This is a genomic window from Micromonospora sp. A200, from assembly GCF_029893845.1.
GTDB classification, from domain to species: domain Bacteria; phylum Actinomycetota; class Actinomycetes; order Mycobacteriales; family Micromonosporaceae; genus Micromonospora; species Micromonospora purpureochromogenes.
The window spans coordinates 57,672-173,014 of the sequence record NZ_JARXXY010000013.1 but is presented as its reverse complement, the minus strand read 5'-3'; the positions used below and the strand labels follow the sequence as shown (position 1 = coordinate 173,014).

Below are 115,343 nucleotides of genomic sequence, written 5' to 3'. Positions count from 1 at the left end.
TGGTACGGCCGCTCCGACCTGACCGTCGACGTCAAGATCGGCCCGTCGCTGGTGATGCAGGTGGACAACAAGACCAAGCGGATGACCGTCACCAGGGACGGCAAGGTCGTCAAGACGATCCTGGTCAGCCTCGGCAAGAAGACCACCCCGTCGTCCAGCGGGACGATGGTGGTGATCGAGAAGCTCCGCAAGACGGTCTTCGACACGCTGGAGGAGCTGGGCCCCGAGGAGGGGTACCGGACGAAGATCGACTACGCCCAGCGGCTCACCTGGGGCGGCGAGTTCATCCACGCCGCGCCCTGGTCGGAGAGGAAGCAGGGTCGGGTCAACGTCTCGCACGGCTGCGTGAACGTCTCGATGGCCGACGGCAAGTGGCTCTTCGAGAACACCCGCATCGGCGACCCGATCACGGTCAAGGGCACCGAGCGCAAGCTCCAGAACGGCAACGGCTGGACCGACTGGAACATGAGCTGGGACGACTACGTCAAGGGCAGCGCCGTGCCGTACGAGGAGCCGGCGGCCACTCCGAGCCCGGAGGCCACCCCCGGGGACGAGGCTCCCAGCGTGGACCCCACCCCCTGACCGGCCCGGACACGACGAAGGCCCCCTCCGCGAGGAGGGGGCCTTCGTGTCTGGGGTGACTGATGGGAATTGAACCCACGACAACCGGGACCACAACCCGGTGCTCTGCCAACTGAGCTACAGCCACCGTGCCTTCCGCGCCGGTCGCCCGGGCGGTGCGGACTAATAATAGCCACACCCCGGCCGCCCCCGTCCAGCGGGTTGCGCACCACACGCCCGCGCGGGCCGTCGCCCCGGTCTACAGCTGGGCGGCGATCCCCTTGGCCGTCTCCACGTCCGGTCCGGGCAGGGGTACGAAGATCGTCCGCCGGTAGTACTCCAGCTCGCGGATGCTCTCCCGGATGTCGGCCAGCGCCCGGTGGGCGAGGCCCTTCTGCGGCTGGCCGAAGTACACCCGGGGGTACCAGCGCCGGGTCAGCTCCTTGATCGAGGACACGTCGATCATGCGGTAGTGCAGGTGGGCGTCGAGGCGGGGCATGTCCCGGGCGATGAAGCCCCGGTCGGTGGCGATCGAGTTGCCGCACAGCGGGGCGGTACGCGGGTCCTTGACGTGGCTGGTGACGTACTCCAGCACCAGGTCCTCGGCTTCGGCCAGGGTGACGGTGGAGCGCCGCACCTCCTCGGTCAGCCCGGACTTGCCGTGCATCGTGGCCACGATCTCCGGCATCGCCGCCAGGGCCGCCTCGTCGGCGTGGATGACCACGTCGACCCCCTCGCCCAGCACGTTGAGGTCGGGATCGGTGACGAGCGCGGCGACCTCGATCAGCGCGTCGCCGGCGAGATCCAGCCCGGTCATCTCACAGTCGATCCAGACGAGAAGGTCAGCCACCGGGACAGACTAGCCGCAGCCCAGGTGTCGCGCCTCGGCACCGGCGGCGGAGCGGACCGCTAGGGTTTCCCCGTGCCAGCAGAACCGGTCGCGCCACCCGCTGTCAGCTCCGACGAACAGGGGGGCCGGACGGTCCGTCGGGTCGTCACGGTGCTGGCGCTGGCCGCCGTGCTGCCGGCCCTGTACCTGCCCGGCATGGTGCACGACTTCTTCGACCTGAAGATCTACATGCGGGCGATGGACTGGTGGTCGTCCGGGCACCCGCTCTACGACTACGTGCAGCCGGACCGGGTCCAGGGCGAGCTGTACTTCACCTATCCGCCGTTCAGCGCGCTGCTGCTGCGGCCGTTCGCGATGCTCCCGCTGGGCGTGACGATCGCCGTCTTCACCGTCCTGACCGCGATCGGCGTGATCGTGACCACCCGGTGGCTGGTCGGCCCGGTGATCGAACGGCACGGGCTGCCCCGGACGTTCACCCTCACCGTGGCGGTGCTGCTGGTGTTCGCGGTGGAGAGCACCCGGGAGACGATCACCTTCGGGCAGATCAACATGCTGCTGGTGGTGCTGATCCTGGCCGACCTGCTCTTCGCCGTACCCAGGGGGCGGCGCTGGGCCGGGGTGGGCGTGGGGCTGGCGACGGCGCTCAAGCTCTTCCCGGGCATCTTCATCGCCTACCTGCTGGTGAGCCGGCGGTGGCGGGCGGCGGTGGTGGCCAGCGTCACCGCGGCGGCGGCGACGCTGCTGGCCGCGGCGTTCGCGCCCCGCGACTCCTGGCGCTTCTGGACGCACGAGCTGTGGGCCACCAACCGGGTCGGACGCACCGACTACACCGGCAACCAGTCGTTGTTCGGGCTGCTCAGCCGGATCGACGCGCCGGCCAAACCGAACCAGTTGCTCTGGCTGGCCCTGGTCGCGGTCGTCGCCGGGTACGGCCTGTGGCGGGCGGCCCGCGCCGCCCGGGCCGGTGACGAACTCGCCGGGCTGACCCTCACCGGGCTGGTCGGCGGCCTGGTCAGCCCGATCACCTGGACCCACCACATCTACTGGTTCATCCCGGCGGTGGTGGTGCTGGTGGACGCGGCGCTGCGCGCGGACCGGGACACCGTGGCGGGGGGCCGGCGGCGCCGTCGACTGCTCGCGCTCGCGGTCGGCACGGCGTTCGTGATCATCTACGGGGTGGTGTCCTTCTTCGACTGGGGCGTGGCCCCGGCGCGTACCGACACCCCGGCGGAGTTCCTGGTGCGCAACGCCTACGTGCTGCTGGCCCTGCTGTTGCTGGTGACGCTCCCGGTGCGCCGGCGGGCGGAGCCGACCCACGGATAACTTGCGCTAAATGGACAGATCTTCCAGTGGCCGACTTTCGCCGCTAATCTGGCAACACCTACCGCAGACGTCTGTCGGGTAGCACCGATCCCCCGGTGAGGACGGCCCTCCGCGTCGGCAGCGCGGCGGGCCGTTCGCCGTAATGGGTCAGTCCGTACCGGCGGGCCGGGGGTTCCCGGGCACCGGTTCGGCCGTCTCCTCGGGACGCTCCGGCGGCCACGGCGGCAGGTCGGCGAGGGTGGCCGGACGGCGCGCCGGCACCGCGCCGATGGCGGCCCGGGACCGCTCGGGTGCCCCGACCGACACCAACTGCCGCTCCGGCTCGGGCCCCGTGCCGAGGCCGCTGAGCGAGCTGACGCCCAGCCGACCGGCGAGCACCGGGACCTGGTCCGGCTCGACCACGAAGACCACCTCGCGCGGGCGTACCGGGCGCAGCAGCACCAGCACCGCCAGCACGATCAGCAGGAGCCCGCCGGCCAGCGCACCCCAGGCCACCGGGCGGAACCAGTCCGACCGCACCTCGGCCCGCAGGTCCAGGGCGAGGTCCGCGCCGCCGTCGGGGCGCATCACCACCAGGCTCAACCGGCGGCCGGCCAGCTCACCCGGGGTCCACTCGACCGCGCCGATCCCCTCGCGTACCCAGAAGGGCGCGTCGAGCGGGGCGGCCGGGACCGCGCCGGCGGGCCCGGCGGTGGGCGCGGCGCCGGCGTCGGTCAACCGGACCGGCAACGGCCCGCGGGCCAGCGCGATCCGGTCGACCGTGCCGTGCGGGACCGGGGCGAGCCAGCGGCGGACCTCGTCGGCGGGCGCCAGCCCGACGAAGGCCGGCCCGTCGGCGGTACGCGCCGTCAGCCGCAGCCTCGTCCCGCCGACCCGGGTGAACGGCGCCTCCGCGCGCAGCAGCGCGTCGACGTCCTGCACCACCACCGCCCGGCCCGCGCTGCGCACCGGCTCGAACCGGGCGCTGAAGGTGCCGTCGGTGCTCGCGTGCCCGGCGACCAGGCTGAGGCCACCCCCCGCCAGCAGGGCGGGGATCCCGACGACCAACAGCAGCATTCCGACGAGCGACCGCACGAACCGCATCCGTTCCGTCTCCTTCGGTGTCCGGGTACCCGGCAGACCTTACCGACGAGACCGCCACGATCTGCGCATATCGGTGGGGACGGACAGCCGCCGGCCCGCCGGAGCGACTCCGACGGGCCGGCGGGCGGAGCGGATCAGGCCTTCGGCGTCGCCTCCCGGCGGGTCCGGGCGAAGGCCAGTCCACCGAGGAGCAGACCGGCCAGCCCGGCCACCAGACCGGCGATGGCCAGCCCGGTCGCCGCCCCGTCGGAGTCCTCGTCGTCATCGTCGTCGGCCGCGGCCTGCCCGGCCGGCGCCGCTCCCGGCGTGGCCGAGGCCGATGCCGAGGCCGGGGCCAGGGTGAGCACCGGCGCCGGGTTCTCCGGCTCCTCGGCGCCGGGCGTCGGCTCCTCGATCCACCGCGCGACGTTGCCGTCGGAGTACGTCTGCAAGGTCTTGAAGACCATCCGGTCGACCTGCGGCAGCGGGCCCATCGAGACCGGGAACTCCTGGAACTGGCCGGGCTTCACCGCCGCGTCGCCGGTGGCCGTCCAGGTCAGCTTCGACACCGCCTCGGTGAGCTGGCTGCCGTGCACCTCGATCGGCGGGTCCACCTTGCGCTTCTCCACCGCCACCGTCCAGCCGGGCACCGGCATGGTGGAGACCGAGCCGACCGGCGCGTTCTCCGGCAGCACCACCTCGACCTTGGTGGTGGAGGCGGTGTCGCTCTCGTTCGGCACCCGGAAGGCGAAGCGGCCGTAGGAACCCTGCGCGGCCTCCTTCGGGTTGACGGTGACGTGCGCCGAGGCGGGCCCGGCGAAGCCGAGCACCGCCGTGGTGACGGCGGCGAGCGCGAGAGCGGCGGCGGTTGCGGGACGCCGGAGACGGATCATCTGTGGGAGAGCCTTTCTCGTTACCTGATCGGCACGGTGGCGGTCACCGTGGCCTGGTCGATGTCGGAGGTGCGGACGGTGACGCGCAGCTGCCACTCGCCGGCGCTCGGGAAGCTGATCTCCCCGGTCACGTGGTTGTCGGTCAGTGGCAGCAGCGGGATGTCGATCGGCTCGATGCCCGCCGACGGCAGCGCCGCGGTCACCTTCCACTCGGCCACCGGCTGCGGCCGGTTGTCCCTGGTGTACGCGTACAGGTGCAGCGAGTTGTTGCCCCGCTCGGCCGGATCCAGCTCCACCTGCAGCGAGTAGATCGGGCTGGTCAGCGTGGTGGAGAAGAAGCCGGCGGGGGCGCCGGCCACGTCATCGCCGGCGACCCGGGCCGGGGTGGTCTGCACCAGGGTGGCCGTCACCCCGAGCACCACCGCGGTGATCGCCAGCTCGGCCCAGATGGCCCGCCGCACCGGCACCGGGCGCTGCGCGGCGGTCCGCCGCCGCACCAGCCACCGGGAGTACGCGGCCACCGCCAGCACCAGCACGAACAGCCCCACCTTGGCCAGCAGCAGCCGGCCGTACGTGGTGTCGACGAGGGGCCGCACGCCGCCCACCTCGATCAGCCCCTGCACGATCCCGGCGAGCAGCAGCGCCGCCACCGCCAGCGCCGCCCAGCGGGACCAGATCGGCAGGATCGCCCCCAGCTCCCGCTCGTCGGCGCGGCGCAGCAGAAAGACGGCCAGCATCACCAGCCCACCCAGCCAGACCGCCATGCTGCCCAGGTGCACCGCGTCGACGGCCACCGACACGGCCGGCGCCGGGGAGGCCGCCGGGTGCCCGGCCAGCGGCCAGGTGAACAGCCCCGCCGCGCCCAGCACGGCCAGGATGAGCGCGTCACTACGACCGACCGGGCCCCGGGTCAGCGGGCGCAGCAGGAACGCCGCCGCCACGAGCAGACCCAGGCGGACCAGGTGCGCGGTGCCGTACGTGCTGCCGAGCATCTCGCTGAAGCCGGCCCCGGTGACGTCGGTCAGCCCACCCCCGGCGGTGTACGGCACCTGCAACCACAGCTCGGCCAGGGTGGCCAGCGCGAGCAGCCCGACTCCCGCCCAGGCGAGCCGGGCCGGGCCCCGGCGGGACAGCCGGTGCGGCCAGAGAGCGGCGAGCACCAGCGCCGGACCCACCACCAGCAGCAAACCCACGTAGCCCAGGTACTTCGCCACCTTGACCGCGTTCTCCACCACCGGGTTCGCCCGGCTCTCCGCCCCGGAGTCGGTGGGGGGCGTCGAGGGCGCGCCGACCGAGTAGGTGAAGGCGCCGGAGACCGGGTGACTGTCGGCGGAGATCACCCGGTAGCTCACCAGGTAGGTGCCGCGCGGCCCAGACGGCTCCACCGGCACGGTCACCAGCGCACCCTCGAAGGTGGGCTCGCCCCGGTCGGCCCGGGAGCCGTCCGGGGCGATCACCCGGATCTTGCCGGTGACCTTGCGCACCGACTCGCTGAAGGTCAGCACCACCTCGGCCGGGGCGCTCGGCACCACGGCCGAGGCGACCGGGCTGCTGCTGGCCAGCACGGCGTGGGCGCTGGCCGGGGCGGCCGGGGCGAGCAGCAGCGCGACGAGGGTGACCAGCAGGCCGGCGGCGGTACCCAGCCGCGCGAACCAACGACGATCGACGACGTTCATGCCGGCCATGCTCGCCGACGCGACGCCCCTGCGCCGACCCGACCCCGTACCGGCGCCGGACCGGTCCGACCCCGGCCGGGCGGCGGCGGGCGGCACCGGGGCCCTCGGCCTCACCCGCGCCCCGCCACGACCGCGCGCGACCACGGCCGGTCGGCCTCGCCACTGACCCGGCCGAGCGCCCAGAGCAGGCCGGCCTGCACCACGGCGGCCAGGTGGCCGACCTCGTGCACCAGGGCGGTGGTGGAGTTGGCGATGTCGACCACGCTGGTGCCGGCCAGGCAGAGCGCCAGCACCAGCGCCACCGGCAGGAACGCCCGGGCCCGCTCCGGTCGCCACGCGGCCAGCGCGAAACCCACCGCGAGGGCCACGTCGAAGGAGGCCATCTCCCGGCTGGTGTGCGGATCGGCGGCCACGCCGAGCCCGGCCAGCAGGATCGGCAGCGCGATGGCGAGCTGGGCCACCGCGGCCACCGCCACCGCGACCCGCAGCACCTGACGACGGGCGGCCCGGACGGCCGCCGGTGAACGCGCGGCCAGCACCGGATCGGCGGCGACCGCCGCCAGCACCCGGGCGGTCAGGTCCGGCACCTGCACGGAGCGGACCCGGGTGAGCCGGGTCACCTGCTCGGCGCGGGCCAGCCAGGACCGGCAGTCGGGGCAGGAAACGGTGTGCGCGTCCAGCGCCGCGGCCGGTGCCTGCGGGTCCTCGCCGTCCAGCCGCGCCGACAGCGCCACGCGTACGTCGTCGCACTTCATGAGCAGGTAGTCGGGTGGCGGGGCGGGAAAGTTCCCGACGTGGGCCGGGCCATAGAAAGGGCCGAACGACCCTGCTCGCCCCGGATACGCCGCGTAACCTCGGGTGACGTGATCCCCGCCCCGCGCGACACCACCGCCGGCCGCCCCGACGCGGCACCCGGCACTGCGCGCGACCCGGCGACGCACTGGGCGTTGCGCGCCCGCGACGGTGATCCCCCCGCCCAGGCCGCCTTCGTCCGGGCCACCCAGGCCGAGGTGTGGCGGTTCACCGCCGCCCTGGTCGACCCGGACACCGCCGACGACCTCACCCAGGAGACCTACCTGCGGGCGTTCCGGGCGCTGGCCGGCTTCGAGGGGCGCGCCAGCGCGCGTACCTGGCTGCTCGGCATCGCCCGGCGGGCCTGCGCCGACCATCTGCGCACCGTGATCCGGCGGCGGCGGCTCGACGAGCGGCTCGCCGCCCACGCCCACACCGGCCGCCCGCACCCGGACCCGGCCGGGCACCTCGGCGCCGCCGACCTGGTCCGCCGGCTGCCGGCCGAGCGCCGCGAGGCGTTCGTGCTGACCCAGCTGCTCGGCCTCTCGTACGCCGAGGCGGCCGCCGTGGCCGGGGTGCCCGTCGGCACCATCCGCTCCCGGGTGGCCCGCGCCCGGCACGACCTGGTCGACGCGGTCGGCGACGCGCTGGCCGGCTGAGCGGTGGAACCAATCGGCCGGACGCGACGACCAATGATCGTGACCGCACCCCGCATCCGGGCCGCCCGCTGGCCCGCCGTCCGCCCCTGGATCGGGCTGGCCGCCCGCCTCGGCCTGGCCACGGTCTGGCTCGTCGCCGGCGCCGCCAAGGTCGGTGACCTCGCCGCCTCCGGGCGCGCGGTCAACGCCTACCAGCTGCTGCCGTACGACGTGGCCACGGTGGTCGGCGCGGCGCTGCCCTTCGTGGAGCTGGCGCTCGGCGCGATCCTGCTGGTCGGCCTGGCCACCCGGCTCGCCGCCGGCGTCTCCGCCGCGCTGCTGGTGGTCTTCGTCACCGGCATCGTCTCGGCCTGGAGCCGCGGGCTGGCCATCGACTGCGGCTGCTTCGGCAGCGGCGGCCAGCTCGCCGCCGGGCAGGCCCCGAGCTACCTCCCGGAGATCCTCCGGGACCTGGGATTCCTGGCGCTGGCCGGGTTCCTGCTGATCTGGCCCCGCACCCCCGTCTCGGTGGACGGCTGGCTGACGGGCGAACCCGCCGTGGAGGACGACGATGAGTAGTCGCAAGGGGCAGCGGGACGCCGCCCGGGTGGTCCGCGAGCAACTGGCCCGGGAGGCCCGGCGCAGGCGCACGCTCTGGGCGTCCGTCGCCGCGGTCGTCGTGCTGGTGATCGCCGGCCTGATCGGCTGGAGCGTCTGGTCCAGCCAGCGCGCCGACGAGTTCACCGCGCCGCCCGGCGCCAACGACGCCGGCACCGGCATCGTGATCGGCGGCGGCCCGGTCACCATCGACCTCTACGAGGACTACCTCTGCCCGGCCTGCAAGCAGTTCCAGCAGGTCAACGGCGCCACCATCGACCAGCTGGTGAAGGACGGCAAGGCCCGGGTGGTCTTCCACCCGGTGGCCTACCTGAACCGCTTCTCCACCACGGAATACTCCACCCGCTCGTCGGCCGCCGCCGGCTGCGCCGCGCAGGGCGGCAAGTTCAAGGAGTTCACCGACGCGCTCTTCGCGCGGCAGCCACCGGAGGGCAGCGCCGGGCTCAGCAACGACGAGCTGATCGACATCGGCGCGGGCGTCGGCCTGAACCGGGACGAGTTCGGCTCCTGCGTGAAGGACGGGACCTTCAAGCCGTGGACCGAGAAGGTGACCGAGGATGCCAGCAGGTCCGGCGTCACCGGCACGCCGACCATCAAGGTCAACGGCAGGGAGGTCGCCGACCGCACCCCGGCCGGGATCACCGCGGCCGTGGAGGCGGCGGGCAAGTGATCCTCGCCCTGCTCCGGCGGGCCGGCCTGGTCGCCACGGCCGCGCTGCTCACCCTGCTCGCCCTCGCCACGCCGGCCGCCGCGCACGGCGCGGACGCCCCCGACGGCACCGACTACCGCATCGAGGCGACCGGCCTCACCCCGGCCCGTCCCGGCCTGACGGTACGTGCCGTCGAGGCGGGCGCCCGGCTGGAGCTGGTCAACCGCACCGGCCGGGACGTCGAGGTGATCGGCTACTCGGGTGAGCCGTACCTGCGGGTGGGGCCGGCAGGCGCGTACGAGAACAGCCGCTCCCCGGCGACGTACCTCAACCGGACGCTGGCCGGCGACACCACGCTGCCGCCCGAGGCGGACCCGGCCGCGCCGCCGCAGTGGCGGCGGATCGCCGACGAGCCGCGGGTGCGCTGGCACGACCAGCGGACCCAGTGGCGGGAATCCGGGCCGCCGGCCCAGGCCGTCGCCGACCCGAACCGGACGCACCGGGTACGCGACTGGGCCGTGCCGGTCCGCGACGGCGCGGAGCAGGTGGCGATCCGGGGCACCCTGGACTGGGTGCCGCCGCCGGACCCGTACCCCTGGTGGGTGGCCGCCACGCTGGGCTTCCTGGCCGTCGCGGCGGCGGGGCTGCTGCCGGCCGGCTCGGTCGCCGGGGACCGCGCGCTGCGCGCGGTCGGGGCGCTGCTGGCGCTCGGCGGCGCGGCGGCGGTGGTCCTGGTGGTCGGGCGGGAGCTGGACGCCGGCGCGGAGGGCGTCGGCGGGGTGCTGGGCGGGCTGCTCAGCGGGCAGATCTGGCCACTGCTCACCGGGCTCGGGGCGATCGCCGCGGGCGGCTACGCGCTGGCCCGCCGGCCGGCCGCGGCCGACTTCGCGCTGGCGCTCTCCGGCGCCTGCCTGGCGCTCTTCGCCGGCGTCGCCAACCTCGGCGTCCTCTCCCGCGCGGTCGCCCCCGTCCCCTGGCCGGGGCAGTACGCCCGGCTGCTGCTCCTGGCGGTCCTGGTCGGCGGGGCCGGCGCGGTCGGCGCGGGGATCCTCCGCCTGCACGCCGCCTCCCGCACCGCCCCGACGGCGACGACCCACACCGAAGTCCCCGCCTGAACCGCCCCCGTCACCCGCGGCCGGTGCCAATCGGATCGGAGCGGGGCGTCAGGGGCGGGGCAGGAAGTGCGGGGCGAAGCCGTAGGGCAGTTCGAGGCGGTGCCGGGCCAGGAGGTCGGCGTCGCCGAGGATCTCCGGGGTGGGGGCGTCGGCGACGATGCGGCCGGCGTCCAGGATGACCGCGCGCTCGCAGAGTTCCGCCGCGTACGGCAGGTCGTGGGTCACCATCAGCAGGGTCACCGGCAGGCCGCGCAGGATTTCCGCCAGTTCCCGCCGGGCGGCCGGGTCGAGGTTGGACGAGGGCTCGTCGAGCACCAGGATCTCCGGGCGCATGGCGAGGACGGTGGCCACCGCCGCCCGACGCCGCTGGCCGAAGGAGAGGTGGTGCGGGGCCCGGTCGCGGTGCTCGCTCATCTTCACCGCCGCCAGCGCCTCGTCGACCCGCTCGGCCAGCTCCGCCCCGCGCAGCCCCAGGTTCGCCGGGCCGAACGCCACGTCCTCGGCCACCGTGGGCAGGAAGAGCTGGTCGTCCGGGTCCTGGAAGACGATGCCCACCCGGCGCCGGACCTCGGCCAGCTCGGCCCGGTCCCGGCTGACCGTGAGCCCGCCGACGCTGACCGTCCCCTCGGTCGGGGTGAGGATGCCGTTGAGGTGCAGCACCAGGGTGGTCTTGCCGGCGCCGTTCGGGCCGAGCAGCGCCACCCGCTCGCCGCGCGGCACCGTCAGGTCCACCCCGTCCAAGGCGAGATGACCGTCCGGGTACGCGTACCGGACGCCGCGGACGTCCAGGGAGACAGCGGTCTGCACGTACCCGATCATGTCAGGACGACGGCGGTGGCGGCGATGAGGACGGCCGCCAGCGGCACGGTCGCCGCGGCCAGCCACTGCCCGGCGCTCGCCGCGCCCGCGCCCTGCCAGACCGCCGGCATCCGCCCGGAATAGCCCCGCGACACCATCGCCAGGTAGACCCGCTCGCCGCGCTCGAAGGCGCGCAGGAACAGCGCCCCCACGCCAGCGGCGTAGCCGCGCAGCTGCCACAGGAAGCGCGGGTCGTCACCCCGGGACACCCGGGCCACCCGCATCCGGCGGGCCTCGCCGACCAGCACGTCCAGGTAGCGCAGCATGAACGTGGCGATCTGGGTGAGGATCTGCGGGCAGCGCAGCCGGTCCAGGCCGAGGATCAGGTCACGGGTCGTCGTGGTCCCGGCCAGCAAGAGCGACGCGAGTACGCCCAGAGTGCCCTTGGCGAGGATGTTCCAGCCGCCGTAGAGGCCGTCGACGGAGAGGCTGAGCCCGACGAGCTGCACCCGCTCCCCCGCGCCGAGGAACGGCAGCGCGAACGCGAACAGCACGAACGGCAGCTCGATCGTGGCGCGCAGCAGCAGCCAGCGCAGCCCCACCCGGGCCAGCACGGCGACCCCGGTGACCAGCAGGGCGTACCCGCCGAAGGCCCAGAACGCCTCGCGTGGGGTGGCCACCACGGCGAGCGTGAAGAGCACCATCGCCGCGATCTTGACCTCGGGGGCCAGCCGGTGCACCGGTGAGGCAGCGTCCCGGTAGAGCACGTGCGCGTGTCCCGCGCCCATCCCCGTACCCCTGCTCAGCCGGCGGTGCCGGCCGGCTGCCGGTCCGCGCGCGGGGTGCCGTCGGCGTCGTCCGGGCGGGCCGGGCCACGCCGGCGCAGCAGCCAGAAGACGCCACCGCCGACGGCGAAGGTCAGCAGCACGCCGAGCACCCCGGACAGGCCGGTGGAGAGGAAGCCGTTGTCCACTCCCCGGATGCCGTAGTCGGCCAGCGGGCTGTCGGCCAGCTCGTGGTCCTTCGCCTGCTGGGCCGGGCAGGAGCCACCGGTGATCTCACCGTCGGCGTCGACCGTGCAGCCCTTGAGCAGGGACGAGTCCAGCCCGTCCGGGTGCGACGAGGCGTAGTTGCTGACCACGCCGGCGAGCAGCAGCGCCACCAGCAGGCCGACCGCCACGAAACCCCAGGAACGCTTCCTCACCGGACACCTCCGACGGCCGGGACGGGCGCCGGCGTCGCCGGCTTCAGGGCGCGCAGCGCGTACACCAGGTCGGGCCGGACCTTGGCGACGGTGACCACGGTGGTCGCGGTGATCAGGCCCTCACCGATGCCGATCAGCAGGTGGACCCCGGCCATCGTGCCGGCCAGGCCGGTGATGTTGCCGCCCAGGTCGGTGGTGCCGCCCAGCCAGTACTGGAAGACGAAGCCCTGGGCCGCCACCACCACGCTGAGCAGCGCGGAGACGAACGCGGTCACCCCCAGCCCGGCCGGCGTGCGGGGCAGCACCCGTAGCAGCCCGGCGATCAACAGGTACGCCGCGGCGGTGCCGAGGATCGCCATGTTGGTGATGTTCAGGCCGAGCATCGCGACGCCGCCGTCGCCGAAGACCAGCGCCTGCACGACCAGCACCACCGCCACGCAGAGCGCGCCCACCCAGGGGCCGACCAGCAGCGCGGCGAGCGCGCCACCGAGCAGGTGCCCGCTCACCCCGGCGGTGAAGATCGGGAAGTTGAGCATCTGGACGGCGAAGATGAAGGCGGCGACCAGGCCGGCCATCGGGGCCAGCCGGTCGTCCAGGTCGCGCCGGCTGCGCAGCACGCAGAAGGTCAGCGCGGCGAGCGCGACGGCCGCGAAGAGCCCCGCCACGGGACCGTTGATGATCCCGTTCGAGATGTGCATCGCCAGGGTGTCCACACCGCGCAGCCTATTTGGCAGACCATGTTGTTGCCAACACTTGGCAACAAGCCATGCTCTTGATCACCGCGCGGCCGGCGCGCGTCGCCCGACGCCGTCCCGGACGGCGGTAAGGTCGCTGCCATGACCGCGCCCGACCGCCTCAACCCCGGCGACCCCGCCCCCGACTTCACCCTGCCGACCGACACCGGCGAGACGCTCTCCCTGGCCGACCTGCGCGGCCGCCGGGTCGTCCTGTACGCCTACCCGGCCGCGATGACCCCCGGTTGCACCAAGCAGGCCTGCGACTTCCGCGACTCGCTCGCCTCGCTCCAGGCCGCCGGCTACGAGGTCGTCGGCATCTCCCCGGACAAGCCGGCGAAGCTGGCGAAGTTCCGCGAGCGCGACGCCATCACCTTCCCGCTGGTCGCCGACGCCGACAAGGCGGTGCTCACCGCGTACGGCGCGTACGGCGAGAAGCAGATGTACGGCCGGACCGTGACCGGGGTGATCCGCTCCACGTTCGTCATCGACCCGGACGGGAAGATCGAGCGGGCGTTCTACAACGTCAAGGCCACCGGGCACGTGGCGAAGCTGCGGCGGGACCTCGGCCTCGACTGAGGTGTCACACCGGGCCGATACGGTCCGTGCGTGGTCCGATACAAGTACACGCCCGAGGCGCTCGCCGAGGCGGCCGCCGCCGCGCACTCCATCGCCGGGGTGATGCGGCTGCTCGGCGTCCGCATCAGCGGTGGGTCGCACGCGCACATCAGCCGCCAGTTGAAGCGGTTCGGCATCGACACCTCGCACTTCACGGGCAACGCGCACAACAAGGGGCGCCCGGGTCCACCCCGGGCTTCGTCCGAGGTGCTGGTCAAGCTGGCACCCGACGCACCGAGAACTCCCGGCTTCCGGCTCAAGCGGGCGCTCGCCTTCATCGGCCTGCCCGAGCAGTGCGAGGTCCGCGGCGTAGCGCTCTGGCAGGGCGCCCCGCTCGTCCTGCATGTCGATCACATCAACGGCGACTTCCTCGACAACCGCCCACCCAACCTGAGGCTGCTCTGCCCTAACTGCCACAGCCAAACGGCTACCTACGCCGGCCGTAAGAGGCGCCCAGGACCAAGGTACGAACAGAAGCCGGATCAAGTTCCCGGCGTGGCGGATAATCCGGCGATCGAGCGGGCAGAGCCGACCACGCCCAGCGGTCCGATCGATGAGCGGAAGCTTCTCACCCTGGTCCAGAAAGTCAGTAACGGCGAGCTGACCACGACAGAAACCGCCCGACGGATCGGATGCACGAGAGACCACGTCGGCAGGCTGCGCCGGCGCCTGGAGGCAACGGGAAGCATTGCGCTGGCGCCGCGCACAAAGGACCGCCCGGTGCGGCGACAGCTCCAGGAATCTGTCATCCGATTCGCCCTCGCACACCCTGAAGTCGGTTCCCGCAAGATCGCGCAGGGCCTGGCGGGAGCGGCAGGCGGCGTTCCGGTGATCAGCCATCAAACCGTGCATCGGATTTTGAAGGAAGCCGGGCTCACCACCGTCGAGGCCCGACGCTCTAAACTCGGCACGTCGGCGGGAGTGGCGTAACGGCAGCCGCGGTAGGTTTAGGTCCTATTGTCCGAAAGGACGTGGGGGTTCGAATCCCCTCTCCCGCACCAGGTGGCACTGTCAGGCGCGTCACCATCGCGGGCTCACGCCGCGCCGGTTCGTCAGGATTGCCGGCGTGAGTCTGCGCTTCGTCCTCGACCCCGATCTCACCCCTGACCTGTGCGAGCGGATCGTCGACCTCTGGGTCGACGTCACCAACGCCGGCGGCGCGGTCGGCTTCGTCGCCCCGGTCAGCGCCACCGAGGTCCGCCCGGTCGCCGAGCGGACCCTCGCCGACATCACCGACGGGCCGGACCGGCTGCTCGTCGGGTACGAGGACGACCGCCTCGTCGCCGTGCTGATCTTCGCGGACAACCGGTTCCACCTGAAGACGCACTGGGGCATCCTCAAGCGGGTGATGGTCCACCCGGACACCCAGGGCCGGGGCTACGGCCTCGACCTGATGCGGGAGGCGGCGCGCCGCGCCCCGGAGCTGGGCTGGCGGGCGCTGCACGTGACGGTGCGGGGCGGGCTCGGCCTGGAGACGTTCTACGCCCGGCTCGGCTACCGGGAGATCGGGCGGCTGCCGGGCGCGCTGCGGGTGGCGCCCGGCGACGACCGCGACGAGATCCTCATGTGGCGGGACCTGGACGAGCCGGCGGGCTGAGGGTCAGCCGCCGCAACCGGCCGCACGGGTGGGGTCCACCGGCGCCACCGCCGCGTCGAGCACAGCCGGCGGGGAGGCGGCCGCCGCGAGGCTGGGCGACGCCGACACCGACGGGAATGCCGACCGGCTGGGGCGCGCCGACGGCGACCGCGCCGGCGTGGTGGCCCTGGCGGGAGCGGCACCGCCGTACATCCTGACCGTGCTGCGCTGCATCTGGCCCGGCGCCATCCGGATGCCGGTGGCGGTGGCGCGGTGGCCGTACACGTCGGTGACCCGGATGGCGTACGGCCCGGGACCGGCGCCGGATTCGATCAGCCAGTAGTTGTAGTCCTGCCGCGCGGCGCCGCGCCAGACACCGGAGTTGCCCTGCCGCACCTCGACCGAGCGCAGCGGGTTGCCGTGCTGGCCGACGAGCACGGCGAACCACCACTGCGAGGCGCCCTCCTTTATCCGGAAGGTCAGCGGGCCGGGCAGCGGCGGGTCGACCACCGCGCGGTAGCTGATCCCGACGACGCCCTGCACCGGATCGGCGATCTCGGCGAACGCCTCCCGGGACAGGTCGACGTGACCGGGTTCGCACTCCGGGCACTGGTCCATGACCAGCACGCGGACGATCCCACGCGGACCGGTGACGTCGAGGAAGCCACCGCAGGCGGCGCCGGCCGCGTACTCGGACGGGCCGAGGGCGACGTACCGGCGGTTGGCCGGCGCGGACGGGTGGGAGCAGTTGCCGCCCGCGCCCTTCGAGTCGTAGAAGGTGGCTTTTCCCTTGTGGATGGTGCCGCCGGCGGGTGGCGCGGCGAGCGCCCGGGGTGCGGCGCAGGCGGGTGCGGCGCCGGAGCGCAGGGCCAGGCTGAGCCCCAGCACGGTGGCGAGCGCCGCGACGCCGCCGGCGGCCAGCCAGCGGGTACGGGCGGGGCGGGGGGCCCGGCGGCGGCCCGCCGTGGAACGGGGGGCGGAGTCGCCGGGAGCGCTGCCGTCGGTCACGCCGGTCGATGTTGCCGGACCGGTACGCCGGGCGCCAAGCCGGCTAAGCGAAAGCTAAGCCGGCCGCCCCAACGCCCGGAGCGCTCACCAGGCCACGCCGATGCCGTCGCCCGGGTACCAGTGGTCGCGCGGGGTCTCCCGGTAGGCGAGGAAGCGCCGGCCGGTGCGTTCGGCGTGGGCGGCGAGCACGTCGGTGTGGGTGACGTTGTCGGTGAGCAGCATCGCGCCGGGGGCGAGCTTCGGCTCGACCGCCTCGAACTCGCGCTTCTCGTGGGCCCGGCTGTGGTCGCTGTCGTGCAGGAACAGGTCGACGGGCCGGTCCAGGGCGGCGATGGAGGCGATGGAGTCGCCGATGACCAGGTCGACCACGTCGGACCAGGGCGCGGTACGGGCGAGGTAGCCGGCCTCGGGGTTGATGTCCAGCGAGGTGAGCCGCCCGGGGTGCCCGTCGGCGGCGTTGCGCAGCAGGGCGGCGGCGAGCACGCAGCTGCCCAGCCCCTTGTCGACGCCGGTCTCGACGACGTGGCTGGGCCGGGTGGCGCGGACGATGGCGTACCAGCCGACGCGCCGGGCGTACCGGACCTGCTTGTCGGCCAGGCCGCGGCGGGCGGCGCCGGCGGTGGCCCGCTCGATGTGACCGCGCAGCGTGTCGTCGGACTCGATCTCCTCGACGTACGCGCGGACCTGCTTGACGGGCGTGTCGCAGACGACGCTGACGAACCAGGTCAGGTGCTGGCGGCTCAGCTTGGTCAGCTCGTAGGTGTAGTTGTGGTGCTCGCGGGAGGTGAACAGCCAGCGGGCGGAGGTGCGGATGACCCTGGCGTCGTGCCGGGCGACGCGGCGGAGCCGCTTCGGGAAGGCGGCGACCGGGGCGAGGCGGGTGCGGGCGATGGCCCGGCGAAGCGTCGTTGCGTCCACGCCGAGGTTGTACCAGGTGAAGGTGAAGAGTGGCGAAGAAAGTTTTGGATTCACCGACCGGGTGGCCGGGGCTGACCGTCCGGAGGAGGGTCCCCGGCGGCAAAGGTGAGTCAGTAGCATCGCGGCCATGTCAGATCGCCAGCAGTTCGCCGACTCCGAACCGCGCTTTTTCGCGTCCGAAGAGGATGTCGACGCTACGGGCCAGCCGTCCGAACTGGCTCCGCGTCGCCGTCGCGGCCGGCGTATCGCCCTGATCGTGCTGCTGGTGCTGGCGCTGCTGGCCGGCGGCGGTGTCCTCGCGGGTGGGTTGTACTACCGCTCGGTCAACTCCTCGATCGACCGGGTCGACGCGTTCACCGGGGTGCCCGAGGAGTCCCGGCCGCAGGTGGTCGCCAAGGGCGCGATGAACATCATGATCCTGGGCAGCGACTCGCGCGACCCGGAGAACACCGGCGGTTCCCGGAGCGACACCATCATCCTGGCCCACCTGCCGAAGGACCGGTCGAGCGCCCAGCTCATCTCGATCCCGCGGGACACCTGGACGCACGTCCCCCGCTCGGACCAGGGTAGGGGCGGCCGCGACGCCAAGATCAACGCAGCCTACGCGTGGGGCGGTGTGCCGCTCATGGTGCAGACGTTGGAGAAGTTCACCGGGGTCCGCGTCGACCACGTGGCGATGGTCGACTTCGCCGGTTTCAAGGAGATCGTCGACGCCCTGGGCGGGATCGAGATCGACGTGGAGCAGGGATTCACCTCGACCCACTCGCTCAACCCCGGCGGCAAGCGCGAGTTCGTCGCGGGTCGGCAGACCATGGACGGGGCCACCGCGCTGGACTACGCCCGGGAGCGTTACGCGTTCGCCAACGGCGACTTCACCCGGATCAAGCACCAGCAGCAGGTCATCAAGGCGATCCTCGACAAGGCGGCCTCGGGTGGGACGCTGAGCAGCCCCACCAAGCTGAACTCGTTCGTGAAGGCCACGGCCAATTCCGTCGCCGTGGACAAGTCAATGTCGCTCGTGGACTTGGCGATGGAGCTGCGCCACCTGCGCGGCGGCAACCTCGGGTTCTTCACCTGTCCGGTGAAGGGCACCGGCCGGGTGGGCAGCGAGAGCGTGGTGTTCCCGGACAACACGAGGACCAAGCAGATGTTCGACGCGGTCCGCCGGGACTCGGTCTCCGAGATCGTGGCCGCCGGAAAGTAGGAGACAGCTCCGCCTTGCCAGTCCTGGTGGCGGATGTGGCCCCGCTCGTATCCTGCGAGCGCCCGCGGCCCGTGTCACGCGTGCCGTGGGCTGTCACGGGGGAGGATCGACCATGTCAGGGCAATCGGCCACAAGAGATCCGGCTGCGACCAGGCCGGGCCACGACGACACGTCGTGGCGGATGACCGGACCACCGGCCGGGCAGGCCGGCGGCGAGGGGATGCTCCCGGTCGCCTCCACCGCCCGGGATGCCGCGGAGCCCGCGGTCACCGCCCCGCCGCGGGCCGGGCTGGACACCACGGCGGTGCTGCCGTACGCCAGTTCCCGGGCCTCCAAGCGCACCCGCTGGCTGCGGGCCTGGATGCTGACCGTCCCGGTCGACGTCGCCGCGTTGCTCACCCCGCTGCTGCTGAGCCAGAACTACTGGCGCGGGACGCTGGCCAACGGGGTGCTCACGGTGACCGTCTTCGCCTTCGGCGGGCTCTACCAGGCCCGCCGCCACCTGAGCATCCTGGACGAGCTGCCGAGCCTCTGCGGGCGCCTGCTCGCCTGCGGCGCGGCGGTGGCCATCATCGCAGCCGAACGCCACGACTCGGTGCCGTACGTCAGCGGATTCATGCACGACGTCGCGCTGTCGGCCGGGCTGGTCATCATCGGCCGGGCGCTCACCCGGAAGCTGACCATCGTCGCGCGTCGGCGGCGTTGGCTGGAGCACAACGCCATCATCGTCGGTGGTGGACCGATCGGGCTGGAACTCGCCCGGCTGCTGCGCCGCTACCCCCAGTACGGCCTGCGCTTCGTCGGCTGTGTCGACGCTCCATCGCGCCAGCAGGTCGGGGGCATTCCGCTGATCGGCACGCTCGACGAACTCGAGGCGCTCATTCCGTTGCTGGACTGCGACGTCCTGGTCATCGCCGACCCGGACTGTCCGGGCGCGTCCCTGATGGACTCGCTGCTCCCCCCGGCGAGCGCGGCCTGCAACCTCTGGGCGGTTCCCCGGCTGTGGGGGTCCGGCTCCCAGGGCGGCTACCCCGACCACGTCGGTGCGATCCCGATCGTCCAGATCGGTGACACGACCCTGTCCGGTCCGCGGTGGGCCATCAAGCGCGCCTCCGACGTGGTCCTCGCCACCGTGGCGCTGGTCGTGTTGAGTCCGCTGCTGCTGCTCTGCGCGATCGCGACGTTCCTCGAGGGCGGGCGGGGCATCTTCTTCCACCAGGAGCGGATCGGCCGGTACGGCAGGCCGTTCAAGGTGGCCAAGTTCCGGTCCATGCGACCGTCCGACGAGCACGAGTCGCAGACCAACTGGTCCATCGCGCACGACCGGCGGGTCGGGCCGGTCGGACGGTTCATGCGTCGGACGTCGCTGGACGAGCTGCCCCAGCTCTGGAACATCGTGCGCGGGGAGATGAGCGTGGTGGGGCCGCGGCCGGAGCGGCCGTACTTCGTGCAGAAGTTCTCCGCCGAGTACCCCAACTACGCGATGCGGCACCGGGCACCCGTCGGCCTCACCGGTCTCGCGCAGGTCAGCGGCCTTCGAGGAGACACGCCGATTTCCGACCGGACGAGGTTCGACAACTACTACATCGAGAACTGGTCGCTCTGGCTCGACATCAAGATCCTGCTGCGCACGGTGGCGGAGGTGTCCACGGTGGTGGTCGTCGTTGACGCCCACCGCCGTCCTCCCGGCCGCAGGCGGGGAGGACGTGAGTTGGCTCGCCGGCTCTGGCGGCACCGCTGGCCAACCCATATTCTGCGTTCGCCCGCCGGCTCGACGTCCGTCGCCAGGGCCGTCACGGGGAGGACGCACCATGTCGAGCCAGCCGGCGCTACGTCGTTCGACTGCGCCCATCGGCCGGTCGCGCCGCTCCAGCCCTGACCACCAGCAGGCCGAGAACTGACGGGTGAGGTTCCACCGTCCCGGCTCAAACCGCTGCTATCCCACACCGCATTTCGGACGACAGGGAGTTCACGTGGTACGCGAGGGTGTCACGCCCAGGATCCCGCGCGCCAGGGCGGCGCCCCGACGGAGGCGAGAGCCGATGAGCACGACCACCGGCCACCTGTCCGGGCAGCACCCTGCGCTCCCCGCGCTGTCCGGCTCGTCCGTCGCGCTCGTCCACGAGTGGTTCGGCGCGACCGGCGGCTCGGAGAAGGTCTTCCGGAACATCACCCGACTCGTCCCGCACGCGGAGCGGTTCGTGCTCTGGAAGGACCACGGCGTCGAGGACCCGAACCTGCGGGAGTCCTGGCTCGCCCGGACCCCGGCCCGGCGCAGCAAGGCGATGGCCCTCCCCCTCATGCCGATGACCTGGCGGACCCTCACCCGTCAGCGGTTCGACGTGGTCATCTCGTCCAGCCACGCTTTCGCGCACACCGTGAAGCTGGGGCCGCCCGAGACGACCCGGCACCTGAGCTACGTCCATGCCCCGGCCCGGTACATCTGGAGTCCCGCTTTCGACGGCCGGGGGTCGAGTCCGCTGCTCGCCCTGCCACGCCGCGCACTCCAGGCCGTCGACGTCCGGTTCAGTCGACACGTACACAGCTACGCGGCGAACTCGCGTGAGGTGCAGGCCCGGATCCGGCACTACTGGCGACGTGACGCGGTCGTGGTCAACCCCCCGGTGGACGTCCCCTTCTTCGCGGACGCTCCCCCGGCGGACCGCGCCCAGCCGAGGGACTATCTGCTCGGCGGCGGGCGGTGGATTCCGTACAAGCGGTTCGACCTGATCATCGCGATCGCGGAGGCCGCCGGACTCCCGGTGGTGATCGCCGGCTCCGGGCCCGAGGAGGTCAACCTCCGACGTCTCGCGGAGCGGGTGAGCGTCCCCGTCACCTTCGAGGTCATGCCGAGCAAGGAACGACTGCGCCAGCTCTACTGGGGTGCGAAGGCCCTGCTCTTCCCGGTCCACGAGGACTTCGGCATCATCCCGGTCGAGGCACAGGCCTGCGGTACGCCGGTCATCGGCATCGACCGCGGCGGGTTGCTGGAGACCGTGGTCGACGGCGAGACGGGCTTCCTCGTCGGGTCCACCGAGGCACGCGGCTTCGCCGCCCTGGCGGCCCGCGTCGGCGAACTGCGCACCGATCGCATCCAGGCGAATGCCGCGAGGTTCTCCGAAGCGGCCTTCGCCGCGACGTTCTCGGCGTGGGTGGCAGATGCGGTCGCGTAGGGCAGCGACGGTGACGTCCCGATGAGCACCCTCGGCATCGCCATCGTCAACTACCTGTCCGCGGACGACTGCGCCGGACTCGTCCGCTCGCTGGTGGCCCACCACGCCGGTGCGGAGCCCCGGATCGCCGTCGCGCTCGTCGACAACAGTGACCAACGGCGGGAACTCGAGTCGGTCGCCGAGTTCGCGCGCGGACACGGCCTGGTGGTCCGCGTGATCCACGGCCACGGCAACGTCGGCTACGCCGCGGGGAACAACCGCGGCGCGCGATGGCTGCTCGAGATGGGTGCCGACGTGATCTGGGTCCTCAACCCCGACACCCGGATCACCGGCGGCGTCCTCGCGTCGGCGCTGGACGTGCGCCGGGCGGGCGACTGCGCGATCGGTGCGACGACGAGCGTCGGCGCCGACGGTGGCACCCACCCCGACCTGGGCGCGCTCGACCTGCTGACCGGCCGTAGCGGCCAGCCATCGACGGGATCCGCGGCGTCGCGCACCCTGACGTACGTCGCCGGCCATTCGATCCTCCTCACCCGCGAGGCGTTCGAGAAGCTGGGCGGCTTCACCGAGGACTTCTTCCTCTTCTACGAGGAGGCGGACATCGCCGTCCGGTCCGCCCGCCTCGGCATCCCGGTCACGGTCGTCGACGGTCTCGCGGTCGAGCACTCCGGCGGCGGCGCGACCGGCGCGACCCGGGACATGAAGGCCAAGTCGCCCGTCACGTACTTCCACGCCAGCCGCAGTTGCATGATCTTTTTCCGGAGGCACTACGGCAGACGGCTTCCCCTGGCCGCCCTCGTCCGGCTCCTCTACGCGGCCAAGGCGCTAATGGTGGCCGGCCCGAAGGCGGCGACCGCGGTCCTCCGGGGCACGGTCGCGGGGTTGCTGGCATGACCCGGCAGCTGCGTGGTTCGGTCCGGCGGGCGACGGGCAGCGCCACCCTGATGTACGTCTCGGCCCTGGCGATGTCCGGCGTCGCCATCCTGCTCAGCGTCGCTCTTCCGCCAACCGAACGCGGCCTGCTGGTGGCGACGACGACCAGTGCCGCCACCGGCGTCGCGGTCGGCGGATTGTCGTTGGAGACGTTCCTGCTGGCCCAGGGCCGTCAGTGGCTGGACGAGTCGGCCGGGCGGCGCAGCCTGGCCATCTACACCGCCACCGTGCCCCTGACGGCGGCGCTGGCCTGGATCTTCGCGCGGTACTCGGAGGAGGCCACCCCCGCCATCGCCGCCGCAGGCGCGGCGTGCATCGCGGCGAGCAACATTCCCGCCGCGGCCGGGCTCACCCTGGGTCAGTTCCTCAGTGTCTACCGGTACCGCGCCGCGTTCGCCGCCACCGCGCCGGCGCTGTACGTCCTGCTGATCCTCGCCTCCGTCGAGGACGCGCAACTGTGGTTGCTGGCCTGGCTGGGGTGCCAGGCGCTGATGGCGGTGGCGCTGTGGACGAAGCACGGACTGTCGCTGACCCGCATGGCGCGACGGGCATCGCCTCCCGAGGAACGCGTCGCCCGGCTGGGCCTCACCCACGCGGGCGCCGTGGCCCAGGTCTTCACGTACCGCTTCGACCAGCTTGCCCTGGCCCGCTATCAGGGACCGGACGTGCTCGCCGTGTACTCGCTGGCGGTGGCGGCGATCGAGTTCACCCAGGCCGGCGCGGTCGTGGCAGCCCAGCGGACCCTCGGCGACCATGCGGACGGCTCGGCCCAGCGGCTGAACGAGGTGCTACGTCGGGCCTTGTACCTCGCAGTCGGCATGGGGGTGCTGGTCCTGATCGGGCTGGCGGGAATCGGCGTGATCACGAGCGGATACGAGGCGGCACTGCTGCTCGGCCTCGTCCTGGTGGCGCGCAGCATCGCGGTGACCGTCGGCAAGATCCTCAGCGCCCGGCTGGTCAACCTCGGCGGCGAACGCGCGACCGCGGCGATCGCCGCCGGTACCGCCGTGGTCGCGATCGTCGGCTACTCGCTCACCGCCGCCGAGTTCGGCGCCGTGGGCGTCGCCCTCCTCTCCGTCGTGCTGTTCGCGCTGCACAGCACGGTCACCGCCGTTGCCCTGAGGAAGTGGTCCGGACCGCGGTTCGCGTCGGCTTCCGCGACCAGTCCCGTGAACAGTGAGGTTGGCACCGTTGCCTGACAGAGTCGTTGCAGTGATCCTCAACTGGAACTGCGCGGACGACACCGTCCGCTGCCTCCGGGCGGTCGCCGGCGGCAGCACCGTGCCGGATGTCGTCATCGTCGACAACGGTTCGACCGACGACTCCGTCGAGAAGCTCGAGCGCCTGGACGGGTCCGTCACCCTGCTGCGGCTCGACCGAAATCTGGGCTACGCGGGCGGGATGAACGCGGGCATCCGGGAGGCCCAGGCCCGCGGCGCCGACTGGGTGTGGCTGCTGAACGCGGACTCGGTGCCCCGGCCGCACGCCCTGTCGACCCTGCTGCGGCACGCGGACCGCTTCGAGGTGTCGACGTCGTTGCAGACCACCTCCGCGGACCCCGGCGACCCGGACGTCGAACCGTACGTCGTGGCCGCCATGCTGCCGAAGGGCAAGGTCCGTCCGGTCCGCTGCGGAGGCTGCGCGGAAGGGGCCCACGAGGTGGACATGGTCACCGGCGCCGCGCTCCTGCTGCGTCTGGCCCGGGTCATCGAGGTCGGCCTGTTCGACGAGCGGTTCTTCCACTACAAGGAGGAATTCGATCTGGTCCGCCGGATCGGCGACGCGGATGGCCGGATCGGATTCGTCTGCGGTTCCGAGGTGTGGCACAAGCGGGGCGGCAGCCTCAGCGGATCGAGCCCCCGGGCCCGGTACTACTACCACCGCAATGAGATCCTCTACGTGCGGAAGCACTACCCGCGTCCGCTGCGGCGGCTGCTGATCGGCGAGCCGATCCACTATCGGAACGTGGCGAGGTCGCTGTTCCGCCTCGCCGCCGGCAGCCGGGAGCGCAGGCGTGCCTCACTCGCTGTCCTGGCCGGGTACTGGGACGGTCTGCGGGGCGTTCACGGCCCCACCGAAAGGTTCTAGCGTGCACATCCTGTTCGTGAGCCACTCCTCGGACCTGATGGGCGCGGAGCGTTCCCTGATCACCCTGGTGCGGGAGGCTGTCGAGGTCCGTGGCCACCGCGTCACCGTCTCGATGCCGGCGGAGGGGCCGCTGCGGGCCGAACTCGTACGGGTGGGCGCGGAGGTGGTGGTCGTGCCGACCAGGCTGTGGATGGGACGGCGCCACAGGGCCCTGGTCGGCCTGGTGCGCTCCGGCCAGGCGGCGGGCTCGGTTCCCCGGTACCTGCGCTACCTGCGGCGGGCGAGACCCGACCTCGTCGTCACCAACTCGGCCGTCGTCCCGGCCGGCGCGATCGCCGCCCGGTTGGCCGGCATCCGGCACGTCTGGACGATCAGGGAGAGCCTGCTCACCAACCCGAGCCTGCGGTCGGCCGTACCCCGGAAGACGATCGCGCGGACCATCGCCGGCCTGGCGGACGGCGTTGTCGCGATCTCGCAGTACGTCGCTGGTCAACTGCTCACCGCGGCCCCCGCCGTCCGCGAGAAGCTGCGGGTGATCCCGCCGTCAGTCGCGCCCCGGACCGGGGATCCGACGGCGGACGGGCGCCGTGGCGCACCCACGCTGGAGAGACTCGTCCTGCTCGGGCGCTACACGCCGGAGAAGGGGCAGGCGGACGCCATCGAGGCGCTGGGGCGATGCGCCAGAGCGGGGCGCCCACTGGCACTGAAGCTGGCCGGGGTCGGCGACCTGACCGCGCAGCGAGCACTTCAGGCGCTCGCCGAGGAGCACGGGGTCGGTCACCTCGTCGAGATGTCCGAGTGGACGGACGACCCCCACGCGCTCTACGCGGAAGCGGACGCGACCCTGATGTTGTCCCGCAACGAAGCCTACGGTCGGGTGACCGTGGAGTCGCTCATGGCGGGGACGCCGGTGATCGGATTCCGCGCGGGGGCCACCACGGAGATCCTCGCCGACGGCGGCGGAGTGCTGGTGGAACCGGATGTCGAGGCGTTGACGCGGGCCCTGCTGATGCTGGCGGAGGACGACGAGAGCGTCGACCGGCTCACCTCGGCGGCGAGGCGACGGGCGCGCGAACTGAACTCCGCCCCCTCCTCGGCCCGGCGGTTCGTCGCCTACCTCGAAGAACTGCACCCGTGACCAGGTCGGTGCGGATGTTCGGCCTGCCCGCCGTGCTGGCTGTCACGGTCGGCGTGCTGGCGGGCTGGCAGCCCGTCCTGCTGGGCATCCTGGGGATGGCCGCGCTGCTCGTCTGGGGAGTCTGGACGCCGTCCCGGCTGAACCACACGCTGTTCGCGGTTCTGCTCCTCGTGCCGGTGACCGCAGATCCGGGCTATCCCACCAAACCCGTCTGGGTCGTCCTGCTGGCGGCGACGGCCATCGCCCTGTTCGGGCGCCTCCAGCGCTTCCACCCGGACGCACCGCTGGCATCCGTCGGGATGTCCGCGTTCGCGGTGCCGGTTGCGGGTTTCCTCGCCGCCCTGGCGCACTGGCGGGGACCGAAGGATCTGGTCTTCGCGCTCGCGCCGTTCGTCTGCTACGCCGTCATCGCCTGGCACGTGGTGGAGGAGGCGCGCCGGGATCCGCAGGCGATGAAGGGGCTGGCCCGCGCGTTCGCCTGGGTCGGAGTGCCGGTGGCGCTGCTCGCGATCCACCAGCGCCTCACCGAGACGTGGCCGATCCTCGACGAGTTGGCGATCAGCAACGCGTTCACCTCGTCCGCGGGCGGCGGCAGATCGGTGGGCACGATCGGGCACCCGATCGTCTACGGCACCTACTGCATGATGTCGATGTGCGTCGCGATCGCCCTGCGCGGGCGCCTCTGGCAGCTGCCGCTCGCCGCCGGCGCGGTGGGACTGCTGTTGTCCGGCTCACGTAGCGCGTGGTTCGGCATCGCCGGCGCCGCCGTCGTCTGGTACCTCGCCCAGGAGCGGAAGGTGACCCTACGCGGTGTCGGCCTCGTCGCGGCTGCCGTCGCCGCCGGCTCGGCACTCGTCGTGGTCGGTCCCGGCCCGGTGCAGGGCGCGATCGAGATGGTGCGTTCCCGGCTCTCCAACATGACGGGGTCGAGTTCGGCCACCGCGCGGTACAGCCGCTACGACGCGGCGTGGTCCGGCCTGCGGGAGAGCTACGACACCGTGCTGTTCGGTCTGGGGCCGGAGGCGCACGTCCGGTTCTTCCAGCAGGTGGGGATCGGTGACTACCTGGCGCAGACCTTCGACAACAGCTACCTCACCCTCTGGTACGACCTGGGGCTGCTCACCCTGCTGCCCTTCGTCGCCCTACTGGTGAGCCTGCTGGTCAGGTCGAGGTCGTTGGTCGCCCGGATGCTGGTCGTGGGGATCGCGGTGCAGATCTTCTTCTTCGACTTCTATCTGTGGCCCTGCGCTGTCGCCGTGCTGATTCTGGCGGCCGGGCTGGCGTTCTCCCGGGACTCCGCCGAGGAGGACCCTGTCCAGGACACGCCCGTGGCCGCCGACGTCCTGCTTGCCGGGTCGCGATGAGCAGCACGGCCGCGTTTTCGTACGAGTCGAATTCGGCCGCCGGTGGGCGGCTGGCCGAAACGAGTGAGGATCAACAGTGAGGCTTTCGGACGGATTGCGGCCAGCCGGCGCGTCCACCCCGCCGGCGGACATCTCGCCACCCGGCATTCGTGGCGTCGTCGGCAGATCACGTTCGGCGCTCGGACAGTGGACCCGACTGACGCCTCGACACCACCTGCACGCGGTACGCAGGTACCGGTGGGCGGTCCTCGTGCTCACCCTGCTCGGCGGGCTGAGCGGCGGCCTGGCATCCCTGGTGCAGACCCCGGTCTACAAGGCCGACGTGCAGCTGTTCTTCTCGCCGAACTTCCCGACGAGGGACATCCGTCAACTCGACACCGGCGGGAACTACATCCTGCAACGCGTCCGGTCGTACGCCGAGATCGCCAACAGCCCTGAGGTCGCCGCGGCGGTGATCGGGCGGTTGGGTCTGCCCTACTCGCCCGAGGAGCTGATGTCGCAGGTCAACGTCACGGGCAAGGCCAGCACGGCGGTCCTGACCGTCGAGGTCGGCGACGAGGATCCGGAACGCGCCCGGGACATCGCCAACGCGATCGCGGACGAGTTTCCCGACTTCATCGGCAGGCTGGAGAAGCCGACCGGGATCGACGCCCCTCCGGTCAAGGTGTCCGTCGTCCGCCCGGCGATCACGCCGCCGTCTCCGGACTCACCCCGGCCGCTGACCAACCTCGGCCTCGGTCTCGCCGGTGGTCTGCTGGTGGGGACGGCAACGGCGCTGACGGCGTACGCGCGGGAGCGTGCCGTCCGGGACGAGAGCCACGCAGCCGAGGTGGCGGAGCTGCCCCTGGTGGGGGTGGTCGAGGCCGAGCCGGCGGCGGCCGGCCTGATGGCCCACGACGAAGGTTCCGACCGTGCCGAGGTCTTCCGGCAGCTGCGGACGAACCTCCGGCTCCAGGCGGTCGGAGACCGCCTGACCAGCCTCACGGTCATCAGTGGTGCCGCCGGTGACGGAGGGGCCACCACCGCCGGGAACCTGGCGATCGCGTTCGCCCGGGCCGGCGAGACGGTGGTGCTGGTGGACGGGAACCTCCGGAACCCCGAGGTCCATGAGCTGTTCGTCACCGCCAACGACGTCGGGCTGGCGAACGTTCTCCGGGGCGAGGCGTCGGTCAACGACGTGGCGGTCCACTGGCACCCGGATCTTCCGCTCTTCGTCCTTCCCACCGGTCGGGTCGAACCGGGGCCGGCCGAGATGCTGTTCCAGCCGGACCGGCTGGCCGCCGTGCTGGAGTCGTGTCGGCTGGACGATGTCCTGGTCATCGTCAGTGCTCCGCCGCTGTTGTCGGACGCCGAAGCGAAGGTCCTGGTGACCGCCACGGACGCGACCGCGGTGGTGGCTCGGGTCGGCTCCACGCACGTCGACCAGCTCGCGACCGCGGTGGGCGTGCTCCGGAAGATGCGCGCGAACCTGCTCGGCCTGATCGCGGTACGGTCCAGGTAGGACACGCGGACCGAGGTCACCGGGGGCGGTCCCGGACCGCGGCCTCTGTCCGGCCCCGGGGGTCACTCTCCGCAGCAAGATCCGTTAGACTGGCTCGTACCTGGTCCAGCGAGGACAGTGGACGGCGGAGACCGGGCTCCGAGATCCCGCGACCTCGACGTAGGTTGACAACGATGAGCGATGACGTCGCAATGCTGTTGCGGCGGGCGGGCTTCGGTCCGACGGCGTCCGAGCTGACGGCAGCGCGGAAGGCAGGTTACGCGGCAACCGTGTCGAGGCTGACGGCGCCCGCCGGGCCGGACCGGGGTGCCGCCGCTTCACCCATGCCGGACCTCGGCCGCGATCCCTTCGACGATCTCCCGAACCCGACCACGGAGCAGCGGGCCGCGGCGGAAGCGACCCGACGGGAGCACACCGACGCGATCGTGCGGTGGTGGCTGGACCGACTGACGGTCGCGGACCACCAGGCCAACGAGAAGCTGACGTTCTTCTGGCACGGACACTGGGCCACCTCGATCCGGAAGGTCGGCAGCCCCCAGTTCATGCTGGCGCAGCAGCGGAAGATCCGCAGCTCGCCGACCATCGGGGTGATGGCACGCAAGTTGGTGTCCGATCCCGCGCTGGTGTACTGGCTCGACGGGCAGCTCAACACGAAGGACGCACCGAACGAGAACCTCGCCCGCGAGCTGATGGAACTGTTCCTGTTGGGTATCGGGAACTACACCGAGCAGGACGTGAAGGAGGCAGGGCGCGCGCTGACCGGATGGCGGACCGACCTCGGTGTGCCGGAGACGGCCATCTTCTTCCCGGACAGCCACGACGCCGGGCCCAAGACGATCCTCGGCGCCACGGCCAAGTTCGACGCCCACACGCTGGTCGACTTCCTCGCGAAGCAGCCGGCCTGCGCCCGTTTCATCGCCTCCCGCCTGTGGTTCCGGTACGGCTCCTCCTCCGAGCCGATCGTCAGCTCCACCGAGCAGCGGATGCGGGCGGCCTTCCCGGTCGGCATGCGCATGCTGCGGGCCCTCTTCGAGGACGAGGAGTTTCGGTCGGGTCGCTACCGGCTCGTGAAGCAGCCGGTGGAATGGCTCGTCGGCGCGATGCGGCAGTTGGAGATCAGGCCTGCCCGGTTCCCCGACGAGACGCTGCACCGGGTCGTGGCGGGACTGACCGGCCTGGGCCAGGTTCCCTTCGCCCCACAGAGTGTGGGCGGCTGGCCGAGCGGAACCGCGTGGCTGAACTCGGCGGCGGCGCAGGTGCGCCTCGGTCTGGCCGACCTGCTCGCCGGGCTGGCCGGCATCGACCGGATGACCGCCGAACAGTTGGCGAACATCCTCGCGATCGACACGTGGACCAACCGGACCTACCTGGCCCTGAAACAGGCGAAGAACCCGCGACAGCTCCTGACCCTCGGTCTGGTGAGCCCGGAGTACCTGGTGATCTGACATGGATTCGTTGACCCGACGCAGGTTCCTCCTCGCCTCGGCCGCCGCCGGCGGTGCCGCCGCACTGGCGGCCGGCGGGATGGGGCTGGCCGAACTGCTCGCCACGGCGACCCGCGACCAAGAATCGGACCCGGACGATGGCATCGACAAGCTGGTCCTCGTCACCCTGTACGGCGGCAACGACGGCCTGAACACCGTCATCCCGTACGCGGATCCGGCGTACCACTCCGCCCGCCCCGAGCTGGCGTACGCCCCTGGGCAGGTACTGCATCTCGACGACGCGCTCGGGCTGAATCCGGTGCTGACCGGGCTGAAACGACTCTGGGACGACAAGCAGCTGGCCGTGGTGCTCGGGGTCGGCTATCCCCGGCCCGATCGGAGCCATTTCCGGTCCATGGACATCTGGCAGACGGCGTCACCGGAGGTGCCCGTCGCCACCGGCTGGGTGGGCCGCTGGCTCGACGGCACCAACGCTCCCGCCGAGGCGGCGGTCAGCTTCGAGCCGGTACTCCCGCCGCTTCTCGTCGGTGGGACGCGCGTGGGCGCGTGCGTGGCGGTCGGCGGGCTCGAACTACCCGGCGGGATCGACGCCGAGCTGCTGGCCGCCCTCGGGCAACCCCAGGCGGGCGAGTCGGACCTGCAGGCGCGCGCGGCCGAGGCGTACCAGGACTTCCTGCAGGTGAACAAGCTCGTGCACCAGGCGCAGAAGGCCAACATCCCGTCGGGGACGGGCGACCAGCCGCCCCTGCCCTCGACCGCGACCGGCGGTGGCAGTTCCCTCGCGGCACAGCTCGCTCTGGTCACCCGGTGTGTCGAGGCGGGTGTACCAACCCGGGTCTACTCGGTGAGCCTGGGTGGATTCGACACGCACGCCAACGAGCGGGTCGGGCAGGAGTGGTTGCTCAAGCAGCTCGACGAGGCGTTGTCCGCGTTCCTGCACCGGCTGGCGAAGACCAGGGCCGGCCGGCGGGTGACCGTGGCCGTGTACAGCGAGTTCGGCCGTAGGGTCCGGGCGAACGCGTCGGACGGCACCGACCACGGCACGGCCGGCCCGCTCTTCGTGCTGGGCCCCGGGGTCGCGGGTGGACTGCACGGCGAGCAACCGAGCCTGGTCGATCTGGACAACGGCGACCTCAAGGCCAAGGTGGACTTCCGCGACGTCTTCGGCACACTTCTGGACTCCGTGCTCCAGGCCGACCCGGACCGGTACCTCAACGGCTACCAGGCCCGGTTGCTCCCGCTCGTCCGCAACAGCCGGTAGCGGCGACGGACGACCGGCCACGCCGGGGCAGGCGTCAGTCGCCTGCCCCAATCTTCTGGCGGTCGACCGCGTTCTGCCGGTACGTCTGCGCCACCAGGTTGGCGGGCGACTTGGCCGCGACGGCTTCGAGCCGGGTGATGGCGTCGGAGTACCGGCCGGCGAAGTAGTCGTCGAGCCCACTTCGATACAGCTTGTCGGTGTCGCCGAGCTCGTCGGTGACACCGGCCTCGGTCAGCATCGCGTCGAGAGTGGACGCCGGCACGACGATGCGGTTCGCCTTGGTGGGCAGCTCCTCGTCGTTGTCGAGGATGCCGACGACCCGGCCGTTGGTGTCGACGGCGAGCCCGCCGCGGGAGTAGAGGCCCACGTCGTCGTTGACCCGGGACACGGGCATCGTTCCCGACGTGCCGGAGCCGGTCACGGTCACCCGCTTCGACTGGACGGTGAAGGTGGCGGTGAGGGGGTCCTTGTCCGTGGTGCCATACCCGATGGAGAGCAGTGTCGTTCCCTCCTTGAGGTCGGCAGCCGGATTCAGCTCGGCGACGGGGAGATTGTCCTGGGCGAGCTTGACCAGGGCGACGTTGCCCGCCTGGGGCTCCCACGTCCTGACGATCTCGCCCGGAATCGCCGGAGCGTCGGTGACATTGCCCTTGGCCACGTTGACCTGCCCGAACAGCCGGACCTCCGGTTCCTTCGCGGCGTCGACGCCGGTGAGAACCGTGGTCTTGAGCTGCTGCGCGACGTAGTCGTCGAGCTTGCCGGGTTCGAGCTTCTTCTCCTGGATCAGCACCCGGCCCAGCGCGTAGAGCGCGTTCTGCCGCGGGGTGTCGCCCGTGGGACGCACGCAGAAGCCGTTGGTGAGCACGTGGCCGGCCGGACTCACCACGAACCCGCTGCACCGGCGGTTGAAGGTGATCGGCGCCGCCCGCAGGGGCGCTCCGGTCCGCTTGTCCCGGAGGTAACCGGTGAACACGACCTCCACGTAGACCAGCGACGGCGAGGCCACCGCCACGGCCCGTTCCTCGAGGGTGTACGGCGGCGGGGAGCCCTCGCCGTCGTCCGATCCGGCCCAGACCGCCACGCCACCGGCGGCGGCGAGGACCACCAGCACCAGCGCCACGATCCCGAGCCAGAGCCCGGTACGGCGTCGGCGCGGCTCGGAGGGCTGGATCCGGCGCGCGGTGGAGGCGAGCGGGTCGTACGGCGGCACGCTGGTCGGGTGCGGGTACGCCGGCGACACCGGCGGCCCGGACACCTGGTGCGGCGGCGTGGAGACCGGGTACGGGGGCGTCGAGAACGGCTGCGGCGGGGCCGACACGGGAGGCGTGGCGACCGGCTGCGGCGGGGCGGACACCGGCGGCGGGGTGCCCTGGTGCGGCGGCGCTGACACCGGCGGCGTCGACACGGGCGGCGTCGACACGGGCGGCGTCGACACGGGCTGCGTCGACACGGGCTGCGGCGGGGCGGAGACCTGCGTCGGGTCGCCCTGCACCGCCCACGGGGCCGGCTGCGACTGGGGCACCTGGAGCATCGCCACGGTGCTGTCCTCGCCCGCCTCCTCCCTGTGGATCTCGTGGCCCAGGGCGAGGAAGAGCCGGTCGGCACCCGGCCCGCCGTCGGCGGCGTACGCCACCCAGGGCGCGGCCGCGGTGAAGTCGGCGGCCAGGTACGGCCCGCCGCCACCGCCCGGCGCGGCCAGCGCGTCGGCCATGGCGGAGAACGCCCGCCGCCAGGCCGGGTCCTCGGCCACCACGGGTTCGAGCACCGCGACGGTCACCAGCCGGTCCTGCCCGTCGACGGCCCACCAGGCTCTGCCGACCTGGCAGACGCCCATCACCTCGGTGAACCTGTACGGACCGTCCGGCTGCATGCCCCACTCCTCTGCTCACCCGCCGTGCGGATAGTACAGAAACGCCGCGAGCGCGGCGGCCGCCGGCAGTTCCGGCCGCACCCCGCCCCACCAGGGCCTCCTCCCGTGTGGACTCCCGACGGTCGGGCGGGTGTGACCGAACGGACGACGGTTGCATCTGAAAGTTTTCATGCATACAGTCACGCCATGAATGACGGAGCCGTCGCCGCACCCCCCGACCGGGTGCTCGACCTGTTCCACGGCGTCCGGCTCACGCCCACCCAGCGCCGCATCGCGCACTGCCTGGTGCAGCACGCCGCCGCCGCGTCGTACCTGTCGGCGGCCGAGGTGGCCGAGCTGGCCGGGGTGAGCCAGCCGTCGGTGACCCGGTTCGCCGTCGCGCTCGGCCACGACGGCTACCCGGCGCTGCGGCGGCGGCTGCGCGAGCTGACCTCCGGCGGCGCCACCGGCGGCGACGGCGACGGCAACGAACTCCAGCGGGCGGTCCGCGCTGAGATGGCGAACCTGGAGCGGCTCGCCGACGAGCTCGCCGACCGGGACCGGATCGCCGCCGCCGGGCACCTGCTGGCGGCCAGCCGCCCGCTGCCGGTGCTCGGGCTGCGCGCGGCGGCGCCGCTGGCCGCGTACTTCGCCTACTTCGCCGCGAAGGTGCACCCGGACGTCCGGGTGCTCGACGACGGCGGCAGCCTGCTCACCGACCGGCTGGAGCAGGCGGCGGCGTCCGGGGCGAGCGCCCTGCTCGCCTTCGTCCTGCCCCGCTACCCCCGGGAGACCTTCGAGGCGCTGCGGGAGGCCCGCGACGCCGGGCTGACCGTGGTCGCGATCACCGACTCGCCGGTCAGCCCGGCGACCGAGTACGCCGAACTGGTGCTGCCCGCCACGGTCGGCACCGACCTCGTCTTCGACCTGCACACCGCCCCGATGACCCTGGCCATGGTGGTCCTCCAGGCGATCTGCGACGCCTCCCCGGCGGACACGCAGGCCCGCCTGGAGGCGTTCGAGTCGTCCGCCGCCCGTCGCCAGTTGTTCCTCGGCTGAGAGGAGTTTCGAGATGCACCAGCCCGTCCGCGCCGCTCGCGGCACCGCACGTACCGCCCAGGGGTGGCCGCAGGAGGCCGCCCTGCGGATGCTGATGAACAACCTCGACCCGGAGGTGGCCGAGCGCCCGGACGACCTGGTCGTCTACGGCGGCACCGGAAAGGCCGCCCGGGACTGGCCGTCGTACCACGCGTTGGTGCGTACGCTCACCGAGCTGCGCGACGACGAGACGATGCTGGTGCAGTCCGGCCGCCCGGTGGGGGTCATGCGCACCCACGAGTGGGCGCCCCGGGTGCTGCTGGCCAACTCGAACCTGGTCGGCGACTGGGCCACCTGGCCGGAGTTCCGCCGCCTGGAGCAGCTCGGCCTGACCATGTACGGGCAGATGACCGCCGGCTCGTGGATCTACATCGGCACCCAGGGCATCCTCCAGGGCACCTACGAGACGTTCGCGGCGGTGGCGGCGAAGCGCTTCGGCGGCACGCTGGCCGGGACGCTGACGCTGACCGCCGGCTGCGGCGGGATGGGCGGGGCGCAGCCCCTCGCGGTGACCATGAACGGCGGCGCCTGCCTGATCGTGGACGTGGACCGCAGCCGGCTGGAGCGGCGGGTGCACGACCGCTACCTCGACGAGATCGCCGACTCCCTGGACGACGCGGTGCAGCGGGTGCTCGCCGCGAAGCGGGACCGCCGGGCGCTGAGCGTCGGCGTGGTCGGCAACGCCGCCACCGTCTTCCCCGAGCTGCTGGTGCGCGGCGTCGAGATCGACGTCGTGACCGACCAGACCAGCGCGCACGACCCGCTGTCGTACCTGCCGGTGGGGGTGGAGCTGGCCGACGCCCGGGACTACGCGGCGGCGAAGCCGGCCGAGTTCACCGACCGGGCCCGGGTCTCGATGGCGAAGCACGTCGAGGCGATGGTGGGCTTCCTCGACGCGGGCGCGGAGGTCTTCGACTACGGCAACTCGATCCGTGGTGAGGCCCAGCTCGCCGGCTACGAGCGGGCGTTCGACTTCCCCGGCTTCGTGCCGGCGTACATCCGGCCGCTGTTCTGCGAAGGCAAGGGTCCGTTCCGTTGGGCGGCGCTCTCCGGCGATCCGAAGGACATCGCGGCCACCGACCGGGCCATCCTGGAGCTGTTCCCGGAGAACGAGTCGCTGGCCCGGTGGATGCGGATGGCCGGCGAGCGGGTCGCCTTCCAGGGCCTGCCGGCGCGGATCTGCTGGCTCGGCTACGGCGAGCGGGACAAGGCCGGGGTGCGGTTCAACGAGATGGTCGCCTCCGGTGAGCTGTCCGCGCCGGTGGTGATCGGCCGGGACCACCTGGACTGCGGCAGCGTGGCCAGCCCCTACCGGGAGACCGAGGCGATGGCCGACGGCTCCGACGCGATCGCCGACTGGCCGCTCCTCAACGCGCTGGTCAACACCGCCAGCGGGGCGTCCTGGGTGTCCATCCACCACGGCGGCGGGGTGGGCATCGGGCGGTCCATCCACGCCGGGCAGGTCTGCGTCGCCGACGGCACGGCGCTGGCCGGGCAGAAGATCGAGCGGGTGCTCACCAACGACCCGGCGATGGGCGTGATCCGGCACGTGGACGCCGGGTACGAGGCCGCCCGCGAGGTCGCCGAGCGGACCGGGGTGCGGGTGCCGATGGCCGAGGGACCGGCGTGACGGATCTCGCCGGCCGTTTCCGGGCGCTGTGGGACGAGATCGCGCCGGTCGGGCGGGACGCCGGCAGCGGGGGCTACCTGCGCTACGCGCTGACCGAGCCGGAGCTGCGGCTGCGGGAGTGGTTCCGCGAGCAGGCCGAGCACCGGGGCATGCCGGTCACCGCCGACGGCAACGGCAACCTCTTCGCCTGGTGGGGTGACCCGCAGGCCGGCGACGCGGTGCTCACCGGCAGCCACTTCGACTCGGTGCCGCACGGCGGGGCGTACGACGGGCCGCTGGGCATCGTCAGCGCGTTCCTCGCCGTCGACGAGTTGCGCGGCGCGGGCGTCACGCCCGACCGGCCGATCGCGGTGGCGGCGTTCGTGGAGGAGGAGGGGGCGCGGTTCGGCGTACCCTGCCTGGGATCGCGGCTGCTCACCGGGGAGATCGCGGTGGAGCGCGCGGCCGGCCTGCGCGACGCGGCCGGGGTGAGCTTCGCCGAGGCGCTCGGTGACCGGCCCGCGGGCGCCGACCCGGCGCTGCTCGGCCGCTTCGCCGCCTTCGTGGAGCTGCACGTCGAGCAGGGCCGCGCGCTGGTCGAGGCCGACTCGCCGGTCGCGGTCGCCAGCGCGATCTGGCCGCACGGCCGCTGGCGCTTCGACTTCCACGGCGAGGGCAACCACGCGGGTACGACCCGGATGGCCGACCGCCGCGACCCGATGCTGACGTACGCGTTCACGGTGCTGGCCGCGAACAAGGAGGCCCGGCTGCGCGACGCGCACGCCACCGTGGGCCGGGTGTCGGTGGAGCCGAACGCCACCAACGCGATCCCGTCGCGGGTGACCGGCTGGCTGGACGCCCGGGCGGCCGAACCGGAGACGCTGCGCGGGCTGGTCGGGGCGGTGCACGCCAAGGCGGCCGAGCGGGCGAAGCGGGACGGCACGGAGCTGACCTGCACGGAGGAGTCAGCCACCCCGCTGGTCGCCTTCGACGGCGGGCTGGCCGACCGGCTGGCCAAGCTGCTCGACGCGCCGGTGCTGCCCACCGGGGCGGGCCACGACGCGGGGGTGCTGGCCGCGCACCTGCCCACCGCGATGCTCTTCGTGCGCAACCCGACCGGGGTGTCGCACTCCCCCGCCGAGTCCGCCTCCGACGCCGACTGCGCCGCCGGGGTCACCGCCCTGGCCCGGGTGCTCCAGGAGCTGGCATGCCGATGACCCGCTGGCTCGCCGAGTACGCCTGGCTGCCCGAGCACGCCGAGCCCACCCCGGACGTGCTGATCGAGGCGGTCGACGGGCGGATCACCGCGGTCGCCCCGTTGACCGCCGGCCGGCCCACCGCCGGGGTGGAGGTGCTCGGTGACGCCGTCCGGCTGCCCGGCCTGACCCTGCCCGGCCTGGCCAACGCCCACTCGCACGCCTTCCACCGGGCGTTGCGCGGGCGCACCCACGCCGGGCGGGGCGACTTCTGGACCTGGCGGGACGGGATGTACGCGGTCGCCCAGCGGCTCGATCCGGACTCGTACCTGGCCCTGGCCCGGGCCGCGTACGCGGAGATGGCGCTGGCCGGGGTGACCTGCGTCGGCGAGTTCCACTACCTGCACCACGGCCCGGACGGCACCCCGTACGACGACCCGAACGCGATGTCGGCGGCGCTGGTCGAGGCGGCCGCGCAGGCCGGCATCCGGATCACCCTGCTGGACACCTGCTACCTGACCGCCACCGTGGACGGCGCCCCGCTGGCCGGGCCGCAGCGGCGGTTCGGCGACGGCGACGCGCTGCGCTGGGCGGACCGGGTCAGCGCGTTCACCCCTGACGCCGGGCACGCCCGGGTCGGCGCGGCCATCCACTCGGTCCGCGCGGTGCCGGCGGAACAGCTCGCCACCGTCGCCGGCTGGGCGGACCGGCGCGGCGCGCCGCTGCACCTGCACCTGTCGGAGCAGCCCGCCGAGAACGACGCCTGCCGGGCAGTACACGGCCGCACCCCCACCCGGCTGCTCGCCGACCACGGGGTGCTCGGGCCGGCCGTCACCGCCGTGCACGCCACCCACCCGACCGGCGCGGACGTGGCGCTGCTCGGGGAGAGTCGCACCGGAGTCTGCCTCTGCCCCACCACCGAGCGGGACCTGGCCGACGGGCTCGGGCCGGCCCGGCGAATGGTCGAGGCCGGCAGCCCGCTCAGCCTGGGCAGTGACAGCCACGCCGTGGTCGACCTGTTCGAGGAGGCCCGCGCGGTCGAGCTGGACGAGCGGCTGCGCACCCGCCGGCGGGGGCACTTCAGCGCCGTCGACCTGCTGGCCGCCGCGACCACCGGCGGGCACGCCGCGCTGGGCTGGGCCGACGCCGGCCGGCTCGCCGTCGGTGACCGCGCCGACCTGGTCACGGTACGGCTCGACACCGCCCGCACGGCCGGGGTGCCGCCGGTGGGGGCGTTCTTCGCGGCGACCGCCGCGGACGTCAGCTCGGTGGTCGTCGACGGCCGGCAGGTGGTGCGCGACGGCGTGCACCTGACCGTGGACGTGCCGGCGGAGCTGCGCGACGCGATCGCGGCGGTGTCCGGTGCGTAGCCGCGCGGGCCGGCCGGCGTGGGCGGCGGGCGGGCTCCGGGGCGCCGGGCCGGAGCGCGGAGGGACGCCGTGAGCAGCCTGCTGGTCGACGACATCGGCGAACTGGTCACCAACGTCGCCGGCGCGGGCGAGGGCGGCCCGCTCGGCATCCGCCACCGGGTGGCGCTGCTGGTCGAGGAGGGCCGGGTGGCCTGGATCGGCCCGTCCCGGGACGCCCCGGCCGCCGACCGGCGGATCGACGCCGGCGGCGCGGCGGTGCTGCCGGGCTTCGTGGACAGCCACGCCCACCTGGTCTTCGCCGGGGACCGGGCCGCCGAGTTCGCGGCCCGGATGGCCGGGCAGCCGTACACCGGCGGCGGCATCCGCACCACGGTCGGCGCGACCCGGGCCGCCTCCGACGAGGAGCTGCGGGCCACCGTGCGCCGGCTGCGCGCGGAGGCCATGCGGCAGGGCAGCACCACCATGGAGATCAAGAGCGGGTACGGCCTCACCGTCGCCGACGAGGCCCGCTCGCTGCGGATCGCCGCCGAGGTCAGCGCGGAGACCACCTTCCTCGGCGCGCACGTCGTCCCCGCCGAGTACGCCGACCGCCCCGACGACTACGTCGGGCTGGTCTGCGGGCCGATGCTCGCCGCCGCCGCCCCGTACGCGCGCTGGGTGGACGTCTTCTGCGAGCGGGGCGCCTTCGACGCCGACCACACCCGGGCGATCCTCACCTGCGGGCAGGCGGCCGGGTTGGGCGTACGGGTGCACGCCAACCAGCTCGGCCCCGGCCCGGGGGTACGGCTGGGGGTGGAGCTGGGCGCGGCCAGCGTCGACCACTGCACCCACCTGAGCGACGCCGACGTCGACGCGCTGGCCGGCTCGCCGACCGTCGCCACCCTGCTGCCCGGGGCGGAGTTCTCCACCCGCTCGCCGTACCCGGACGCCCGCCGGCTGCTCGACGCGGGCGTGACCGTGGCGCTCGCCACCGACTGCAACCCCGGCTCGTCGTACACCTCGTCGATGCCGTTCTGCGTCGCGCTCGCCGTACGCGAGATGCGGATGACCCCGGCGGAGGCCGTCTGGGCCGCGACCGCCGGGGGCGCGCGGGCGCTGCGCCGCGACGACGTCGGGGTGCTCACCCCGGGCGCCCGGGCCGACCTCGTGATCCTCGACGCCCCGTCCCACCTGCACCTGGCCTACCGGCCCGGTGTACCACTGATCCGCCAGGTTCTGCACAACGGAGTTCCGCAATGACCGTGACCATCCTGCCCACCGGGATCACCCCCGCCGACGTGCTCGCGGTCGCCCGCGGCACCGCCAAGGTCGTCCTCGACCCGGCCACCGTGGAGGCGATGAGCACCAGCCGGTCCATCGTGGACGGCATCGAGGCCGCCGGCCGACCCGTCTACGGCGTCTCGACCGGCTTCGGCGCGCTGGCGAACACCTTCGTCGCACCCGAGCGGCGGGCCGAGCTGCAGCACGCGCTGATCCGCTCGCACGCCGCCGGGGTCGGCGCGCCCATGCCCCGCGAGGTGGTCCGCGCGATGATGCTGCTGCGGGTCCGCTCGCTGGCGCTGGGCCACTCCGGGGTCCGCCCGCTGGTCGCCGAGGCCCTGGTCGACCTGCTCAACCACGAGATCACCCCGTGGGTGCCGGAGCACGGCTCGCTCGGCGCCTCCGGCGACCTGGCGCCGCTGGCGCACTGCGCGCTGGTGCTGCTCGGTGAGGGCTGGGTGCTCGGCCCGGCCGGCGAGCGGATGGACGCCGCCGACGCGCTGAGCCGGGTCGGGCTGAAGCCGATCGCGCTGGCCGCCAAGGAGGGGCTGGCACTGATCAACGGCACCGACGGCATGCTGGGCATGCTGCTGCTGGCGATCCACGACGCCCGGCACCTGTTCACCATGGCCGACGTGACCGCCGCCCTGGCCATCGAGGCGATGCTCGGCTCCGAGCGGCCGTTCCTGCCCGAGCTGCACTCCATCCGGCCGCACCCCGGCCAGGCGGCGTCGGCGGCGAACATCCACCGACTGCTCCAGGACTCGCGGGTGATGGACTCGCACCGCGACGACCTGGCGCACGCGGTGCAGGACGCGTACTCGATGCGCTGCGCCCCGCAGGTGGCCGGCGCCGCGCGGGACACCCTGGACTTCGCCACGACGGTCGCCGCGCGGGAGCTGCTCTCGGTAGTGGACAACCCGGTGGTGCTGCCCGACGGCCGGGTGGAGTCCACCGGCAACTTCCACGGCGCGCCGCTCGGTTTCGCCGCCGACTACCTGGCCATCGCCGCCGCCGAGGTGGGCGCGATCGCCGAGCGCCGGGTCGACCGGCTACTCGACGTGGCCCGCAACCGGGAGCTGCCGGCGTTCCTCTCCCCCGACGCCGGGGTCAACTCCGGCCTGATGATCGCCCAGTACACCGCCGCCGGGATCGTGGCGGAGAACCGCCGGCTCGCCGCCCCCGCCTCGGTGGACTCGCTGCCCACCAGCGGGATGCAGGAGGACCACGTCTCGATGGGCTGGGCGGCGGCCAAGAAGCTGCGCACGGTGCTGGACAACCTGACCAGCCTGCTCGCGGTGGAACTGCTGGCCGCCGTACGCGGGCTCCAGCTGCGCGCGCCGCTCACCCCGTCGCCGGCCGGCCGGGCCGCCGTCGAGGCGCTGGCCCCGGTCGCCGGCGAGCCCGGTCCGGACGTCTTCCTCGCCCCGGTGATGGAGGCCGCCCGCGCCGTCCTGGCCGGCCCCGACCTCCGCGCCGCCATCGAACGCGAGCTCGGCCCCCTCGCCTGACCACCGGACCCCGCCCTTCCGACCCGGGCCGACCGGACGGTTCGGCAGGGCGGGTCCGCTGTCGGCCGGTGCTGCTAGCGTTCGCCGCCGTGGACACCGAGGAGCAGAAGCTCGACGAGCAGGTCCGGGACTTCGTCGGGCGGCAGGTGGCGCTGGCCGAGCTGCCGGCCGCCGCGATCGTCGCCGAGACGGTGGAATACCTGGACCGCACCGACGAGCCGGACCGGGTCGCGGAGCTGGTGTGGCCGGTGGTGACCGAGGAGCTGACCCGGCACCTCACGGCGCAGGCGCACTGGCCGGAGGTGACCGACAGCGACCGGCTCACCGCGGCGTTCCGGGCGCTCACCGCCGCCGGCGTGGTCGCCCGGGAAAACTTCACCTGCTGCCAGAACTGCGGCGTGGACGAGATCGGCGCGGACGTGCCGCGCACGATCGAACCGCGCGGCTACGCCTTCTACCACCGGCAGGACGCCGAGCGCGCCGTGGCCGGGTCGCCCGTCTTCGTCGCCTACGGGCTGTTCGGGGGCCCGGCGTTGACGGAGATCGGCGAGGAGGTGGCGGCGGCGCTACGGGCCGAGGGGCTGACCGTCCACTGGGACGGCGACACCGGCAGCCGGATCCAGGTGCCGATGACGTGGCGCCGACGCCGCGTGGGCCGGCTCGCCGCCGTACCACCCGCGCCGCACGACGACGTCGAGGTCGACGTGGAGCTGCTCAGCGGCTGGACCGGGCCGCACGCCCCGGGGGACGGGCCGATGCCCGCCGGCCGGCTCACCGCGCTGCACCTGCCCTGGCTCCCGGCCGCCGTCCGGGTGCGGCTGAGCTGGGCGGGCCGGTCGGTGGAGGTCCGGCGCGAGGGCGACGCGCTGGTCGGCGCGTACGCCGACCCGGGCGGGCCCGAGCTGACCGTGGGCCGGTACGACGGCACGGACCTGGTTCGGCGGCTGCGCGGCCTGCCGCCGGGCACCGTGCCGGCCCCCGCGCCGGTGGACTTCGTGGAGGTGACCGCCGACCACGTCGGCGGCGCCGACCGGGACGTGCCGATGGACCTGGCGGAGCTGCTGGTCCTGGTGCGCCGGATGCGCCCGCTGAGCTACGACTTCCTCATGTGCGTCGGCCGGTCGGGCGGGTGCGTGCAGGCCACCTGGGAGCCGACGGGGCTGTGGGTGGAGGAGTTGGACACCGCAGCGGCCGTCTCGGTGGGTCGGTTCGCGACCCTGGCCGAGGTGGAACAGGTGCTCACCACGCTAGCCGTGGAGGACCGGGTGGCCGTCCGGGAACTGGGTGGTGACCTCATCACCCTGCACCACCGCTGACCGGCGGCCCCGGCCAGCGGTGACGGGGACGGTCAGGCCGGCGGCAGCACCTTGGCGACCAGCTTCGCCAGTTCGCGCAGGGCCTTGCCGCGGTGGCTGATCGCGTCCTTCTCCTCCGGCGTCAGCTCGGCGTTGGTGCGGTCCTGACCGTCGCCGAGGAAGATCGGGTCGTAGCCGAAACCGCCGTCGCCGCGCGGGGCGCGCAGCAGCCGGCCGGCCTGGCGGCCGTCGACCAGGTGCTCCTTGCCGCCGGGCAGCACCAGCGCGACGGTGCAGACGAACGAGGCGGCGCGGTGCTCGTCGGGCAGGTCGGCGATCTGGTCCAGCACCAGCTCGAGGTTGGCCCGGTCGTCGCCGTGCCGGCCGGCCCAGCGGGCGCTGAACACGCCCGGCATACCGTTGAGGGCGTCGACCGCGATCCCGGAGTCGTCGGCGATGGTGGGCAGGCCGGTGCGGCGGTAGCCCTCCCGGGCCTTGATCAGCGCGTTCTCGCCGAAGGTCAGGCCGGTCTCCGGCAGCTCCGGGTACTCCTCGACGTCGTCCAGCCCGATCAGGGCGATCCGGTGCGCGCCGAGCGCGCCGTCGAGGATCCGCTGCAGCTCGATCAGCTTCTTGCGGTTACGGGTGGCGAGCAGGACCTTGTTCATGATGCGAGTGCCTTCCGCTGTGCGTCGGCCAGTTCCACGCAGCCCAACAGCCCCAGGTCGAGCAGCGAGTCGAGCTGGGTACGGGAGAAGATGCCGGCCTCGCCGGTCCCCTGCACCTCGACGAAGTCGCCCTCGCCGGTGCAGACCACGTTCATGTCGACCTCGGCGGCGACGTCCTCGGAGTAGTCGAGGTCCAGCCGGGGCTCGCCGGCGATGATGCCGACGCTGACCGCCGCCACCGACCGGTGCATCACCTTCTCCGGCTTGCCGGCCAGCGCCTTGCGCCCGGCCAGCCAGGTCACCGCGTCGTGCAGCGCCACGTACGCGCCGGTGATCGCCGCCGTCCGGGTGCCGCCGTCGGCCTGGAGCACGTCGCAGTCGAGCACGATCGAGTTCTCGCCCAGCGCCTTGAGGTCGACGGCCGCCCGCAGGCTCCGGCCGATCAGCCGGGAGATCTCGTGGGTACGGCCACCGACCCGGCCCTTGACGCTCTCCCGGTCCGAGCGGGTGTTGGTGGCCCGGGGCAGCATCGCGTACTCGGCGGTCACCCAGCCGAGCCCGGAGCCCTTGCGCCAGCGGGGCACCCCCTCGGTGACGCTGGCGGTGCAGAGCACCCGCGTGCCACCGAACTCGACGAGCACGGAGCCCTCCGGATGGGTGCTCCAGCCGCGGGTCAGGGTCACCGGTCGGAGTTGGTCGGGCAGCCGCCCGTCAGGTCGCGCCATGCCTGCACCTTATGCGGTCGAGTGATCGAACCGCCCCGGGGTGTCCTCAGCCCGGCAGCCGCGGCGGCGTGCCGTCCGGTTCCGCCCCGTGCACCCGCAGGAAACCGGCGACCGCGGCGGGCCAGCCGAACTCCTCGGCCCGCGCCCGGGCGGTCGCCCGCCGCGCCGCCTCCGGCCGGTCCAGCAGCCGGACGACCGCGTCGGCCATCGAGGCCGCCGTGCCGTACGCGGCGATTCCCGCTCCGGCGATCACCTCCGGCAACGCGCTGGCGGCGTTCGCCACCACCGGCGTCCCACTGGCCAGCGCCTCCAGGCCGGCCAGCCCGAACGTCTCCACCGGCCCCGGCGCGAGCACCACGTCGGCGCTGGCCAGCAGGGCGGCGACCGCGGTCCGGTCGGGCAGGAAGCCGGTGAGGTGCACCGGCAGCCCGGCCACCCGCCGGGCCAGCGCGCCCCGCGACGGCCCGTCGCCGGCCAGCACCAGAACCGCCGGTACGCCCCGGCGGCGCAGCTCGACCAGGGTGTCGACCGCCAACTCCGGGCGCTTCTCCGGGGAGAGCCGGGCGCAGTGGACGAGCAGGACCTCGGTCTGGTCGGCGTACCGCTCCCGCAGGGCCGGCTCCGCCCGGTCCGGGTGGAACGTGTCGAGGTCCACGCCGAGCGGTATCAGGTCGACCCGGGGGGCGTGGATCCGGTCGAACTCCTCGGCCGCCCACCGGGTGGTGCAGACGATCCGGTCGTACGCCCCCACGGTGAGCCGGTTGAGCCGGTCCGCCACCCGGCGGGCGGTGGCCTCCGGCAGCCGCCACTGGCCGAGCAGCCCGGTCAGGCACTCGTGGGACACCATCACCGAGGGCACCCCGTGCGCGCGGGCCCACTCGCCGGTCCAGCGCAGCGTGGCGCGGTCGGAGACCTCCAGCCGGTCGGGGGCGAGCCGGGTCAGCAGCCGCTGCACCGTCCGCCGGCCGGTGAGCACCCGGTAGCCGCCGCTGCCCGGCACGGCCGGCCCCGGCACGGTCAGCACCGTGCCCCAGGGCTGGCGGCTCACCGCGGGCCGGTGTCCCGGAACGACCAGCACCGGGTCGTGACCGGCCGCCCGGTAGCCCTCGCCGAGGTGTCGCAGGGCGGTGCGCAGCCCGCCGGAGCGGGCGGTGACGAAGTTCGCCAGCCGGACGATCCGCAGCCCCCGCCCGGCCGGGGCGGCGCCGCCGGTCACGTGACCGGCAGGCCGCCGGTCGGGACACCGGCCAGGACCGCCTGGTAGTGCCCGATCAGCTCGTCGCCGATGGCGGTCCAGCTGCGCCGGCCGATCGCGGCTCGGCCGGCGGCCCCGTACGCGGTCCGCCGCCGCGCGTCGCCGGCGAGCGTCGCCACCGCCCCGGCCAGGGCGTCCGCGTCGCCGGGCGGCACCAGCAGCCCGGTCACGCCCGGCTCGACCAGATCCACCGGACCGCCGCTGGCCGGCGCCACCACCGGCAGTCCGCTGGCCGCCGCCTCCTGGAGGGTCTGGCCGAAGGTCTCGTGCGGCCCGGTGTGCACGAAGATGTCGAGGCTGGCGTAGAGCCGGGCCAGGGCCTCGCCGTGCTGCACGCCGAGGAACCGCGCCTCGGGCAGGGCCTTCTCCAACTGCCGCCGGGCGGGGCCGTCCCCGACGACCACGATCCGCACCCCGGGCAACCGGGCGGCGGCCGACAGCAGCTCCACCCGCTTCTCCGGGGCGAGGCGTCCGACGTACCCGACGAGGATCTCGCCGCGCGGCGCGAGGGCGCGGCGGAGCCCGGCGCAGCGTTTGTCGGGGTGGAAACGCTCCGCGTCGACGCCGCGACGCCACAGCCAGATCCGCTGCACGCCGTTGGCGATCAGGTCGGCGGCGGACCGGGTGGAGGGCACGAGGGTGCGCTGTGCCGAATTGTGGATCTCCCGCAGCCGCCGCCAGGCCGCCGCCTCCCCCCACCCCACCCGGTACGCCCGGGCGTACGAGGCGACGTCGGTCTGGTAGACGGCGACCGTGGGCAGCCCGTGCCGCCGGGCCAGCGTGGCGGCCCGCGCGCCGAGGACGAACGGACTGGCCAGGTGGACCACGTCGGGCGCGTGGCCGAGGAGTGCCTCGGCCAGCCGGAGGCTGGGCATCCCGAGCCGGAAGCCCTGGTAGCGCGGGAGCGGCACGCTGGGGATCCGGACCACCGGGTACGGCAACCGGTCGATCGGCCGCCGCTTCGCACCGGGCGGCGACGGGGCGATGACCATGGGCTCGTGGCCACGGGCGACGAGATGTTCCGCCGTTCGGACCACCGAGTGCGCGACGCCGTTGACGTCCGGCGCGAACGACTCGGTCACGATGGCGATCCGCATGGTGTCACCGTGGGGGCGGCAGCGGTGCACGGGACGACCGGCCGCTGACGTGGTGGCGAACATTCCACCACGAACGCGCGCCGGGCGGACCCGGCTCAGTCGGTCGATCCAGGAGATCCCCGGGCGGGCACGACCGGCTGCAGGTGTTCGCTCAGACGTCGTACGCGGCGCCGGCCCGGACCACTTCCAGCGGCCCGGCGTACGCGCCGGCGGCGGACTCGACGGTGTGCGACTCGCTGCCCCAGGCCACCACGAGATGGGTCAGCAGCAGCCGGCCGACCCCCGCCTTGGTCGCCGCCTCGCCGGCCTCCCGGCCGGTCAGGTGCAGGTCCGGCGGGTTCTCCATGCCGTCGAGGTAGCTCGCCTCGCAGAGGAAGACGTCGGCGTCCTGGGCCAGCCGCAGCAGCGCGTCGCAGGGCGCGGTGTCCGAGGAGTAGCAGAGCACCCGCCCGCCGTGCTCCAGGCGCACCCCGTACGTCTCGACCGGGTGGTTCATCCGGTCGACGGTGACGGTGAACGGGCCGATCGGGAAGGTGCCGGGTTGCAGGCCGTAGAACTGGTACACGTCCTCGACCGTGCCGTCCCCCTGGTCGTAGACCGCGGCCAGCCGGTCCGGCGCGCCGGACGGGGCGTACACCGGCAGGGGCGGGTACGGCCCGTCAGGGGCGTACCGGCGGACCACCACGTACGAGGCGGCGTCGAGGATGTGGTCGCAGTGCAGGTGGGTCAGGAGGATGGCGTCCGGGGCGTGCAGCCCCGCGTAGCGCTGGAGGGTGGAGAGCGACCCGGAGCCGAAGTCGATCAGGAGCCGGAAGCCGTCCGCCTCGACCAGGTAGGCGGAGCAGGGGGACTCGGGGCCGGGAAAGCTGCCCGCGCAGCCGAGGACGGTCAGTCTCATCCGGTCGCCTTGTCGTTGCTCACCGTAGTCGACACGCCGGTGCGAGCCTCGCCGATGATCTCTACCGACGCGTACGCCACGCTGCGCAGCCTACGCGCAGCGACGGCGGGGCAAGAATCATCTAATGGAAGTTGTCATCAACGTGACACCCCCGGGCCGGCCGGTGCGGACCGGCCGGCCCGGGCTCGGGCCTCAGGCCCAGAGCTGACCCTCCAGGGCGTCCTCGGCGTCGGCGAGCGTGCCGCCGTAGGCGCCGGTGGAGAGGTACTTCCAGCCGCCGTCACAGACCACGAAGGCGACGTCGGCGCGGCGGCCGTCCCGCACCGCCTCGTGGGCCACCGCGAGGGCGGCGTGCAGGATCGCGCCGGTGGAGAAGCCGGCGAAGATCCCCTCGACCTCCACCAGCTGCCGGGTCCGCAGCACCGCGTCCCGGGTGCCCACGGAGAAGCGCCGGGACAGCACGGTGGCGTCGTAGAGCTCCGGGACGTACCCCTCGTCGATGTTGCGCAGGCCGTAGACCAGCTCGCCGTAGCGTGGCTCCGCAGCGACGACCTGGATGCCGTCGACCTTCTCCCGCAGGTAGCGGCCGGTGCCCATCAGGGTGCCGGTGGTGCCCAGGCCCGCCACGAAGTGGGTGATGGTGGGCAGGTCGTGCAGCAGCTCCGGCCCGGTCGTCTCGTAGTGCGCCCGGGCGTTGGCCTCGTTGCCGTACTGGTAGAGCATCACCCAGTCGGGGTGCTCCGCCGAGATCTGCTTGGCGGTGGCGACGGCCTGGTTCGAGCCGCCGGCGGCCGGCGAGAAGATGATCTCCGCGCCGTACATACGGAGCAGCTGGACCCGCTCGGTGGAGACGTTCTCCGGCATCACGCAGACCAGCCGGTAGCCGCGGAGCTTGGCCACCATGGCCAGCGAGATGCCGGTGTTGCCGCTGGTCGGTTCGAGGATGGTGTCACCCGGCCGGAGCCGGCCGGACTCCTCGGCCGCGCGGACCATGAACAGGGCCGCCCGGTCCTTGATGCTGCCGGTCGGGTTCCGGTCCTCCAGCTTGGCCCAGAGCCGCACCGGCGGTGCCCCCGCGGGCACCGTCGGCGAGAGCCGGGGCAACCCCACCAGGGGGGTGCCACCGCAGGCGTCGAGCAGGCTGTCGTAGCGAGCCATGACGCCCGCCGGTCAGCGAGCGACGGGCGCGCGCCGGGAGACGGCGTGCGACGCGATGGCGGCTGCCGCCGCGAAGCCGAACGCGCCACCGGCGACGGCCGGCAGGATGGTCACGCTGTCGCCGTCGGTGAGCTTGGCGTCCAGCGCGCCGAGGAAGCGGACGTCCTCGTCGTTGACGTAGACGTTGACGAAGCGGTGCAGCGCGCCGGCGTCGGTGACCAGCCGGCCCCGCAGGCCGGCGTGCCGGGAGTCCAGGTCGGTGAGCAGGTCGCCCAGGGTGTCCCCGGCGCCCTCGACGACCTTCGCGCCGCCGGTGTAGCTGCGCAGGATGGTGGGGATGCGAACCTCGATGGCCATGGTGTCGTGCTCCTTGATCGGTGTGCCTCGGTGACGGACGAGAAGTGAACGGCGCTGAAGGTCAGCGGCCGGAACACTCGTAGTCGACCGTCGCCGGGCTCTGCCCGAACATGTAGGACTGGACGGCGTGCGGGTCCACCGCGGCGTCCACGATCCGCACCGGCTCCTCGGTCACCACGCCGTCGACGATCCGGAAGGAGCGGATCTCCTCGCTGTCCGGCTCGCGGGTGGAGACCAGCAGGTAGTGGGCCCCGGGCTCGCCGGCGAAGGAGATGTCCGTCCGGGACGGGTACGCCTCCGTCGCGGTGTGCGAGTGGTAGATGACGACCGGTTCCTCGTCACGGTCGTCCATCTCCCGCCACACCCGCAGCTGCTCCATCGAGTCGAACTCGTAGAACGTCATCGAGCGCGCGGCGTTGTCCATCGGGATGTGCCGGGTGGGGGTGTCGCTGCCGGCGGGACCGGCGACCACGCCGCACGCCTCGTCCGGGTGGTCCCGGCGCACGTGCGCCACGATCGCCTCGACGATCGACCGGTCGATGCTCAGCACGTCGCCCAGCCTAGCGCCCACCGGCCGCCGACTGCGATGCGGTGACCGTCACACTCAGTCGATCAGGGCGTTGAGCAGGGATTCCTGGAGATATCCCAGGTAGGCGTAGACCGACAGTTGGAACACCCGCGAGGAGGTCGGGTCCTCGGCGACCGCGTCGTCGAGTTCCTCGCCCAGGTCGGTGCCGTCCTTGATCTCCAACCGGACGCCCATCGCCAGCCGGGCGTCGTTGAGCGCCCGCAGCCACGCCTCGGCCGCCTCGGCGTCCAGCCGCACCTCGCCGCCCGCCTCGTCCGGCAGCGCGGCCAGGATCGCGCCGGCCTGGTCGATCTTGGCGGTCTTGAGGTCGCCCTCGGTGTACCGGCGGAACTCCGCCGTGTTCGCCGGGTCGTCCGGGTACGCGTCGGGGAAGAGCCGCCCGACCACCGGGTCGGAGTGGTCGAAGCCGTCGGTGAGCAGCCCGACCACCTCGGAGGCGACCTTGCGCAGCACCCGCACCTCGTCGACGGCGAAGGTGGCGACGTAGCGGCCGCCCTGGCGGCGGAACATGCTCACGAGCGGTCCACCGTCGCCCACAGCCCGTACGCGTGCAGCTGCGACGCGTCGTGCTCCATCCGCTCCCGGGCGCCGCTGGACACCACGGCCCGACCCTTGTGGTGCACGTCCAGCATCAACTTCTCGGCCTTCTCCCGGCTGTACCCGAACAGCTTCTGGAAGACCCAGGTCACGTACGTCATGAGGTTGACCGGGTCGTCCCAGACGATCGTCACCCAAGGCCGGTCCGAGACCGGCACCTCGTCGGTGTCCGGCGTCTCGACCGGTGCAACCTGTGGAGCCGCCATGCCCCCCATCGTGCCACCGGATTCGGCGAACCGATGAACCGGAACGCCGGGGCGGCCCGGATCACCCTCCCGGGCGGCGCGGACCGGGCGGGGCGGCGACGTGACGACGCCGCGCTCAGGCGAGCAGGATGCCGTGGTCGAGGGCATCGGAGAGCACCGCGCCAAGGGAGAGACGGACCGCCTCGAAGCGCCGGGACACCTCGCGGGACAGCTCCAGCTCCACCTCGCGCAGGGCGCGCTGGGCCCAGGACCGGGCGGCCATCGGATCGTTGTTGCCCGGGGTGCGCCAGTGCTGCCAGCACCCGCCGGAGAGCGCCACCGCGACCGGCGGCAGCACCTCGGAACGGGTGGCACCGGGATGGCCGGCCAGCGCGTCGATCGCGCCGGTACCGACCAGGTCGCCCACCCCGGCGGTGCTGGTGACCAGGAGCACCCGTTCCAGGTCCCGGCCCTGCGGCTGGTCGGCCAGACCCCACCGCACGGCCGCGGCGATCCGCTGCCGGACCCCCTCGGCCAGCGGCGCGCCGAGGACCCGCGCGGCGGCGTCGTCGATGACCGCGCGCACGGCCTCGTCGCACTGGGCGGTGGCGAGCAGGGACAGCGCCTCCATCTCCCGGTCCAGCAGTTGCGGCAGGCCCGCGCAGCCCACCCCGAAGACGATCTCCTGGACCGCGCGCAGGTGGATGTTGGCCAGTTCCAGCGCGAGGTGCTGGCGGATGCTGCGGGCGCAGGTGCGGGTCTGCCGCTCCAGCCGCTCCGACCAGTCCCCCGCGTCGGCGTCGGGCACGACGGCCACCCGGCCGTGGGCGCCGGGCAGCACGGGCGGTTGGAGGCTGGCCCGGCGCAGCCCCTCGTCAGCGGACCAGCCGACCAGGGCCCGGCGCAGGCCGGGATGCTCGGCCCGGTGCACCGGAAACCAGCGGGCGCCGGCGAGGGCGGGCACGGCGGCGAGCAGGGCCGCCCGGTGCGCCTCGACGCTGACCTCCGCCGGGTCCAGCAGGGCCGGCGCCTCGGACGACGCGTCGCGGGGCGACGGGACGGGCGCCTCCGTGTCGTCCGTCCCGCCCGCCGCCTCGGCCGGGGCCCAGCCGCCCGCGCCGGGGGTGACCACGAAGAAGACCTCGACCGGGGCCCGGGCCACCTCGGCCAGCAGGTGCAGCTCCGCGCCGGTGAAGGCCTGGTCGGCGCCGATGACGTAGAGCAGCGCGCCGCCGCGGCCGACCGCGTCCAGGAGCATCCGACCGCCGGCGACCCCGAGGGTGTCGGTGTCCGGCGTGTCGAGCACGGCGAAGTGACGCAGCAGCGGCTCGGGCAGGCTCAGCTCGACCCGGCGCGGCGGGCGGGCCAGCGCCGGGCCGGCGGCCGCCTGGTCGGCGCCGTAGGAGTGCGGCTGCCGGTAGCCCGGCACGTACGCCGCGCGGGTGGCGACCCGGGCGTGCCGGACCAGCAGGCAACTGCCCGCCGGCACGTCGAGCATGCCGGAGGCGACGCCGAGCAGGGCGGCGAGCACCTCCCGGCGGGCCGCGGCGGCCGGACCGGCGGCGACCACCGCCAGCGGCTCGTCGGCGCCGGGCTCGGTGACCCCCAGGCGGGCGGGGAGCGGACCGCAGCGGGGCAGCTCGGCCGCCCCACCGGCACCGCCGGGCACGTCGACCCCGGGGAGTGGACCGGGCTTCATCGGCGGCTCCCGTGGCTGGCGGGCGGGCGGCGGTGAGCAGCCCGCATGGACATCCGGCGCGGTGGCACCCGGATTCCGGAAGGGTACGTCCGACACCCCCCAGGACCGAAAACCGCGGATACTCACCGGTAACCACGACATTACTCAACTTCGCAGCGTGACGGTGTGAGCGCGGACGGATTTCCGTCGATATGCTGCACCGATGAGTCGGTGGGGCTTCGTCGGCCGAACGGATGAACTTGACCGTCTGCATTCGGCCGTGGACGGAGCCGAGGGGCGTGGGCTCATCCTCAGCGGCCACGCCGGCATCGGCAAGAGCCGGCTGCTGCGCGAGGGGGTCAGCGCACTGCCCGCCGACCGCTACGCGATCTGGTACGTGGCGGCCAGCACCGCCACCGCGGCGCTGCCGTTCGGCGGGCTGGCCCAGGTGCTCCCCGCCGAGCAGCCACAGGGGCTCTCCCCCGCCGGCGTGCTGCGCTGGGGTGTGGAGGTGTTGCAGGAGCAGGCCGCCGGGCGGCGGATCGTGCTGGCCATCGACGACGCCCACCTGCTCGACCCGCCGTCGGCCGCGCTGGTCCACCTGCTCGCCCGCCGGGAGAACACCACCATCCTGGGGACGCTGCGCAACGGCGAGCAGGTGCCGCTGCCCATCCGGGCGCTGTGGACCGACGACCTGGTCGAGCACTTCGAGCTTGCCCCGCTCGGTCCGGCCGAGACGGCCGACCTGCTCGCGGCCATCCTGGACGGTCCGGTCGACGCCGGCTCGGCGGACCGGCTGTTCCGGCTCTCCGCCGGCAACCCGCTGCTGCTGCGCGAGCTGGTGCTGGCCGCCGCCGGCGGCGGTGAGCTGGACCGCCAGTACGGCGTCTGGCGCTGGACCGGCCGGCTGGAGCTGGCCCCCAGCCTCACCGACCTGATCGACACCCGGATCGGGCGGCTGGAGCCGGGGGTGCGCGCCGTGGTGGAGCTGGTCGCCTTCGGCGAACCGCTCGGCCTGCACCTGCTCTACCAGGCCGCCGAGCAGGCCGACGTGGAACTGGCCGAGGAGCGTGGCCTGATCACCATGGTCCGCGACGACCGGCGGCTCGACGTCCGGCTGGCCCACCCCCTCTACGGCGAGATGATGCGCCGCCGCTGCCCGGTCACCCGGACCCGACGGTTGCAGGCCCGCCTGGCGGAGCTGCTGGAGCAGGTCGGCGCGCGGCGCCGGGGCGACCTGCTCCGGGTCGCGGTGTGGCGGCTGGACTCCGGCACCGCCCAGGACGCCACGCTGCTGCTCGGCGCGGCCGCCCAGGCGTTCGCCCGGTACGACGTACCCCTGGCGACCCGGCTGGCCCGCGCGGCGCTCGACGCCGGCGGCGGCTTCGACGCCGCGGAGCTGCTCGCCACCATCCTGATGTTCGCCGACCGGCCCGACGAGGCGATCCGGGTGCTCGACGCGGTGGCCGGCGAGATCGACGGCGACCGGCGGCGCAGCCGCTGGCTGACCGTGCGCGGCATGGTCAGCTACTGGGGACTCAGCCGGGAGTCCACCGTGGAGGAGATCGCCCAGGCGGGCGCGACCCTGACCGACCCGGGTGACCAGGCGCGGGTCCGCGCCTTCGAGGCGATCATGCGGCTGCACGGGTTGGACGGCACAGCGGCGCTCCGGCTCGCCCGGTCGGTGCTGGACCGCCCGGCCGCCAGCGTGGCGGCGCGGGAGCTGGCCCGCTGCACCATCGCCCACCTGGACGCGGCGCGGGGGCGGTTCCGCAGCAGCGCGACCGCGATCGCCCGGGTGGCGGCGGAGGCGCCGCACTGGCGCAGCGACATGCCCTACCTCCAGCTCGCGATGGAACTGGCCCGGGGCACCCGGCTGGCCCTCGCCGGCGACCTGGCCGGCATCGACGCGATCGTCGCCGACGAGTTCGCCGACCTGGCCGGGGCCGGCGACTTCCGGCTCGGCACCGGCTACCTGGCGATCCTCCAGGCGTACGCGGCCCGGCTGCGTGGCCGCAGCGGCGAGGCGCTCAAGGTCAGCCTCGGTGCCTGCGCGGTGCTGGCCACCAGCCGCGTCTACGCCGGGCTGGCGCAGGCCGAACGGGCCCAGGCGGCGGCGCTGCGCGGCGAGGCCGAGCACGCCGCCGAGGCGATGGCCGAGGCCGACCGGACGCACGCGCCCGGCATGGTGGTGCTCTACCCCTGGCTGGAGCAGGCCCGCGGGGCGGTGCTGGCGGCCGGGGGCGACCTTCCGGGGGCCACCAAGCACCTGGGCGACCTGGCCGACCGGCTCCGCGCCGACGGCTTCGCCGGGCACGAGGTGCTGGTCCTGCACGACCTGGTCCGGCTCGGGCAGGCGACGGCCCCGGTCGGCCCGACCTGCACCGACGGCAGCCGGCGCACCGTCACGCAACGGCTGGGTGAGCTCTCCGAGCAGGTCGACGGGGTGCTGCCGCCGCTGCTGGCCCGGTACGCCCGGGCCACCGTCGCCGGTGACGACGCCGAACTGCTGGCGGTGGCCGGCGGCTTCGCCGCGCTCGACCTGCCGGTCTGGGCCGCCGAGGCGACCTCGACCGCGCTGCGCGAGCTGCGCCGGGAACGCGCCGCCTCGGCCGGCGCCGCCCACCAGCGGCTCGCGGGACTGCTCGGCGGCTGCGACCAGATCCGCACACCGGCGCTGGAGGCGCTGCGACCGTCACTGTCCGATCGGGAACGGCAGATCGCCACGCTGGCCGCCGCCGGGGTGACCAGCCGGGCCATCGCCGAGCGACTGTTCCTCTCCACCCGCACGGTGGAGAACCACCTGCAGCGGGTCTACAGCAAGCTGGGCATCACCGGGCGGGCGGAGCTGCCGGCGGCGCTGCGGTCGTTCACGGGCCACGACGGCACGGAATCGGCGTGAACTCTAGGCTGGGTCGGTGAGCTCCCTTCGCCCCGCGCTGCTGACCGACCATTACGAGCTGACGATGGTCAGCGCCGCCCTCCGGGACGGCACCGCCGAACGCCGCTGCGCCTTCGAGGTGTTCAGCCGGCGGCTGCCCGCCGGGCGGCGCTACGGGGTGGTCGCCGGGACGGGCCGGCTGGTCGACCTGATCCGCGACTTCCGCTTCGACGCCGACGAGGTGGACTTCCTCCGCCGCACCGGGGTGGTGGACGACCGGGCCGCCGAGTGGCTGGCCGGCTACCGCTTCACCGGCGACGTCGACGGGTACGCCGAGGGCGAGCTCTTCTTCCCGGGCTCACCGATCCTCACCGTCTCCGGCGGCTTCGCCGAGTGCGTGGTGCTGGAGACGCTGGTGCTGTCGGTGCTCAACCACGACAGCGCGGTGGCCGCCGCCGCCGCCCGGATGGTCACCGCCGCCCGTGGCCGCACCCTGATCGAGATGGGCTCCCGGCGGGCCCACGAGGAGGCGGCGGTGGCCGCGGCGCGGGCGGCGTACCTGGCCGGGTTCCGGTTCACCTCCAACCTCGCCGCCGGCCGGCGCTACGGCGTCCCCACCGCCGGCACCGCCGCGCACGCGTTCACCCTGCTGCACGACGACGAGAAGACGGCGTTCGCCTCGCAGGTCGCCACGCTGGGCAAGGACACCACGCTGCTGGTCGACACGTACGACATCAGCCAGGGCATCCGCAACGCGATCGAGGTGGCCGGGCCGGAGCTGCGGGCGATCCGGATCGACTCGGGCGACCTGGCGGTGATCGCCCAGCAGTCCCGGGAACTGCTCGACTCACTCGGCGCCACCGAAACGAAGATCATCGTCTCGGGTGACCTCGACGAGTACGCCATCGCCGCCCTCGCCGCCGAGCCGGTGGACATGTACGGCGCCGGCACCGCCGTGGTCACCGGCTCCGGCGCGCCCACCGCCGGGCTGGTCTACAAGCTGGTCGAGGTGGACGGGCGGCCGGTGGTCAAGCGCTCCGAGCAGAAGGCCACCATCGGCGGCCGGAAGGTCGCGGTACGCCGGCACAAGCCCACCGGCACCGCCACCGAGGAGATCATCGTGCCGCAGGGCGTGCCGGACCGGCAGCCCAACGACCGGCTGCTCCAGCGCTCCTTCATCGTCGACGGGGAGCCGGTCGCGCTGCCCTCGATCGACGAGTCGCGGGAGCACCTGCGGCAGTGCCTGATCTCCATCCCGTGGGAAGGGCTCAAGCTCTCCGGCGGTGACCCGGCGGTGCCGGTCACCGTCGTCCCGGCAAGCTGACGAAGGAGTCACTCCGTGGCCAACGCCTTGATCATCGTGGACGTGCAGAACGACTTCTGCGAGGGCGGGTCCCTCGCCGTCGCCGGTGGCGCGGGGGTCGCGGCCGGCGTCTCCCGGCTGCTCGCCGCCGAGCCGGACCGCTGGGACCACGTGGTCGCCACCAAGGACTACCACGTCGACCCGGGCCCGCACTTCGGCGATCCGCCGGACTACGTCGACTCGTGGCCCCGGCACTGCGTCGTCGGCACCGCCGGTTCCGAGTTCCACCCGGACCTGGAGACCGACCGGGTCGAGATGATCTTCCACAAGGGCGAGCACGCCGCGGCGTACTCCGGCTTCGAGGGGCACGCCGACGACGGTGAGTGCCTCGTCGACTGGCTGCGCCGGCACGACGTGGACCGGGTCGACCTGGTGGGGATCGCCACCGACCACTGCGTCCGGGCCACCGCGCTGGACGCCGCCCGGGAGGGCTTCGCCACCACCGTGCTGCTCGACCTCACCGCCGCCGTCGCGCGGACCACCCTCGACGTGGCGCTGCGGGCGATGGACGGCGCCGGCGTCACCATGCTGGGCGAGCCTGTGATCAGGGACGCTTGAGCCGGTAATCGCTTGCCGATGTCGTATCTCCGGTCGAGGATGGCCGCCGGAGGTACGGACCATCATGAACTTGACGCCTTACCGGCAAGCGCTCGCCCTGCCCGGGCTCCGGTCGCTGCTGCTGGTGTCCGTGCTGGCCCGCATCCCGCTCACCGCGACCGGGGTGACGCTCACCTTCTTCGTGGTGCTCGACCTCGGCCGCGGCTACGGCGCCGCCGGCCTGGTCGGGGCCGCGATGACCGTCGGGGCGGCGCTCGGCTCGCCGCTGCTCGGCCGCCTGGTCGACCGGCGCGGGCTGCGCCCGGTGGTCGCCGTGACCACCGTCGCCGAGGCGGTGTTCTGGGCGAGCGCGCCGACGCTCTCGCTGCCCGTGCTGCTGCCGGCCGCGTTCCTCGCCGGCCTGCTCGCCCTGCCGATCTTCTCGGTGATCCGGCAGTCCATCGCCGCGCTCGCCCCCGAGGACCGGCGACGCCCCGCGTACGCGCTGGACTCGATGTCCGTCGAGCTGTCGTTCATGGTCGGGCCCGCGCTCGCCGTGGCGCTGGCCACCACCGTCTCGGCGCGCACCACCCTCTGGGCGGTCGGCACCGGCGTGGTCGCCTCGGGCATCGCGTTCTGGCTGCTCAACCCGCCCACCCGCAGCGCGGACGAGCCGGCCGGTCCGCAGCCCCGCACGCCCCGCCGGGAATGGCTCACCCCCCGGATGCTGGCCGTGCTCGCGGTCAGCGGCGCGGCGACCCTGGTCCTCGGCGGCACCGACGTCGCGGTGGTCGCCGTGCTGCGGGCCAGCGGCGAGGTCGGCTGGACCGGCGCCGTGCTCACCATGTGGGCGGTCGCCTCGCTGGTCGGTGGCTTCGCGTACGGGGCGGTCCGCCGCTCGTTCTCGCCGCTCGCGCTCACCGCCGCGCTGAGCCTCTGCACCATCCCGGTCGGGCTGGGCGGCGGCCACTGGTGGCTGCTCTGCCTGGCCCTCATCCCGGCCGGCGCGCTCTGCGCCCCGACCATCGCGGCGACCTCCGACGCGGTCAGCCGGCTCGCCCCGGCGGGCGTACGCGGCGAGGCGATGGGGCTGCACGGCTCCGCCGTCACCGTCGGCATCGCCTTCGGCGCGCCGCTCGCCGGCGCGGTGATCGACGCCTCGCTGCCGCTGTGGGGCTTCGCGGTCACCGGCGCGATCGGGCTGGCGGTGACGCTGGCCGTGCTTCCCGTCGAGCTGCGCCACCGCCGCGAGACCGCCGCCGCGTCCGACGTGTCCGACGCCGCCGACCTCGCCCCCGCCACCACCTGACCCGCCGTCCGCCGGGCGATCCGGCACCGCTCTCGCACCCTGCCCGGCGGCCCGGCGGCCCGGCGGCGCGGGTGCCCAGCGGCCCGGGTGCCCAGCGGCCCGGGTGCCCAGCGGCCCGGCGCTGGCGCAGGCCGGCAGCCCGGCGGTCGGGCAGGCCGGCGATCGAGCAGGCCGCCGGTCGGGCAGGCTGCCGGTCGGGCAGGCCAGCGATCGGGCAGGCCAGCGATCGAGCAGGCCAGCGACCCGACAGCCGAGCGGTCGGGCTGGTCGGGCAGGCCAGCGATCGGATGACCCAAGCCAGGCAGACCCGCAGCCGGGTGGTCAGGGTCAGGGGTCGGCGTGTCGCGGCGGCCCCGGGTCGCCGTGTCTCGGCGGTCGGGCACATACCCGATGAGCGATATACCTGAGAGGCATATTTATGCCTCTCAGGTATATCGCTCACGAGCGCATCCGCCTCCGGCGGGTGTGACGACCCACGATCCACCCGCCCAGATTCCGCCGTCGCCAGCGAGCCGGGGTCGAGCGGACCAGCTGTTCCCGATGCGGGGGCCGGCGCCAGAGCCGAGCGCGGAACCGGGGCAGACGCCGCCGCCGAGACCCGACCGGCCAGCCGAGCGCGCCCAGACGACGGGTAACCGAGCGCCGCCAGACCGGAACGCCACGGCTCACGCCGGTCCGAGCCAGAACGGCGACGGGCGCCGCCCAGACCGGCACACCTCGACCGACGCCGGTCCGAGCCAGAACGGCGACGAGCGCCGCCCAACCGGGTGCCGCCCAGACCGGAACGCCACGACCGACGCCGGCGCGAGCCCAAACGGCGACGGGCGCCGTACCCCTGGTGGGGTGCGGCGCCCGTCGCCGGTGTCGCGTGCGGCGCGTCAGCGGTCGATGTTGCTCGCGGTGTCCTCGCGGTAGCTGGCGCCACCGTCGGACTCGCTGGTGAGCGGCTTGGAGCCGCCCTCCGGCGGACCGGCCAGGCTGTGGCCGGCGGCCAGCTCCGGGAACTTGTGGTCGAAGGCCGGCCGCTCGGAGCGGATCCGCGGCATCCGGTCGAAGTTGCGCAGGGGCGGCGGGGAGGTGGTCGCCCACTCCAGCGAGTTGCCGTAGCCCCACGGGTCCTCGACCTCGACCACCGGGCCGGTCTTGTACGACTTCCAGCAGTTCCAGATGAACGGCAGGGTCGAGATACCGGTGATGAACGCGCCGATCGTGGAGATCGTGTTCAGCGTGGTGAAGCCGTCGCTGGGCAGGTAGTCGGCGTACCGACGCGGCATGCCCTCGTTGCCCAGCCAGTGCTGCACCAGGAACGTGGTGTGGAAGCCGATCATCGTCAGCCAGAAGTGGATCTTGCCGAGCCGCTCGTCGAGCATCCGGCCGAACATCTTCGGGAACCAGAAGTAGATGCCGGCGAAGACGGCGAACACGATCGTGCCGAAGAGCACGTAGTGGAAGTGCGCCACCACGAAGTACGAGTCGTGCAGGTGGAAGTCGAGCGGCGGGCTGGCCAGCAGCACACCGGTGAGACCACCGAAGAGGAAGGTCACCAGGAAGCCGATCGAGAAGAGCATCGGCGTCTCGAAGGTGATCTGGCCCCGCCACATGGTGCCGATCCAGTTGAAGAACTTCATACCGGTGGGCACGGCGATCAGGTAGCTCAGGAAGCTGAAGAACGGCAGCAGGACCTGGCCGGTGCCGAACATGTGGTGCGCCCAGACGCTCATCGACAGCGCGGCGATGGCGATGGTCGCGGCGACCAGACCCTTGTAGCCGAAGATCGGCTTGCGGGAGAAGACCGGGATGACCTCGCTGATGATGCCGAAGAACGGCAGCGCGATGATGTACACCTCGGGGTGGCCGAAGAACCAGAACAGGTGCTGCCAGAGCATCGGCCCGCCGGTCGCCGGGTCGTACACGTGGGCGCCCATCAGCCGGTCGGCGGCGAGCGCGAAGAGCGCGGCGGCCAGCAGCGGGAAGACCAGGATCGCCAGCAGGCTGGTGACCAGCATGTTCCAGGTGAAGATCGGCATCCGGAACATCGTCATGCCCGGGGCCCGCAGGGTCAGGATCGTGGTGATCAGGTTGACCGCGCCGAGGATCGTGCCCAGACCGGAGATGGCCAGGCCGACGACCCACATGTTGGCGCCGACGCCCGGCGAGTGCTCGACGGTGCTCAGCGGGGTGTAGGCGGTCCAGCCGAAGTCGGCGGCGCCACCCGGGCTGATGAAGCCGGCCGTCGCCATGGTGCCACCGAAGAGGTAGAGCCAGTAGGCGAAGGCGTTGAGCCGGGGGAAGGAGACGTCAGGGGCGCCGATCTGCAGCGGCACGACGTAGTTCGCGAAGGCGAACACGATCGGCGTCGCGAAGAACAGCAGCATGATCGTGCCGTGCATCGTGAACAGCTGGTTGTACTGCTCGGGCGACAGGAACTGCAGGCCCGGCCGCGCCAGCTCGGCACGCATGATCAGGGCCATCAGGCCACCGATCATGAAGAACACGAACGCGGTGACCATGTACATGATCCCGATCTGCTTCGCGTCCGTGGTGCGCAGCAGCCGCGCGATGGCCGACCCCTTGACCGGCTCTCGGACCGGCCATGGCCGGGTCACGACCGGCTTGGGTGCGACGGTGGTCACGAATGGCCTCCGGTTCTCGGTTGTCCCGCTCGGCACGCGCTTCTATCTGCGAGCCGTCATCCGCAAGGAGGATAGTCCCCGGCAGGTGGGTGCGCCGCTCGGGGTGGTGCGGCAGGATGGAGGGCCGCTCTACAGCGGGTCGACGAGCAGCCGGTAGTGCTCGCGGAAGATTCGACCGCCGCGCCCGCGCAGCAGCGGGTCGCGCAGCGCCGGCGGCACGTCCCGGGTCCGGTTGCGGTCGCGGGTCCGGTCCCGCACCCATCGGGTACGCGGGCGGCGGCGACTCTCGTACGCCACCAGCGCCGCCTCGACGCTGCCGGCCGCGGTCAGCGACTCGGCGAGCACCACCGCGTCCTCGAACGCCATCGCCGCGCCCTGGCTCAGGGTCGGCGCGGTGGCGTGGGCGGCGTCGCCGACGAGCAGTACCCGCCCGCGGTGCCAGCGGCCCAGCTCGACCTCGTCGGTGAGCCCCACCTGGACGTCGCGCAGCGCGTCCAGCACCGCGGGCACCGGTCCGCCGTACTCCCCGAAGAGCTCGCGCAGCCGCGCGCCCGGATCGGCCGGGACGACGGTGCCGGCCTCGTCGGCGTAGCAGTACAGCCGGCCCGCGCCGATCGGCACCACCAGGAAGCCGGCGCGCTGCCCGAGCAGGGCCGTCCAGTCGGTGACCTCCGGGCCGTCGCGCACCACGCCCCGGTAGACCACCTGACCGGCGGGGCGGGGCGGCCCGCCGAGCGCGGCCAGGGAACGCACCGCCGAACGGGGCCCGTCGGCGCCGATCACCAGGTCGTACTCGCCGCCGGTGCCGTCGGTGAAGGTGACCCCGACGCCGGCCGGCAGCAGCTCGACGGCGCTGACCTCGGCGCCGTGCCGCACCGCGCCGCCGGCGCCGCTGAGCAGCACCTGGTAGAGGTCGCGCCGGAGCAGCGCCCGGCACTCGCCGACGCCGGACCAGAGCGCGTCGAGATCCACCTCACAGAGCGGTTCGCCCGCCGCGTCCAGGAAGCGCTGGCGGTGGATCACCTGGCCGAGCCGGCGGACCGGGCCGTCCAGGTCGAGCCGGCGCAGCGCGCGGTCGGCGTTGCCGGGGAGGTAGAGACCGGTCTCGACCAGCTCGTTCGGGGGCAGCTTCTCGGTGACGTCCGGACGGAAACCCGCCATCCGCAGCGCCCGGGCGACGGCCAGACCGGCGATGCCCGCGCCGACGACAAGGATGCGCAGGGGGGAGCCACCCATGGTGGTGTACGCCTCCGGAGGGGGGGATCGGCACGCGTTGGAGGCAAGACACTACTCCGCGCGATCGACACACGGTAGGCCTGATCGGCCCTGGCGGTACCGCTCGTCGGACCCACGCTCCCATTCGTGTAATGGATTCACGTCTCCGCCCGGCCGACCCGCCATCCCCCGGTACGCCGACGCCTCCACTCGCGGCTGAGCTGCGGCTTCGCCCGCTCGTGATGGCGCGATGCGGAAGCGGCGTGGTAGTTCCACCGCATCGCCCTCCGCCGTCCGGGTCGACTTCAGGAAGCCGGCCCGGTTGCACTCCTGTTGCAGACATGTAAATGTGTCGAATGATATGGGAGCGCTCCCGCACCTCTCCCCCGTCCCATCCGGCGCCCCGACGCCGGTCTCCCGAGGAGCATGATGAAACGTCCACTCCGCGCCATCGCCGCCGCCGGCCTGCTGGCCGCCGGATCGCTGGTCGCCGTCGCGCTCGGCGGCACGGCCTCAGCCGACACCCAGATCTGCGAGCAGTTCGGCTCCACCGTGATCCAGAACCGGTACGTCGTGCAGAACAACCGCTGGGGCACCACCGCCCAGCAGTGCATCAACGTCACCAGCACCGGCTTCGAGATCACGACCCAGAACGGCAGCAATCCCACCAACGGCGCCCCCACCGCGTACCCGTCGGTCTTCTTCGGCTGCCACTACACCAACTGCTCCCCCGGCACCAACCTGCCGATCCAGGTCAGCCAGATCAGCAGTGCCACCAGCAGCATCAGCTACAAGTACGTCAGCGGGGCCATCTACAACGCCTCGTACGACATCTGGCTCGACCCCACGCCGAAGAAGGACGGGGTGAACCAGATGGAGATCATGATCTGGCTCAACCGCCAGGGCTCGATCCAGCCGATCGGCTCGCCGGTCGGGACGACCACCCTCGTCGGCCGGGCCTGGGAGGTCTGGCGAGGCAGCAACGGCTCCAACAACGTCATCTCGTACGTCGCGCCGTCGCCGATCACGAGCATGAACTTCAGCGTGCTGGACTTCATCAACGACGTGAAGAACCGCGGCGCGATCACCAGCAGCTGGTACCTGACGAGTATCCAGGCCGGCTTCGAGCCGTGGCAGGGCGGCGCCGGACTCGGGGTGACCTCCTTCTCGGCCGGCGTCAACGGTGGCGGCTCCACCACCCCGCCGAGCACTCCCCCGCCGACCACCACGCCGCCGACGGGTAGCGGGTGCGCGGTGAAGTACACGCCGAACGCGTGGAACAACGGCTTCACGGCCGACGTGACGATCACCAACCGCGGCTCGAGCACCATCAACGGGTGGAACCTGACCTACAACCTGCCGGCCGGGCAGCAGGTCACCAACGTGTGGAACGCGACCGTGACGCAGAGCGGCTCGGCGGTGAGTGCGCGGAACGTCGGCTTCAACGGGTCGATCGCGCCGGGGGGTACGGCGAACTTCGGGTATCAGGGGACGTTGAGTGGGGCGTACTCGTCGCCCACGAGTTTCTCGCTCAACGGGGTGGCCTGCTCGCGGACCTGACATTCCTCAACCGGAAGGATGGAGGGGGCGTGACCAGTGGTCACGCTCCCTCCACGGCAGGGCACCGGTAGCTCACCAAACGCGTCGCGCTGCGTTGGTGACCGGGTCGACGGCCGATCCAACCCCTTGGCGGCCCTGAGGCAGCAATCTCAACGGAGCGACCAGGTCTGGCCAGAGGTGACGAACAACGCCTGCCCGGAAGGGAGCTGGATCGACCAGCTTTCCACGCCTGTGGCACGCGAACTTGCGTTGAACAGCATCAGTCGCAGACCGTCGAAGTCGAAGGTGACGTCCAAGAAGGGAGACAACGAGACTCCGCTGAGCCTCCGCCCATCGAGCTTGGCCACCATGCCGCGGATGTAGTCTCGATGATCCTCGCAGGCAGTCAGGAATTCGGAATCTGATTCGATCCGCCACGAGGCCATGTGCACCCAGATCAGGCCGCCACCCAGGGTGACGCTTATCAAACTCCCCCCCAGGTCGCTGAGTCTCGCCTCATCGACAGAGGTCCCCACGATCGGGGAGATCAGGCTTTCGATGAGCGCGACTTCCGAGTCACTGATGCCCACGAGCACTCGCCTGTCCCGTCAATTGCCAACTCTGGCCGGGCCCGACGTCGAGAATGCGTCCGTCCGCCAGACGAACGGACCATTGCTGCCAGTACCGTCGGTCGACCCGACTGGTGACAGGGAAGATGCGCAGCCGAAGGTCGCCGAAATCGAAGGTCGTATCGAGGCTCGGCCAACTCACTGACACATCCACCAAGGCGCATCCGTTGAGAACCTTCACCATTCCCGGAAGGTCCGCAGGTTCGTCATCCGCTCCCACCAGGATTTCCTGCCCAGTTTCGACTCTCCACGCCACGGAAAAGACCCGGACCATCGAAAGCCTGCCGGGAGTGCCCGTCGCCACCAGGTCGAAAATCAAACTGTCGCTGTCGCGCACCCGGGCGCCCCGCGCGGTCGTACCGCGCAGGGCGCCCAGGATGGCGGCAAGCTGCCGACTGTCAGGCACTAGGTGTCGCAGACCTCTCCAGCGGCTCCGCCCACATCGACGATCGCTTCTCGCAGCTCGTCTCGGCTGACATTGGCATTACCGTCCAGCCCTCGGTCGCCAATACCTCTGTGCACCTCCTCGCGCTTTGCTCGATCCTTGGGATCGAGGCCGGCGCGCCGCATCTCGTAATCAACCTTCTTGTTGCTCTTCCTGTTGTCTCCCCGCTCCATCCGCTGCTGGCTGGGCTCCTCGCCCCACTCGTCGTACTCTTCGTACGGGTCCGGGTCATCGAGGTCGTCACCAGAGCCCCAGTAGCCGCCGGAGTTGTGCACGAGCAGTGGCGTGCCGCCGGCGACCACATAGTACGTGTGCACGGCGTGGATGGTCAGGTCATGCATCACCTGAGCCCCGGTGTAGGACTTCACGCTCTTGACGGTCACGCGCCGGCCGTTGAGCGACATCAGGTTCTCGCCAGCCAGAAGATCTGCCGCGAAGACCCACTCCTGCCGATCATGGCTCCAGACCGGGTGATGCTGGGTGGTCTGAACCGTCACCTCCGAGCCCCCGGTAACGGCGAGGACCAGGTCGGTGAGCGACACATCACGGTTCACATGGGTGGCGACCACCTCCTCCAAGCCGGATTGCCCCGTCTCCGGATCCGTGGCAACCACCTTGTCCCCGAGTTCTACCTCCTCGATGGGCTTCGTCGAGCCATCCCAGAGGAGCACCAGCGTGCCGGGAGCGAAACTGTGGCAGCCCTTCTTAAACAGGGTCTTGACGCCGTCAACGAGGTCGCCGAGCAGACCCTTGACCCTGGTGGTTAGATTGGCGAGCTTTTTCCACTTCCAGGGAGCGCCATACCTGACGGCCAGCTTGCCGAGGACACCACCAAGCATGGCTCCAGCGATGTTGCCAGCGGTGGCGAGGCACCCACCCATGTCACCCTGCGTAAAGCAGTTGAGCGCGTCAGTGATGCCCAACTCGTCCGCGAGAATCTTCGCCAGGGCCTTGGCCGAGTCGAGGATCTTCTGCTTGGCCCGGGCGATCCGCGCCTGGCGCTCCTTCTCGGCAGCAGCAGCCGCCGCCGCGCGGCGATCGGCCTCGCTGGCACGAGGATTGTTCCAGGCGTTGATGTGCGGCTCGTCCGGGTCGTACGCCTTCGAGCAACCACCACAACCGTCGTTGTGCCCCTTGACCTTGTGGTAGTTGCCGTACATGTCCTCGTAGTCCGCACCGGGACCGCAGGCGTCGTCGGAGCACGCCTTGAGGCCGTCGGGGTCGGAGAACGAGATCGGGTTGTTGTTGGCGTAGGCGTACCCGTTCATCTGCTGCGGGTCGCCGTTGTCGATGATCGGGTCTACCGAGATGAACCGACCGGTGACGATGTCGTACTCGCGAGCTCCGATGTTCACCAGGCCCGTGGTCGAGTCCTGGTTGCCGTTGACGAAGCCCTTTTCTGTCGGCCACTGCCCTGGTGCCAGCGGGTTACCTCGGGACTCACCGAACGGCGTGGTACGCCGGTGGGTGATTGCGCCGGTCTCGTCGACCGTCGCCTGGCCGGTGCCGTGATGGTCGGAGGCGACGTAGAAGAGGCCGTTGAGCTTGCGGACGATCGTGCCGCCGCCCGGTAGCGAGTAGTAGCGGGTGGCGTCGGTGGCCCGGGTGGTGTGGTTGAGCCGGATCTCCATCCCCGGCAGGTAGAGGGTCGTCGCGTTCGGCTCCTTACGGAGCATCCGCGAGCCGTCGACGTCGTAGAAGAAGTTGGTCTTCTTGCCGGCGGCATCGGTGACCGACTCGAGGTTGCCTTCGGCGTCCCAGATCAGGTTCTGGTCCTCGCCGACCTTGGTCCGCCGCTTGGTGTTGCCGGCGGCGTCGTACTCGTAGGAGTAGAGACGGTCACCCTGCGGGGTGGTCTCGGTCATCTGGCGGAGCGTGTGCGGCTGCGCGGTGCCCGCCGTCGGGTACGTGTACGCCCGATTGATCAGTGTGCTGCCGTCGGTGCCGTACTGCGTCTCGGTCTTGCGGTTGCCGGTCGGGTCGAACGTGTAGGCGTGGTGATAGGGGGCCACCCCGCCGACACCCGTCACCGACGGTCCGCCGGCACACGGGTCGGTGGCGGTGCTCGCCGACGTCCAAGCCTGCTCCATGCGGCGCAGGTAGTCGTAGGTGAAGCACTGCACGTCCCGGGTTCCGGACGGGGTGTTGGAGATCCGCAGGATGTTGCCGGACGCGTCGTACGTGTAGTTGGCGTCGAGGTCGATGACCGGTGCGCCGCTGCGGTCCAGCCGCAGGTTGGTCAGCCGCTTCGAACCCTGCTCGTACTGGTAGGTCGACCAGACCTTGTTGGCGCCCAGCGCCGCCTCGGTCTGGATGACCTCACCTGTGGTCGAGTAGTCGACGTCCGTCAGGTACGGAGCGTCACCGTTGGTGGCGGTGAGGCGCTCGAGGCCGTCGTAGGTGTAGGCAATTGCCTCGAAGGGCATGCCACCACCCTCGGACATGCCGACGGAGGCAATGGTGCCGTCGCTGTTGTACTCCGTGGAGAAGGTGTAGAGCCCGGCGAGCTCCGCGCCCGCGTGCTGCGGCACCTGGTAGTAGGTCGCGTGCGGCCGGTAGAACTCGTCGTAGGCGGTGTAGTACGTCGCGTACTCTTCGTCCCCAACCCAGCGGCTGGCCGAGGAAATCTTGCCCAGCATCTCCAGGTCGTAGGTCCAGCTGCTCAGCCGCACGCCGGTTTCGGCGGCCCCCTTGTAGGTGGCGGTCGTCCGGCCGATCTCGTCGTAGGTGCTGCTGATCTTCTGGCCCACGCCGTTGGTGGTGCTGGTGACCCGGTCCAGGTTGTCGTACGTGATCGTCGACGTGCCGGCGTCCGGGTCGATCGACTTGACCTTGCGGCCGAGCTGGTCGTACTCGTTCTTCCAGACGTTGCCGGCCGGGTCCTTGACCGTGGCGAGCTGACCGGACGGGGTGTAGGTGTACTCCGTCTTGTCGAACGTGCCCGTCGGGCCGGTGCCCTTGTACTGCAGCAACTGGGTGGTCTGCCCCAGGGCGTTGGTGATCGTCGTGGTGGGAGTGCCACCCTGCGGCGGGTCGACCGAGGTGCGGTCGCCGCCGTAGGTGGTGGTGGTGCGCCACTTCTCGTTGCCGGCGACGGAGGTGATCTCCGCCGTGACCCGGTCCGCACCGTCGTAGACGTAGAAAGTCTGGCCCTCGACCTCGCCGACGGTGGCGGGGAAGATGGTGTCGGCCGGCGCGCCCGCGGCGTTGTAGGTCGCGTACGTCCGGTCGAGCTTGCCGGTCGGGGTGTACATGGTGTCGGCGACCATGCGGGTGCCGTTCGGCCCCTCGGTCTGCACCTGGCGCGGACGCAGCAGGCCGTCGTGCAGCTTGTACTCGACGCTGTAGGTGCCGTCCTTCTGCCGCTTCTCGGTCTTGACCGCGACCGGCTTGTCCGTGCGGATCAGGTACGTGTACTTGATGCTCGGGTCGAGCCCGGCCGCACCCGTACGATCCGGCATCCACACCTTGGTGAGCCGGCCCAGCGGGTCGTACTCGAGTTGGCTGACCAGGCCGTTCGGGTCGGTCTGCTTGATCGGGCTGCCCCACGCGGGGGTGTACTCAGTCGTGGTGACGTGGGTGAGGGGGTTGGTCTCGACCACCTTGGTGGTCAGGCCGTTCGTCTCGGTGTACGCGGTGGTCGTGGTCTTGCCCATCGCGTCGGTCGCGGTCAGCGGCCGGCCGTACGAGTCGAAGGTGCCCGACGCGGCCGTGATGTAGGTGGCCGTGGTGCCGTCGTGGCTCTTCAGACGCTCGGACTTGGTCGGGTTGCCCAGCGTGGGGGACACGCCGAAGGCCTTGCCGTCGTAGTGCGTCCTGGTGTCGGAGATGACCTGGGTCCTGCGGTCCGGCGTGACGGAGCACGCCACCGACACCGACTCGGTGCGCGCCACCAGGCTGTAGAGGTGGGCGGCCGAGTTGTCGGCGTAGGTGGTGCGGTTGCACGCCTCGTCACCGGTGACGTTCACGTCGCCGAGGTTCTCGGTCTGGGTGACGCGGCCGAAGGTCGTCTCGAAGGTGGAGACGTTCTTGGTCTCCCGGAAGCCGCCTCCCGCCAGCGCGACGAAGCTGCGGGTGGCCGAGGTGTTGGTGAACCAGGCCTTCTTGTCGCCCCAGGTGTGCGACTCGGTGGCGGTGTTGTGCCGCCACGGGGTGGCGATGTTCCGGCTGACCACCGCCGCGCCGTTGTAGACCGTGCTCTCCAACTGGTGCCCGGAGAACTGGTCGTAGTCGATGTGCTCGACGCCGTCGGAGTCGGTCACCCGGACGTCCCGGGTGCTCGTGCTGCTCGGGATTTTGTCGCCGTGCATGCCGCGCAGGTAGCGGTACTCGGTCTTGGTGGTCTGGGTCTGACCGTTGCCGACGGTGACGACGACCTTTCCGTACCCCCGCCACTCGCTCCAGGTGAGGTCCTTCGGGTCACCGATCCCGTCCGGGTCGCCCTTACGCCAGGCGGCGCCGTCGAGGTAGTCGTACTTGGTGACCATGTCCGGCGCGCCGCCGGTCCGGTCGGTCTCGATGACCGCGGCAACCACATACTTGAAGAACCAGTCCGTGATCGGGTCGCCGGTGCCGAGCGGGTTCCACTTCACCGGATAGCAGCGCTTGGTGCTGTTGCCCTCCGTCGGCAGCGTGGTGGCGGTGCAGTCGGGAGTGGCGTAGTTGACGTCGATCTGGCCGCCCGTGTCCGTCCAGACCGTGGCGAGGCGGAACCGGACCAGTGGGCCGATGTTGTCGTTGTCCCGGTCCACCCGGTTCGGCAGCTGGAGGCCGCCCAGCTCCACCGACGGCATCGCGATGTCCGCGCCGGCGCCGTACATGCCGGTGTGGGTGATCTTGTGCAGCCAAAGGGTGCGAGAGCCGTCACCGTTGTCGGTGAGCAGGTGGTCGAGCTTCCAGTTGTCGACCGGGGTCCAGCCGGTGCCCTCGCGGATCTCGGTGGTGATGCCGGTCAGCCGCGCCCGGGTCCAGAACGTCGGGCTGATCTGGTCGAGCCTGCACTTGATGTTCGCGTTGCAGTTACGGTCGAACGGCACGTCCGGCCAGTACGGCGCGGTGGTGGTGGTCAGATCCTGCGGGTCGCAGTCGATGGTCCCGGTCCGCAGGCACCGCTCCTTGACGTCGAACCGCACGCGAGCCGGAGCGTTGGTGGTGTAGACGGCGTTGTGCCGCTGCCCGTAGTCGACCCGCTTGAGGTGGCCGCCCCGGTGGTAGGGCACGCCGTTGACGTCGGTCTTCTTGGACCGGGCGTAGTGGTTAGTCTCGCGGGCGTAGTAGTAGGAGCTGACGTTGCCGTAGCGGTCCTTGACGTAGTCGAGGCTCCACCGCCACGCCTGGTCGCAGTACGAGTCCAGGAAGGTGGTCTTGTTACAGGGCTCGTTGGTGTCGTCACCGAAAACCGGCACCGTCCAGGTGGAGTTGGTCGTCTCCTTGCCGGTGACCCAGCCGGGCAACTTGTTGAGCCCGAAGTGGTACTCGGTGCCGTCGGTCGTGGTGACCTTCCAGTGCTCACCGTCGTTGTCGTCGTTGTCCGCACCGGTGAACCGCTCGACCTTGGAGCCGTCGTCGGTGGCGAACTTCCAGGTGCTGCCGCTCTTCACCAGCTCGGTGGACTTGCCGTTGAGCAGGATCGTGGCGTTGTCGTACGCCCAGCACTGGTCGACGTACTGGTCGTGACCGTCGTCGGAGCACGACTTGTAGCGGCGCTCGATGTGGCCGGGCTCGTAGTTGAAGCCCTCGCCGACCCAGGAGCCCTGGTTGTTGGTCGCCGCGGTGCGGCCGTCGACCGACTGCGAGGAGTAGGCCAGGGTGATGCCCGGCGCCCCACCGCCCGGGACCGGGGGCGTGCGCACCGGATAGCTCCAGGAGAAGCCACCGGTGGACGGGGCCACCGACCACTTCGACGACGGCGCGAGCTTGGTCGCGCCGTAGTCGCCCTGCGAGGAGGACTCGCTGGCGGTCATCGCGAAGGTGGTGCCGCTGGACGCCGCGCTCACCGTCGCCGACACGGTGCGCTTCTCCGTGTCGTTGACGGTCGGCACCGGCTCGGCGGCACAGCCCGCCTTCTCCGGCGTGGTCAGCGCGCACTCCGGCAGCTTCACCAGCTTCAACCGGGAGCCGAAGTCACCGCCGTACGCGCCGGCCAGGCCCTCGTAGCTGACGCCGAGCTTGACGTCACCGGCGGCCTGCTGGCCGTCGGCGCGGTTGACCCGTACCAGCGGGCCGTCGACCCGAGCCTGCTCGGAGGCCTTGCGGTCGAGCACCTCGACGCGGACCTTGCCCGGCGCGGTGGCCGGCGTCGTCGCCGGGGCCACCGACTTCGCGCCGGCCTTCGGGGCGGGAACGGCCACGGCGGCGACCGACACGGCGAGGCCGCCGGCCTTACCGGTGGCGGTGGGCCCGCTGGCCACAGCACCGGTCCGGGCGGAGTCACGAGCGCCGGCCTGCGCCGGCCCGGTGGCCGGAGCAGCGGGTACGGCGATCTCGGTGGCGCCCGCCGCCGGCCAGGTGACCTTCGCGGGGGTGGTCGTGGCGGCGTCCGCCGCCGGGTTGCCCTTGCGCGGCTTCACGCCGACCGGGGCACGGTTGGGCACGGTCTTGCCCACGTCAGTGGCCGTCGGGCGTTTACGCTCCGCCGCGGCCGAGGCGGGGGCGGTGGCCACCTGGATGAGACTGACGCTCATCACACCGGCCATCGCCCAGGACACCGGTCGCACCACCCGGCGCTGCATAGCGCCGGACGCGACCAGGAGTCGGGAGAACATCCACCCTCCCCGGGGGTCGATTGGACACAGATATAGGAAGTTCGATCGATGCCGAGAGCAGGAGGCGTCGGGGCCGTCCGGAAAGGGCGGCCCCGACGCCTGTTCCGTCAGATGGTGGAGGCCTCGCCGATCACACGAAGCTTGTCGATCTTGATTCGGTCAGCGACGCCGTCGTAGACGCGAACCTCGTCGATGTTTCCGGACAGGTGCTCACCCGGCGTCGCGCCCAGGAAGGCTCGGCCGAGCTGGAGGCTCGACATCGAGGTGGGCTTGAAGGGCACGTCGAGGGGTTCCAGCTCCGTCGACTCCCCCTCGGACCACAGGGTGAACTGGCGGGTGTAGCCGTCGTAGACCAGCGCGAGGTGGTCCCCAGCACCCCCCATGTGCGGGGTACGGTTCGTCTCCTTCGCCTGGAAGACGGCGGCCGCCGTGTCGTCCGTGGTCGCGGCCAGCTCCCACTTGCCCCGGCTGTTGGCCCGGACGATGACGGCGCTGTTGTTCGGTCCCTTGATCGAGAAGGCGGTCATGGCGTGGTTGACGGAACTGCTGGTGAGCCTCACCCGGGCGGTGATGGTGAAGCTGCCCGTCGGGTCGACCAGGGCGCTGGTCGACTCCGCGTACTCGTCGGGCTTGCCCGCCAGCCGGAGGTGGCCCGTACCGACCATCCGGCCGATCGGGGTCGGCGTCTTGAACAGCAGGCTCTGCTTGCTCAGCACCAGCGCCGGGCCGGTGCCCACCGCCGGACTCTGGCCGGAGGTCTGGTCGTTGAGCTGCCAGTACGCCTTGCGGTTGAGCAGCTGCTTCTGCAGACCGGTCGAGTCCTCGGTCACGAGCGGCCGGTCGAAGACGGACACGTCCGCCATGCCGCCCTTCCAGAAGTCCGAGTACCCGCCGCCCTTGTAGGTGTGGCGCCCGAGTTGGAGCGAGCCCCGGGCCCGGGTCAGCGAACGCCGTTCCTTCTCGACGACCGGGCTGGTGCCGACCTGGAGGGAGATCTTCTTGTTCGGGCCGTCGAAGATCGCCGTGACGAAGGTCCATTCGGTGGTGACCGTGCCGGCCGTCACCTTCCACTCGCCGAGGTTGATGACATCGTTGGTCGGCATCCGGAAGAACCAGGTGCCCTGGTCGACGCCGAGGCTGAAGCCAGGCTCACCGGTGCCGTCCTGGCTCACCGCGACCTGGCGGCGGTTGACGTCGTCCACCCGGAACCAGCCGGTGATGGCGAAGCTCTGCGAGGTGTCCGCCAGCACCGACGTGTCGGTGACCATGTAGGCGTTGGACGTGCCGTCGAAGATGGCCGCGCGGTCCCACTGGCCGAAGTTGTTAGTCGTGGCGAAGGTGACCCCGCTGCCGACCGTGGCGTCGTTCGGCCCCCGGGAGTTGTCGGCCCGGGTCGCTCCCGCCGCGTCGGCCATCGGCCACTGCGCCACCGGAGGCCGCTTACCGACGCGGAACGTGCAGGTGGCCGGAGAGCTGGCCCGCTTGGCCGCGTCGACGGCCTTGACGAAGAGCTGGCGTGGGCCTTCCTTGTCCGGCGTCCAGTTGATCGTCACCGGGCCACCCGCGGTGGCGGGCTTCACCGAGATGTCGGTCCCGCCGTTGAAGTTGTACAGGTACTCGACGACGTCGGTGGCCGCCGAGTCGAAGGTGAAGCTGCCGACGACGCCGATCGATCCGCGCCACTCGTCGTCGTCCTTGCAGTCGGAGGTGGTGTCGGTGGCGTCCCCGGGCAGGTACTGAGCGGAGTCGACGTCCGGCGCGCTCGGACTGGTCTGGTCGAAGATGAACTGGCAGACGTTCCGTGATCCGTCGGAGCTCCAGGGCCCCCAGCTCACGCCGTCACCGCCCCGGACGTCCCACGACAGCGTGACGTTCTGCGGGATGGTCTTGGGCACGTAGTAGCTGAACTTCGAGCCGCTGGCCTTGAACGCCGTCTTGGTCTGCAGGACCGTGGGCGTCGAGCTGCCGGACGGCGTGTAGGTCACCCGGAACTCGGCCTGGACCTGCTCCGTGTGCGACGACGAGTGGTCGGGGTCGCGCAGGATGGCGTCGAGGCGCGGCACCTCAGGGGTGTACGGCACGTTGGTGGCGTAGACGCAGGCACCACCGGGCGACATGGTCAGTTCGGACTGGTTGGGGATCACCGGCGCGCGGTTGTAGCGGACCGAGAGCACGGCGTTGTCGCAGAACCGCTTGGTATGCGTCGAATCGCTCTCATTGACCGACTTGAGGCCCAGGGTGACGTTGCTCCACCCCCTCGCCACGGCGGTCTGCACGGCCGCCTTGGCGTCCCACTCGGTGTTCTGGTTGGTGGAGGTGCAGGTCGACTGCACGCTGGTAGGCGAGTTGGTGTCCAGGTGCGTCGCGGTCGACCAGCTGGACCCCCCGGGCTGGTTGCTCCAGTTGGTCGAGGTGCTGATCCCGGCCGGCATCAGGTACAACGCCGCTGCCCGGGCGGTGGAGTTGTAGACGTGCTGCATCGTCACCCGGAGCTTGGCCTCCAGGATCGTCTTGCCCGCGTACGGCGTGGAGAGCCGGTAGAAGAGACGCTTCACCAGCGAGTTGTTGCAGGAGCTCGGGCAGCGGCCGATGCGCTCGTGCCGCTTGCCGTCGAACTTCCAGTACTCCTCGGAGGGGTAGCCGCTGTCCACCATCGCCCAGGCGCTGTTGGTGCTGCCCTGCCACACCGGGTCCACGTACACCGGGTAGGTGGTGTCCGGGTCGGCGAGCATGGCGGCGTCCGGGGTGAGGCTCAGGGTGCCCTGGGAGTAGGAGAGCCCGACCTGGGCGACCTGCGAGGCCTCACCGGGGCCCCGGGCGGACGCCTCGTTCGGGTCCTCCGGGCCGGTGGTGGTGCCGGTGTCCGCCATGGCGGACGAGCGCAGGCCGCTGGTGGCGGCCTCGCCGCCCTCCTGGCTGCCGCTGTCCCACATGGTCGGCGCGTCGGCCTCCATCACCGGGTTGCCGGTGGCCGGGTCGAGGGCGACGATGCCGCCGTCCTCGGTCTCCTGGATGGTGAGCCCCTCACCGGTGACGCCGAGCCGCAGGTTCTGCAGCTCCGGCAGGTTGGCCGCCTCGGGGGTCTTGAGCACCAGGACGTGGGAGAAGCCCTCGACGGTCACGAACGCGACCAGGTCGACGTCCTGGAAGACCCCCGGGTAGACGAGCTGGTCCCCGTTGACGGTGGGCGTCGGCAGCGGGTTCGGCCAGGTGAGCGTCATGACCCGGGAGTCCCGCTCGACGACCATCAGCGGGGTGGTGCCGCCGTTGGACAGCCGCATGTTGAGCAGCGCCGCCGTGGGCGCGTACGTCCCGTCGGGCTGGGCCACGAGCGTCGCGTCGGCCGGCACCCACGCGTCGTTCTGGAGCACCCGGACCGCCTGGGTGTGCTCGTTGGCGACCAGCGTGCCGTCGGGCTGGGCGAACACGTCGCGGTACTCGCTGCGCTCCGCGAGCACCTCGACCGGCTGGTTGAGCGCCTTGGCCGCGAGCAGCGCCTCGGCCTCGGTGTCACGGACCGGGCTCTCCTCGACCGCGGCGACCGGCGCGGTGGCCGGCGCCGACTGCGGCGGTTCCACGAACGCGGTGCTGGACAGCAGGCCGGCGAGGCCCACCATGAGGCCGAGCGTGAAGAGCCGGCCCCGCTTTCTCGTACGACGGGCCACCCTCAGGTCCTCCCCCGTTGAACTGCGTGGATTGATGCGTGCCATCAGCTGACCGCCGCCCCGAAGACGCTGTTGCCGGTCGGCAGGCCGTTCACCCCGGGCTTCCAGCTCTGCGTCGGAGTCGTGTTGCCTCCGGCCAGGGCCGACCAGGTGTACGCGTGGACGGCGTCGTCGCCGTAGGGCGTGCCGACGAGCAGGCGCTGTGACGTCGCGCCGAGCGACGTGCCGACGATCTCCTTCGCCCGGGTGCTGCCCGGCAGGCTCGTCCCGTTGCGCTCGATGGTCACCGGCGTGCCGATCGGGTTGGCCAGCGCGGGGAAGATCCGCACCCGGCCCGCGTCGACCTCGTCGCCGATGTCCTCACCCGGGACGCCGATGGCGATGAACATCGTCGAGTTGGTGCCTTCGGCGGCCGGGTTGGTGTTCACCACCATGACCTTCTCGCCGAGGTAGTCGCCGTCCTCGGACGCGTAGGTGATCTCGGGTAGTTCGGTGTAGGTGTTGGCAGCGGTGACGTGGAAGCGGTGCACCAGGCCGGCGTCCGGCGCCGGGGTGTTCGTCGCCGCGACCGTGATGTCCTCGCCGGGCACGCCGACGACCACCAGCGAGTCTCGGGCGGTCGAACCCACCGGCCGGTACGGCGCGATGGAGATCGACTTGCCGAAGTTGTCGTTGTTCTCCGCGACGTTCGAGACGTTCGTGGCGTTCTGCTCCAGGCTGGCGGCGAGCGTGGGCAGCCCGTTCGTCAGCGTGTGGCTGAAGACGTTGACCGCACCGGCGAAAGCCTCCGCACCGATCGCCTCACCCGGTGAGCTGACCGCCCAGTGGTGCTTGGAGGCGGCCACGGCGTAACCGGTCCGGTCGTCGATCTCGGCCGCGCCGGGAATGCCGCCGGGGAAGCCGGTGCCGCTGCCCTGGCTCATCGCCAGGTTCAGGTTGCCGCGCAGGTAGTGCACGGCGCCGGTGAACGACCCGGTGGCAAGGCCCTCACCCGGTACGCCGATCACCAGGTAGGGCTCGCCGCTGGCGGTGCGGCTGCCGGCCACCGACTGGCCGAAATGATCATTCGCCTCCGGGCTGTCCGGAACGTTGGCAGCGTCCTGGTGGTACACCACCGGGGCCGGCCCCTGGGCCAGGCCTGCGGGCGAGCCGAGCAGCACGTAGACCGCGCCGGCGTAGGACTGGCCGCCGACGATCTGGTTGGGCACGCCGACCGCGAGGTCGGTGCAGCCGTCGTTGTTGTGGTCGTACGCGGAGATCGAGGTGCCGAACCGGTCACCGGCCTCGGCTGCGCCCGGAACGTTGGTGACTCCCTCGTGCAGGGTGTGGACGGTGGTGTTGCCGCCGTAGGCGACGTTCACACGGCCGGCCCGGACCTGCCCGTTGACGGTCGCTTCGGGGTCGGCGATCGCGACGTCGGCGACGCCGTCGCCGTTGAAGTCGCTCTCGGTGCCGCCCGTGCACCCGGTCACCGGTGCGACGGTGGTGTAGACCTGCATCTCGCAGAACGACGACCAGACGTCACTGCCGGACACTCCGTCGTGAGCCTTGACCCGCCAGCGGTAGATGCCGCCGTCGACGAAGGCGCCCGCGGGCAACGTCGTGGCAGCGGTGGCCCCGGAGGCGACGCTGCTGTAGACGGCCGACCCGATCGGGGTGTCGGCGTTCATCGCCCACCACTCGAAGGTGACCGTCATGGCGGTGCCGTCACCGTCGGAGACGGTGGCCTTGAGCTGCGGGGTCAGGGTGTTGACCGCCGGCCGGCCGGAGCCGGTGACGCAGCTCATGGCCGGGACGGTGGCCCGGGCGGTGACGGTCGGCCAGGAGTTGTAGGTGACCGACGCCTTCGGGTCCTCGGCGGCGCTGCCGCCCTCCCGGGACCGGAACTGCTTGAAGCCGGCGGTCACCGTCTCGTCGGTGGCCCGCACGCCCATGCCGGCCCGGGTCTTGTTCGCGGTGGCGGCCTTCTGGAAGAACGTCTTGCCGTCGATGTTGGCCCAGCCGTCGGCGCTGGCGCAGCCCGCGCCGCCACCGACGGTGGCGGTGGACCGGGCGTCGGGACCGACGGTGTCCCAGGCGGGCTGGTTGGTGAACGTCGTGGTGTAGGTCGACGGGGCGGTGGTCCAGATCTCCCACGAGGTCGGGGTGCAGGTGTGCGACCAGAAGTTCCAGAACGAGACGGTCGCCGAGTTGATCTGCTTACCGGCCAGGACCGTGGTGTCCCAGGTGAGGAACGACCGGGTGAGGGTGGCCGGCGTGGTGGCCAGCAGGCCGATCTGCAGGTCGGGCTCCTGGTTCTGGTCGGTGGTGACGGTCTGCCGGACCCAGGTGTCGAAGGTGGTGCCGAGCGGGTTGACCGTCGGGTCGATGGTCACCGGGTACGCGGTGGCCGGGTCGCGCAGCCAGGCGCGGTCCGGGGCAAGGGTCAGCTCGACGGCGTCACCGCGCTTGGTCAGCTCGGTGCGGACGGGCTTCTCGGCGGCGGGCCCACCCGTGATCGCGTTCTTCTTCGCGTCCCACATCAGCGGGGCGGGGATGTGCGCGGTCTGCTTGCCGGCCCGGTCGGTGATCGCGATCGAGCCGTCCTTCGCACGGTTCGACCCGGCGACGCCGGGGCCGGTGAACGGGAAGGCGACGGTCTCGACCTGCGCGGCGGCGTCCCGGGTCTTGACGACCAGGAACTGCTCGAAGCCCGTCCGGGTCGCCTCGACCACGAGGTCCACGCCGGGGCGGGCGTCCACGTAGGTGGCCCGGTTGCCGGTGAGGACCGGCGCGGGCAGGGCGCCCGACCAGCCCATCGCCACTCGGCTCGCGCCGGTGCCGACCGCGGCCAACTCGTGCTGGCCGGCACCGGCCGGGCCGGAGATCCGCAGGTCGTTGGGGTGTGCCACGGGAGCGACGGAGCCGTCCGCCGCCGCCTTGAGGGTGAGGTCCACCGGGACCCAGTCACCGCCCCGGCGGAACCGCTGCATGCCCGTGGCGATGTCCGCCCGGAACTGTCCGTCCGGTAGCGCGAAGACCTCCGTCGTCTCCGACGTGAGGCTCTTGACCTGAACCGGCTTGCCGGTCTCGCGGGCGGTCCGCAGGGACACCGCCTCGTCGGACCTGTTCTCCACGCCACCCGTCACGCCATCCGGGCCGGCGGCCAGATACGCCGCCGGTTCCCCCGAAATGCCGAACAATGCGACCGCCGTCATCACGGCAACGCCCGCCGCAAGACATGAACGGACGGTGGCAGTCTTACGACGTGCCACGAACCCTCCCCCGTGAGTCTCCAGTTTTGTGTGCACCGGGACTGTAGGGAGCGCGCAGCGCACCGCACAAGCATGGTCACGAACTGTGAGGATGAATGCCGCGAGACGGACTTATCGCCGCGCGCCGTCACACAGTGGAGTCTTAGCTGTTCGCAGCGCTTGAACCCGGGCGTGACGCCCGACCCTCGACGAAGCCGAAGGAAGCGCAAAGAAACAGCAAAGTAATAGGGTTCGGTCAATGCGTGAAACGAGGTGGGCCAATACCGGTGAGCGCTCCTGAAATGGCCTCACGGGCCCGAGGATCTGGCGGGACGAGGACCGGGTCCGCCGCAGGGCCATCGCCCGCATGGCGAACCCGGGGCGCACCCGGCACATCGGACGGAGGCGGCGAGCGAGGGTCGACCCGAAAGCCTGGGATCACACCCCCACCGACCCCGGCAGCAGGCCATCGATGCAGGTGAGCGACGGCCCAGCATGCTCACCACCGCATTCGTACGCCCGTTCGAATGAATGTTCTTCCGATTCGAGAGGAACGATTCGGCATGTCCGACCGAACCGCCGGACAGTCGCCTCTTCGACACCTGGCGGAACCAGAACGAGGGTGGTAAAAGCCGCTGGTCGGTCAGGAACCGAGCGCGTCGATGTCGCGTATCTCCTCGGCCGTCAGCGAGAAATCGAAGACATCGGCGTTGGCCCTGATCCGCTCCGGGGTGACCGACTTGGGGATGACCACGATCTCGTGGTCGATGTGCCAGCGCAGCACGACCTGGGCAGGCGACACGTCGTGCGCGGCGGCGATCCGGGTCAGTACCGGATCGGAGAGGTCGCTGGTCTTGAAGGGGCTGTAGCCCTCCAGCACGACGCCCCGGTCGCGGTGCTCGACGTGGCGCTGTCGGTCGTACAGCGACGGGCTCCAGCGGATCTGGTTGACCGCCGGGTTCTCCTCGGTGGCCTGGATCAGCTCGTCGATCTGCGCGGTGCTGTAGTTGCTCACCCCGACCGCCCGGGTCAGGTTCTCGTCCCGGGCCGCCAGCAGCTCCCGCCACACCGGGATGCTGTCGGCCGGCGAGGACGGCGGCCAGTGGATCAGCCAGAGGTCGACGTGATCGGTGTCGAGCGCGCGCAGGCTGGCCTCGATGGTCTCCAGTTCCCGCCCCACCCGGTCCGGCGGCAGCTTGGTGGTGATGAAGATGTCCTCACGGCGCAGCCCGCTCTCCTTGATCGCCCGGCCGACCTCCTCCTCGTTGCCGTACATGGTGGCGGTGTCGATGTGCCGGTAGCCGGCGTCGAGGGCGGCCAGCACGGCGTCGTAACCAGCCTGGCCGCTGGCCTGCCAGGTGCCGAAGCCGAGCAGCGGCATCCGGACGTCGCCGGGGAGCAGCGCGGTGGGCTGGTTGAGGTGCTGGTCCATACCGACGGTTCTACCCGTGATCGCCGGTGACATGCCCCGGAACCGGGCAACCGGCGGAGCCGGGCGGTTTGCCGGAGAATGCCGGTGTGGCGGACCGTCTGGAGGAGTATCGGCGCAAGCGGGACGCGGCGCGTACCCCGGAACCGGTGCCGCCGGAGCGGCCGCGCCGACGGCGGCGGGCCGGCGAGGCCCGGTTCGTGATCCAGCAGCACCACGCCCGCGCGCTGCACTGGGACCTGCGGCTGGAGCGCGACGGGGTGCTCGCCTCCTGGGCGGTGCCGCGCGGCCTGCCCCGGGACACCGGGCGCAACCACCTGGCCGTGCACACCGAGGACCACCCGATGGAGTACCTCGACTTCCACGGCGAGATCCCGGCCGGCGAGTACGGCGGCGGGACGATGACCGTGCACGACCGGGGCACCTACCAGTGCGAGAAGTGGCGCGACGACGAGGTGATCGTGGTGCTGCACGGCGCCCGCACCAGCGGCCGGTACGTCCTCTTCGCCACCGGCGGCCGCGACGGGCGGGACTGGATGGTCCGCCGTACCGACCCGCCCCCGCCCGGCTGGACGAGCATGCCGGAGCTGGTCCGCCCGATGCACCCCACCCCGTCCGGCCGGTTACCCGGCGACAGCTCGGAGTGGGGTTACGAGCTGCGCTGGGACGGCGTACGGGCGATGGCGTACGTCTCCGGCGGCCGGCTGCGGCTGCTGTCGGAGACCGACGAGGACGTCACCGGGGCGTACCCCTGGTTGCGGGACATGGCCGAGGCGCTGGCCCCGACGGAAGCCGTGCTGGACGGCGTCCTGGTCCGGATCGACCCCGCCGGCCGGGTCCGCCCGGCCCGGCCGAAGCGGGCCGCCGCCGACGCGCAGTTCCTGCTCTTCGATCTGCTCTGGCTGGAGGGCGTGGCCAGCCTCGACGTGCCGTACGCACAGCGCCGGGAGCTGCTCGATGGTCTGGCGCTGGCCGGGCCGCACTGGCAGACTCCGCCGTGGTTCCCCGGCACCGGCGCCGAGGCGCTGGACACGGCCCGCGGGCAGGGGCTGCCCGGGGTGGTGGCCAAGCGGCTGGACTCGGTCTACGAGCCGGGCCGACGCAGCCGCCGCTGGCTGAGCATCGAGGCAGGCTGACGGCGAGGAGCATCGTGTACCTGACCCACCTGGAGTGCCCGCGCTGCGGACGGGAGCACGACGCCGACCGACCGGCCAACCTGTGTGGGTGCGGCTCGCCGCTGCTGGCCCGCTACGACCTCGCGGCGGTGGCCGAGGCGGTGACGCCGGAGCGGTTCGGCCTGCGCCCGGCCGACCTGTGGCGCTACCGCGAGGTGCTGCCGGTGGCCGACGAGCGGCACGTCACCACGTTGGGCGAGGGCTGGACGCCGCTGTTGCGCGCGCCGGCGTACGGGACGGAGATCGGCATTCCGGACCTGATCGTCAAGGACGAGGGGCTGACGCCGACCGGGTCGTTCAAGGCGCGCGGCGCGGCAGTGGGGGTGAGCCGCGCCCGGGAGCTGGGCGTCGAGCGGATCGCCATGCCGACCAACGGCAACGCGGGGGCGGCCTGGGCGACGTACGCGGCCCGGGCCGGCCTGGGCGCGACCATCGCCATGCCGCTGGACGCGCCGACCATCTGCCGGCGGGAGTGCCTGGCCGCGGGCGCGGACCTGCGCCTGGTGGACGGGCTGATCAGCGACGCCGGCCGGTGGGTGGCGAAGCTGGTCGCCGACTCGGGCGGGACGGTCTTCGACGCGGGCACGCTGCGCGAGCCGTACCGGCTGGAGGGCAAGAAGACCATGGGGTACGAGATCGTCGAGCAGCTCGGCTGGCAGGTGCCCGACGTGATCATCTATCCGACCGGCGGCGGGGTCGGGTTGATCGGCATCCACAAGGCGATGCACGAGCTGCGTGAGCTGGGCTGGGTGGAGGACAAGCTGCCTCGCCTGGTCGCGGTGCAGTCCACCGGGTGCGCCCCGGTGGTGCGGGCGTTCGCCGCCGGGCAGGACCGGGCGGAGCCCTGGGCGGACGCGCGCACCGTCGCCTTCGGCATCACCGTTCCCGCCCCGCTGGGCGACGAGCTGATCCTGGCCGCGCTGCGGGAGAGCAGCGGCACCGCGCTCGCCGTCGACGACGCGGAGATCCTGGCCGACCTGCGGGACTTCGCCTCCCGGGAGGGGCTGCTGCTCTGCCCGGAGGGAGCGGCCTGCCTCACCGCCGCCCGGCACCTGCGCGCGGGCGGCTGGATCCGGGCCGGCGAGCGGGTGGTGGTGCTGAACACCGGGGCGGGGCTGAAGTATCCGGAGACGGTGGACGTCTCCGGCGTACCCGTGGTGGCGGCCTGACCCGGTCGGTGCGGCCGAGCGGCCGGACGGGGCCGGCGCCGCGTCAATGCCTGGCGATTGCAGGAGTGTTGCAGGATCTCGGCGCGGCGCTCAGCCGAAGCTCAGATCCGCGAACCGCCAGGCCGCGTTGATCAGCCCGATGTGCGACAGCGCCTGCGGCGTGTTGCCGAGCTGCGCGCCGGTACGCAGGTCCACCTGCTCGGCGAAGAGCCCGAGGTCGTTGGCGTGCCCGAGCACCTGCTCGAACAGCCGCCGGGCCCGGCCCTCCTCGCCCGCCAACAGCAGGCACTCGACCAGCCAGAACGAGCAGAGCACGAAACCGGCCGGGTCGGTGCCCCACCGTCGTACCAGGCCGTCGTCGCCGCCCAGCTCCCGCTCGATCGCGTCGATGGTGGCGCGCATCCGGGGGTCGGTGGCGGGCAGGAACTGCATCATCGGCAGCAGCAGCGCCGAGGCGTCCAGCTCCGCCGACCCGAAAACACCGGTGAACGCACCGACCCGGTCGTTCCAGCCGTCGCGCAGCACGGTGTCCCGGATCTCGTCGCGGATCGCGGCCCACCGCCGTGGGTCGGCCCGCTCACCGAGTCGGGGCGCCATCTGGACCGCCCGGTGCAGGGCGCACCAGCAGAGCACCTTGGACGACAGGTGGTGCCGCTCGCCGTCCCGGGTCTCCCAGATCCCGTGGTCCGGCAACCGCCAGGTCGCGGCGACCTGCTCGGCCAGCCCGACGACCATCTCGCGCAGCTCCTCGTCGAAGGTCTCGCCGAGATAATCGTGCAGCCGCCAGACCGCCGAGATCACCTCACCGGGCACGTCCAGCTGCCGCTGTCGCCAGGCGTCGTTGCCGACCCGCACCGGCCGGCTGCCCGCGTAGCCGCGCAGGTGCTCCAGCTCGCGCTCGGAGATGTCCCGCTCCCCCGCCAGGCCGAAGAGCACCGGGACCGGCTCGTCGCCGATCCGGCCGATCGCGCGGGCCGCCCAGGCGAAGAGCCGGTTCGCCTCCGTCGGGCAGGCGGCGACCCAGAACGCGCGCATCGTCATGGCGAAGTCGCGCAGCCAGGAGTAGCGGTAGTCGTAGTTGCGGTCGCCGCCGCACCACTCCGGCAGCGACGTGGTCAGCGCGGCGGCGACCGCGCCGCTGCGGGTGTACGTCAGACCGGTGAGCACGGTCGCGCTCTGGCGCACCTGCTCGGCGTACGGGCCGTCGTAGTGGTGCAGCCCCCGGTACGCCTGCCACGCCTGCACCGTCTCGGCGAGCGCGGTCAACGGGTCCACCCGGGCCGGCCGGTCGCCGTGCACCGGCGCGTACGCCAGATCGAAGCCGACGCACTGCCCGGCGGTGACCTCGAACTCCTGGCGGACCCGGTCCCGCCCGGCGCGCAGCGCCGGCCCGTTGCTGCGCAAGGTCAGCGCCACCGGGCCGGCGACGGTCACCACCGCACCGTCGGGCTTCTCGTGCAGGTACGGCGTGAGCAGGCCGTACTCGGGGCGGGGCGCGAAGTCCAGCCCCATCCGGACCCGCCCGCCGAGCCCCTCGACCACCCGCAGCAGCACCGCCGGGGAGTTCATGCCCAGTTGGTGACCGCGGGCGCCCACCTCGGCGGCGAGCGCGTCGGTGACCGCGACGCTCCCCTCGGGGGTGTGGTGGACCGTCCGCAGCACCAGCGTGTCCGGCTGGTACGCGCGCTCCACCCGGGACGGCCCGAGCGGCGCCAGCCGCCAGTACCCGGCGTCCGGGTCGAGCAGCCGGCCGAAGACCGACGGCGCGTCGAACCGGTCGGGGCACCACCAGTCGACCGAGCCGTCCCGGCCGACCAGCGCACCGGAGCGACAGTCGGAGAGGAACCCGTAGTCGGAGATCGGCGGCTGGTCCACCCGCCCCGGGTACCCGCACCGACCGGGTTCAGGCCGGTCAACGGGCCCGCCGGGCCGGGCCGGTCGGCGAGGCCGGTGGACCGTGCCGCCGGGGCGGTCAGGACGTCGGCGGCTCGTCCTCGCCGGCCGCCTCCGCCGCGTCGGCCTCCTCCTTCGTCCGGTGCACCACCTGGTCGGCGTGCTCCGGCGGGCCGTAGACGGTGTAGAGCACCAGCGGGTTCGGCCCGGTGTTGACGAAGTTGTGCTTGGTGCCGGCCGGCACCACCACCAGGTCGCCCTGGACGACCTCCCTGGTCTCCCCCGCCACCCGCGCCTCGCCGGTACCGCTGACGAAGGTCAGGATCTGGTCGATCCCGTCGTGCACCTCCTCACCGATCTCACCGCCCGGCGGGATGGTCATGATCACAAGCTGCGTCTTCTCACCGGTCCAGAGCACCCGGCGGAAGTCCGGGCTCTTCTGGGCGACGGTCGCGATCGTGAAATGCTCCATGACGCGCTCATACCCGGCCCGGGCCTCCGTCACGCCGGGACTGTCAGATGGTGGAATTCCCCACCCGCCCGAGGTTTGCCGCCCCGCGCAACGGGCATCGACCACACTGACGGCTGCGTACCCGCGGCTGTCGAGCCAGGTCCCCGCTGGCGTACCGCCGAAGGGCTGCGGTGGTGGGAGACGGCCGGAGCGCGGCGACGTGACGACCCAGGGGTCGGGCGGCGCCGTGCGCCCGTGTCCGGGCTTTCAGGTCAGCACCGCCAGGTGGAACGGCCGGTCGTTGCCTCAGCGGCGGCGTTGGGGCACGGGCGGGGAGCCGACGCAGACCACCCTCAGCTCGTCCTCGCCCTCCGGGCCGGCGAAGCGGACCTCGACGTGCTCGTCCGGGCCCCGGTCGACGTCGCGGACCCGGTAGCCCTGCGCCGGCGCCCAGGAGACCAGCCGTACCCCCGACGGCCCGCACTCGGCCACCGCCGTCCCGCCGGTGGTGGCCAGCGCCCGACGCGCGCCCGCGGCCGAGGTGACGGCGCCGCCGGAGGGTGTCGGGCCGGCGGCCGGCGGGGTGACCCCGGCGGCGGACGGCGGCGCCGTCGCGAGCGCCCGCCGCACCTCCTCCTGGCTGCGTACGCCACCCGGGGTGCCGCTGATGCTCTCCCCCACCAGCCGGATCGCCGCCAGGCCGATGAGCAGCGCGGCGACCGCGGTGGCGAGCCAGCCGAGCACGGCGAGCAGGGGGCGACCGGGCATGCCCCGAGTCTGCCGGACGCCGGGTTGCGGCGCGCCCAGGGCAGGGTTAAGGGACGGTTGCGGCGGGCGGCCGGCAGCGGCGCCACGGATTAGCCTGCCAGGTGTGGCCCGCCTGCTGCTGATCGAGGACGATCTCACCATCCGTACGCCGCTGATCCGCGCGCTGCGGGACCGCGGGCACGCCGTGGCCGCCGCCTCCACCGCCCTGACCGGCCTGCGGGACGCGCTCGAGGACCGGCCGGACCTGGTCGTGCTCGACCTGGGACTGCCCGACCTGGACGGTGCCGAGCTGCTACGGATGCTCCGGGCGATCAGCTCCGTGCCGGTCATCGTGGCCACCGCGCGCGACGACGAGCGGGAGATCGTCCGGATCCTCGACGCCGGGGCGGACGACTACGTGGTCAAGCCGTTCACCGCCGCGCAGTTGGACGCCCGGGCCCGCGCGGTGCTGCGGCGGGCCGCCCCGGAGGACCGGGACGCCGACCCGGCGCTGGTGGTCGGCGGACTGCGGATCGACCCGCGTACCCGCCAGGTCAGCCTGGACGGGGTCCCGGTGGAGCTGACCCCGCGCGAGTTCGACCTGCTGCACCACCTGGCCGGCCGACCGGGGCAGGTGGTGACCAAGCGGGAGCTGCTCACCGAGGTGTGGCGGATCCCGTACGGCGGCGCCGACAAGACCGTCGACGTGCACCTGTCCTGGCTGCGCCGCAAGCTCGGCGAGAACGCCCAGCAGCCCCGCTACCTGCACACCGTCCGGGGCGTCGGCGTGCGGCTGGCGCCGCCGCCCGGGACCGTCGGGTGAGGCGACGGCTGGCCCTGCTGGTCGCGTCGGTCAGCGTGCTCACCCTGATCGCCTTCCTGGTGCCGCTGGCGCTGCTGGTCCGCACCGTCGCCGAGGACCGGGCGACCGTGCGCGCGACGGCCGACGCGCAGAGCCTGGTGCCGGTGGTCGGCACCGCCGAGCTCGACACGGTCCGGATCACCGTCGAGCAGCTCGTCGTCGAGTCGGGGCGGCCGGTCACCGTCTTCCTGCCCGACGGCACGGTGCTGGGCGCGCCCGCGCCGCGTACGCCGGCGGTGGCGCTGGCCGCGCGCGGGCAGAGCCTGACCGCGGAGTCCGACGGCGGGCGGGAGGTGGTGATCGCCGTCCAGGGCCGGCCGGAGGGGGCGGCGGTGATCCGGACGGTGGTGCCCCGGGCCGAGCTGACCGCCGGGGTGACCCGGGCGTGGACGGTGCTGGCGCTGCTCGGCGCGCTCCTGGTGGTGGTGGGGCTGGTGGTCGCCGACCGGCTCGCCGGCTCGCTCACCCGTCCGATCACCGAGCTGTCCACGGTGTCCCACCGGCTGGCCAACGCCGAGCTGGACGCCCGGGTCGAGCCGGCCGGGCCGGCGGAGCTGCGCGAGGTGGCCGGCGCGCTCAACCACCTGGCCGGCCGGATCCAGGTGCTGCTGCGGGAGGAGCGGGAGCAGGTGGCGGACCTGTCGCACCGGCTGCGCACCCCGCTGACCGCGCTGCGGCTGGAGGCGGAGTCGCTGCGCGACCCGGACGACGCGGCCCGGGTGACCGCCGCCGTCGACGGGCTGGAACGGGCGGTCAGCGGGCTGATCCGCGAGGCCCGCTGGCGCAGCTCGCCCACCGCCGGCCGCGCGGTCAGCGACGCGGCGGCGGTGGTCGGCGAGCGGGTGGCGTTCTGGTCGGTGCTGGCCGAGGACACCGGTCGGCGGGTGACCCTGGAGCTGGCGCCGGGGCCGCTGCCTGTCGGGGTGGCGGCCGACGAGCTGGCGGCGGTGGTGGACGCCCTGCTGGGCAACGTCTTCGCGCACACCCCGGACGGCACCCCGTTCGCCGTGCGGCTGGCGACGGACGCCGACGGGGTGCTGCTGACCGTCGCCGACGAGGGGCCCGGGCTGCCCGCCGGGGCGGCCCGGCGGGGGTCCAGCGGGGCCGGGTCGACCGGCCTCGGCCTGGATATCGCCGACCGGGCGGCCCGGGCCGGCGGCGGTCACCTCGAACTCGGCACCGGGCCGGGCGGCGGGGCCGTGGTGCGCCTGCGGCTGGGCCGACCGCCGGGATAACCACCGCTTAGCGTCGGGACAGCGCGCCGCTATCCGCCTCCGGTCGATGCTCGGCAGGACAGCGAACGGGACCGACGGAAGGTGGACATCATGGGGCGTACCTCTCTGATCCTGGCCTCGGCCGGTGGCGTGGCGGTGCTGGCGGTGACCGGCGCGGCCCTCGGCGTCACCGCCGCCGACCGGCAGGCCGGCGCCCCGCGCGCCGCCCTCGCCGTCACGGGCGTCGGCGACACTCCCACGCCCGACGACAGGCCGTCCACCGTCGGGGCGACGCCGGTCGGGGTCGGCCGGGACCGGGCCGGGGCGGTCGCCCTCGCCGCGGTGGGCGGCGGCTGGGTCGTCGACGTCGAGGCCGAGCGGGAGCACGGCCGTCCGGTGTGGAGCGTCGAGGTGATGGCCGGCGTCGCCGGCTGGGACGTCCACGTCGACCGGGACACCGGTGCGGTGCTGCGCGTCCGGCCGGAGACCGGCGACCGCCGGGACGGCCCGGACGACAGCGACGACGGAGACGACGACCGGCGGCACGGCGGGGACGATCGGGGCGGCGACGACCACGGCGGCGACCGGCACGGGGACGACGACTGAGCCGGCAGCGGAGCCGGACCGCCCGCCGGCGCCCGGTCAGGGGCGGGCGGGTGGACCGGAGGCCGGCACGGCGACGGCCCGGCCGACCTGCGCGCCGAGGTGGCCCAGCACGTCGGCCAGACCGTTCCGCAGCTCCGCGTCGGCCAGCAACCCGTCCGCGCCGACCCCGTCGCGGGGCACCGGCAGGCGTACGCAGGCGGGCTCGACGATGTCGGCGCCGAGGTAGCCCAGCACCATCCGCAGGGTCTGCTCCGCCCCGGCGCCGCGGCCGGGCGCGGCCACGGTCACCCAGGCCACCGGCTTGTCGTACAGGTCGCCGTTGCCGACCGTCCAGTCGAGCAGGTTCTTGAAGCTGCCCGGCAGGGTGCCGGCGTACTCGGGGGTGCAGAAGAGCACCGCGTCGGCATCGGCGAGCGCGGCGCGCAGCGCCACCACCGGCGGGGGCGGCGTGTCGACCTGGTCCGGGTCGAAGGCGGGCAGCTCCGGCAGCGCGTCGTACAGCGTGGTGGTCACCCCCGGCACCGCCAGGGCGGATGCGGTACGCAGGGCGGCGGTGTTGGTGGACCCGGCCCGGGTGCTCCCCGGGACGAGCAGGATCCGGGCGTCCTGCGGCATCGGCTGCTCCTCAGCGTCGGCGGCACCGGCCAGTCAAGCACGGCCCGAGCGGCCGGCCCACCCCTGACTTCGGCCGGGCCGATCGGCGGTCGGCCGCAACGGTTTCCGGTCACCACCGGCCGTTCAACCCTGTGATGCAGGCGAATGTCTGGCTAGGCTGAAGTATGGTGCCCGCCCACCGGGGTCGGGTGGCGGAACCGGTCTACCACCCCATCCTCGCCAGCCGGCGGGGCGAGTTGGAGGCGCTGTCCCATCTGGACGGCGCCGTGGCTCCACTGCTCGCTCCGGTCCTCGAACTCTCCACAGTCGACCCGATCACGCTCGACCTGCTCGGCCGGCTGCCGGCCGGGCTCGTCCCGGCGGTCGACGTCTCCGCCCTGCCCGAGGTGCCGGAGACCGAGCTGGTCCGCTGGGGCGTACCGGTGGTGCCGGTGATCGGGCTGGCCGACAGCGACCGCCGGCTGGTGGCGCACGGCGTCGCGGCGCAGGCGTACGCCCGGCGCGCGGTTGTCCGGCTGCGGGCCGGCCAGGACCGGGCCGGGCCGGACGCGACCACCGCCGCGGCGGAGCGGATCTGGCGGTACGGCCGGCTGGTGCCGGAGCAGTGCGACCTGCTCATCGACGCCGGCGACGTCTGCTGCCCGGCCGACCTGCGGGTGACCGAGCCACGGGTTCGGCGGTTGGTGGACTGGGCGCGCCGGCACGCCTGGCGCACGGTGACCGTGGCGGCCGGCGGGATGCCGCCGACGCTGTCCCGCCTCCCCACCGACGAGCCGGTACGCCTGGACCGCTGGGACTGGCTGCTCTGGCAGCGCCTCGCCGACCTCGGCGTCGGGTACGGCGACTACGGCGTCGCCGCCGCGTCGCCCGCCGGGGAGGGGCCGGGTGATCGGTTCCCCACGGTGCGGTACACGGCGGACGGCGCCTGGTGGGTCTACCGCTGGTCGCGGCGGGGCGGCCGGGGCGACGAGCGCTTCGCCGACCTGTGCCGCACGCTGGTGGCGGCGCCGCACTGGCCGCCGGCCGGGGCCGGCTTCTCCTGGGGCGACCACGAGCTGCTGCGCCGCGCCCGGCGGGTGGCCGGTGCGGGCTCACCGACCAACTGGACGGCGTGGAGCACGTCGCACCATCTGGCGCACGTGCTGGCCACGCTGACCCGGCCGGCCCGGGACCAGCGCCCCGGCCCGTGGCGCGGCGAGGAGGAACGCGGACGTCCCACCCGGCCGCACCGGGGCGGCGAGGCGCGCCGGGCCGGTTGAGTCACTCCTTCTCGGTGAAGCCGAACTGCACGACGCCCTCGTCGTCGACGACCGCGTCGACCGAGGTGTCTTCGAGCAGCTCGGCGGCGTCCGGGTCGAGGAAGATGCGGGCGCCCTGGTTGTCGACCACCTTGTCGCCCTGCGCCGGTTCCGGCACCAGCTCGATGGTGAGCGAGCCGGCGTCGGTGTCCGCGGCGATGCGCAGCCCGCCGTCCTGGGCGACGTCCTGCTGGAGGGCGAGGTCGCGGATCACCATCACGGCGTTGTCGGTCATCTTGAGCATGTCGGAACTCCTCATGGGTTCTCGGCAGCGGGGCCTCGCGCGGAGTGGCGAAGCGCGCACCTGATGGCGAACCTGTCGTCGCCCGGCGAATCGGGGCGCATCGCGCAGCCCCCTCACCCCCACCGTGCCCCCTGAGCGGGCGTCCGTCAAATAGACCGGGCTCTGTGGGAGCGCCCCCGCGCCTGCGGCGTTTCCGCTCCTCAGCGCCGTTGGCGCCGTACGCTGGGATCGAGGTGGCCGGGGCCGGTCAGCCGCCGCCCCGCCGCACCCGGACCGAGATCCGGAAAAAACTTTCGGCGGGGAGTCTTGCCTGGCGGAAATCTCCATGACAGCGTCGACGCATGCATCGTCGTCTCTTTACCCGGAGTCTGGCGCTGGCGACGCTCGCCGCCACCGTGGCCACCGCCGGCGCCCTCCCCGCCACCGCCGAGTCGCCGACCCCGGCGGCCACCCGGCTGCACGCCACCATCGACGCGATCCTCGCCGACGCCCGGCTCACCGGGGCACAGGCGGGCGTGGTCGTGGTGGACACCGCCACCGGGCAGACCCTGTACGACCGCAACGGTGACCGCCGGCTGATCCCCGCCTCCAACACCAAGCTGCTCACCTCGACCGCGGCACTGGAACTGCTCGGCCCGGGGCACCGGTTCACCACCGACGTGCACTCCACCGGGCAGCGCCGGGCCGGGCTGGTCTCCGGCGACCTCTACCTGCGCGGCGGCGGCGACCCGACGATGCTCGCCGCCGACTACGACGCGCTCGCCGCCGAGGTGGCCGCGGACGGCGTACGGGTGGTGACCGGCAACCTGGTCGCCGACGACACCCGCTACGACCGCACCCGGCTCGGTCCGGACTGGACGTGGGACGACGAGTCGTACTACTACGCGGCGCAGGTCTCGGCGCTGACCGTCGCCCCGGACACCGACTACGACGCCGGCACCGTGATCGTGCAGGCCGCCCCGGCCGCGAGCGCGGGCGCGCCGCCGACGATCACCATGACGCCGCCCAACGGCTACGTGCGGATCGACAACCGGGCCGAGACGGTGGCCGAGGGCGAGACCACGATCACCTTCGAACGGGAGCACGGCACCAACACCGTGGTGGTCACCGGCCAGATCGCCGTCGGCGACGCGCCGTCCAGCGACTGGATGACCGTCTGGGAACCGACCGGGTACGCCGCCGACGTCTTCCGGGCCGCGCTGCGCCGCCACGGCGTGCGGGTGCTCGGGCGTACCGTGCTCGGCCGGGCCACCCCGGACGACGCGGCACCGGTGGCCCGGCACGACTCGATGACCCTGGTCGAGCTGATGGTGCCGTTCCTGAAGCTGTCCAACAACGGGCACGCCGAGGTGCTCACCAAGGAGATCGGGCGGGTCATCTCCGGCTCGGGCACCTGGTCGGCGGGGCTGACCGCGATCAGCGAGTACGTCGCCGACACCGGCATGGACACCGGCACCCTGCGCCAGCGCGACGGCTCGGGGCTGTCCCGGCGCAACCTCATCCCGCCGGCCGAGTTCGTCGCCCTGCTCGCGGCGGTGCGCGCCGAGCCCTGGTTCGCCGACTGGTACGCCGCCCTGCCGATCGCCGGCAACGCCGAGCGTTTCGTCGGTGGGACGCTGCGCAGCCGGATGCGCAACACGCCGGCGGCGAACAACGTGCACGCCAAGACCGGCAGCCTGACCGGGGTCTCCGGCCTCTCCGGCTACGTCACCGACGCCGACGGCCGGGTGCTGGCCTTCTCCGTGGTGCTCAACAACTACCTGGCCTCGTCGGTGAAGGGGCTGGAGGACCAGATCGCCATCGCGCTGGCGTCGTACACCGAGAAGAGCGTGAGCACCGCGCGGGTGGCGCCGCCGGTGGCGCCCGACGCGCCGCGCGCCCCCGAGGGGCTGGAGTGCTCCTGGGTGAAGCCGATCGCCTGCTGAGAACGGGTGCGGGGGCCCGTCCGGAACGGGACCCTGCACCCGCCGGCTCAGCCGGCCGCCGCGGCGGCTTCCCGCAGCCGGGCGGCGATGCGGCGCGGCTCGTGGGTTCCGTGACAGCCTCTCCAGGGTCAGACCCGCTCCAGCACCACCACGGGGATCTCCCGGTCGGTTCTGGTCTGGTAGTCGTCGTACGCCGGCCAGATGTCGACCATCGTCCGCCACATCCGGGGCTTCTCCGCGGGCCCGGCGGTCCGCGCCCGCACCGCGAAGGTCTCCGCGCCCACCTGCACCTCGGCCTCGGGATCGGCGAGCAGGTTCAGGTACCAGGCCGGATGCTGCGGCGCCCCGCCCAGCGAGGCCACGACCAGGTAGTCGTCGCCGTCGCGGCCGTAGATCAGCGCGGTCCGGCGCAACTTGCCGCTGCGACGGCCACGGGTGGTCAGCAGCAGGGTGAAGACGCCCGGCCGCCACTCGTGCCCCTGCTCGCCGCCGGTCTCGACGTACCGTCGGATGTGGTCGGCCACCCAGCCCTCGGGGCTGTCCAGCACCTGCTCGCTCGCCGTCACGGCCCCGCCTCCCGCGCCTCGTCGCCGTCGTCGCGCCCACGCTACTCCGGCCGGCCGCCCAGAGCCGGCGAACCGGGTCAGCGCAGGGCGACCGCGCGCAGCGCGACGTTGCCGCAGTCGTTGAAGGTCTCCTCGTTGGTCCAGGAGATCAGCAGCTTCTGCCCCGGGGCGACCCGGAATCGGACGACGAACTGGGCGCTGTGGTTGGTGTGCGGATCCTCCAGGCGCAGGGTGCTGGTCGGGCCGCCGGTGGAGAGCCGCACGTCGAGCCGGCCGCGGGCCATCCAGAGCCCGGCGAAGAGGTGCACGGTGCGCAGTTCGCCGCTGCCGAGCACGGCGAGGCGGAAGCCGTTGCCGACGTGGCAGGTGTGGATGCCGGTCGAGGTGCCACCCTCGCCCTGCACCGGGGCGCCGTCGCGCCAGCCGAACAGCTCCGGGTCGGTGTCGTAGCTGCTGCGCGCGCCCGGCCCGCCCGCGTCGCGGATCTCGCCCGAGCCTCCGCGCTTGCGGACCACGGAGTCCGGGCCGCGCAGCCCCCAGTGCACCCAGTCCCGGCCGCCGAGGTGGGTCAGGTCCACCATGGCCGGCACGTCGGCCCGGTCCACGCTGAGCAGCGGCGTCGGCGGCTTCGGCGCCGGCGTCGGGGTCAGCGAGGGCGACGGTGCGGGCGTCGGCGGGCGCTGCCGGGGCCGCAGCCCCGGCGACGCGACACCGGCCTCGGTCACCTGGCCGGGCAGGCCGGTCGGGCGGCCGGCCGGCGTGGAGGCCGCGCCGGGCGGCGCCTCGCCCTCACCGCGCGGCTCGGGCTTCGGATCGATGCTGAGGTACGCCACCAGCGCGGCGAGGCAGACGACGGCGGTCAGCGCCTCGACGGTCCACCGACGACGGTGCCGGTGCCGGGCGATCCGACGTGCCGTGCTCAGGCCCCGGTCGAACCCCGTCCGTCTCGGCTCGTCGTCCGTCACCGCTTCTCCGCTCTCCCCACCCACGGTCGCGCCCGCGCGGCGGTCGCGGGTCGCTGCGTGAGCCGCCTCACGTTTTCATCCGAACGGCCTCTTGCGCCACCTGCGGGGGCAGGGGCGTTTCCAGTTCGTTACCAAGCGGTAGTAACGGAAACTTTCCTGTCAGTTATAGCCGTCCGTCCGGTTCGGAGCCAGTCGAGTCCCACCGGGAATCAGCGGATCTCGAAGCCCAGCGCCTGGGCCAGCACCAGCGCCTGCTCCGGGTCGATCACCGCGCCGGCCCGCTCGACCGCCGTCGGGTCCAGCGCGGTGAGGTCGCTGCCGCGCAGGTCCGCCCGGCCCAGCCGGACGGCGTGCAGCTGCGCGGCGGAGAGGTCGACGCCGGTCACCGTCGCCCCGGTCAGGTTGGCCCCGGTCAGGTCGGCCTCCCGCATCCGCACGTCGGTGAAGCTCACCCCGCGCAGGTCCGCCCCGGGCAGCGCGACGAACGACCAGTCGCCGCCGGCGACCCGCAGCCCCCGCAGGTCGCACTGGTCGAAGGTGCTGCCCACCAGCTTGCAGCCGGTGAACTCCGCCTCGAAGAAGTTGCACCGCTTGAACACGCAGCGGGTGAAGGCCGAGTCGACGTGCCGGGAGGAGTTGAACCGCACGTTGCCGAAGGTGCAGCCGGTGAAGGAGGCGTTCCGGCTGACCGCCTCGGTGAGGTCGACGTCGTGGAAGACGCAGTTGACGAAGTGCCGGTCGACCAGTTCCTCGGCGTACCAGTCCTGCTGGCGGAAGGTCACGTCCTCGGTCGGCTCGGGCATCGCACCACCCTATGCGGCGGCACCGACAGCGGTCGTGGGCCTTCCGCCGCCGGCGTACCGGCTAGTAGGTTCGGCGACGTGAGCGTGGCACGTACTACCGACCCGGACCTCATCGGCTTCGACCCGGCGCGGCTCGCGCGCATCGACCGACACTTCGGCCGGTACGTTGACGACGGCCGGCTCGCCGGCTGGCAGATCGTGGTCACCCGCCGCGGCGAGATCGCCCACTCCTCGACGTACGGCATGCGGGACGTGGAGGCCGGCGCGCCCGTGGAGCGGGACACCCTCTGGCGCATCTACTCGATGACCAAGCCGATCACCTCCGTCGCGGCGATGATGCTCTGGGAGGAGGGCCACTTCGAGCTGAACGACCCGATCAGCCGCTGGCTGCCCGAGTTCGCCGACGTCCGGGTCTTCGACAAGGGTTCGGCGCTCAAGCCGTACACGGTGCCGGCGATCGAGCCGATCCGGGTCTGGCACCTGCTCACCCACACCTCCGGCCTGACGTACGGCTTCGCGCAGAGCTCGGTGGTCGACGCCCTCTACCGCGCCGCCGGCTACGACCTGGGCGTGCCGGCCGGGCTGGACCTGGCCGGCGCCTCGGCCGGGATGGCCCGGCTGCCGCTGATGTTCCAGCCCGGCACCGGCTGGAACTACGGCGTCTCCACCGACGTGCTGGGCCGGCTGGTCGAGGTGGTCTCCGGGCAGCGCCTGGACGCGTTCTTCACCGAGCGGATCCTCACCCCGCTGGGCATGACCGACACCCGCTGGTGGGTCGACGAGCCGGACGCCAAGCGGCTCGCCGCCCTCTACACCCCGCACCCCGGCACCGGGCAGGCGGTCCGCGTCGACCGGATCGGGGCGGCCGCGCTGAACCGCCCCGACTGCCTCTCCGGCGGCGGCGGGCTGGTCTCCACGGCCGCCGACTACCACCGGTTCACCCAGCTGCTGCTGCGCGGCGGCGAGCTGGGTGGCGTACGCCTGCTCGCGCCCCGCACGGTCCGCTACATGACCCGCAACCACCTGCCCGGCGGCGGCGACCTGGCGTCGTTCGAGCCGGAGGGGTTCGCCGAGACGGTGCTGGACGGCATCGGCTTCGGCCTGGGCTTCGCCGTGGTGCAGGACCCGGTGCCCGCCCGGGTGCCCAGCAGCGTCGGCGAGTACTACTGGGGCGGCCTGGCCAGCACGGCCTTCTGGGTCGACCCGGTGGAGGAGGTCACCGCGCTGCTGTTCACCCAGCTGATGCCGTCGAGCACCTATCCGCTGCGCTCGCAGCTGCGCCAGCTGGTCTACTCCGCCCTGGTCGACTGAGCCGTTCCGCCGACGGGCGGCCGGGCCGGTCCATAGCCTGGACGGCATGAGCAACGTCGTGGTGTACGGCGCCGGTGCCGCGGGCTCGCGGATCGTCACGGAGGCGGCCGATCGGGGACACCGGGTCACGGCGGCGGTCCGCCGCCCGGAGGCGCTCACCTGGCTGCCCGCCGGGGTGAAGGTGGTGACCGGGGACGCCACTTCGGCGCAGAGCGTCCGGGAGCTGGCAACCGACGCCGACGTCATCGTGGTGGCGATCGGCGGCGGGGAGCGGGCGCTCTGGCGGGACGCGGCGGAGAACCTGGTCACCGTCCTGCGGGACGTGCCGAACCCGCCCCGCCTCATCCACGTCGGCGGCGGGGCGACCCTGCTGACGCCGAACGACACGCCGCTCCTCGACGAGCCGGACTTCCCCGACGAGTACCGGGACGCGGCGCTGGGCCAGGCCGACGCCCTCGCCCTCTACCGGTCCTCGGCCGACGGGCTGACCTGGACGTATCTGTCCCCGCCGCCGGTGGAGTTCCACCCGGGCGAGCGGACCGGCCGCTACCGCACCGGCACCGAGCACCCGGTGGTCGACGAGGGCGGCCGTTCGGTGCTGACCTACGAGGACCTGGCGGTCGCCATCGTCGACGAGATCGAGAACCCGCGCTTCGAGAACATGCGGTTCACCGCCGCGTACTGAGGCTTAGGTCAGCCGGGCCGGGAAGCCGCCGGTGGCGATCGGCCCCCAACTCTCGATGGTGATCCGGATCAGGGACTTGCCCTGGCGGACCATCGCCTGCCGGTACTCGTCCCAGTTCGGGTGCTCGCCGGAGATGCTGCGGAAGTACTCCACCAGCGGCTCCAGGGCGTCCGGCAGGTCGAGCACCTCGGCGGTGCCGTCGACCTGCACCCAGGGGCCGTCCCAGTCGTCGGAGAGCACGCACGCGGAGACGCGCGGGTCGCGGCGGATGTTGGCCGCCTTGGCCCGCTCGGGGTAGGTGGAGATGACCAGCCGGCCCTGGGCGTCGACGCCGCAGGAGACCGGCGAGGACTGCGGCCGGCCGTCGGACCGGGTGGTCATCAGCAGGACCCGGTGTCGGGGGCGGATGAACTCGATCAGGGCGTCCCGGTCGACCCGGGTGTTGCTCGCGATGGTGCGTGCCATGCGTCGGTTCTACCAGGCCGGGGCCGGCGTGCTCCGGCCGCGGCCGGGCCGGGTCAGCGGGCCCGGCCGGCGACCCCGCCGGGAGCCGCCTGGGTGGGGACCCGGGGCCGGGACGGCGGGCGCCAGGCGCGGCCGTTGGCGTAGATCACCCGGAAACCGAGGTACGCCGCGAGCGGCGCCCAGTGCGCCGAGCCCATCCGCAGCTCGGCGGCGTTGTGCCGCTGGCCGTTGGCGAGCACGTCGAGCAGCACGGTTTCGAAGGCGGCCGATTCGACCCAGTCGACGTCGCGGGTGAAACCGCAGATCAGGGCCGCTCCGGTGACCTCCAGGAAGTCGCGCAGCACGGCGTCGGAGGCCCGCAGCACAGAGCAGCTGCCGAAATAGAGCCGGCGTCCCTCGCACCGGCCGGCCATCCGCTGCGCCACGTCGGTCAGCTCGACGGAATCCCAGTCGGTGAGGCAGAGCCGGCTCGGCTCGCCGTGCATGGCGAAGAAACCGACCCGGTAGTCGGCGTACTGCTTGAGCAGCCAGCGGTCGAGGAAGTAGAAGAGCTCGTCCCGGGTGGCGGCGTCCTTGTGGATGAAGCGGATCCGCCCGAGCCGTTCCAGCAGCTCCAGGGTGGGCAGCACGGAGCCGCGCTCGTTGAGGTCCCGGTGCCACTGCCCCTCGACGCAGAAGACGCCACCGCGTGCCACGTCCACCTCCCCCGTCACACCGCCGCGCCTGACGTTACCGGGCCGGGACCGGGCGGCGACATCACCCGGAGTGTGCCCGCCGACTCCCCCGTGTCACCTTCCCGACCTGCCGGGTCGTCCATTCCGATCCCGCGATGTCTGCTCCGAATGGGTGTTTCGCAAATCATCGCAATTCCCAGGGAATGCCCAGGGACGGCCGATCGTGAGGACAATTCTCATTAATCGCCACCAACCGGCAGCCGAACTGTCAGGGTGAAAAGCGCGGGACGTTCCGGTCGATGTCCTGACGGGTCACCTCAATCGCTCTCCTATCGGAGGACTTCTGTGCGCGTGAACACCTTGAAGCGAGCTGCCGTCGCGTTCGCCCTGGCGCTGCCGGGCGCCGCGATCGCCGCGGTGGTCGCGGCTCCAGCGGCCCACGCCGACGGCTGTTACACCTGGCAACGCACCCTCTCCGCCGGGAGCTCCGGCAACGACGTGCGTCAGCTGCAGATCCGGGTCGCGGGTTGGGCCGGCGCCGGCGGGATCGTCCGCATCGACGGCCGCTACGGACCGGAGACCGCCGCCGCGGTCAAGCGGTTCCAGACGGCGTACGGGCTGCGCAGCGACGGCATCGCCGGACCGCAGACCTTCAACAAGCTCTACCAGTTGCAGGACAACGACTGCACCCCGGCGCACTTCAGCTACTCGGAGCTGGACAACGGCTGCGGCCGCGGCGGGTGGAGCGGGGGCCCGCTGTCGGCGGACCAGACCCGGGCCAACGCGGTGCGGACCATGTGGAAGCTGGAGGCGCTGCGCCGGGGGCTGGGCGACCAGCCAATCAACGTCACCAGCGGCTTCCGCAGCACCACCTGCAACAACCAGGTCGGCGGCGCGTCGGACAGCCAGCACCTCTACGGCAACGCCGCCGACCTGACCTCGCGGAACAGGTCGCTGTGCGAGCTCGCCCGGGCCTCGCGCAACCACGGGTTCAGCGGGATCCTCGGCCCCGGGTACCCTGGCCACAGCACCCACGTGCACGTGGACTCGCGGCGGGAGAACAACAGCGACCGGACGACGAACCGGACCTCCTGGTCCGCCCCGAACTGCGGGGTGGGCAGCGGCGACTGAGCCGAACGATCCACCCGACGTGGCGGTGTCCCCTCCGTGGGACGCCGCCACCTCGCGCACACCGGTCGGCGGGGACATCGCCGGCCGGCCCGGGGGTAGGGGACCGTCGGGCCGGCCGGCGAGGTGGCGCCCGGGCGATGCGGGCGGTCGTACCTCCGCTCAGCTCGCCCGGGGCCAGCGCGGCGCGGTGGCGGGGGGTGCCACCGGACGGCCGGGCCCACCGGACCGGACGGCGGGCCGGACTCCCGGTGCGGTGACCCGGCCGGTCTGGCCGCGCGTCGGATGGCCGTGGGCCGGCCGGTCGGTCGGGGTACGGCCCGGGTGGACCGGGGCCGGCCGGTCGGCCCGGGCGGCGGCGGGACCGTTGAAGGTGAACGGGAACGGCACGTGCACGAAGGGGTTGCCGTGCCGGATCAGCGCGTCGATCTGACGCTCGTTGAGCCCGTGCGTCTCCAGCACCCGGCGGCCCCAGCGGTGCAGGCGGCACGGGTACGACGCGCCGTCGTTGCGGCACAGCGGCCCGTTGGGCCACTCCTCGGCGGCGTGCACCACCACCGCCCGGACCGCGAGCCGGACGTCCTCCGGTGTCAGCGGCGCCGGCACCGGCACCTCACCCAGGATCTGATCGATGGGATCCGTCGACTGCTCACCAACTCGCAAGGCAGGCCTCCCGCAGCTCGGCAGCGATTGCGGCTGATCGCCGCAGCGCATCCTCGGCCAGTGGTACGGCCCGAACCGGACGAAAGTTCAATCGCGCCACGCGGTGAGGAGGTCCTCCGCCGACAGGGCCCGTACGCCCTCCACGGCCGTCCCACCGCGGGACACCACGACCGGCTCGACGCGTTCGTCGGCCCCGGGCATCCGGGCCCGGTGCGCGAGCAGCCGCCCCAGGTCGTGGGTGTCGAAGGGCCGGCTCTCCAGCCACTTGACGGAACCGACGAAGGTGATCCGGCGAGCGACCGGCCCCCGGTCGGCACCGACCAGATCGATCTCAGGGTCGTTCGTACGCGTCCAGTAGCCGCCGACCACCGCGGTGCCGTCCGGAAGGTGGCCCGCGGGTAGTCGGCGCAGCGACTCCCGGACGACGGGCTCGATCGCACGGCCCCGCCACGACGCCCACGACGTCCTGATCCGCTCCAGGGTCAGGTCGCCCCGGCCGCGCTCGATCTCCGGAAGGTGGGGGCCGAGGAAGGACAACCAGAAGCGGAGGTAGGGGTCGGCGACCGTGTAGCGGGTCTCCCGAGAGGGCCGGGTGGACAGCGGAACCGCCACGTCGACGATGCGCTTGTCGGTCAGCAGGCGCAGCGCCCGGTTGAGCGAGGCCTGCGGCAGATCGCCCGCGGCCCGGGCGATGAGGGAGAAGGTCCGCTCACCGGAGCCGATGGCTCGCAGCACCAGGCCCGCCTGCGACTGCGTCGGAAACTCGGCCGCCAACGCCCGCTCCGCGCTGACCAGCAGCGCCGAGGTCGGATCGATCACCGCGTCGGCGAGGTAGTCGCTCAGTGAAGCGCCGCCGGGCCACTCGTCGAGGATCAGCGGCAGCCCACCCGACACCAGGTACGCGTCGAAGGCCTCGGCCGGGGCGAGGCCGAGCATGTCGCGGACGTCAGCCGGGCTCAGCGGCGGGATCACCATCTCGGTCGCTCGCTGGTGGAACGGCTGTCCGTAGTCGTTGAGCGCCTCCATCATCGCCAGGTCCGAGCCGACGCAGACGAGCAGCACGGGACGCCGGGAGAACTCCCGGTCGAAGACCTTCTGCAGGGTGCCTTCGAAGCCCGGATCGGTGGCGATCAGGTACGGCATCTCGTCGAGGACGACGACGCTCGGCCGGTCGGTCGGTAACGCGGCGGCGAGCAGGGTGAGCGCAGCATCCCAGGTCGTCGGCCGCTGGGCCGCGAAGAGGTGGGCCCCGGGCAACGAGGAGTCGGCGGCCGCCGCCACGAACAGGGCGAGGTCCGCGGTGACGGTGGGCTGGGCGGAGGCGGTGAAGAACAGGTGCGGCACCTCGGCGCGCTCGACGAACTCCTCCACCAGTCGCGACTTGCCGACCCGGCGCCGCCCGCGCATCAGCAGGGCACGACCCGGCCGGCCGGCTCGTCCCCCTCGACGGACCTTGTCGAGCATCCCGTCGAGCACGGCCAACTCTCGGGTACGTCCGATGAAACCGTCCATGCACTCAGCTCCGATACTCTCATCGGTGATACAACCAAAAATGAGTGTATGCCGGAGAGCAAGGGAAGGGCGTCAGACCAGGCCCGCGTCGTGTACCAGCAGCGCCACCTGCACCCGGTTGTTGAGCTCCAGCTTCGTCAGCAGCCGCGACACGTACGCCTTGACCGTCGCCACGCTCATGTACAGCTCGGCGGAGATCTCCGCGTTCGTCCGGCCCCGCCCCAGCCTGACGGCCACCTCCCGTTCCCGCCCGGTCAGCCCGTCGAGCAGCCGCAGCGCCCGCTCCCGGCGGGGATCCGGGCCGGCCGGCCCGCCGGCGGTGACGTGGGTGATCAGCTTGCGGGTGACCGTCGGGGAGAGGGTCGCCTCCCCGGCCGCCACCCGGCGTATCGCCTGGACGATCTCGGCGGGCGGGGTGTCCTTGAGCAGGAAGCCGCCCGCCCCGGCGCGCAGCGCCCGCAGCACCTGATCGTCGGCGTCGAAGGTGGTCAGCACCAGCACCTCCGGCGGCCGGGGCAGCGCCCGCAGCGCCTCGGTCGCCGCCAGCCCGTCCACCCGGGGCATCCGGATGTCCATCAGCACCACGTCGGGCGCGTACGCCTCGACCGCGGCCGGCACCTCGGCGCCGTCGGCGGCCTCGCCGACCACCCGGACGTCGGGCACCCCACCGAGGATCATCGACAGCCCGGCGCGGACCAGCGCGTCGTCGTCGACGATCAGCACCCGGACCGGTGCGCCCTCCCCCGTCACGCCGGCCACGGCAGCCAGGCGGTGAGCCGGAAGTCGCCCGCCGGGTCCCGCCCGTACGCCAGCCGACCACCGGCCAGGGTGACCCGCTCGGCGATGCCCACCAGGCCGGTACCGGCCCCCGGGATGGCCGGCTCGGGCGGCTCCCCCACCGGCCACGGATTGCGGATCTCCACGGTGAGCCCGTCGCCCGGCCGGCCGGCCAGCCGGACCCGGACCACCGCGCCGGGGGCGTGCTTGCGGGCGTTGGTCAGCCCCTCCTGCACGATCCGGTACGCGCTGCGCCCGACCGCGGCGGGCACCGTCGCCGGCTCGACGACCAGGTCCTCGGTGCTCACCCGTACGCCGGCCGCCCGGCACTCGCCGATCAGCGCCGGTACGTCGGCGAGCGTCGGCTGGGGGCGTTCCGGCGTCTCCGCCTCCGCCCCGCCGACCTCCGCGCGCAGCACCCCGATCACCTCGCGCAGGTCCTGCAGGGCGGCGTGGGCGCTGGCCCGGATCACCCCGGCCGCCCGGGCCACCTCCTCCGGTGGCGCGTCCGGCCGGAACTCCAGCGCCCCGGCGTGCAGGCTGAGCAGGGAGATCCGGTGGGCCAGCACGTCGTGCATCTCGCGGGCGATCCGGGTGCGTTCCAGCTGGCGCGCCTGGGCGACGCGCAACTGCTGCTCGGCCTCGGCCCGGTGCGCCCGCTCGCGCAACGAGGTCACCAGCTGGCGGCGGGCCCGGACGAACATCCCCCAGGCCAGCACGCCACCGAGGAACGACGCCGTCCAGACCGTCGCCGCCCATAACGGCAGGGCCGGATCGGGCCGCAGGCTCTGGTAGACGGGGGTGACCAGCAGGTGCGCGCCGACCAGCGCGCCCGCCACCGGGAACGGCCGGTGCACCGCCACGGTGAACAGGATGATCAGCAGGGCCACCGCCGCGGTGACCGAGAAGACCGCCAGCGGCAGGCTGGCCACGGCCAGCGCGACCGGCCAGCGCCGGCGCAGCCAGAGGGCCGCCGTGCTGAGCAGGCCGACCACCAGGTCGACCTCGTTGAGCCAGGACGGGCCGGCGTTGAGGGCGAACTCCGGCGCCGGTCCGACCGAGTCCCCGAAGGCGAGCAGCACCCAGCACAGCGCGAGCAGGAAGGTGAGCCCGTCGACCAGCCAGTCCCGCGTGGTCCGGCGGGCCACCGGGGTCGCGGGGGTCAGGGCCCCCGGCAACAGCCAGGGAAGTTCGGGTACGACGGCACTGCTCACCCGCCAATGGTAGTTAGCCGTCCGGCGCGGGCGGCAGCTACCAAAGTCGACGCCCGCCGTGGCCACAGGTGTACCCGGCTCTCGACCGCCGGCCGCAGCGCGACGCCGGGTGGCCCCGACAGGCTCGACGGCATGATCACGGTCGAACACCTCACCAAGCGGTACGGTCCGCACGCCGTCGTGGACGACGTGTCGTTCCGCTGCGAGCCGGGGACGGTCACCGGCTTCCTCGGCCCGAACGGCGCCGGCAAGTCCACCACCATGCGGATGATCTGCGGGCTGACCCCGCCGACGTCCGGCGGGGCCACCGTCGCCGGACGCCCCTACCGGCAGCTGCCCAACCCAGGGCGGGAGGTCGGCGTCCTGCTCGACGCCTCGGCCCAGCACGCGGGGCGCACCGGCCGGGAGGCGCTCGCCCTGGCCGCCCGGACCATGGGCGTCGACCGGCGGCAGGTCGCCGCCAAGCTCGACCTGGTCGGGCTGAACGCGGCGGCGGCGAAGCGGCGGGTCGGGGCGTACTCGCTGGGGATGCGACAGCGGCTCGGCCTGGCGCTGGCGCTGCTGGGTGACCCCCGGGTGCTGATCCTGGACGAGCCGGCCAACGGCCTCGACCCGGAGGGGATCTTCTGGATGCGCGGCCTGCTGCGCGACTTCGCCGACCGGGGCGGCACGGTGCTGCTCTCCTCGCACCTGCTGCGCGAGGTGGAGGCCGTCGCCGACCTCCTGGTGGTGATCGGCGCCGGCCGGGTGGTCGCGCAGGGCGGCAAGGACGACCTGCTCGCCGGCACCGGCACCCTGGTCCGCGCCCGGGACCCGCGCGCGCTGCGGCTGACCCTGGACCGGGCCGGCCTGCCCGCCGACGCCGACACCGACGGCGGGCTCCTGGTGCGGGCCGAGGCCGAGGCGGTGGGGCAGGCCGCCGCGGACGCCGGTCTCGTCCTGACCGAGCTACGGCCCGCCGGCAGCGGCGGCCTCGAACAGCTCTTCCTCACCCTCACCGCCGGCACGTCGACGAAGGAAGCCGTGAAATGACCGCCACCACCGCCGCACCCACCGTCACCGTCCGTCCCACGCCTGCCGGGCCGTCGCTGGTCCGGTTGACCGAGGTGGAGCTGCGCAAGCTCGCCGACACCCGGGCCGGCGGCTGGCTGCTGGTCACCATCGGGCTGATCGCCGCCGCCATCGTCACCGTGCAGCTGTTCGTCCTCGACGAGGCCGCGCAGAGTTTCACCGCGTTCTTCACCGCGTCGCTGCTGCCGGTCGGGCTGCTGCTGCCCGTGCTGGGCATCCTGTCGATCACCGCCGAGTGGTCGCAGCGCACCGCGCTGACCACCTTCGCGCTGGTGCCGCGCCGGGAACGGGTGGTGGTCGCGAAGCTCGCCGCGGTGGTGCTGGCCGCGCTGGCCTCGGTGGCGGTCAGCCTGGCGGTGGCCACCGCCGGCACGCTGGCCGCCCGGGCCACCGGCGGGGCGGGCAGCTGGGTCTTCGACTGGTCCCAGCTGGGGCACGCGGCCGTACTCCAGGTCACCAGCGCGCTGATGGGCGCCGCCTTCGGCCTGCTGCTGCTGAACACCCCGTTGGCGATCGTGACCTACCTGCTGCTGCCCACCGTGTGGAGCATCCTGGCCATGACGGTCGCGGCGCTGCGCGGACCGGCCCGCTGGCTGGACACCTCGGTGACCATGGAGCCGCTGTTCGGCGCCGAGGTGACCGCCGGGCAGTGGGGGCGGCTCGCGGTGTCCCTGCTGGTCTGGATGGTGGCACCGCTCGCCGCCGGCCTGGTCCGCACCCTGCGGAGCGAGGTGGCGTGAGCGTGCGCGCCGAGGAGCAGGCCAGCGTGGTCGACGGCGGCGTCGGGGAGCTGGTGCTGATGTGGGGCGGGTTCCCGCTGCTCGGCGCGGGGCTGGGCGCGGCACTGACCGCCGTGTCCGGCTGGCTCGCCGACCTGCCGTGGGTGCCGTTCCAGGGCTGGTTCGAGCTGCTGGCCGGGTTGCCCGAGCGGCAGGCGCTGGCCGGCGGGACGGCGCTGCCGGCGCTGGCCGGCCTGCTCGTCGCGTACGTCGGGACGCGGGAACGGCTCACCGTGACGGTCGACCCGACGGCGGTGCGGCTGCACCGCGACGGCCACGCCCGGGACGTCGCCCGCGCCTCGGTCGCCTGCGTCTTCGTCGACGGCAAGGCGCTGGTGCTGCTCGACTCCGACGGCGCCGAACTAACCCGCGAGAAGTCGGACCTGAGCGGGGATCGGCTGCGCGCCGCGTTCACCGCGCAGGGCTGGCCGTGGCAGGAGGCCGACCCGCACCGGGACGCGTACCGGCGGTGGGTGGAGGGGCTGCCGGGGCTGCCGGCCGGCGCGGACGCGCTGCTGCGCGCCCGGCAGCGCGCCGTCGACGCGCACCGCCGCGACGACGCGCGGGACCTGCGCCGGGAACTGGCCCGGCTCGGGGTCGTGGTACGCGACGAGAACGGGCGGCAGTACTGGCGGCTGGTCCGGCTTCCGCTTCAACCGGAGGAAACGGACGGTAGCGTGGCTGTCGAGGAGCCCTGACGGCCGGGAGCGTGGCCCATGACCGAGCAGCAGCCGTACCGGGTGGTGGCCAGGCACCCCGGTTTCGAGCTGCGCCGGTACCCCGCCCACCTGGTCGCCGAGCTGCGCGTCGACGGGTCGTTCCTCGAGGCGGGCAACGCCGGGTTCCGACCGCTGGCCGCGTACATCTCCGGGGCGAACCGGTCCCGGCGGAAGGTCGCCATGACCGCCCCGGTGGTGCAGGAGTCCGCCGGCTCGGAGCAGATCGCGCGGACGGCGCCGATGGTGCAGGAGGAGGGCGAGCGACCCGGCTGCTGGGTGGTGCGCTTCGTGCTGCCGGGCGCGCTCACCGCCGCCACCGCGCCCGAACCGGAGGATCCCCGGATCACCGTCCGGGAGGTCCCCGCACAGCTCGCCGCCGCCATGCGGTTCTCCGGCCGGTGGAGCGAGAAGGCGTTCGAACAGCGGGCAACCGCGCTGGGCCGGGCGGTCACCGCGGCGGGGCTGAGCCCCACCGGCGCGATCCGGTACGCCCGCTTCGACCCACCGTGGAAGCCCTGGTTCCTACGCCGCAACGAGGTCGTGCTCCCGGTCGTCGAGTGACCGGGGCCCGGGTCGCGTCGTTGGGGCGTACGTCCCCAGGCGGGACTCGACACTGAGGGTGAAGGGGACGACGATGAGCTCCGCAGGCAACGGCACCGGCATCTTCCGCCGCAAGCCGGTCGAGGAGATCGCCGACACGAGCGAGCAGCTGTCCCGCTCGCTGGGGCTGTGGCAGCTCACCGCGATCGGCATCGGCGGCATCATCGGCGCCGGCATCTTCGCCCTGGCCGGCGCGGTCGCCAGCGAGACCGCCGGCCCGGCCGTGCTGGTGTCGTTCCTGATCGCCGGCCTGGCCAGCGCGGCGGCCGCGCTGTCGTACGCGGAGTTCGCCGGCATGATCCCGAAGGCCGGCTCGGCCTACACCTACGGCTACGTGGTGCTCGGCGAGGCGGTCGGCTGGTTCATCGGCTGGGACCTGCTGCTGGAGTACACGGCGATCGTGGCGGTGGTCGCGATCGGCATCTCCGGCTACTTCGGCTTCCTCCTCGGCGAGCTGGGCCTCGACCTGCCGGCCTGGATGCTCGGCGCGCCGGGCACCGGCGACGGGCACGTGGTCGACCTGTTCGCCGTGGTGCTCTGCCTGCTCATCGCGTACCTGCTCACCCTGGGCATCAAGACGGCGGCCCGCTTCGAGACGTTCGTGGTCGGGCTGAAGGTCGCCGTGGTGCTGCTGGTCATCGTGGTCGGCTTCTTCCACATCCGGACGGCGAACTACTCGCCGTTCTTCCCGTTCGGCATCAGCGGGGCGTTCACCGGCGCGGCCACCGTCTTCTTCGCCGTCTTCGGGTACGACGCGATGAGCACCGCCGCCGAGGAGTCCCGCGACGCCCGCCGGCACATGCCCAAGGCGATCATCTACTCCCTGCTCATCTCGATGGTGCTGTACGTGCTGGCCACGCTGGTGCTCACCGGCATGCAGAACTACCGGGAGATCGACCCGGAGAGCGGCTTCTCCTCGGCGTTCGCCTCGGTGGGCCTCTCCGGCCTGGCCAGCGTGATCGCGGTCGGCGCGATCATCGGCATCCTCACCGTGATGTTCACCTTCATGCTCGGGGTGACCCGGGTGTGGTTCTCGATGAGCCGGGACGGACTGCTGCCGTCCTGGTTCGCCAAGGTGCACCCGGTGCGTCGGGTGCCGACCCGGGTCACCTGGATCGTCGGGGTGGGCTCGGCGCTGATCGCGGGTTTCCTGCCGATCCGGGAGGCGGCGGAGCTGACCAACATCGGCATCCTGCTGGCCTTCGTGGTGGTCTGCATCGCCGTGATCGTGCTGCGCTACCGCCGCCCGGAGGCGCCGCGCACGTTCCGGCTGCCGGGCATGCCGGTGGTGCCGGCGATCGGCGCGCTCTTCTCGGTCTGGCTGATCACCTTCCTGGCCCCGGAGACCTGGCTGCGGTTCGCGGTCTGGTTCGTGATCGGCGCGGTCGTCTACGCCCTGTACGGCTACCGCCGCTCGGCGCTGGCCCGGCGCGGCCCGTCCGGTCCCGGCGGTCCCTCCGGTCCGGGCGGTGCCGCCGGCCGGGGCTGACCCCCGGCCGGGTGCCCGAGGGCGTTGGGCCAGGCCAGCAGCAGCCCCAGCACCAGGCCGGTGAGCAGGCCGGCCAACGACCAGAGCGCGTCGGTGTCCATGGCGTCGACCGCGATGTTGCCCGCCCGGGCGGTGAGCACGGCGCCCACCGGCAGGGCGGCCTGGGCCAGCAGCGCCAGCAGGCCCACGGTCGGCAGGCCGAGGAGCATCGCGGCGCCGGCCATGGCGTGCCGCCGCCACGGTGGACGGCCGCCCGGGCGGTCCCAGGACAGCAGCGTCGTACCGGTCAGCAGGACCACCCCGAGGGCGAGGACCGGCCACCACCGGTGACCGGGTGGGAGAAGCCGGCCGACGGCCAGGCCGACCCCGCCGGCCAGCGCGAGGCCGAGCGTCCACCACCGGCGCTCCCGGCCGGACGCGGGGGCGGCGGCGAGTGCGCAGCCCAGCGACGCGGCGAGCGACAGCGCCGCCGCGGCGAGGCAGGCCGGGGTGAGCTCGGGCTCCCGGTCGGTGGGCGACTGCAGTGCGCCGGCCACCACGACCAGCGTCGCGGCGACGGCCGCCGCCATGCCCAGGGCGCGGCGGTGCTGCCAGTGGACCGGCCGGCCGGGTCGCCCGTGCCGGCGGACCAGGAACGCGGTGAGCAGGCCGACCGCCGCCCAACCGCCGGCCACCAGCAGCACGGTCGCCGGGACGCCGGTGACATCGGCCCGGTCGAGCAGCACGTCCGCCACCACCGCCCCGGCGCCGAGCACCAGCGCGGGGTGGGTCCACCGGCGGTCGCCCCCGCCGGTCAGCAAAAACCCGAGGACAACCAGCAGGATGGCGAGGAAGCGGACGTCGCGCGCCCAGTAGGTGTTGTTGCTCGCCAACCGTTCCGGCCACGGCCCGATCGGCTCGGTCAGCGGTTGCAGGACGGTCATGCCGACCGCCCAGAGCACCACGGCGGTGGCCGCGAGGAGCAGGCCGGCGGCGGGGCGTAGGGCGCGCATCCTGGCACGGTAGTCCCCGGCCGCCGTGATCGCCGTCCCCGCCTGGGCCGGGCCCACGTAGCTCCGCCCGGGGCCCTTCCCGGGCTCCCGCCGCCGGGCGCCGCCCGCTACGGTTCGCTCCACTGGGGAGGTGCCGTCGGTGTACGTGGTGTCCGTTATCAGGGCGCTTCGCGCCTTCACGTGAGTAGCGAGGCTGCCTAGGCTGGGCGGTACCGGACGTCGACAGGTGAGGAGGCTCCGTGGCCGACGTGGAGATCCCGACCGCACAGGGGACGCTGCCCGCGTACCTGAGCGAACCGGAGGGCGACCGGCCGCGGCCCGGCGTGGTCGTCGTGCACGACGCCTTCGGCCTGACGCCGGATGTCCGCCGCCAGGCGGACTGGCTGGCGGGCGCGGGTTTCCTGGCGGTGGCCCCCGACCTCTACTCGTGGGACAAGCGGGGCCGCTGCGTGCGCGCGACCTTCCGCGCGCTGCTCAGCGGCACCGGCCGCGCATTCGACGAACTGGACGCGACCCGCGCCTGGCTCGCCGGACGGCCGGACTGCACCGGCCGGGTCGGGGTCATCGGCTTCTGCATGGGCGGCGGCTTCGCCTTGCAACTCGCGCCCGGGCACGGGTTCGCCGCCGCGAGCATCAACTACGGGCAGGTACCGAAGGCCGCCGAACGGCTGCTGGCCGAGGCGTGCCCGGTGATCGGCAGTTTCGGCGGAAAGGACGTCAGCCTCCGGTCGGCCCCGGCCAGACTGGAGTCGGCGCTGACCACCAATGAGGTCCCGCACGAGGTCACCGTCTACCCGCAGGCGCGGCACGGCTTCCTCAACCACCACCGGCCGGGCGAGCTGACCCGGATGCAGCAGGTGGTGGCCCGGGTCGGTGGCGGGCCGCACGAGCCGTCGGCGACCCAGGCCCGGCGCCGCATCGTCGCCTTCTTCGACCGGCACCTGAGCACCGCCGGGGAGCCGGCATGATCCGGTACGCGGGGCTGCTGCGCGGCGTCAACGTCGGCACCACCCGACTGTCCATGGCCGACCTGCGCCGCCTGGTCGCCGATCTGGGGCACGCCGACGTGAAGACCTACCTCCAGTCGGGCAACGTCGTGTTCGGCAGCACCTCCACCGACGCCGCCCGGCTGGCGAAGGGCATCGAGCAGGCGCTCGCCGGCGAGCTGGGGTTGACCGTGCCGGTGCTGGTCCGCAGCGGCGCGGAGTTGGCGGCGGTGGTCGACGGCAGCCCGTACGCGGGCCGGCAGGACGACCCGACCCGGTTGCTGGTCGCCTTCCTGGCCACGGCCCCGACGAAGGCGAAGGTCGCGACGCTGACCGTGCCCGGCAACGAGAACGTCGAGTTCACCGTGGCCGGTCGGGAGGTCCACCTGCACTTCCCCGACGGCGGGTACGGCCGGTCGAAGTTCACCAACGCCTACCTGGAGAAGCAGCTCGGTGTGGTGGCCACGACCCGCAACTGGAAGTCGGTGCGGGCCCTGCGGGACCTGACCGCGTCCTGACCGGAGCGTCCCGGGGCCGCTAGATCGGCCCGGAACTGCTCGTCCGTCCGGCTGATCGTCGGAGTTACGATCTTGCCTCGGGTCGATGCCCCTCGATACGCTTCCGCGGCCATCTCACCTGAGAAAGGACCCCAGTGACCGCTCCCGTTTCCGTCGGCACCCAGAAGTCCTGGGTCGTCGCCCTGCTGCTCTGCTTCTTCGTCGGTGTGCTCGGCGTGCACCGGTTCTACGTCGGCAAGGTCGGCACCGGCATCCTGCAGCTGGTCACCCTCGGTGGCCTCGGGATCTGGACCTTCATCGACTTCATCCTGATCCTGGTCGGCTCCTTCAAGGACAAGCAGGGCCAGCCGCTCGCCAAGTAATTCGGGCGTACGCCGGCGGGGCCGGGATCCTCGCGATCCCGGCCCCGCCGCGTCCCCGCTCAGACGTGGTATGCCGTCCCGTACTCCGGCACCAGCACGCGGGTGCGGGGCGAGGCCCGGCGGACGGCGGCGACCAGGTCGTCGAGGCGCCGCCGGTCGGCGGGGCCGACGACCGGCGGGTTGGCCAGCGGGGTCTCGAAGTTGTCCCAGTGCACCGGCACCACGACCTTCGGGTGGTCCAGGGCGGCCATCAGCCGGGGCACGTAGTCGGCGGTCGCGGTGGTGGACTGCAACGCCACCATCGCCACGTCCGGGGCGAGCCCGGTGAGGTTGCGCTCGGCGAAGTCGCTGGCACCCATGAAGAACACCGCCGGACCGCCGTTGACGCGCACCTGGTACGCCAGCGTGTCCCCCTCCGGCAGGTCGGCGATGGTGGCGGGTCGGGTGGGCTGGCGGACCCGTACCCCGGGGAAGGCCATCGACCAGCCGGCGTTGCGGCTGTGCAGGGAGCTGACCACCTCGACGGTGTGGTCGCCGAAGTCGAGCACCTCCCCGCCCTTGACGGGGCTGAGCTGGCTCGCCGGCAGCCCGTACGCCAGCCCGAGGTGGTATGCGGTCAGCGTGCCGAAGACCCGGGCGCCGGTCTTCCTGGCAATGTGCGGCACGTCGTTGTAGTGGTCCCAGTGGGTGTGGGTGACCAGCACGGTGGTGGCCCGGTCCACGAGGGAGTCGACGACGGCCGTGTCGACGGTCAGCGGGGTGGCCGGGTTGAAGGCGCCGCGGAACAGCCCGGTGTCGTAGCGGCTCAGGTACGGGTCGACCAGGACGGTGCGGTCGCCGATGTCGATGCGCCAGCCGGAGGTGCCCCACCAGCGGAAGCTCACCGCACCCTGGCGGGCGCGGCCGGCGGTGGGGGTCGGCGCGGCCTGCACCGGCGTCCCGGTGGCGAGTCCGCCGGCGGTCACCACGGCGGCCCCGGCGGCGGTGGTGCGCAGGAATCGGCGGCGGTCTAGCGGGCGTGCGGACATGGTGGATCCTCCCCGTCTGCGGTGTGCGCGGTCGGTTCCCACCCCACCACCGCGCCCGCCGTCACGTCCAAGATCAAAGGCCGGGGTGGGCGATATCCGGAGCGATATCGGTCCAGCTCACTGCTGCCGGGATGCCGGGTGGGTGTGCGGAAATCAGGCCGCCCGCAACGCCTCCACCGCCGTCCGGGCGGCCTCCCCCATGGCCAGGTCGACGTCGATCCGCCGGGTGGCGAGGCGCTCGGTGCGGGCGAAGACCGCCAGCGCGTACCGGCTGCCGTCCGGGTACTCGGCCACCCCGGCTTCCAGGTGCAGCCCGGGCAGGGTCCCGGTCTTCGCGGCGACGCGTACCCCGGCCGGGAAGCCGGAGGCCAGCCGGGTCCAGAAGAGCTGCCGCGACATCAGCTCCCGGACGGTGGCGCAGGCCGCGGCGGGGCCCGCCTCGTCCCGCCAGATCAGGCCGAGCAGCCGGGTGATCTCCCGGGCCGTGCTCGACGTGGTGTGCGCGGGGTCGAAGACCCGCATCGCCCGGACCCGCTCCTCGGGCAGGGTCGGGAAGATCCGGGCGAAGTCCGCCTCGGTGCGGGCGCCGACGTCCGCGAGCATCAGCTCCACCAGCTGCCTCGGTCCACCGAGGATCCGGGTACGCGGCAGGTCCAGCTCGGCGGCGAGCATCGGCAGCACGTCCGCGCCGACCCGGCGCAGCAGCAGGTCGGCGGCAGTGTTGTCGCTGACCGACATGGCGAAGTACGCCAGGTCGCGCAGGGACACCTCGACGTCGTCGGCGCAGCCCGCCACCCCCCACCCGCCGAGCCGGTCGCCGGCCCGGACCAGCACCCGCTCGCTCGCGTCGAGCTGCCCGGCGGCGACCTGCCGGGCGAACTCCAGCACCAGCAGGATCTTGAACACGGAGGCGATCGGGGTCTGCTCGTCCGCCCGCACGGCGACCTCCCGCCCGGCCGGACCGTCCACGGGTACGACGTGCAGGCTGCCGGTGATGCCGGCCCGGGCGAAGATCTCCTCGACGTGCTGCTCCGCTGGCACCCCCGCACGGTAACCGGTGGCTGCCGTAGGGTCCGGGCGTGGACCTGCTCCGCCACCTGCGGCACTTCGTGGTGGTCGCCCGCGAGCTGCACTTCGGCCGGGCGGCCGAGGCGCTGGGCATGGCGCAGCCGCCGCTGAGCCAGTCGATCCAGCGCCTGGAACGCGAGCTGGCGGTGGAGCTTTTCGACCGGTCCCGGCGGCAGGTGCGGCTGACCACCGCCGGGCAGCTGCTGCTCGGCGAGGCCGAGGAGCTGCTGGCCGGCGAGCTACGGGTACGCCACCTGATGCGTCAGGTCCGCGACGGCGCGCTGGGCGTGTTCCGGGCCGGAGTGCCGCCGGAGACGCCGGCGGTGACGCTGCGCGCCCTGCTGGACCGGCTGGCCGCCGCCGCGCCGGGGCTCGACGTCGACCTGCACGAGCTGACCAGCGCCGAGCAGGTGCGGATGCTCGCCGAGCGGCGGCTGGACGCCGGGCTGCTGCAGTATCCGGAGGAGCCGGCCGGGTTGCGCTTCGGCCAGCCGGTGACCGTACCGGTGGGGGTGCTGCTGCCCCGGGCCTCGCCGCTGGCCCGGCCGCGCGAGGTGGCGCTGGCCGACCTGGCCGGGCTGGACCTCGTCGCCGCGCCCCGGTCCACCGCCCCCGGCTGGTACGACCACGTGCTGGACGTCTGCCGCCGGCACGGCTTCACGCCGGGCCGGGTGCGGCCGGCCCGTAATCCGGAGTTCGTCTTCGGTCTGCTGCTGGCCGGCGGCGCGGTGGCGCTGGAGCCGGAGTCGCTGGCCCGCCGGGAACCCCGGATCGCCTGGCGCCCGCTGGCCGGGCGACCGCTGGTGAAGCGGACCGCGGCGGCCTGGCCGGACCGCGCGCCGCACCCCGCGGCACCGATGTTCGGCCAGTTCGCGGCCGAGGTGCTGGCGACTGTCGAGCCCGCGCCGCCGGCCGCGGTGGCACCGTCGGCCCGGCCCTGGCCGGTGCTGTTCGACGCCACGGCCGACTGAACAGTGGTGGGCTTGTCGCAGATCGCCCGGCCGGGCCCGTGAGGGAGCGGCCCGACCGGGTAGGACAGGCGGGTGGCACCACTGCGGCGGACGCCGTGGAAGCGCTTCCGGCGCCCGGCCGGGTGCCCCCTGACGATGGGAGACAGAGCCGGATGGCGAACACGATTCCTGACATCCCCCTCAACGACGGCAACACGATCCCGCAGCTCGGCTTCGGGGTCTTCCAGATCGAGCCGAAGGACACCGTCGAGGCCGTGAGCCGGGCGCTGGAGATCGGCTACCGGCACATCGACACCGCCGAGATGTACGGCAACGAGGCCGAGGTCGGCGAGGCGGTCCGCACCTCCGGCCTGGACCGCGGCGAGGTCTTCGTGACCAGCAAGCTCAGCAACGCCTTCCACCGCCCGGACGACGCCCGCCGGGCGTTCGAGTCGACGCTGTCCGCGCTGAAGATGGACCACATCGACCTGTTCCTGATCCACTGGCCGCTGCCCACGCTCTACGACGGCGACTTCGTCTCCACGTGGAAGACGCTGGAGGAGTTCCAGCGCGACGGCCGGGCCACCTCGATCGGCGTGTCGAACTTCCAGGTGCCGCACCTCGAGCGGCTCGCCGCCGAGGCGGACGTGGTGCCCGCGGTCAACCAGATCGAGGTGCACCCGTACCTCGGCAACGAGGAGGTGCGCGCGTACGACCGGCGGCACAACATCATCACCCAGGCATGGTCGCCGATCGCCCAGGGCAAGGTGCTCGACGACCCGACCGTGGTCGACGTCGCCGAGGAGGTCGGCCGCACCCCGGCGCAGGTGGTGCTGCGCTGGCACGTGCAGCGCGGCGACATCGTCTTCCCGAAGTCGACCACGCCGAGCCGGATCGCGGAGAACTTCCAGATCTTCGACTTCGCGCTGGACGACGCGGCGATGGAGCGGATCAGCGGGCTGGACCGGGGCGAGGCCGGCCGGCAGGGCCCCAACCCGGACGAGTTCGACTACCTGCCGAGCTGACGGGTGTAACGCGGCGCGGCGGCACGGCGCACGAAAGAAGGGGCCCCGAACCGGGGCCCCTTCTTTGCGTACGAGAGGACCACGTCCGCGCGATGTCGCACCGCCGTACCCCCGCACTCCTGTTGTCCCTGCTGGTCGCCCTCGGCGCGGCGGCCTGCGGCCCCGCCGAGGAGGCGACCCCGGCGCGCTGGTCGGCGCCGGTCTCCGCCGCACCGACCCCGCCGCCACCGCCCCGGCCCACCCCGACGTCGACCGCCGAGGTGCGCGGTCAGGTCAAGGCCGCGCTGGTGGACCTGACCGACTTCCACCCGGCCATCGCGGACGTCACCTCGGAGACCGCCGAGGCGTTCAAGCTGGCCCACCCGTGCCGCGACAACCTCCCGTCGGACCGCAAGCGGACCGCGAACCGGGAGCGGCAGTGGAAGGGCGAGCAGGTCTGGATCCGGCAGTACGTCGTCGGCTACCGCACCGTGCCGGGGCGCAAGCTGACCGGCGAGCTCCGCTCGGCGCTGGCCAAGTGCCGCACCTACCAGGAGCCGGACGGCGTCACCACCACCACCGTCGTACGCCCCAAGGCGCCGCTGGTGCCGGCGGACGCCGACACCGTCTCGTGGTGCGAGCGGCTGGTCAACGACGACACCTCCTACCTCTGCACCGCGCTGGTGTCGCGGGGCAGTTACGTGATGGAACTCAACGCCGCCGAGGCCGGTGACCTGGAGAAGTGCGCGAAGCTGCTGACCAGGCTGCACCGGGAGGCCATCGGGCCGTTCCGGGACGCGACGTAGCCCGGGATCTCAGATGATGAAGTGCGTCCAGTAGGCCAGCCACACCACGAACAGCGCGCCCTGCACCAGGGCGAGCGCGGCGCTCAACCAGGCGTCGGCCGTGGCGTTGCGGGCCCACCTGGCCAGGACCAGGCCGACCGGGAACGCGGCGATCAGGTAGCGCAGCAGGCTCTTGTACACCGGTGGCCCCATCGAGAGCGGCGCGAGCACCATCAGCACCGCGTAGACGAGGTAGGGCAGCCCGAGCCGGCGGAAGCCGGCGATCACGATCACCAGCACGGCGACGGCGAACCAGACCCGGACGGCGTCCCGGGTGTCGCCGGTGAGACCGTTCCAGATCACCGGCAGCGGATTCTGCACCCGGATGCCCCAGCCCGTCTCCTGGGCGTGCTTGTAGGCGAACCAGTCCCCGCCCTTCCACCGGCAGAACGCCATGAAGGTGAGCCAGCCGGCGGGGATCAGCAGCAACGGCCAGCCGGTGCGGACGTACGCCCCGAGGCTGCGCGGGTCGAGGCGGTAGCGGTGCTGGCGGAACAGGACCAGGGCGAGCGGAACGGCCACCAGGAACCCCACCGAGCGGCTGAGCCCGAGGAAGTAGCCCAGCACGCCCACCGTCACCCACCGCCCCCGCTCGGCGTAGTGGAAGGTGGCCAGCGCCAGGCACAGGAACAGCGACTCGGTCAGCGCGGCCTGGAACAGGAACGCGGTGGGCAGCAGCACCAGGTAGCGGGTGAACCGGCGGGCGGCAGCGTCGTCGCCGAGCAGCGTCTCGCCCAGCCGCAGGGCGTAGTAGAGCAGCAGCAGGAACGCGACGTTGCTGATCAGCAGCAGC

The 115,343-nt window shown here is 72.9% G+C and carries 101 protein-coding genes, 2 tRNA genes and 1 pseudogene (2 of these 104 cut by a window edge); 54 read left to right on the top strand and 50 right to left on the bottom strand.

The window, feature by feature from the left end; translation table 11 throughout:
* A protein-coding gene (locus M2302_RS15170) for an Ig-like domain-containing protein (RefSeq protein ID WP_280838548.1) crosses the window boundary here: on the top strand, positions 1-582 show its final stretch. The gene continues 705 nt to the left of window position 1, outside the view; only the last 582 of its 1,287 coding nucleotides appear in the window; its start codon lies beyond the left edge, outside the window; it ends in the stop codon at positions 580-582.
* 51 nt (positions 583-633) lie between these two features.
* Here M2302_RS15170 and M2302_RS15165 read toward each other — a convergent pair.
* Positions 634-709: transfer RNA gene (locus tag M2302_RS15165), tRNA-His, on the bottom strand.
* 111 nt (positions 710-820) lie between these two features.
* Positions 821-1,411 carry an oligoribonuclease gene (gene orn / locus M2302_RS15160; protein ID WP_280838547.1) on the bottom strand — a complete coding sequence of 197 codons (591 nt, stop codon included), beginning with the start codon at positions 1,409-1,411 and terminating at the stop codon, positions 821-823.
* 72 nt (positions 1,412-1,483) lie between these two features.
* Between orn and M2302_RS15155 the strand changes: the two genes are divergently transcribed.
* A complete protein-coding gene (locus M2302_RS15155; protein ID WP_280838546.1) occupies positions 1,484-2,734 on the top strand; it encodes a glycosyltransferase family 87 protein in 1,251 nt (416 codons plus the stop codon).
* A gap of 276 nt (positions 2,735-3,010) precedes the next feature.
* Here the strand turns inward: M2302_RS15155 and M2302_RS15150 are convergent.
* From M2302_RS15150 to M2302_RS15135, 4 genes and pseudogenes are all read right to left on the bottom strand, one after another.
* Positions 3,011-3,286 (bottom strand): annotated as a pseudogene (locus M2302_RS15150) (hypothetical protein); the annotation flags it as partial.
* A 665-nt stretch (positions 3,287-3,951) separates the two neighbouring features.
* A complete protein-coding gene (locus M2302_RS15145) occupies positions 3,952-4,689 on the bottom strand; it encodes a YcnI family protein (protein WP_280838545.1) in 738 nt (245 codons plus the stop codon).
* Between the two features lie 20 nt (positions 4,690-4,709).
* A complete protein-coding gene (locus tag M2302_RS15140) occupies positions 4,710-6,374 on the bottom strand; it encodes a copper resistance protein CopC (protein WP_280838544.1) in 1,665 nt (554 codons plus the stop codon).
* 101 nt (positions 6,375-6,475) lie between these two features.
* Positions 6,476-7,120: a zf-HC2 domain-containing protein gene (locus tag M2302_RS15135; protein WP_280838543.1), complete on the bottom strand. Its 645-nt coding sequence runs from the start codon at positions 7,118-7,120 to the stop codon at positions 6,476-6,478.
* Positions 7,121-7,228: 108 nt separating this feature from the next.
* Here M2302_RS15135 and M2302_RS15130 point away from each other — a divergent pair, with 108 nt between their 5' ends.
* The 4 genes from M2302_RS15130 to M2302_RS15115 are packed head-to-tail and all read left to right on the top strand — an operon-like array spanning position 7,229 to position 10,177.
* Positions 7,229-7,816, top strand: coding sequence for a sigma factor-like helix-turn-helix DNA-binding protein (locus M2302_RS15130; RefSeq protein WP_280838542.1), 588 nt, complete (start codon positions 7,229-7,231; stop codon positions 7,814-7,816).
* A 33-nt stretch (positions 7,817-7,849) separates the two neighbouring features.
* Complete coding sequence (locus M2302_RS15125; protein ID WP_280838541.1) at positions 7,850-8,374, top strand: MauE/DoxX family redox-associated membrane protein; 525 nt, start codon at positions 7,850-7,852, stop codon at positions 8,372-8,374.
* Entirely contained in the window at positions 8,367-9,083 is a 717-nt protein-coding gene (locus M2302_RS15120) for a thioredoxin domain-containing protein (RefSeq protein ID WP_280838540.1), read from the top strand. Before M2302_RS15125 ends, M2302_RS15120 begins: the two co-directional genes overlap by 8 nt.
* Entirely contained in the window at positions 9,080-10,177 is a 1,098-nt protein-coding gene (locus M2302_RS15115) for a hypothetical protein (RefSeq protein ID WP_280838539.1), read from the top strand. Before M2302_RS15120 ends, M2302_RS15115 begins: the two co-directional genes overlap by 4 nt.
* Before the next feature lie 48 nt (positions 10,178-10,225).
* Here the strand turns inward: M2302_RS15115 and M2302_RS15110 are convergent, their stop codons facing one another.
* The 4 genes from M2302_RS15110 to M2302_RS15095 are packed head-to-tail and all read right to left on the bottom strand — an operon-like array spanning position 10,226 to position 12,892.
* Positions 10,226-10,996, bottom strand: a complete 771-nt coding sequence (locus tag M2302_RS15110) for an ABC transporter ATP-binding protein (RefSeq protein ID WP_280838538.1) — start codon at positions 10,994-10,996, stop codon at positions 10,226-10,228.
* Positions 10,993-11,763, bottom strand: coding sequence for a cobalt ECF transporter T component CbiQ (gene cbiQ / locus M2302_RS15105; protein WP_280838537.1), 771 nt, complete (start codon positions 11,761-11,763; stop codon positions 10,993-10,995). Before cbiQ ends, M2302_RS15110 begins: the two co-directional genes overlap by 4 nt.
* Before the next feature lie 14 nt (positions 11,764-11,777).
* A complete protein-coding gene (locus tag M2302_RS15100; RefSeq protein WP_280838536.1) occupies positions 11,778-12,179 on the bottom strand; it encodes a PDGLE domain-containing protein in 402 nt (133 codons plus the stop codon).
* Positions 12,176-12,892, bottom strand: coding sequence for an energy-coupling factor ABC transporter permease (locus M2302_RS15095; RefSeq protein WP_280838535.1), 717 nt, complete (start codon positions 12,890-12,892; stop codon positions 12,176-12,178). The genes M2302_RS15100 and M2302_RS15095 overlap by 4 nt, the downstream gene beginning before the upstream one ends.
* Positions 12,893-13,015: 123 nt before the next feature.
* Between M2302_RS15095 and bcp the strand changes: the two genes are divergently transcribed.
* From bcp to M2302_RS15075, 4 genes are all read left to right on the top strand, one after another.
* Positions 13,016-13,492, top strand: coding sequence for a thioredoxin-dependent thiol peroxidase (gene bcp, locus M2302_RS15090; protein WP_280838534.1), 477 nt, complete (start codon positions 13,016-13,018; stop codon positions 13,490-13,492).
* Between the two features lie 30 nt (positions 13,493-13,522).
* Positions 13,523-14,461, top strand: coding sequence for a helix-turn-helix domain-containing protein (locus tag M2302_RS15085; protein ID WP_280838533.1), 939 nt, complete (start codon positions 13,523-13,525; stop codon positions 14,459-14,461).
* Positions 14,447-14,532 (top strand) — tRNA-Leu (locus M2302_RS15080). Before M2302_RS15085 ends, M2302_RS15080 begins: the two co-directional genes overlap by 15 nt.
* 65 nt (positions 14,533-14,597) lie before the next feature.
* Entirely contained in the window at positions 14,598-15,128 is a 531-nt protein-coding gene (locus tag M2302_RS15075) for a GNAT family N-acetyltransferase (protein ID WP_280838532.1), read from the top strand.
* Between the two features lie 3 nt (positions 15,129-15,131).
* Here M2302_RS15075 and M2302_RS15070 read toward each other — a convergent pair whose 3' ends face one another.
* Both M2302_RS15070 and M2302_RS15065 read right to left on the bottom strand, forming a co-directional pair.
* Entirely contained in the window at positions 15,132-16,115 is a 984-nt protein-coding gene (locus tag M2302_RS15070) for an expansin EXLX1 family cellulose-binding protein (protein WP_280838531.1), read from the bottom strand.
* A gap of 84 nt (positions 16,116-16,199) precedes the next feature.
* Positions 16,200-17,033, bottom strand: coding sequence for a class I SAM-dependent methyltransferase (locus M2302_RS15065; protein WP_280838530.1), 834 nt, complete (start codon positions 17,031-17,033; stop codon positions 16,200-16,202).
* Positions 17,034-17,160: 127 nt separating this feature from the next.
* On the opposite strand from M2302_RS15065, the gene M2302_RS15060 reads away from it, so the two are divergent.
* From M2302_RS15060 to M2302_RS15010, 11 genes are all read left to right on the top strand, one after another.
* On the top strand, positions 17,161-18,237 hold the full coding sequence (locus M2302_RS15060; RefSeq protein ID WP_280838529.1) for an LCP family protein: 1,077 nt from the start codon (positions 17,161-17,163) through the stop codon (positions 18,235-18,237).
* 181 nt (positions 18,238-18,418) lie between these two features.
* The gene (locus M2302_RS15055) at positions 18,419-20,116 is read left to right on the top strand and encodes a sugar transferase (protein WP_280838528.1); all 1,698 of its coding nucleotides are present in this window, start codon (positions 18,419-18,421) and stop codon (positions 20,114-20,116) included.
* 163 nt (positions 20,117-20,279) lie between these two features.
* Positions 20,280-21,410, top strand: coding sequence for a glycosyltransferase (locus M2302_RS15050; protein ID WP_280838527.1), 1,131 nt, complete (start codon positions 20,280-20,282; stop codon positions 21,408-21,410).
* A gap of 21 nt (positions 21,411-21,431) precedes the next feature.
* Positions 21,432-22,304, top strand: a complete 873-nt coding sequence (locus tag M2302_RS15045) for a glycosyltransferase family 2 protein (protein WP_280838526.1) — start codon at positions 21,432-21,434, stop codon at positions 22,302-22,304.
* Positions 22,301-23,542, top strand: coding sequence for a hypothetical protein (locus tag M2302_RS15040; RefSeq protein ID WP_280838525.1), 1,242 nt, complete (start codon positions 22,301-22,303; stop codon positions 23,540-23,542). Before M2302_RS15045 ends, M2302_RS15040 begins: the two co-directional genes overlap by 4 nt.
* Positions 23,543-23,555: 13 nt before the next feature.
* The gene (locus M2302_RS15035; RefSeq protein WP_280838524.1) at positions 23,556-24,431 is read left to right on the top strand and encodes a glycosyltransferase family 2 protein; all 876 of its coding nucleotides are present in this window, start codon (positions 23,556-23,558) and stop codon (positions 24,429-24,431) included.
* A 1-nt stretch (position 24,432) separates the two neighbouring features.
* Positions 24,433-25,569, top strand: coding sequence for a glycosyltransferase family 4 protein (locus tag M2302_RS15030; RefSeq protein ID WP_280838523.1), 1,137 nt, complete (start codon positions 24,433-24,435; stop codon positions 25,567-25,569).
* Positions 25,566-26,933 (top strand): O-antigen ligase family protein, encoded by a 1,368-nt coding sequence (locus M2302_RS15025; RefSeq protein ID WP_280838522.1) that lies wholly within the window; start codon positions 25,566-25,568, stop codon positions 26,931-26,933. Before M2302_RS15030 ends, M2302_RS15025 begins: the two co-directional genes overlap by 4 nt.
* Positions 26,934-27,009: 76 nt before the next feature.
* Positions 27,010-28,434, top strand: coding sequence for a Wzz/FepE/Etk N-terminal domain-containing protein (locus M2302_RS15020; RefSeq protein WP_280838521.1), 1,425 nt, complete (start codon positions 27,010-27,012; stop codon positions 28,432-28,434).
* A gap of 173 nt (positions 28,435-28,607) precedes the next feature.
* Positions 28,608-29,879: a DUF1800 family protein gene (locus M2302_RS15015; RefSeq protein ID WP_280838520.1), complete on the top strand. Its 1,272-nt coding sequence runs from the start codon at positions 28,608-28,610 to the stop codon at positions 29,877-29,879.
* Position 29,880: 1 nt separating this feature from the next.
* On the top strand, positions 29,881-31,140 hold the full coding sequence (locus M2302_RS15010; protein ID WP_280838519.1) for a DUF1501 domain-containing protein: 1,260 nt from the start codon (positions 29,881-29,883) through the stop codon (positions 31,138-31,140).
* Between the two features lie 34 nt (positions 31,141-31,174).
* Here M2302_RS15010 and M2302_RS15005 read toward each other — a convergent pair whose 3' ends face one another.
* Positions 31,175-33,010 (bottom strand): trypsin-like peptidase domain-containing protein, encoded by a 1,836-nt coding sequence (locus tag M2302_RS15005; protein ID WP_280838518.1) that lies wholly within the window; start codon positions 33,008-33,010, stop codon positions 31,175-31,177.
* A gap of 186 nt (positions 33,011-33,196) precedes the next feature.
* Between M2302_RS15005 and M2302_RS15000 the strand changes: the two genes are divergently transcribed.
* From M2302_RS15000 to M2302_RS14970, 7 genes are all read left to right on the top strand, one after another.
* Positions 33,197-34,048, top strand: a complete 852-nt coding sequence (locus M2302_RS15000) for a MurR/RpiR family transcriptional regulator (protein WP_280838517.1) — start codon at positions 33,197-33,199, stop codon at positions 34,046-34,048.
* A 13-nt stretch (positions 34,049-34,061) separates the two neighbouring features.
* A complete protein-coding gene (gene hutU / locus M2302_RS14995; protein ID WP_280838516.1) occupies positions 34,062-35,717 on the top strand; it encodes a urocanate hydratase in 1,656 nt (551 codons plus the stop codon).
* A complete protein-coding gene (locus M2302_RS14990) occupies positions 35,714-36,913 on the top strand; it encodes an allantoate amidohydrolase (RefSeq protein WP_280838515.1) in 1,200 nt (399 codons plus the stop codon). The genes hutU and M2302_RS14990 overlap by 4 nt, the downstream gene beginning before the upstream one ends.
* Positions 36,910-38,262, top strand: a complete 1,353-nt coding sequence (locus tag M2302_RS14985) for a formimidoylglutamate deiminase (RefSeq protein ID WP_280838554.1) — start codon at positions 36,910-36,912, stop codon at positions 38,260-38,262. Before M2302_RS14990 ends, M2302_RS14985 begins: the two co-directional genes overlap by 4 nt.
* Positions 38,263-38,331: 69 nt before the next feature.
* The gene (gene hutI / locus M2302_RS14980; protein ID WP_280838514.1) at positions 38,332-39,501 is read left to right on the top strand and encodes an imidazolonepropionase; all 1,170 of its coding nucleotides are present in this window, start codon (positions 38,332-38,334) and stop codon (positions 39,499-39,501) included.
* A complete protein-coding gene (gene hutH / locus M2302_RS14975) occupies positions 39,498-41,033 on the top strand; it encodes a histidine ammonia-lyase (protein ID WP_280838513.1) in 1,536 nt (511 codons plus the stop codon). The genes hutI and hutH overlap by 4 nt, the downstream gene beginning before the upstream one ends.
* A gap of 68 nt (positions 41,034-41,101) precedes the next feature.
* Positions 41,102-42,349: a hypothetical protein gene (locus M2302_RS14970; protein ID WP_280838512.1), complete on the top strand. Its 1,248-nt coding sequence runs from the start codon at positions 41,102-41,104 to the stop codon at positions 42,347-42,349.
* A gap of 32 nt (positions 42,350-42,381) precedes the next feature.
* Here the strand turns inward: M2302_RS14970 and rdgB are convergent, their stop codons facing one another.
* From rdgB to M2302_RS14915, 11 genes are all read right to left on the bottom strand, one after another.
* The gene (gene rdgB / locus M2302_RS14965; RefSeq protein WP_280838511.1) at positions 42,382-42,996 is read right to left on the bottom strand and encodes an RdgB/HAM1 family non-canonical purine NTP pyrophosphatase; all 615 of its coding nucleotides are present in this window, start codon (positions 42,994-42,996) and stop codon (positions 42,382-42,384) included.
* Positions 42,993-43,721 carry a ribonuclease PH gene (gene rph / locus M2302_RS14960; protein ID WP_280838510.1) on the bottom strand — a complete coding sequence of 243 codons (729 nt, stop codon included), beginning with the start codon at positions 43,719-43,721 and terminating at the stop codon, positions 42,993-42,995. Before rph ends, rdgB begins: the two co-directional genes overlap by 4 nt.
* 46 nt (positions 43,722-43,767) lie before the next feature.
* A complete protein-coding gene (locus M2302_RS14955; RefSeq protein WP_280838509.1) occupies positions 43,768-44,937 on the bottom strand; it encodes a glycosyltransferase in 1,170 nt (389 codons plus the stop codon).
* Complete coding sequence (locus tag M2302_RS14950; protein ID WP_280838508.1) at positions 44,934-46,073, bottom strand: glycosyltransferase family 1 protein; 1,140 nt, start codon at positions 46,071-46,073, stop codon at positions 44,934-44,936. The genes M2302_RS14955 and M2302_RS14950 overlap by 4 nt, the downstream gene beginning before the upstream one ends.
* Positions 46,074-46,224: 151 nt before the next feature.
* Positions 46,225-46,971, bottom strand: a complete 747-nt coding sequence (locus M2302_RS14945; RefSeq protein WP_280838507.1) for an MBL fold metallo-hydrolase — start codon at positions 46,969-46,971, stop codon at positions 46,225-46,227.
* Positions 46,972-47,163: 192 nt separating this feature from the next.
* Positions 47,164-48,129: a cysteine synthase gene (locus M2302_RS14940; RefSeq protein WP_280838506.1), complete on the bottom strand. Its 966-nt coding sequence runs from the start codon at positions 48,127-48,129 to the stop codon at positions 47,164-47,166.
* 12 nt (positions 48,130-48,141) lie between these two features.
* Positions 48,142-48,486 (bottom strand): MoaD/ThiS family protein, encoded by a 345-nt coding sequence (locus M2302_RS14935; protein ID WP_088964834.1) that lies wholly within the window; start codon positions 48,484-48,486, stop codon positions 48,142-48,144.
* 61 nt (positions 48,487-48,547) lie between these two features.
* Entirely contained in the window at positions 48,548-49,036 is a 489-nt protein-coding gene (locus M2302_RS14930; protein ID WP_280838505.1) for a M67 family metallopeptidase, read from the bottom strand.
* 54 nt (positions 49,037-49,090) lie between these two features.
* Positions 49,091-49,585 (bottom strand): DUF2017 domain-containing protein, encoded by a 495-nt coding sequence (locus M2302_RS14925; RefSeq protein ID WP_179806249.1) that lies wholly within the window; start codon positions 49,583-49,585, stop codon positions 49,091-49,093.
* A 2-nt stretch (positions 49,586-49,587) separates the two neighbouring features.
* Positions 49,588-49,878, bottom strand: coding sequence for an ATP-dependent Clp protease adapter ClpS (gene clpS, locus M2302_RS14920; protein WP_088963684.1), 291 nt, complete (start codon positions 49,876-49,878; stop codon positions 49,588-49,590).
* A gap of 115 nt (positions 49,879-49,993) precedes the next feature.
* Complete coding sequence (locus M2302_RS14915) at positions 49,994-51,556, bottom strand: hypothetical protein (protein WP_280838504.1); 1,563 nt, start codon at positions 51,554-51,556, stop codon at positions 49,994-49,996.
* Between the two features lie 202 nt (positions 51,557-51,758).
* On the opposite strand from M2302_RS14915, the gene M2302_RS14910 reads away from it, so the two are divergent.
* The 4 genes from M2302_RS14910 (at position 51,759) to M2302_RS14895 (ending at position 57,625) form a co-directional block, all read left to right on the top strand.
* Positions 51,759-54,437, top strand: a complete 2,679-nt coding sequence (locus M2302_RS14910; protein WP_280838503.1) for a LuxR family transcriptional regulator — start codon at positions 51,759-51,761, stop codon at positions 54,435-54,437.
* Between the two features lie 16 nt (positions 54,438-54,453).
* Positions 54,454-55,740: a nicotinate phosphoribosyltransferase gene (locus tag M2302_RS14905; protein ID WP_280838502.1), complete on the top strand. Its 1,287-nt coding sequence runs from the start codon at positions 54,454-54,456 to the stop codon at positions 55,738-55,740.
* 15 nt (positions 55,741-55,755) lie between these two features.
* On the top strand, positions 55,756-56,337 hold the full coding sequence (locus M2302_RS14900) for an isochorismatase family protein (RefSeq protein WP_280838501.1): 582 nt from the start codon (positions 55,756-55,758) through the stop codon (positions 56,335-56,337).
* Between the two features lie 64 nt (positions 56,338-56,401).
* Positions 56,402-57,625: an MFS transporter gene (locus M2302_RS14895; RefSeq protein WP_280838500.1), complete on the top strand. Its 1,224-nt coding sequence runs from the start codon at positions 56,402-56,404 to the stop codon at positions 57,623-57,625.
* Between the two features lie 878 nt (positions 57,626-58,503).
* On the opposite strand, the gene ctaD is transcribed toward M2302_RS14895, so the two are convergent.
* Complete coding sequence (ctaD, locus tag M2302_RS14890) at positions 58,504-60,258, bottom strand: cytochrome c oxidase subunit I (RefSeq protein WP_280838499.1); 1,755 nt, start codon at positions 60,256-60,258, stop codon at positions 58,504-58,506.
* A gap of 129 nt (positions 60,259-60,387) precedes the next feature.
* Entirely contained in the window at positions 60,388-61,494 is a 1,107-nt protein-coding gene (locus M2302_RS14885) for an FAD-dependent monooxygenase (RefSeq protein WP_280838498.1), read from the bottom strand.
* A 408-nt stretch (positions 61,495-61,902) separates the two neighbouring features.
* Here M2302_RS14885 and M2302_RS14880 point away from each other — a divergent pair, with 408 nt between their 5' ends.
* Positions 61,903-63,033: a cellulose binding domain-containing protein gene (locus M2302_RS14880; RefSeq protein ID WP_280838497.1), complete on the top strand. Its 1,131-nt coding sequence runs from the start codon at positions 61,903-61,905 to the stop codon at positions 63,031-63,033.
* Between the two features lie 149 nt (positions 63,034-63,182).
* Here the strand turns inward: M2302_RS14880 and M2302_RS14875 are convergent, their stop codons facing one another.
* The 6 genes from M2302_RS14875 to M2302_RS14850 form a co-directional block, all read right to left on the bottom strand.
* The gene (locus tag M2302_RS14875) at positions 63,183-63,602 is read right to left on the bottom strand and encodes a hypothetical protein (RefSeq protein ID WP_280838496.1); all 420 of its coding nucleotides are present in this window, start codon (positions 63,600-63,602) and stop codon (positions 63,183-63,185) included.
* Positions 63,589-63,978 carry a hypothetical protein gene (locus M2302_RS14870; RefSeq protein ID WP_280838495.1) on the bottom strand — a complete coding sequence of 130 codons (390 nt, stop codon included), beginning with the start codon at positions 63,976-63,978 and terminating at the stop codon, positions 63,589-63,591. The genes M2302_RS14875 and M2302_RS14870 overlap by 14 nt, the downstream gene beginning before the upstream one ends.
* A 68-nt stretch (positions 63,979-64,046) precedes the next feature.
* Positions 64,047-70,850, bottom strand: coding sequence for an RHS repeat-associated core domain-containing protein (locus tag M2302_RS14865; RefSeq protein ID WP_280838494.1), 6,804 nt, complete (start codon positions 70,848-70,850; stop codon positions 64,047-64,049).
* Positions 70,851-70,957: 107 nt separating this feature from the next.
* Positions 70,958-74,467, bottom strand: coding sequence for a LamG-like jellyroll fold domain-containing protein (locus M2302_RS14860; protein ID WP_280838553.1), 3,510 nt, complete (start codon positions 74,465-74,467; stop codon positions 70,958-70,960).
* A 92-nt stretch (positions 74,468-74,559) separates the two neighbouring features.
* Entirely contained in the window at positions 74,560-77,712 is a 3,153-nt protein-coding gene (locus M2302_RS14855) for a DNRLRE domain-containing protein (RefSeq protein WP_280838493.1), read from the bottom strand.
* Positions 77,713-78,391: 679 nt separating this feature from the next.
* Positions 78,392-79,180 (bottom strand): aldo/keto reductase, encoded by a 789-nt coding sequence (locus tag M2302_RS14850; protein ID WP_280838492.1) that lies wholly within the window; start codon positions 79,178-79,180, stop codon positions 78,392-78,394.
* A gap of 86 nt (positions 79,181-79,266) precedes the next feature.
* Between M2302_RS14850 and M2302_RS14845 the strand changes: the two genes are divergently transcribed.
* Positions 79,267-80,313, top strand: a complete 1,047-nt coding sequence (locus M2302_RS14845) for a DNA polymerase ligase N-terminal domain-containing protein (RefSeq protein WP_280838491.1) — start codon at positions 79,267-79,269, stop codon at positions 80,311-80,313.
* A gap of 14 nt (positions 80,314-80,327) precedes the next feature.
* Complete coding sequence (locus M2302_RS14840; protein WP_280838490.1) at positions 80,328-81,521, top strand: threonine synthase; 1,194 nt, start codon at positions 80,328-80,330, stop codon at positions 81,519-81,521.
* Positions 81,522-81,611: 90 nt separating this feature from the next.
* Here the strand turns inward: M2302_RS14840 and M2302_RS14835 are convergent, their stop codons facing one another.
* The 3 genes from M2302_RS14835 to M2302_RS14825 form a co-directional block, all read right to left on the bottom strand.
* Positions 81,612-83,396 carry a glycoside hydrolase family 15 protein gene (locus M2302_RS14835; RefSeq protein WP_280838489.1) on the bottom strand — a complete coding sequence of 595 codons (1,785 nt, stop codon included), beginning with the start codon at positions 83,394-83,396 and terminating at the stop codon, positions 81,612-81,614.
* Positions 83,397-83,493: 97 nt separating this feature from the next.
* Positions 83,494-83,886: a cupin domain-containing protein gene (locus tag M2302_RS14830; RefSeq protein WP_088963697.1), complete on the bottom strand. Its 393-nt coding sequence runs from the start codon at positions 83,884-83,886 to the stop codon at positions 83,494-83,496.
* 285 nt (positions 83,887-84,171) lie between these two features.
* Entirely contained in the window at positions 84,172-84,633 is a 462-nt protein-coding gene (locus M2302_RS14825; protein ID WP_280838488.1) for a septum formation initiator, read from the bottom strand.
* 103 nt (positions 84,634-84,736) lie between these two features.
* Between M2302_RS14825 and M2302_RS14820 the strand changes: the two genes are divergently transcribed.
* The 3 genes from M2302_RS14820 to M2302_RS14810 all read left to right on the top strand — a co-directional run bounded on the left by M2302_RS14820 (position 84,737) and on the right by M2302_RS14810 (position 87,294).
* On the top strand, positions 84,737-85,435 hold the full coding sequence (locus M2302_RS14820; RefSeq protein WP_280838487.1) for a response regulator transcription factor: 699 nt from the start codon (positions 84,737-84,739) through the stop codon (positions 85,433-85,435).
* A complete protein-coding gene (locus M2302_RS14815; protein WP_280838486.1) occupies positions 85,432-86,709 on the top strand; it encodes a HAMP domain-containing sensor histidine kinase in 1,278 nt (425 codons plus the stop codon). The genes M2302_RS14820 and M2302_RS14815 overlap by 4 nt, the downstream gene beginning before the upstream one ends.
* 90 nt (positions 86,710-86,799) lie before the next feature.
* The gene (locus tag M2302_RS14810) at positions 86,800-87,294 is read left to right on the top strand and encodes a PepSY domain-containing protein (protein WP_280838485.1); all 495 of its coding nucleotides are present in this window, start codon (positions 86,800-86,802) and stop codon (positions 87,292-87,294) included.
* 36 nt (positions 87,295-87,330) lie between these two features.
* On the opposite strand, the gene M2302_RS14805 is transcribed toward M2302_RS14810, so the two are convergent.
* Positions 87,331-87,909, bottom strand: a complete 579-nt coding sequence (locus tag M2302_RS14805) for an NAD(P)H-dependent oxidoreductase (RefSeq protein WP_280838484.1) — start codon at positions 87,907-87,909, stop codon at positions 87,331-87,333.
* A 164-nt stretch (positions 87,910-88,073) separates the two neighbouring features.
* Between M2302_RS14805 and M2302_RS14800 the strand changes: the two genes are divergently transcribed.
* Positions 88,074-89,168 carry a beta family protein gene (locus M2302_RS14800; RefSeq protein WP_280838483.1) on the top strand — a complete coding sequence of 365 codons (1,095 nt, stop codon included), beginning with the start codon at positions 88,074-88,076 and terminating at the stop codon, positions 89,166-89,168.
* 1 nt (position 89,169) lies between these two features.
* Here M2302_RS14800 and M2302_RS14795 read toward each other — a convergent pair whose 3' ends face one another.
* Positions 89,170-89,451 (bottom strand): iron-sulfur cluster biosynthesis family protein, encoded by a 282-nt coding sequence (locus M2302_RS14795; protein WP_280838482.1) that lies wholly within the window; start codon positions 89,449-89,451, stop codon positions 89,170-89,172.
* A gap of 341 nt (positions 89,452-89,792) precedes the next feature.
* Here M2302_RS14795 and dacB point away from each other — a divergent pair, with 341 nt between their 5' ends.
* Positions 89,793-91,376 (top strand): D-alanyl-D-alanine carboxypeptidase/D-alanyl-D-alanine-endopeptidase, encoded by a 1,584-nt coding sequence (gene dacB, locus M2302_RS14790; protein WP_280838481.1) that lies wholly within the window; start codon positions 89,793-89,795, stop codon positions 91,374-91,376.
* 128 nt (positions 91,377-91,504) lie between these two features.
* On the opposite strand, the gene M2302_RS14785 is transcribed toward dacB, so the two are convergent.
* From M2302_RS14785 to M2302_RS14775, 3 genes are all read right to left on the bottom strand, one after another.
* Positions 91,505-91,942, bottom strand: a complete 438-nt coding sequence (locus M2302_RS14785; protein ID WP_280838480.1) for a nitroreductase family deazaflavin-dependent oxidoreductase — start codon at positions 91,940-91,942, stop codon at positions 91,505-91,507.
* A 77-nt stretch (positions 91,943-92,019) separates the two neighbouring features.
* A complete protein-coding gene (locus M2302_RS14780; protein WP_280838479.1) occupies positions 92,020-92,907 on the bottom strand; it encodes a hypothetical protein in 888 nt (295 codons plus the stop codon).
* A gap of 209 nt (positions 92,908-93,116) precedes the next feature.
* A complete protein-coding gene (locus tag M2302_RS14775; RefSeq protein WP_280838478.1) occupies positions 93,117-93,710 on the bottom strand; it encodes a pentapeptide repeat-containing protein in 594 nt (197 codons plus the stop codon).
* Between the two features lie 78 nt (positions 93,711-93,788).
* Between M2302_RS14775 and M2302_RS14770 the strand changes: the two genes are divergently transcribed.
* Together M2302_RS14770 and M2302_RS14765 are read left to right on the top strand one after the other, a co-directional pair.
* Positions 93,789-95,021, top strand: a complete 1,233-nt coding sequence (locus M2302_RS14770) for a serine hydrolase domain-containing protein (protein ID WP_280838477.1) — start codon at positions 93,789-93,791, stop codon at positions 95,019-95,021.
* Between the two features lie 46 nt (positions 95,022-95,067).
* Positions 95,068-95,706, top strand: a complete 639-nt coding sequence (locus M2302_RS14765; protein WP_280838476.1) for an NAD(P)H-binding protein — start codon at positions 95,068-95,070, stop codon at positions 95,704-95,706.
* Positions 95,707-95,709: 3 nt separating this feature from the next.
* Here M2302_RS14765 and M2302_RS14760 read toward each other — a convergent pair whose 3' ends face one another.
* Both M2302_RS14760 and M2302_RS14755 read right to left on the bottom strand, forming a co-directional pair.
* A complete protein-coding gene (locus M2302_RS14760) occupies positions 95,710-96,171 on the bottom strand; it encodes a PPOX class F420-dependent oxidoreductase (protein WP_280838475.1) in 462 nt (153 codons plus the stop codon).
* Positions 96,172-96,224: 53 nt separating this feature from the next.
* A complete protein-coding gene (locus M2302_RS14755; protein ID WP_280838474.1) occupies positions 96,225-96,866 on the bottom strand; it encodes a hypothetical protein in 642 nt (213 codons plus the stop codon).
* Between the two features lie 324 nt (positions 96,867-97,190).
* Here M2302_RS14755 and M2302_RS14750 point away from each other — a divergent pair, with 324 nt between their 5' ends.
* The gene (locus M2302_RS14750) at positions 97,191-97,976 is read left to right on the top strand and encodes a M15 family metallopeptidase (RefSeq protein WP_280838473.1); all 786 of its coding nucleotides are present in this window, start codon (positions 97,191-97,193) and stop codon (positions 97,974-97,976) included.
* 159 nt (positions 97,977-98,135) lie between these two features.
* Here the strand turns inward: M2302_RS14750 and M2302_RS14745 are convergent, their stop codons facing one another.
* From M2302_RS14745 to M2302_RS14730, 4 genes are all read right to left on the bottom strand, one after another.
* Positions 98,136-98,636, bottom strand: coding sequence for a hypothetical protein (locus tag M2302_RS14745; RefSeq protein WP_280838472.1), 501 nt, complete (start codon positions 98,634-98,636; stop codon positions 98,136-98,138).
* An 87-nt stretch (positions 98,637-98,723) separates the two neighbouring features.
* Complete coding sequence (locus tag M2302_RS14740) at positions 98,724-100,148, bottom strand: DUF234 domain-containing protein (protein ID WP_280838471.1); 1,425 nt, start codon at positions 100,146-100,148, stop codon at positions 98,724-98,726.
* 72 nt (positions 100,149-100,220) lie between these two features.
* Complete coding sequence (locus M2302_RS14735) at positions 100,221-100,907, bottom strand: response regulator transcription factor (RefSeq protein WP_280838470.1); 687 nt, start codon at positions 100,905-100,907, stop codon at positions 100,221-100,223.
* Positions 100,895-102,139 carry a histidine kinase gene (locus M2302_RS14730; RefSeq protein ID WP_280838469.1) on the bottom strand — a complete coding sequence of 415 codons (1,245 nt, stop codon included), beginning with the start codon at positions 102,137-102,139 and terminating at the stop codon, positions 100,895-100,897. Before M2302_RS14730 ends, M2302_RS14735 begins: the two co-directional genes overlap by 13 nt.
* Before the next feature lie 132 nt (positions 102,140-102,271).
* Here M2302_RS14730 and M2302_RS14725 point away from each other — a divergent pair, with 132 nt between their 5' ends.
* From M2302_RS14725 to M2302_RS14705, 5 genes are all read left to right on the top strand, one after another.
* A complete protein-coding gene (locus tag M2302_RS14725) occupies positions 102,272-103,171 on the top strand; it encodes an ATP-binding cassette domain-containing protein (protein ID WP_280838468.1) in 900 nt (299 codons plus the stop codon).
* Positions 103,168-103,950 (top strand): ABC transporter permease, encoded by a 783-nt coding sequence (locus M2302_RS14720; RefSeq protein WP_280838467.1) that lies wholly within the window; start codon positions 103,168-103,170, stop codon positions 103,948-103,950. The genes M2302_RS14725 and M2302_RS14720 overlap by 4 nt, the downstream gene beginning before the upstream one ends.
* Positions 103,947-104,687 carry a hypothetical protein gene (locus M2302_RS14715; protein WP_280838466.1) on the top strand — a complete coding sequence of 247 codons (741 nt, stop codon included), beginning with the start codon at positions 103,947-103,949 and terminating at the stop codon, positions 104,685-104,687. Before M2302_RS14720 ends, M2302_RS14715 begins: the two co-directional genes overlap by 4 nt.
* 18 nt (positions 104,688-104,705) lie before the next feature.
* A complete protein-coding gene (locus M2302_RS14710) occupies positions 104,706-105,269 on the top strand; it encodes a heme-binding protein (protein WP_280838465.1) in 564 nt (187 codons plus the stop codon).
* Positions 105,270-105,342: 73 nt separating this feature from the next.
* Positions 105,343-106,797, top strand: coding sequence for an amino acid permease (locus tag M2302_RS14705; protein ID WP_280838464.1), 1,455 nt, complete (start codon positions 105,343-105,345; stop codon positions 106,795-106,797).
* Here the strand turns inward: M2302_RS14705 and M2302_RS14700 are convergent.
* Positions 106,713-107,789 carry a hypothetical protein gene (locus tag M2302_RS14700; RefSeq protein ID WP_280838463.1) on the bottom strand — a complete coding sequence of 359 codons (1,077 nt, stop codon included), beginning with the start codon at positions 107,787-107,789 and terminating at the stop codon, positions 106,713-106,715. The two genes, M2302_RS14705 and M2302_RS14700, sit on opposite strands and share 85 nt — an antisense overlap.
* A 239-nt stretch (positions 107,790-108,028) precedes the next feature.
* Between M2302_RS14700 and M2302_RS14695 the strand changes: the two genes are divergently transcribed.
* The 3 genes from M2302_RS14695 to M2302_RS14685 all read left to right on the top strand — a co-directional run bounded on the left by M2302_RS14695 (position 108,029) and on the right by M2302_RS14685 (position 109,655).
* The gene (locus M2302_RS14695) at positions 108,029-108,757 is read left to right on the top strand and encodes a dienelactone hydrolase family protein (RefSeq protein ID WP_280838462.1); all 729 of its coding nucleotides are present in this window, start codon (positions 108,029-108,031) and stop codon (positions 108,755-108,757) included.
* Positions 108,754-109,293: a DUF1697 domain-containing protein gene (locus M2302_RS14690; RefSeq protein WP_280838461.1), complete on the top strand. Its 540-nt coding sequence runs from the start codon at positions 108,754-108,756 to the stop codon at positions 109,291-109,293. Before M2302_RS14695 ends, M2302_RS14690 begins: the two co-directional genes overlap by 4 nt.
* Before the next feature lie 134 nt (positions 109,294-109,427).
* Positions 109,428-109,655, top strand: coding sequence for a TM2 domain-containing protein (locus tag M2302_RS14685; protein ID WP_280838460.1), 228 nt, complete (start codon positions 109,428-109,430; stop codon positions 109,653-109,655).
* A gap of 59 nt (positions 109,656-109,714) precedes the next feature.
* Here the strand turns inward: M2302_RS14685 and M2302_RS14680 are convergent, their stop codons facing one another.
* Together M2302_RS14680 and M2302_RS14675 are read right to left on the bottom strand one after the other, a co-directional pair.
* Positions 109,715-110,683, bottom strand: coding sequence for an MBL fold metallo-hydrolase (locus M2302_RS14680; RefSeq protein ID WP_280838459.1), 969 nt, complete (start codon positions 110,681-110,683; stop codon positions 109,715-109,717).
* A 153-nt stretch (positions 110,684-110,836) separates the two neighbouring features.
* Entirely contained in the window at positions 110,837-111,724 is an 888-nt protein-coding gene (locus tag M2302_RS14675) for a class A beta-lactamase-related serine hydrolase (RefSeq protein WP_280838458.1), read from the bottom strand.
* 38 nt (positions 111,725-111,762) lie between these two features.
* Here M2302_RS14675 and M2302_RS14670 point away from each other — a divergent pair, with 38 nt between their 5' ends.
* From M2302_RS14670 to M2302_RS14660, 3 genes are all read left to right on the top strand, one after another.
* A complete protein-coding gene (locus M2302_RS14670) occupies positions 111,763-112,722 on the top strand; it encodes a LysR family transcriptional regulator (protein WP_280838457.1) in 960 nt (319 codons plus the stop codon).
* A 152-nt stretch (positions 112,723-112,874) separates the two neighbouring features.
* Positions 112,875-113,726, top strand: coding sequence for an aldo/keto reductase (locus M2302_RS14665; RefSeq protein ID WP_280838456.1), 852 nt, complete (start codon positions 112,875-112,877; stop codon positions 113,724-113,726).
* Positions 113,727-113,818: 92 nt separating this feature from the next.
* Positions 113,819-114,511, top strand: a complete 693-nt coding sequence (locus M2302_RS14660; RefSeq protein WP_280838455.1) for a hypothetical protein — start codon at positions 113,819-113,821, stop codon at positions 114,509-114,511.
* A gap of 9 nt (positions 114,512-114,520) precedes the next feature.
* Here M2302_RS14660 and M2302_RS14655 read toward each other — a convergent pair whose 3' ends face one another.
* Positions 114,521-115,343, bottom strand: partial view of a hypothetical protein gene (locus M2302_RS14655; RefSeq protein WP_280838454.1) — the 3' portion only. It continues 431 nt past the right edge of the window; the window shows 823 of its 1,254 coding nt (coding positions 432-1,254); the start codon falls outside the window, past its right edge; the stop codon is at positions 114,521-114,523.

Coding starts and splice junctions, on each gene's coding strand:
- M2302_RS15145 (WP_280838545.1), bottom strand. CDS start 4,689: ATGATCCGTCTCCGGCGTCCCGCAACCGCCGCCGCTCTCGCGCTCGCC.
- M2302_RS15140 (WP_280838544.1), bottom strand. CDS start 6,374: ATGGCCGGCATGAACGTCGTCGATCGTCGTTGGTTCGCGCGGCTGGGT.
- M2302_RS15135 (WP_280838543.1), bottom strand. CDS start 7,120: ATGAAGTGCGACGACGTACGCGTGGCGCTGTCGGCGCGGCTGGACGGC.
- M2302_RS15125 (WP_280838541.1), top strand. CDS start 7,850: ATGATCGTGACCGCACCCCGCATCCGGGCCGCCCGCTGGCCCGCCGTC.
- M2302_RS15120 (WP_280838540.1), top strand. CDS start 8,367: ATGAGTAGTCGCAAGGGGCAGCGGGACGCCGCCCGGGTGGTCCGCGAG.
- M2302_RS15110 (WP_280838538.1), bottom strand. CDS start 10,996: ATGATCGGGTACGTGCAGACCGCTGTCTCCCTGGACGTCCGCGGCGTC.
- cbiQ (WP_280838537.1), bottom strand. CDS start 11,763: ATGGGCGCGGGACACGCGCACGTGCTCTACCGGGACGCTGCCTCACCG.
- bcp (WP_280838534.1), top strand. CDS start 13,016: ATGACCGCGCCCGACCGCCTCAACCCCGGCGACCCCGCCCCCGACTTC.
- M2302_RS15060 (WP_280838529.1), top strand. CDS start 17,161: ATGTCAGATCGCCAGCAGTTCGCCGACTCCGAACCGCGCTTTTTCGCG.
- M2302_RS15055 (WP_280838528.1), top strand. CDS start 18,419: ATGACCGGACCACCGGCCGGGCAGGCCGGCGGCGAGGGGATGCTCCCG.
- M2302_RS15050 (WP_280838527.1), top strand. CDS start 20,280: ATGAGCACGACCACCGGCCACCTGTCCGGGCAGCACCCTGCGCTCCCC.
- M2302_RS15045 (WP_280838526.1), top strand. CDS start 21,432: ATGAGCACCCTCGGCATCGCCATCGTCAACTACCTGTCCGCGGACGAC.
- M2302_RS15040 (WP_280838525.1), top strand. CDS start 22,301: ATGACCCGGCAGCTGCGTGGTTCGGTCCGGCGGGCGACGGGCAGCGCC.
- M2302_RS15015 (WP_280838520.1), top strand. CDS start 28,608: ATGAGCGATGACGTCGCAATGCTGTTGCGGCGGGCGGGCTTCGGTCCG.
- M2302_RS15010 (WP_280838519.1), top strand. CDS start 29,881: ATGGATTCGTTGACCCGACGCAGGTTCCTCCTCGCCTCGGCCGCCGCC.
- M2302_RS15005 (WP_280838518.1), bottom strand. CDS start 33,010: ATGCAGCCGGACGGTCCGTACAGGTTCACCGAGGTGATGGGCGTCTGC.
- M2302_RS15000 (WP_280838517.1), top strand. CDS start 33,197: ATGAATGACGGAGCCGTCGCCGCACCCCCCGACCGGGTGCTCGACCTG.
- hutU (WP_280838516.1), top strand. CDS start 34,062: ATGCACCAGCCCGTCCGCGCCGCTCGCGGCACCGCACGTACCGCCCAG.
- M2302_RS14985 (WP_280838554.1), top strand. CDS start 36,910: ATGACCCGCTGGCTCGCCGAGTACGCCTGGCTGCCCGAGCACGCCGAG.
- hutH (WP_280838513.1), top strand. CDS start 39,498: ATGACCGTGACCATCCTGCCCACCGGGATCACCCCCGCCGACGTGCTC.
- rdgB (WP_280838511.1), bottom strand. CDS start 42,996: ATGAACAAGGTCCTGCTCGCCACCCGTAACCGCAAGAAGCTGATCGAG.
- rph (WP_280838510.1), bottom strand. CDS start 43,721: ATGGCGCGACCTGACGGGCGGCTGCCCGACCAACTCCGACCGGTGACC.
- M2302_RS14950 (WP_280838508.1), bottom strand. CDS start 46,073: ATGCGGATCGCCATCGTGACCGAGTCGTTCGCGCCGGACGTCAACGGC.
- M2302_RS14945 (WP_280838507.1), bottom strand. CDS start 46,971: ATGAGACTGACCGTCCTCGGCTGCGCGGGCAGCTTTCCCGGCCCCGAG.
- M2302_RS14940 (WP_280838506.1), bottom strand. CDS start 48,129: ATGGCTCGCTACGACAGCCTGCTCGACGCCTGCGGTGGCACCCCCCTG.
- M2302_RS14935 (WP_088964834.1), bottom strand. CDS start 48,486: ATGGCCATCGAGGTTCGCATCCCCACCATCCTGCGCAGCTACACCGGC.
- M2302_RS14925 (WP_179806249.1), bottom strand. CDS start 49,585: ATGTTCCGCCGCCAGGGCGGCCGCTACGTCGCCACCTTCGCCGTCGAC.
- clpS (WP_088963684.1), bottom strand. CDS start 49,878: ATGGCGGCTCCACAGGTTGCACCGGTCGAGACGCCGGACACCGACGAG.
- M2302_RS14915 (WP_280838504.1), bottom strand. CDS start 51,556: ATGAAGCCCGGTCCACTCCCCGGGGTCGACGTGCCCGGCGGTGCCGGT.
- M2302_RS14910 (WP_280838503.1), top strand. CDS start 51,759: ATGAGTCGGTGGGGCTTCGTCGGCCGAACGGATGAACTTGACCGTCTG.
- M2302_RS14895 (WP_280838500.1), top strand. CDS start 56,402: ATGAACTTGACGCCTTACCGGCAAGCGCTCGCCCTGCCCGGGCTCCGG.
- M2302_RS14885 (WP_280838498.1), bottom strand. CDS start 61,494: ATGGGTGGCTCCCCCCTGCGCATCCTTGTCGTCGGCGCGGGCATCGCC.
- M2302_RS14880 (WP_280838497.1), top strand. CDS start 61,903: ATGAAACGTCCACTCCGCGCCATCGCCGCCGCCGGCCTGCTGGCCGCC.
- M2302_RS14865 (WP_280838494.1), bottom strand. CDS start 70,850: ATGTTCTCCCGACTCCTGGTCGCGTCCGGCGCTATGCAGCGCCGGGTG.
- M2302_RS14860 (WP_280838553.1), bottom strand. CDS start 74,467: ATGGTGGGCCTCGCCGGCCTGCTGTCCAGCACCGCGTTCGTGGAACCG.
- M2302_RS14855 (WP_280838493.1), bottom strand. CDS start 77,712: ATGACGGCGGTCGCATTGTTCGGCATTTCGGGGGAACCGGCGGCGTAT.
- M2302_RS14850 (WP_280838492.1), bottom strand. CDS start 79,180: ATGGACCAGCACCTCAACCAGCCCACCGCGCTGCTCCCCGGCGACGTC.
- M2302_RS14830 (WP_088963697.1), bottom strand. CDS start 83,886: ATGGAGCATTTCACGATCGCGACCGTCGCCCAGAAGAGCCCGGACTTC.
- M2302_RS14825 (WP_280838488.1), bottom strand. CDS start 84,633: ATGCCCGGTCGCCCCCTGCTCGCCGTGCTCGGCTGGCTCGCCACCGCG.
- M2302_RS14810 (WP_280838485.1), top strand. CDS start 86,800: ATGGGGCGTACCTCTCTGATCCTGGCCTCGGCCGGTGGCGTGGCGGTG.
- M2302_RS14805 (WP_280838484.1), bottom strand. CDS start 87,909: ATGCCGCAGGACGCCCGGATCCTGCTCGTCCCGGGGAGCACCCGGGCC.
- M2302_RS14800 (WP_280838483.1), top strand. CDS start 88,074: ATGGTGCCCGCCCACCGGGGTCGGGTGGCGGAACCGGTCTACCACCCC.
- M2302_RS14795 (WP_280838482.1), bottom strand. CDS start 89,451: ATGCTCAAGATGACCGACAACGCCGTGATGGTGATCCGCGACCTCGCC.
- dacB (WP_280838481.1), top strand. CDS start 89,793: ATGCATCGTCGTCTCTTTACCCGGAGTCTGGCGCTGGCGACGCTCGCC.
- M2302_RS14775 (WP_280838478.1), bottom strand. CDS start 93,710: ATGCCCGAGCCGACCGAGGACGTGACCTTCCGCCAGCAGGACTGGTAC.
- M2302_RS14765 (WP_280838476.1), top strand. CDS start 95,068: ATGAGCAACGTCGTGGTGTACGGCGCCGGTGCCGCGGGCTCGCGGATC.
- M2302_RS14760 (WP_280838475.1), bottom strand. CDS start 96,171: ATGGCACGCACCATCGCGAGCAACACCCGGGTCGACCGGGACGCCCTG.
- M2302_RS14740 (WP_280838471.1), bottom strand. CDS start 100,148: ATGGACGGTTTCATCGGACGTACCCGAGAGTTGGCCGTGCTCGACGGG.
- M2302_RS14725 (WP_280838468.1), top strand. CDS start 102,272: ATGATCACGGTCGAACACCTCACCAAGCGGTACGGTCCGCACGCCGTC.
- M2302_RS14720 (WP_280838467.1), top strand. CDS start 103,168: ATGACCGCCACCACCGCCGCACCCACCGTCACCGTCCGTCCCACGCCT.
- M2302_RS14710 (WP_280838465.1), top strand. CDS start 104,706: ATGACCGAGCAGCAGCCGTACCGGGTGGTGGCCAGGCACCCCGGTTTC.
- M2302_RS14705 (WP_280838464.1), top strand. CDS start 105,343: ATGAGCTCCGCAGGCAACGGCACCGGCATCTTCCGCCGCAAGCCGGTC.
- M2302_RS14700 (WP_280838463.1), bottom strand. CDS start 107,789: ATGCGCGCCCTACGCCCCGCCGCCGGCCTGCTCCTCGCGGCCACCGCC.
- M2302_RS14690 (WP_280838461.1), top strand. CDS start 108,754: ATGATCCGGTACGCGGGGCTGCTGCGCGGCGTCAACGTCGGCACCACC.
- M2302_RS14680 (WP_280838459.1), bottom strand. CDS start 110,683: ATGTCCGCACGCCCGCTAGACCGCCGCCGATTCCTGCGCACCACCGCC.
- M2302_RS14665 (WP_280838456.1), top strand. CDS start 112,875: ATGGCGAACACGATTCCTGACATCCCCCTCAACGACGGCAACACGATC.
- M2302_RS14660 (WP_280838455.1), top strand. CDS start 113,819: ATGTCGCACCGCCGTACCCCCGCACTCCTGTTGTCCCTGCTGGTCGCC.